This is a genomic window from Asanoa hainanensis, assembly GCF_900188485.1.
GTDB lineage: Bacteria > Actinomycetota > Actinomycetes > Mycobacteriales > Micromonosporaceae > Asanoa > Asanoa hainanensis.
The window spans coordinates 267248-379769 of record NZ_FZPH01000006.1; the positions used below are offsets into that span (position 1 = coordinate 267248).

Consider the following 112522-nt stretch of genomic DNA (forward strand, 5'->3'; position numbering starts at 1 on the left):
TTGCTCTACCTGCGCCCGCGCGGCGGTGAGCAGCCGGAGCCGGTGTTCGACGACGTGGTCGACGCGATCGCCACGGCGACCCGGATGCGGCCCGGTCGTTGGTCGACCGCCACCACCAAGGTCTTCGGGCTCGGTCTGGGCGCGGCCGCGCTGGTCGGTGGTGCCGTCGCGCTCGCGCTGACCGGTCCGCCGCGCGGTGTCGCGCCGGCCGTCGCCCTGGTCCTTGCGCTGCTGCTGCTCGCGACCTCGGCCGTCGCCGCGCGCGGCTACGGCGACCACCGCAACGGGCTGCTGTTGGCGATCGTGTCCATGGTGTACGCGGCCGTGGGCGGGCTGACCCTGTTCGCCGGCAACCGCGGCCTGGGCGATCTGGGGGCACCGGATCTGCTGGTGTGCGCCGCCGCCGTGGTGTTCGTCGCGGCGGTCGCCGGTAGCGCCGCCGTCGCCGCGTACAGCCAAGTGTTCCTCGCCGCCGTCGCCGGTGCCGTGGGCCTGGGTGTGGCCGCCGCGATCTGCATGGTCTTCGGTTCCACCCCGGCCGGCGCGTCCGCGATCGTGCTCGCGCTCGCGCTGGTCTTCGTGCCGGCGATGCCGATGATGTCCTACCGGCTGGCCGGGCTGCCGGTGCCGACCGTGCCGTCCGGCACCGAGGACCTGCGCACCGACACCGAGTCGGTCGACGGCGCCCGCGTGCTGCGCCTCGCCGAGCGCGCCGACGACCTGCTCGCCGGCATGCTCGGTGCGGTCGGCCTGATCGCGGCCGGTTCGGCGCTCGCGCTGGTCACCACCGGAGGCACCGCCGGGTACGCGCTGTGTGCCGCGCTCGGGCTGCTGCTGTTCATGCGGGCGCGCTGGTTCATCTCGACCGCGCAACGATTGCCGCTGCTGGGTGCGGGTGTGGTGGCTCTTGGCGCGATCGCGGTCGGCGGCTTCGTGACCTCGAGCATGCTGGGCCGGCTCACCCTGGTGGTTGCCGGGTTGCTGGTCGTGGCCGCGATCAGCGTCGGCGCGGCCCTGGGCGCGGGTCGGCGCCGCTCACCGCTTCTCGGCCGCACCGTCGACATCCTGGAGATCCTGCTGATCCTCGGCATCCTGCCGCTGGTGGTATGGGTCAGCGGCCTGTACGGCTGGATCCGCGCGATCCGGGAGAGCTAGAGCCGGCCGGGCGGGCCGAACATCTGCTGTTCGATGTCGGTTGCCGAGATCCAGGCGACCCGGACCTGGCCGTCGCTGAGCAGGGCCACGGTGTCGTCCGGCAGGTTCTCCACTTCGGACGATGCCTCCGGGTCGATGCCCAGCCGGGCCGCGACGTAGACCGCCTGCTGGGCCCACATCCGCTGCACCAGGGCGGCGTCGGCGACCGCGAGCGCGTCGGCGGCGGTGTCGGTGAGCTGCGCCGAGATGGTCAGCGTGGTCTGCCAGGCCTCGCCGGGGCGCAGGTCCATCGGTCGCTGGCCTTCGACGTCGTGCACGTGCAGCACCGGTTCTCCGACGCGGCCAGCGACGGGTGGCCGGCCGCCGGTGACGACGCGTACCCGATCGGGGTTGCCGACCCCCACCTCGCCCAGGCCCTCCCATCGGCGATCGTCGGAGGTGCGGACGAAGACCTGCGCACCCAGGGCCAGCGCGCGAAAGACGGTGACGCGGGCCAGCCACAGACCGCCGATCAGCGCGACCCGGGTCGGCTGGGGCCGGAACAGCCGCAGCAGCACGGCGTCGCTGTCGGCACCCCGGCCGAGCAGCAGACCGGTGTGCTCGGCGTGCATGCCGACCTGCCCCGCGGACGCGGGCGACATCGGTTGACCAGCGCGGGTCATGAAGGACCACCACCCGTCGGTGCGGACGCGTACGCGGCAGGGCCCTGCCACCCGTCGAGCCGGCGCAGCTTGAGACCGAGCTGGTCGGCCCGGCCGGACAGCGTGCGGGCGGCGTCGGGCAGGTTGGGCGCGGGTGCGGCCATCCGCACCACCGTGCGGGCGAGGACCGAGCCGTTGCCCTCGCGCGGGCGCAGCTCGACTGAGAGCACGACCTGGGCGGCGGGGGTACGCAGCAGCGTCGACAGTGGTGCCTCGCGCGGCGGGAGCCCGTGCACCTCGAAGGCCAGGTGGTGCAGGCCGGCGGCGGAGAAGGTGGTCCAGTCCTCGGCGACCACGTCGTCGTCGAGGACTCCGGCGCACAGCCGCACGGCCGAGCCGAGCTGTTGCGGGCCGAGGATCTCGGTCACGATGCCGGCGCTGGCCAGGGCCTTGCTGACCCGGCCGACGGCGGCCGCGACGGCGCGGTGCACGCCCTCGACACCACCGCCGCGGCGGTGTGCGGCGACGGCCGCGTCGTTGACGTCGAGCCGCACGGCGACCCAGTCGCGCTGGTCGATCGGCGCCGGGCCGGAGGGCAGCAAGTCGGCGGCGAGCTGGTGGTACGAGGCGACGCTGGGCACCTGGGCGGGCAGCAGGTGGTGTGGCGCCGGCGCGGCCCAGGAGACCACCTGCAGGCCGCTGAGCGGCACGGTGGCGTCGTCGAGCAGCTCGGCGAGGCGGGCCACCGGGACCGGGACGCCCCGGGTGCCGGAGACGCCCAGCGGGGGCGCGATGGCCACGGCGGCGAACCAGCCGCCCTCGTCGCAGCCGACGCCGACGCTGGTGCCGCGGTCGTCGTACCCGTTGATGGCATGGGGTTGCAGCACCGAGCCTGCTCCCCTGCGACGTCGCCAACGCCGGCGGGCCTGCAGTTTCTCTGTCCACCATCGACCGTCGCGGCGCGCGTAGACGACCGCGGCGACGACGAGCGCGACCACGGCCGCGACGCCGAGCCCGATCGGCGACCCGCTGAACGCGGCCAGGGCGACGACGACGATGGCAACCTCGGCGACGACAAGCCGCCACACAGCCGTTCGCATGCGCGTCCTCCTCCCCAGGGGCACGGCGGGGACAGCGTACGACGAGTCACCTATCGTAGGGTGGCCGCGTCGCGGGCAGCGGAGCGCGATGCCGTTTGGAGGGTCGTCATGCGCAGCCGGCAGGAACAGGTGCAGGCGCACCGGTTCATCACGCGGCGCATCGTGTCGGGCCTGCTCAGCGGCGAGCCGGAGACCACGGACCTGCCGATGCGCCGATTCGGTCTGGCGTTGTTCGGCAGCGTCATGGTCGCCGCGATCGTGTTCGCGATCGTCGGTGTGATCGGTCTGGTCAACCCCGGTGGCGGCAAGCCGGCGAGCGGCGAGCTGATCATCATGCGGGAGACCGGCGCGCGGTACGTGCTGGCCGACAACACGTTGTACCCGGTGCTCAACTGGACCTCGGCGCTGCTGTTCGCCGGCACCGAGAAGCCCGCGATGCGACAGATGTCGCGCGACTCGCTTTCCGCGTACGCGGTGGGCGAGCCGATCGGTATCGTCGGTGCTCCCGACCCGCCGCCGGACCGCGGCTCGTTGTTGCGGTTGCCGTGGAGCGTGTGCAGCACGCCGCCGCAGGGTGCCGGCGCGCCGACGACGACGGTGTTCGTCGGGCGCGAACCGGCTGGTGGCACGTCCCTGGGCACCGACGCGGCGCTGTTGCTGAGCACGCCGGCCGACGACAGCGGGCCGGTCGCGACCTACCTGGTGCTGGGCGACCGGCGTTACAAGGTGGTCGACGAGACGACGTTGACGGCGTTGGAGCTGGCCGCGGTCACGCCTGTGGTCGTCGGCAAGGCGCTGCTGAACGGGATCTCCGCCGGCCCTGACCTGCGGCGGCCGCAGATCGAGGACGCCGGGCAGACGAGCCCGCGCGAGGTCGCCGGCGACAGCGGTGAGATCGGTCAGGTCTATCGGAACGGATCGCAGCGGTACGTGTTGACCCGCGACGGGCTCGTGACCATCGGGTCGGTGTCGGCGAAGCTGTTGCTCGCCGACGACCCGCGGGAGATCGAGATCTCGGCTGCCGAGGCCGCTTCGGCGCTGGTCCGGGGTGCGACGGTGGAGCCGAAGGACTTCCCGGCCACGTTGCCGGCGATCCCTTCTGGGCAGGGCGTGGATCCGATGCTGTGCGCGGTGCACAACGGCACGTCGGCGGGTGGGGTCACGGCGCAGGTGCGGCGGTATTCGGTCGCGCCCGCGGTGGTTGGCGCTTCGGCTGCCGGAGCCGGCCGGGACGGTGTGGGCACGGCCGACCGGGTGGTCGTGGCGAGCGGCAAGGGCGCGCTGGTCCGGGCCGAGCCGGCGCCGGGTGTCAACGCGGACACGACGGCGTACCTGGTCACGGACCAGGGCTACAAGTATCCGTTGCGGACCGACGGCGAGGTCAACGCGGCGGTCGCGCTCGGATACAGCGGCGTGGATCCCCTGCCGGTGCCGATGACGCTGCTGTCTCTGCTGCCCAACGGGCCCATGTTGGACCCGGGCGCGGCGAAGAACTTCGTCCGACCGGCGGGATGATCAGCGCGTACGGCGTGGTGACGGGTCGAAAAGTGTCGCTGCCTCGCGCTAGTCTCGACTGTGGACGTGAAGTGAGCAGGCAGCCGGCGATCCCGATTTTCGGGGTCACCCAGACAAGACTGGACATCTGATCGATGGGGAACGAACAGACCAAGGTCGACATTCTCTCGCTGGAAGACTTCCGTCGAGCCCTCAACGCCCGCCTGACCGAGGCAGAGACGCTGCTCAAGACGGTGACCGGCTCCGCAGCCGCGCGACCGCCGCTTGGCGCGTTCGTCGACGCCAAGCGGATCACCGACGCCCATGACACCCGACAGGACGAGCAGGCCACCCGGGTACGGCGACTGATCGAGGCGATCCGCGCGGCGCAGTCGGCGACCGACACGATCATCAGCAACTACCGCACGACCGAGGCGCGCAACACCGCCAACTCGGCCGACATCGCCAACGTCCTCGGCGGCGTGCAGAAGGCACTGGGGGGTTCCAGCAATGGGTGACGCGGGCCGCTACTCGGGGATGAGCCACCGCGAGCTCTACGACCAGCTGTTCGCCGGCAACCCGTGCGTCATCGAGAACACCGTCGCCGCGTGGAAGTCCGCCGAACGCCAGGCCGACACGCTGGCGGGCGCGGTCGACCGCGACCTCGACCGGGTCATCGCCGGTTGGGAAGGCGCCGCCGGCGCGGAGTTCCACGAGCGGATCGGCAAGATCTCTACCTATTCGCGCGAGCTCTCCGGCAACTTCCTGGCCACGCACTCGGGCCTGAGTCAGATGAGTGCCGCGCTCGCCGACGCGCAGGCCAAGGCCGAGACGCCCGAAGAGCACGACGACAACGACAAGATGGTCAGCGGCGCCCTCGACGGCGCGGCCAAGGGCGCGCTCCTCGGCCCGGCCGGCGCGGTCGGTGGCCTGCTGGTCGGTGGCATCTTCGGCCACAACCAGGACGAGGAAGAGAAGGAACGCGCCCGCGAGCGGATGGCGGTCCTGGTCGCCGGCGTCGCCACCCAATATGAGGTGGCCGACCAGGGTGACTGGCGGCCGTTCACGCCGCCGCCGACCGGCCTGCCCGAGGGCGACCCCAACACGAGCCACACACCGTCCGGCGGGCCGCGGGTCGGTTCGCCGTCGATGGACCCGGGCACCGGGCCTGGTGGCTACGCCCGCACCGACACGGTCAACACCCCGGGGCATGTCGCCGCTGACCCCGGTTGGGCCGGCGGCCCGCCGACCACCGGCACCGGCACGGTCGGCGACGGCACGCAGACGGGCGGCTCGCAGCTATCCAGCGGCGGCGACGGCGCGCTCGCGGCCGGCGTGGTCGGCATCGGCGCCGTCGGCGCGGTGGGTGGCCTGGGCGGCACCCCGGGCGGGCCTGGCACGGTGGGCACCGGGCTGACCTCCGGCGGGCTGCCGCCGGGCGGCGTCCTGGGCTCGCCGGGCAGCGGCACCGTGACCAGCGGCTCGCCCACGTCGGCGGCGTCCGCCAACACCAAGGGCGGCAACACGGTCAAGCCCACGACCGGTTCCGGGCAGGCGGCGACGGGCCAGCGCGGCGGCGCGCCTCGCTCCGGCGGGGTCAGCGGCAGCCAGGCAGCGTCCGGGCGTCCGGGTGGCGGCGGCAACAGCGCGGCCGGGCCCCGCAACGGGTCGACGGCGCCGGGCGCCGACGGCCGCACCGCGGCGGCGAACCGCTCGCAGGCGGCAGGAGCGGGCCGCACCAACCAGACCGACGAGGAAGAGTCGAACGAGCACAGCACCTGGCTAACAGAAGACGACCTGGTCTGGCGCGACGCGAACGACCCACCCCCGCCGGTCCTAGGCGGCCAGTAGCCGGCAACGCTTGGCCCCGCCCCGCGCTTCGTGCCCGGCAGGCGGGGGCGCGGCGCCCGTGCGCGGCTTGCCGCAGATGCCGGGCGCGGCGCTTCGCCCGCGAGCGCACGCGGACGGGCGGGGCGGTTCGTGCCGGCCTCGCGCGGACGCCAAACGCGCGCGTCGAGCCCGCCTTGCGCGCACGCCCGACGCGGCGCTTCGCACGCGCACGCGGACCGGCAGGCTGGCGCGCACCCGCCTTGCGCCGACGCCGGATGCAGCGGCGGGCGCCGAGCGCCGTGGGCGCTGGCGCCCGCGCTGGGCAGCTCTCGCGTCAGCTCGTTGACGCGCTCTTCATGCGGATTGCCTGCTCGACGGCCTTCTCCACGCGGGCGTCCTCACGGGCCTTGCGCTGGGCGCGGCCGCGGCGGGTGAGCACCACGATCGCGATCACGACCGCGATGAGCACCACCACGAACAACAACAGCGTCCACGGTACGGCCCAGCCGTGGGTGGTCGCCGCGATCGTGTCCAGCGGCGTAGTAGACCCCGACGCGTCCGTGATCAGCGGCGTCAGAGTCGCGGTGGCGGACAGCCGGAGGGCGGGCGCGACCCCGTGCACCGGCACGGTCACCGTCCAGCTTTCACCCGGCATCAGTTCCGGCGCCGCCGGCACCTCGCCCGAAGTCGCCCGCAGCCAGCCGAACGGCCCCGACAGCGACACGGCCTGCTTCGCCGACTCGAGAGCGTTGCCCGTGTTGTGGATCGTGTACGTCACCGTCGCGTCGCCCTTGGCGAAAGGGTTCCCGGAGCCCGCGTACGACACCTTCAGGTTCTCGATCGCGAGTTGCGGGGTGAGGTCGCCGCCGACGCGCAGCTTGACCCGGATGCCCAGGCGCCGCTCGACGTTGATGCCTTGCTCCTGGTCGGGCTGCGTCAGTGAGGTGACGACGCCGCCGACGTAGTCGCCCGGCGTCGCGTTGGCCGGCACCGCGACCGTGAACGGCACGTCGACGGACTTTCCAGGTTGGATGGTCACCCGCTCGCTGCCGGCTCGCAGCCAGACGCCGATGGCCTTCGACTTCTTGTCCGTCGTGAGCAGGTCGAGCTGGCCGGTCTTGGTGGTGTAGCCGTCGGCCGCGTACACGGCCAGGTCCAGTGCGGTCTTGCCGTGGTTGGCCACGACCATCGTGTCATCGACCTTGCCGCCGGGATTGACGGCATAACTAAAGCTGGATCGGTCGGCACCGAAGCTGTTCGACGCGGTCCGGACCGTCCATGCCACATCGCCGTCGGCTGCTCGGGCGGGGCTTGCGACCAGGCCGGTGGTGGTCAGGACGGCGGCCAGCGCCAGGAGAGTACGAAACGCGCGCATGTGAGGTCCTCGAAGAAGAAGTGGGGGGCAGGCGCCCGAAAACGACGAGCGCCTGCCCCGCCAGTCAAACGTCGACGGTCAGCTGCTCAGAGCGGTGATCGTCAGGGTGGCGCGGTAGCCGCCCTTCTCGACGGTGCCCGGGATCTTCAGATCCAGGTCGGCGCCGAGCTTGGCGGTGCCACGCGGGTGGCCCTGCTCGCCCCAGCCGAGGCCGCGCGAGACGGACAGGCCCTGGCCGTGGTCGTCGTACGCGGACGGCACGGACCCGCTGGCCTGCGCACCGGCGCCGGCGTCGAGCACGTAGGGCGTCCAACCGAGGTAGCTACCCGAGAACGACTTGTCGGCGTCCCGGAAGTCACCGACGCTGGCCGAGATCGACCACGGCGCCAGCGAGCGGCGGCTGTCCGACACCAGGATCGGGTTGATCTTGCCAGCGGCCTCGAAGTAGTCACCGTTGTGCTCGACAGCGGTGCCGAGGTCGACCAGGCCGTTGTAGCCGTCGATCGTCCAGCCGAACTCACCCGGGGCGGCGTTGGGCACGTCGACCTGGATGTTCTGACCGTCACCGTTGTACGGGTGCACGGTCACCTTGTCGACAATGGAACCGACCGGCTGGTCCGTGGTGGTGTTGGTGCACCAGCTGCCGTGCTCGACGGCCGCGTTCGGAGCCAGGCAGGTGCCGCTGCGGATGTTCGCCACGACCAGCTTGTCGCTGCGCACCTCGACCTTGACGTAGCTGCGGACGTGCTCCTGGTTCTGCACCGAGTTGTACCAGTAGTTGTTCGGGTTCAGCGGGTCAGCACCGTTGCCGGCGCCGCTCGTACCACTGTTGTCGGGCTTGGTGATGTCGTAGTACTTCGAGCCCGACGCCGAGTTGCCCGTGACGTACAGGACGCCACCCGGACCCGCGTACACGTCGGCGGCACCCGGCTGCTCGTCCGGGTTGGCCTTCGCGCCGTTCTTGTTGAGGTAGCTACGCGAATAGCTGTGGTCGTGGCCCTGGAGCACCAGGTCGACACCGAGCTTCGAGAAGGTCGTCGGGAAGTCGACCCGGCGAAGCTTGTTGTCGCCGTCCTTGGCGTGGTCGGCCGGCGAGTAGATCGCGTGGTGGTAGACGAGCACCTTCCACTTGGCCTCGGCGCCGTGCTGGTTGATCACGTCGGTGACGTAGTTGATGTGCGCGGCGTCGCCGCCGCCACCCTGCGCGGTCGCGTAGCTGTTGCTGTTCAGGTCGATGTACAGAACATCCTTGTAGATGTACCAGTAGTCACCGCCCGAGGTGTTCGACGCCGGGTTGCCGTTGGCGTAGTACGGGCCCGAGCGGTCCGTGTTCGGCGTGAACAGGTGCTGCTCGTAGGCCTTGCCGCCGACGTCGTGGTTACCGATGGTGGCGGCCCACGGGTACTGGCGCAGCTTGTCGGGAGCCAGGAAGGCGTTCCACTGCGACTCGGTGTTGGCGGTCTCGACCTGGTCGCCACCGGACACCAGCAGTTCGGCGTTCGGGTTGGCGGCCGTTGCCACGTCGAGCGTGTCCTGCCAGCCGGCCTGGTCCTTGGCGACCTCACCGGAGGCGCCGATCTGCGGGTCGCCGAAGAACAGGAAGTCGAAGTCGCCCTCGAAGTCCTGGGTCTTGAACGCGTACGTCGCGGACCAACTGCCTTCGGCGCCGACCCGGTACGAGTAGGCGGTGTTCTCCTTCAGGCCGGTGATCGTCGCGTGGCGGTTGAAGCCGCCGCTGGTCGCGATGTTGGCCCCACCGATGGCGGCGAAGGTCGCCGCGGTCGACGGGAACTCACCGTTGGACAGCTCGGCGGTCGGCGCGAGCTGGATCTGCTGTGCGGTGTCGGTCGACGAGTACCAGGTCACGATGCGCTGGGACTCGTTGGCACCGACACCGAGGATGACGGCGGTGACGCTGGTGCCGTCGGCGGCGCTGGCCGGGCTGGCCAGGCCACTGCCCAGGGCGATGGCAAGCCCCAGGCACGTCGCGGTGGCTCCGGCAGCCAACCGCGGCGAGATACGAGATCTCATGGATTCCTTACTTCCCAGGTAGTGGGGTACGGGGTACGGCAATCAAGCTGTTCTGGACCCGTGAACCGACCATGAACCTGGCTGATACAGGTAGTGGCCCTTACCCGAAGGCCTAAGCGGACTCTTAAGAGCCGGACACCCGCTCGACGAACCAGATCAGTCCCATCGCGGACACACCTGCGGAAACCACACCCGAGACCCACAGCCCCGCCCGGGGCGACCGGCGGCGCAACACCATCAGCAGCGGGAACACGGCGGCGATGAGGGCGAGTTGAACGACCTCGATGCCGACGTTGAAGACCAGCAGCGACCACAGCAGGGTCCAGGACCAGGCTTCGTCGATGCCCAACGCGCCGGCGAAGCCGAGGCCGTGCACGAGACCGAACCCGAACACGACCGCGAGCCGGCCCCAGCCCGAGCGGTCCAGCGCGAAGTGGCCGCCGTCGGGCGACGCGAGCTCCATGGCGTGGTCGCCGCGCCGCCAGAGCCGCCACAGGTACCAGCCGGCGACCACCGCGATCGACAGCGCGATGATCGGCTCGACCACCCGCGGCGGCACGTCGACCACACCGAGGGCGGCCAGGATGAACGTCACCGAATGCGCGAGGGTGAAGCTGGTGGCGGCGAGCACGATCTCGCGCGGTCGCCGCGATCCGACGATCAGGGCCAGCAGGAACAGGATGTGGTCGATCCCGCCGAGCAGGTGTTCGGCGCCGAGCCGGAAGAACTCCCAGAAGCGCTGGTACGCGGCCTGGCCGGTGGAGAACGACGGGTGCGCGGCGTCCAGCGCGGCGCTGCCGGAGCGGCCGTCGATCACGTACGTGACGATGGTCTTGGTGCCCTTGACGTAACCCTCGGAATCGGGGAAGAGCCCGCTGTGCAGTTCGCGGCCGGCGAGCCGGCTCGGACACGTCCAATCCAGGACCATGTCGGCGTACGGCACGCCCTCCTGCTCGCCGAGCGCGAAGTCCCCGGCCACGGCCGGCGTGCACCCCTCGATGGTGAAGCGGTCGGTGACGTACCCCATCACCGAGTCTTGGTGTCCGTTGATCGCCGCGAGCTCCGCGGCACTGTCGCCGGCATCGAACGCCGCGGTGCCGGCCCGGAAGAGCGGGTCGTCGTGGCGGAAGTCGGCCGTGGACACGACGAGCAGGTCGTATTCGAGCTCGAGCTTCGTGCGCAGGTGAGCGTCGCCGTCCGAGGTGAGGGTGACGTAGACCGTTGACGAGAACCCGTGTGCGGCGGCCGGGCCGGCGACCAGGAGTCCAGCGGTCACGGCGACCAGACCGAGCAGGGTGGCGACGACGATCTGGCGGATACGCGCTGGCATGTGGCTCCTTCTCCTGGCCAGTGCACGTTGCACGCGGCAGGTGAACGGGAGTCGGCGCACGGGCTAAAGACTGGAGACAACCTGGTCAGCAGGGGTACGGCCAGCGCGGGCTGCGGTAGGAATGAGCCCGTGCGCCCCTTGATCCGGGCCGTAGCCACGCTCGCCGCGACCGCCGCACTGGTCACCGGGTGCGGCTCCGGCGACGACTGGTCCCAACCCCGCCCGATGCCCGCCCCCGTGGGCACGCTCGGCCCGGGGTTCACCGACCCGACCGCGCCGCCGACCCCGGAGGGCACCGTCCGACCCCGGCCGGGCTCGTGGGACGGCGTGCACCCGCCGGAGGGTTTCCGGGTGGTGCTGCTCACCGCCGGGTCTGACGCTCCGACCCACGCGCTGGTGGCAGCGGTGCGGAGCTGGGCTGACGAGGAGAAGGTCGACCTGCGTACGGTCGATGCCGGCACCGCCCATGACCTGGTGCCCAGCATCACTCGCGCGCTGGATATGGGGCCGGACCTGATCGTGAGCGCCGGCAACAACCTGATCGACCCGCTGGCCCTGGTCACCGCGAGCCACCTCGCGCAGCAGTTCCTCGTCGTGGGCGCGGAGCTCGCCGAGCCCACCCACAACGTCACCGCGGTGGACTGGGCCGGTGCCTCGTTCCGAGGCGAAGGGCTGGGGATGTCGTCGACCTACGACGCGGCCTCGTTCACCGCCGACCGCTGTGCGGCCGCCGTCCGGGCCGGCGTGGCGGCGGTGTTGAGCGATCTGACCGGAATCGTGGTCTGGCTCGACGACGGAACGGCACCGTAACTGTCGGTGGGGCGCGACAGAATGGGTTCGTGCAGCTGCCTGTGATGCCACCCGTGCAGCCGATGCTGGCCAAGTCGGTGCTGGAGATCCCGGCCGACCGGTTCTACGAGCCCAAGTGGGACGGCTTCCGGTCGATCGTGTTCCGCGACGGTGACGAGGTCGAGGTCGGCAGCCGCAACGAGCGGCCGATGACGCGCTACTTCCCCGAGATCGTCGCGGCGGTCAAGGAGAGCCTGCCGCCGCGGTGCGTGGTCGACGGCGAGATCGTCATCGCCAGCACCGACACCCAGGGTCTCGACTTCGGTGCCCTCCAGCTGCGGCTGCACCCGGCGGCGAGCCGGGTCCGGCTGCTGGCCGAGCATACGCCGGCCAGCTTCATCGCGTTCGATCTGCTTGCTTTGGGCGACGAGGACTACACCGAGCGGCCGTTCTCGGAGCGGCGGGCGGCGCTCGAGCAGGCCCTGCGCTTTGCCCGGCCGCCGGTGCACCTCACCCCGATCACGACCGACCCGGCTGTCGCGCGGCAGTGGTTCGAGCTGTTCGAGGGCGCTGGGCTCGACGGGTTGGTCGCCAAGAGCTTCGACGAGACCTACCAGCCCAACAAGCGGGTGATGGCGAAGATCAAGCATGTCCGCACCGCTGACTGCGTGGTCGCCGGCTACCGCGTGCACAAGACGGAGTCCGACGCGATCGGGTCGCTGCTGCTCGGCCTCTACGACGACCCGGCCAACCCTCGGCTTCCCGCGGCCTGGCGGGAACACAGCGGCGGCACCAACCTCAGCTCCGTCGGGGTGATCGGCGCGTTCCCGATGGCTCGCCGCAAGGAGCTGTTCGTCGAGCTGCAGCCCTTGGTCACCGACTTCGCTGACCACCCGTGGAACTGGGCCGCGGCGTTCGAGGGTGCCTCCGACAACCGGCGCGACGCCAGTCGGTGGAACCCTGAGAAGGACCTGTCGTTCGTGCCGCTGCGACCCGAGCGGGTGGTCGAGGTCCGCTACGACCATCTGGAGGGGCACCGCTTCCGGCACACGGCGCAGTTCGTCCGGTGGCGGCCGGACCGCACGCCGGAGTCCTGCGGCTACGACCAGCTCGAAACGCCCGTACGCTTCGATGTGGCCGATGTTCTTGCAGGCAGGATCGCGCCGGAGGCGTAGCCACCCGGGTTGGCGGTGGGGTTTTCCCGACCCTGAGTGGTAGGCCCGTGCAATCCCCCCAGTTTTCGGGCAACAATCCGAGGGGTCCGCCAGGGCGCTTCCCGATGTCGGGAAAACGCCCAGGCCGGAAGCCTTGAGGCATGAACAAAGCCCGCGCTTACGGATCCGTGTCCATCGTCGGACTGCTGACCGCTGTCGTGGCGACGGTCGTCGGACACATCGGACTCGGCCCGGGATACGACCCCCTGAAACTGACCATCAGCGACTACGCACTGTCCAACCGGGGCGTGACGATCGAGATCGCGATGGTCGCCCTCGCGATCGGCGCGCCCGCCCTGCTCGCGGGTCTCCGCGCGGTGGGGGTGGCCATCCGGGGGCTGCCGACGTTCCTGCTGTCGATCTGGTCCGTGGGCCTGTTGATCGCCGCGATCATCCCGACGGACCCGCCGTCGGTGACGACCATGTCTAACGCAGCACTGATCCACCGGTACGCGTCGGTGGCCGCGTTCGTCGCCCTGCCGATCGCGGCGGCGGTGCTCGCGGCCCGCTTCACCGGGATGGGCAAGCGCCTGACCTCGACCGTGCGCAGCCTGTGCGTCACGTGCGCGGTGGGGGTAGGCCTGCTCTGGTACGTCGCCTTCCCCGGCGGCCGCGTGATGATGGGCCTGGTCGAGCGCAGCCTGGTCCTGGCCGAGATCGCCATCCTGGCCGTCCTCTCGATCGGCGTCTTCCGCGCGAGCCGGGTCGCGAAGCCGGCCACCGCGGCTCCGCTGGCGACCGGACCCGTGGACGCCTACGCGGCGACCCGCCCCGACCCGGCCACCTGGCCCACGATGATCAGCAGCACGACCCTGGCCCGGGCCGCGACCCCGCAAGCGTTCCCGGCCACTGCTCAGGCTGTCGGGGTAGCCTCTGCCGCCGACGCGGTCAGCCCGCTCGCGGGTGCCGGCCCGCGACACCGCTGACCGAAGCGGGCGGGTTTGCGCCCGCCCGCTCGGCTCGCGCTGGTCGGCGATGTTGACCAGCGCGAGCCGACGCCTACACGGAGAACAACGTGAGCATGCCGACGCGGGAATACGTTGGCTTCATCTGGATCGAAGACCAGCCCGGTGTTCGTTTGCGCATTGTTGCCGAGTCTCTCGACGAGGCAAGGTCTCGCGTCGTCGAAGAGTACGGAGACGGGCACCTCATCTCCATCTGGAACGAGGAAGATGCGTCGAGCACCCGTTAGGGCGAGGCCGGTGAAGGACCCTGGCCGGCCTGGTTAGCAGGCCCCGGCGCCGGGGTAGGTCGAAAGACATGACCGACGACCGCGCTAAGTCTCGTGCTGAGCATCCGCTGCCCGAAGAGGAAGCGGTCGGTAGCGACGACTTTCAGGACCAATCTGAAGCGATCTTGATGGAATCGGACATCCGGGAGAATGAGCCCGAGGCCACCAGAGACGCCGTGCAACGGGGCGAGGATCCGGAAGAGGTCGAACGCCGGACCTCCGAAGAGGCAGCCGAATAGCGAAGATCCCGGCGTTCCCGCCGGGATCTTTCGCGTCAGGGCCGCAGCGGTGGCTGGGACACCGCCGCCCGCATCTCGTCCGGCGGGCCCGGCGGCACCCACTCCATCCACCAGGTGGCTCCCGCCTCCGCGACCGCGGCCACGTGCAGCCGCTCGGCGGACCAGTCCGTCCGGCGCCGGCGGCCACCGACGACAAGATCGAAACCCTCCAGCGAGCCGCGCTCTGCCCGTACCGTGTCCAAGATCGAGACCACCTGCACCGCGGACAGTTCCTCCTCCGCGTCCGCGTAGCGGTCGGTGGACGAGTGCCGGTACGGCAGGAACCCGTCGTGCCGGGCCGCCCGCCGCACCCCCGCCCGGCCGGGCCAGCCGCCGCCGATCCAGATCGGCACCCGTACCCGCTCGAATCGCACGTCGTCGACCTGGAAGTGGGCGCCCGCGAAGCTGAACCGCTCGCCGGCGAACAACCCCACCAGGATCCGCAGCGACTCGTCCAGCAACGAAGCCCGGGTGCGCGGGTCGGAGACGCCACCGAACCGGCGGTACGCGTCGTCGTTGGGATCGCCCACGCCCAGTCCGAGCACCACCCGGCCGCCGCTGAGCTGGTCGAGTGTGCTGACCCGCCGGGCCAGCTCCCACGGCAGATGCCGGGCGCCACCGGTAACGGTCGTGCCGAGCCGCACCGACGACGTGGCGCCGGCCATCGCGGCCAGGGCGACCCACACGTCGGCGGTCGGGCAGTCCGGTTCCGCGTGGTAGACCAGGTAGTCCTCCAGGAACACGCCGTCCCAGCCGGCGTCCTCGGCGCGGCGGGCGAGTTCGGCGAGCAGGCGGGGGTCGGCGCAGGCGGCACCACAGGGCAGTTCGAGTCCGAATGACGTCACGGTTGACGGCTGTACCCAGATTTGACCCTCACGTAGCGGCAGCCCTTAACGTCACGGAGCATGACCGAGCCGACACTCGACACCGGTATCACCACCGACCTCTACCCGATGCCCGCGTTCCTGACGATCGAAGCGTCCAATCTGGAGCGTACGGTCGACTTCTTCGTCAACGGCCTCGACTTCGTCAGTCTGTTCACCCTGCCCGGCCCGGACGGCGGGCCGATGCTGGTGCACCTGCGGCGGTGGCGCTACCAGGACATCCTGGTGCGGCGCGGCGATCCGCAGCCGGGCACGGGGTGGAGCATCAGCTTCGCCGCGGAAGCCGAGGAGCTGCCGGCGCTGGCGTTGCAGGCACCAGGCACAGTGGACGGACCGACCGACACCCCCTGGAACACGCGCGACCTGACCGTCACCGACCCGGACGGCTACCGGATCGTGTTCACCGCCCGCCGCCCGGCAGGCGAACGGGACGAGGCGTTCAGCGACGAGATCAGGCGGCTGGCCGCAGAGCAAGCAGGAAACGGTGCGCCCGGGGAAAGTCGCGGAGCCGGTCGGCCATGACGTCGAAGGTCAGCGCGACCGTGTGCAGCGGCACGCCGCGGCTGTCCAGCACTTCGCACATCCAGCCCACGAACTCGCCGAACAGGCTGGGGTCGTCGACGTACACGGCGGCCGCCAGCGCGTCGACGATGTAGCCGAGGTCCGCGACCGTCGCGTCGACCTGCGTGGGCGAATAGCGCCCCAGGTCGAGGCGATCCAGCACCAGGTCGATCAGCTCGACCCGGGCCGCGACCAGCGCGTCATACTCGGTGGCATCGAGCGACAGGGGCGAGGCCGGCGCGTCGAACGCCGGTGTGGCCAGGACCGACGACGCGGCCCGGGCGTCGGTGGCGAAGGCGACGCCGAGCTTGCTCGCCCAGCGCCCGTCGGAGCCGAACCCGCGACCGCCGACGAGCACGGGTACGTCGGTGCGCCGGCACGCCTCGATCGCGCGGAACGCGTGCGGCAGCCGCATCGGCAGCGCGCAGGCCAACAGCACCGCCCGCGGGTCGTGCCGGTGCAGGTAGGAGACCAGGTGCGGCGACGGCACGCTGGCGCCGAGGAAGGTCACGTCCCAGCCGTCGAGCCGCAGCACCTCGGCGACCAGCCGGGCCGGCAGCGCGTGCCATTCACCGTCGAGGCAGGCGACCACGACGCGCTCCCGGGTCGGCCGCGTCCGGACCGTGGTCGCCACGGCGGCGACCACCCGCTCGCTGATGTGCGTGGCCGCGTGTTCCTGCGCGACGCTCCACTCGTTGCGTTGCCACCACTGCCCGACCTGCGCCTGCGCGGGGGCGACGAGCGACAGCAGCACCCGATCGGCCGACACCCCGCAATCCAGCAGCGTCAGGGCGACGTCGATCGCGCCGTTCTCGTCAGCCTCGTCGAGACAGTGCAGGTAGCGCGGGTAGGCGACCTCCAGGACGGGGTCGAGCACCGCGGTCATGGCGCGGGCACCGCATGGAGATGCCGCGCGGGTACGCACGACGCGACCGCCCGGATCGCGAACACCGCGATGTCGTCGTGGTTGCGCCCGCCGAGCCAGTCGCCGATCACCTGCTCGACCCGTTCGGCCAGCGCCGGCGCCGGCATCCGCTGGCAGCCTTCGAGCGCGGCGACGAGGCGGGCGGCACCGAACTGCTCACCGTGTACGCCGCCGCGCGCCTCGGTCACGCCGTCGCTGAACAGCAGGCACGTCTCACCCGGCGCGAGTTGCACGGTGACCGAGGCGATCCGCGGGTCGGGCACCACCCCGACCAGCATGCCGCGCAGGTCGACGGTCTCCACGGCGCCGTCGGCGCGCAGCACGACCGGCGGCAGATGCCCGCCGCTGGCCAGGGTCAGCGAGAGCCCGCCGCCGTGGATCGGGTGGGCCCGGCCGAGCACCATGGTCGCGAAGCGGCCGTGCCCGTGCGCGCGGGTGGTCTCCAGCACGGAGTCGTTGAGCAGGGTGAGCAGCCGGGCCGGGTCCGACTCGATCCGGCGCAGCGCCTGGATTCCCTGCCGGATCTGGCCGGTGAACACAGCGGCGTCGACACCCTTGCCGGACACGTCGCCGAGGTAGAACAGCGCGCTGCCGTCGCTCTGCTCGTGCGCGCCGTAGAAATCGCCGCCGATCCGCAGGGAGCTCTGCGCGGGCCGGTACGCGGCGCCCCACTGCACCCCGCCGACGCGGGGTGGCTCGATGGGCGCGAGGCTGGCCTGCAAGGTCTCGGCGACCTCGGCCTGGTCGCGGTAGAGCACCGCGGCGTCGAGCGCGGCGCCGGCCCGGGCGGCGAAGCCGCGCAGCATCTGCACGTCGTGCTCGTCGAGGTCGGTGTCGCGCACGACGACCAGCGCACCGGTCGGCGACGCGCTGCCGGGCAGCGACGCCACCCGCACGGCGACCGAGCCGGGTTTGCGCGCGCCCAGCCAGCCGACGTCGGCGAGCTGGTCGGCGAGCCAGTCGGCCTCGGAGGGTTCGGTGCCGGCCAGCGCCTGCGCCACCGCCGGCGGCAGCTCGTCGGCGCTCAGGACGCCGCCGTCGACGAGCGCGGGTCCGTCGCCGCCCGCCCGCCACCAGCGGGCGCGGCCGCGCCGCGTCGCCAGCACCACGATGGCGACGTCGCCGAGCGTGGGCACGGCCAGCCGCACCGCAGCCCGCGCCGCCCGGTCCTCGTGCAGCGGGTTGCCGAGCTGCTGGCTGGCGGTAGCCAGGAAACGGGCCCGGCCCCGCTCGGCGAGCAGGGCGTCCGAGCGGGCGATGGCGTCGGTGACGTCCTCCACGTACCAGGCGATGCTCGTGTCTCCGGCGACCGTAAGGTCGACCCGGCGGCAGCGCACCCGGCGCTCGCCGATGGTCAGGTCGCCGGCGGTCAGCGGCGTGACGCCGCAGCCGGCGAAGGTGCGGCCGGCCAAGAGCCCGGGCATCAGGGTGAGCGCGGGCTGGCTGAACTCGCGGATCACGCCGGTCGAGTCGGTGACCACGACGCCTTCGCGGAAGTTGTCGACCAGCGCGGGCTGGCCGGCGGTGGGTGGCGTGCGACGTGGCGCCGAGGGCGCGGTGGCGGGCCTGTCGGGCGTCGCCGTTACCGGGACCTGGCGACCGCCCGACTCCGAACCATCGAGGTCGGCGGTATTCACAAGCGTCGACTACTCCCTGATAAATCGGCCTGGCCAACCCACCCTACGCGCATGTTTGTCATACGGCATGTGTTGGCGGGCCCGGCCACCGCGCGAACTGGCGTGAGCTGCCTTAAAGTGGGTTGTTCGTGACGGCGCGGAGGTGGCAACGGTGAGTCGGCGGGTCCCGGATCAGGTGCCGCTGGTGGTGGAGGTCGAGGACTCGGTGGTCACCGTGCGTGGCGACCTCGACTTCCCGTGCGCCGACATCCTGCGGGTGGCCTTGGCGTCCGCGCTCGACCGCGGCCCGGCCACGCTGACGATCGACGTCGAGCGCCTGACCTTCATCGACAGCACGGGCCTGGCGGTGCTCGTGCACGCATGGCGCCGCGGCCAGGAGGCCGGCGTCCCGGTCACCCTGCGGTCGGTCCCGCGCTTCCTGGCGTCGATCCTCGACATCACCGGCGTGGGCGAATTGCTGGCCCGCCCAGCCGCGGGCGTCGACGCCGTGTCGGCCTGAAATCACTCTCTGCCTGAGCATCACCGCACGCGTCTCGCCCTCGGCGTGAGCCCCACCTGCCGCGTTCGCCCCTGGCGAAACTCTGGGTAATTCGGTTGTGAGTGAGTGACTCACTCAGTTAGCCTTCGCGGCGTGATGACGTCAACTGCCGCCACCGGGGGCCGGGCCCGGCCCCTGCCGCCCGAGGAGCGCCGCGCCGCGCTCGTCGCGGCGACGCTGCCGCTCGTCGTCAAGCACGGCACCAAGGTCACGACCAAGCAGATCGCCGAGGCCGCCGGTGTCGCCGAGGGCACGATCTTCCGCGTCTTCCCCGACAAGGAGTCGCTGGTCCGCGAAGCCATCGCGACCGTCCTCGACCCCTTGCCGACCGTCGCGGCGCTCAACGCCATCGACCTGGACCTGCCTGTCCGCGAGCGGCTCGGGCAGGCCGTCGACATCATCCGCAAGCGACTCGAGACCGCCTTCGCCGTGATGTCCGCGCTGCGGATGGACGGCCCCCAACACCACAAGCCCGAAGAGCGCCCGAGCCACCAGCCGATGCTGGACGCGATCGAGCGCGTCGTGGCGCCCGACGCACACCAGTTCCGGATGCCGGCCCCCGAGGTCGCCCGGATGCTGCGTCTGCTCACGTTCGCCGGCACCCACCGGATCATCACCGACAACAACCCAATGACCACCGAAGAGGTCGTCTCGGTCCTCCTCGACGGCGTGTTGCGCCGCCCGGACTCCGACAGCCACCAGAGCAACCCGGGGGAACGTTGCTGATCAAACTTTTGCGGCGCTACCTGCGCCCGTACTCGAAACCGCTCCTGGCGGTCGTCGCCTTCCAGTTCGTCGGCACGATGGCCTCGCTCTACCTGCCGAGCCTCAACGCCGACATCATCGACAAGGGCATCGCGCTCGGCGACACCGGCTACATCCTGCGCACCGGCGGCTGGATGCTCGCGGTGACGGTCGTGCAGATGGCCTGTTCGATCTGGGCCGTCTACTTCGGCGCGCGCACGGCGATGAGCTTCGGCCGCGACGTACGCGGGGCGATCTTCCATCGGGTCGGCACGTTCTCGGCCCGCGAGGTCAACCAGTTCGGCGCGCCGTCGCTGATCACCCGCACCACCAACGACACCCAACAAGTGCAGATGCTCGTGGTGATGAGCTGCACCCTGCTGGTCACCGCCCCGATCACCGCGGTCGGCGGCGTGATCCTCGCGCTGCGCGAAGACGTCGGCCTGTCCTGGCTGATGCTGGTCTGCGTGCCGGTGCTGGCCATCGCGATCGGCCTGATCATCCGCCGGATGGTGCCGACCTTCCGCAAGATGCAGACCCGCATCGACGGCGTCAACCGGGTGCTTCGCGAGCAGATCACCGGCGTACGCGTGGTCCGCGCGTTCGTCCGAGAGCCTTTCGAGACCGACCGGTTCGGCGTGGCCAACCACGAGCTCACCGCCACCGCGCTGCGCGCCGGCCGGCTGATGGCGCTGATCTTCCCCACCGTCATGCTGGTGCTCAACGTGTCTAGCGTCGGCGTGCTCTGGTTCGGTGCCAGCCGGGTCGACTCGGGCCAGATCGAGATCGGCGCGCTGACCGCGTTCCTCAACTACCTGGTCCTGATCCTGATGTCGGTCATGATGGCGACCTTCATGCTGATCATGGTGCCCCGGGCCGCGGTCGCCGCCGAGCGGATCACCGAGGTGCTCGACACCGACAGCACGGTGGTCCCTGCGGCCAACCCGGTCACCACCGTTAGTGCCCGGGCCAGCCTGGAGTTCCGTGGGGTCACGTTCCAGTACCCAGGTGCCGCCTCGCCGGTGCTGCGCGACATCGACCTAACCGCGTCGGCGGGCAAGACCACGGCGATCATCGGGAGTACGGGCGCCGGCAAGACCACCCTGATCTCGATGGCGCCGCGACTGTTCGACGCGACCGCCGGCACCGTGCTCGTCGACGGCGTCGACGTCCGTGATCTGGACGCCGACCTGCTGTGGAGCAAGATCGGGCTGGTGCCGCAACGGCCTTATCTGTTCACCGGCACGATCGCTTCCAACCTGCGTTATGGGAACCCGGACGCTTCTGACGAGGAGCTGTGGTCAGCGTTGGAGATCGCGCAGGCCAAGGACTTCGTCACCGAGATGCCCGAAGGCCTGGACGCGCCGATCGCCCAGGGCGGCACCAACGTCTCCGGCGGTCAGCGGCAACGGCTGGCTATCGCGCGGGCGTTGGTCCGCAAGCCGGAGATCTACCTGTTCGACGACTCGTTCTCCGCGCTCGACCTGGGCACGGACGCCCGACTGCGGGCGGCACTGCGTCCGGTGACAGCTGATGCGGCCGTCGTCGTGGTCGCGCAGCGCGTGTCAACGATCATCGACGCCGACGAGATCATCGTGCTCGAGGACGGCGTCGTCGTCGGCCGAGGCCGACATGCCGAACTGTTGGAAAGCAGCCCGACGTACGCGGAGATCGTCGAGTCGCAGCTCACGGTGGGAGCCACCGCATGACCGCGCCCCAGAACCCCCCAACGCCACGAAACGACCCCGCGCCCGAGAACGGCTCCACGCCGCAAGCCGGCTCCGCACCGCAAAGTGCCGTTGGAGCGGGCGCCGGTGCGCGCGTTGTGCCGAGTCGGTTGCCTGCTGCTGGGCGGCGGGCCGGTGGTGGGCCGCCGTGGATGAGTGCTGGTATGCCGGCCGAGAAGTCCATGACGTTCGTACCCTCGGCCAAGCGCCTGTTGCGCCGCCTCAGTCCGTACCGCGGCAAGCTGGTTTTGATCATCCTGTTGGCGTTGGCCAGCGTTGCCTTGTCGGTGATCGGGCCGAAGATCCTCGGCCACGCGACCGACGTCATCTTCCGCGGCGTGCTCGGTCGCCGCCTGCCCGAGGGCGTCAGCCTCGACCAGGCAGCCGACGCCGCCCGGGCCAGCGGCCAGAACAACTTCGCCGATCTGCTGCTCAAGTCCAAGCCGATCCCCGGCGTCGGCATCGACTTCCACCAGCTCGCGCGGATCCTGCTCATCGTGCTCGGCATCTACGTCGTGGCCAGCGTGCTGTCGTGGCTGCAGGGCTGGGTGCTCAACGGCGTGGTGCAGAGTGCGATCCGCAAGCTGCGCGCCGACGTCGAGGACAAGCTCAACCGGCTGCCGTTGCCCTACTTCGACCAGCAGCCGCGCGGTGAGCTGCTCAGCCGGGTCACCAACGACATCGACAACATCTCGCAGAGCCTGTCGCAGACCCTGAGCCAGGTGCTGACCTCGCTGCTCACGGTGATCGGTGTGGTCACGTTGATGTTCGTGATCTCGCCGCTGCTGGCCGTGGTCGCGCTCGTCGCCGTGCCGCTCTCGTTCCTGATCACGGCGCAGATCGGCAAGCGGTCGCAGAAGAAGTTCATCGCGCAGTGGCAGCACACCGGCCGGCTGAACGCACACATCGAGGAAGCCTTCACCGGCCACGAGCTGGTCAAGGTGTTCGGTCGCCAGCGCGAGGTCGAGGCCGAGTTCGAGGCCCGTAACGACCAGCTGTTCAAGGCCGCCTTCGGGGCGCAGTTCATCTCCGGGATCATCATGCCGGCGATGTTCTTCGTCGGGAACCTGAGCTACGCCGTGATCGCCGTCCTCGGTGGGCTCCGGGTCGCCTCGGGCACGATGACGCTGGGCGACGTGCAGGCGTTCATCCAGTACTCGCGCCAGTTCACCCAGCCCCTGACCCAGCTCGCGTCGATGGCCAACCTGCTGCAGTCCGGTGTCGCGTCGGCCGAGCGGGTGTTCGACCTGCTGGACGCCGACGAGCAGGTGCCGGACCCGTCGCCCGCGGTCGAGGTGCGCCAGCCGCACGGGCGGGTCGAGTTCGAGCACGTCTCGTTCCGCTACCACCCGGACACCCCGCTGATCGACGACCTGTCGCTGGTCGCCGAGCCCGGGCACACGGTGGCGATTGTCGGGCCGACGGGGGCCGGCAAGACCACGCTGGTCAACCTGGTCATGCGGTTCTACGAGCTCGACGGCGGCCGGATCACGCTCGACGGCGTCGACATCACCACGATGAAGCGCGAGACGTTGCGCGGCGAGATCGGCATGGTCCTGCAGGACACCTGGCTGTTCGGGGGCACGATCCGGGACAACATCGCGTACGGGAACCCGTCCGCATCCGAGGCCGAGATCCACGCGGCGGCCGAGGCGACGTTCGTGGACCGGTTCGTGCGCAGCCTGCCGGACGGCTACGACACGGTGATCGACGAGGAGGGCAGCAACGTCAGCGCGGGCGAGCGGCAGCTCATCACGATCGCGCGGGCGTTCCTGGCCGACCCGTCGCTGCTGATCCTGGACGAGGCCACGAGCTCGGTCGACACGCGTACGGAGGCGTTGCTCCAACGGGCGATGGCCGCGCTGCGCTCCGACCGGACGAGCTTCGTGATCGCGCACCGCCTCTCCACGATCCGCGACGCCCACCTGATCCTGGTGATGGAACGGGGTCGCATCGTGGAGCAGGGCACCCATTCCGAGCTGCTCGAGGCCGGCGGGGCTTATCGGCGGCTGCACGACGCGCAGTTCACCCAGGCGGCGGTCGACCTCGACTCCTCGGATGGGGGAATCGCGCTCGCGGGGGCTCCGGCGCAACGTTAGTGTCCTTCGCATGATTCACGTGGAACGGGCGACGGCGGCTCACCGCCAGCAAGTGGTCGAGACCGTCGTCGCCGCGTTCGACCAGGATCCGGCGTTTCGGTATTTCTTCCGGGACCCATTGACCCGCGACGCCGAGGCCGCCGAGTTCGCCGGCCACCTGTTCGACCTGCGGGTCGCGCCCGGCACCACCTGGGTGATCGACGGCGGCCTGTCGCTGGCAATGTGGGACGCGCCGGCTTCCTGGTCCGCCGACGAGCCCAAGCTGGCCGTCTCCGATGAGGCGCTGGCCCGGCTCGACGACTATCACCGCGCGGTACAGGGGTTCTTTCCGCGCGGCGAGCCGTTCTGGTACCTCGGGGTCCTCGCCACCCACCCTTCGGCTGCCGGCCGCCGGCTCGGTCGTGCGGTGATGCGGCCGGGGCTGGAGGCGGCTGCTGAGGCTGGGCTGCCGGCCTACCTGGAGACGACGAACAAGGGCAACGTCGCCTTGTACGAGCGTGCCGGCTGGCGAGTGAGCGGCAGCACACACCTTGATGATCTTCCGATCTGGGTGCTGACCCAGTAGCGTGGGTGTCTGCGAAGGGGAGTAGCTCCCAACGTGGTGGTCGACACACTGGCGTTCGCGCCCGGCCACCCGACCTGACGGTCTAGGCCATCAGGTGAGCGAGACCTTCGACTACGGCAATGCTCAACTTGCCGGGTCGAAGTCTCGCGCGCGAGTCCAGACCCGGTGACCACACCCGGGAGGGACATTCGTGGGAGGCTTTCTCGCCGCGCTCGCGATCAGCTTCGGCGTCATCTTCGTAGCCGAGCTCGGCGACAAGTCCCAGTTGATGGCGATGACCTTCGCGACGCGCTATCGCGCGCTGACGGTGCTGATCGGCATCACGGTCGCGACGGCCGTCGTACACCTGATCTCGGTGGCGGTCGGTTATGGCCTGGGTGCGGCGCTGCCCACCAAGTGGATCAGCCTCGCGGCCGGCGTCGCGTTCCTGGCGTTCGCGGCCTGGACCCTGCGTGGAGACTCCCTGACCGAAGAGGAGCAGTCGAAGGCGCAGCGGTCCCAGCGCTCGGCGGTACTGGCGGTCGGTGGCGCGTTCTTCCTCGCGGAGCTCGGCGACAAGACGATGCTGGCCACGATCACGCTGGCCACGCAGCACGGCTGGTTCGGTGTGTGGGTGGGTTCGACGGTCGGCATGGTGGTGGCGGACGCCCTGGCCATCGTGGTCGGCCGGATGCTCGGCAAGCGCCTACCGGAGAAGACGATCAAGTGGGGAGCCGCGGCGCTGTTCGTCATCTTCGGCATCTGGCTCATCGCGGAGGCGCTCGTGGAGATCGCCTGACACCATCCCCGGCTATGAGCTCGATCATCACGTTCTTCGTGGCGCCGGACGCGGTCGTGGCCGCCGGGGTCGTGTCGGGCGGCCCTGGACCGGAGTTCCAGGCCGCGGAGTACGGCAACTTCGCGGTGTGGGAGGCGATCGAGGAGTGGGAGAGCATCCTGCTGGACCGCGACCTCGCCGCCGTCGAAGGTGCGGACGCTGTGAGCGGCGACGACTCGCCGTTGGTGCTTGCCATTCCGCCGGCACTCACCGCGGCCCTGGCGGGCGCGGATGATGCCGTGCTGGGCAGCGCGGCGACGCGCTGGGTGCGGCAGCCGCCGGCGCGCTGGCGGCGTCGACCGCCGCGAAGACCAAAGGCGGGCTCTACTGCTGGGTCTAGGCGCGCTGCGGCTCTACCGGGGACTGCTGGGCCTCGGTGAGGACGACCTGAGCCGGCTGCGCCCGGCCGGCAGCATCTTGCGCGCCGCTGTTCGCTCCGGCAGCACCGTGCGACAGGGTCCCGGCGACGTCCCACGACCAGCGCTGCGTGGCCTGCTTCGGCTTGCCGGTCGGTGCCACCGACCAGCAGCACCACCGTCCGGCCGGGACACCCGCAGGTCGGCCAAAGCATCCACGGGGCAGCCGCCGCTTTCCCCTGGCGGCGTCGAAGCCCGAGTCGGTGCCCCCGACCTGCCGGTCGGGGGCCCTTCTTTCGGGTCAGCCGATCCCGACAGCGAGCTGGGTGTTGCGCTGACGCACCTGGCTGGGCAGCGTGAACAGGTCGATCACGAGACCGATCCCAAAGATGCCGAGGGTGAACAGGTAGAGCAGACCGCGGCCGGTCTTGCCGAGGTAGAACTGGTGGATACCGAGCCCGCCAAGGAAGAACCAAAGCAGGTAGGCGATGCCCACCTCCTTCTGACGAACCTGCACAAGCACCGGCGTAGGCGTAGACATCTATGTGCTCCTGAGCGTTTTACGTGATGTGCATTGGGCCGAACGCCCCAAACGCGGGAGAGCCTAAGGTCCAAGATCATCACCGCGACATCGGCTGCACGGCCTAGTTGATCTCCATCCACCGATGGAACTTTCTGACCGGCCGGACGGCGCAGAACGGCCCTCCACGGGCGGCGGACCGCCGTAAACATGACCTTCGAACCCGCTGCCGGAGGGCGCCCGTCACCAGCTGCGGAGGCGCTCGTCGGTCCGCAGAAGGAACGCGAATCGCCTCGCACCCGCCTTGTCGAGGCTGTCGATGCAAGAGTCCGCCGCCGCGTCGTCACTCAGCTCGCCACGCCGCTTCCAGTAAGCGATCTGCGACAGGTATTGCCGCCGAACGAGCGCCGAATGACGCTCGGCGATCATGCACAGGAAGTCATCGACGTGGGCTACCTCGATGCCGGCACCCACTTGGTCCAGACACTGCTGAAAATTCTCGACGTCGCCGTCACACGTGACGAGGATGTCGACGTGCCCGGCGTACGCGGCGGCCAAGACATGGTGGTCATTGGGGTCCTTGGGTTCTGGTACCGCCTGGGGATCCCAACGGACGACCTTCGCCTCTGGGAAATTCCTGTCGAGCAGGTCCCGCCAACGCTCGATCCGCTGCTCCGGCGCCGCCGGGTGACTTCGCCGCAGGTGATAGAACGCTTCGGCCAGAACGGCTTCGCTCCAGCGCAGCTCGTACGCGGTGTATTGGCTGTCGAGCGCCATCAGCACCAACCAGTCCCGCAGGCACCGCGAATAAACGACGTTCGCATCGAGGAAGACTATGAGCGGCACCGGCAGCACGAAGTCAGGCTACCGATGCCGGCACCCGGACCATAGTGGCCAGTTACTCGTAGATGCCCAGCTCGTCCTGTTCGGACATCAGGGCTTCGTAAGCATCGCGCTGCTGCGAGATGCGTTGCCGGCGATAGGCGAGCAGATCGGCCAACGCCACTCGTCGATGAGTGCCGACTCGGTGCGATGGGATCTCGCCCTTGTCGAGCAGGCTGATGAGCGTCGGCCTCGACACGCCCAGCAGGCGCGCGGACTCGCTGGTGGTGAGCTCTCGTGCGATCTCGCTGACCACGACACCGTCGCCGCGGTCGAGCACGGCGCCTACCTGCCGCAGTAGGTCAACCAGAAGACCAGGCACGGCAACGGATCCCGCGTCGCCCGCGACCAGCCGGACCTCGTCGCCTTCGACCTGCGTTAGAAGGGCGAGGAACGACTTCAGCGAGGCGTGCTCCGGGCTGCCCTTGCGGCTCGCCGCCTCGGACAACTGCAGCGCTGTTGCCGCGATTGTCGTGGCCCTGCTCATGACCCACCCCCCTTTGCACAAAGGCCTGCTGTGCGCGGACCCCGACATGTAGCCTTGGTCACATCAGCAGCAAGTGCAACCGGCTTTAAGTTATTTCACTTAATCCCGAGTCTAGCTGACGTGGGCTGTCCGTGCCGGTTAGATTCCTGATGTGGTTGGTAGGCGTAGTGGCCAGCGGGTGGTCAAGTGCGCTTGGCCCTGGCCTCCCATCGGGTGGTCCTCTCCAGCCGTCGCGGCCCAGCGGCCACCGGATAGCCGCGGTCGCGTTCAACCAAGCGGCGGGGCGTCAGGAGGCACGTTCGAGAGTGCGGCAGCCGATGCCGTGCGAGTCGAGCCGCTCCGCCCACGGGCCGGCCGCGCACGACGCGCGGGCCAGCGCGGCGGCTGACGGCCCGGTCTCAGTCACCGAACGGTCGCGGGCGCCGTAGACAGTGCGCACCGACGCGATGGGAAATTCGGCCGCAGCCTAGTCCATCAGCGGGCCAGAACGGAGCGACGGTCGCCCATCGATTGGCCAGCCGAATCCTCGCGCAACCGATGATCAAGCGCGTTCGGTGTGCGGGCGGTAGTGGCTGTGAGCCGTGGTCAGCAGTGGGGCGGTCACAGCCGCCAGCAGCCCGCCGGCCAAGGGTGCCACGATGAAGACCCAGAGTTGGCGTAGTGGCTCGCCGCCCTCGAAGATCGCGGGGCCTAGGGAGCGGGCCGGGTTGATCGAGGCGCCGTCCAGCGTGATCGCGACCAGGTTCGTCGCGGCCAGGGCCAGGCCGATCGCCAGACCGGCAAAGGCCGCCTGCTCCGACCGGCTCGTGACGACCAGGACGACCAGCACCAGCAGGAAGGTCAGGACGATCTCCAGCAAGAAGGTGCCGCCCAGGTTGATGTGGGGGCCGTAGCTGTTGGTCGCCAACGCACCGGTCTGGTCGGCCACGCCTCCGTAGCGGGTGAGGATCCAAAGACCCAGGCCCGCGACCGCAGCGCCGCCGAACTGGGCGATCCAGTAGCCGATCGCGCCGACGACCGAGATCCGGCGGGCGATCAGGGCGCCGAGGGTGACCGCCGGGTTGACGTGGCACCCGGAGATCGGGCCGATGGCGTAGACGAGCACCAGCAGGGTGAGGCCGAAGGTGAGCGCGACCACGACCACGCCGCCGTCGACCCGGGCGGCTACCGCAGAACCTGCGCCGACGAACACGAGCAGGAGCGTGCCGACGAACTCCGCCGCATACCGTCTCAGCCCCGCCATAGGCCGAAACCTAAACGCCAGCCGATCACCCGCGCAGCGGAACCGACTAAATGATCACTACCGCGCGATTGCCCTGGTCAGGGGCACCGTCCTCGCTCTGCACCCATATACGCAACACCCCCGCCGCAGGGTGTTGCGTATATGGGTGCAGAGCAAAGCCTGCCTACCGCGGACCCCGAGTCTGGCGGGAGCGAAGGTCGCGTATGGGTGCGGAGCAAAGCCTGGCCAACCGCGGACCTCGAGTCTGGCGGGAGCGACGGTCGTGCCCACGGCGGACCCGAGCAAAAAGGGGCCCGCGCCGATCGACGGCGCGGGCCCCCCAAACGAGATCAGGCGGTGAAGCGGAGCTTCGCCCGCCGAGCACGGACGAACAGGAACGCCCCGGCCCCGGCGATGGCCACACCGGCCGCCGCGATCAGCAGCGCCGGCGCGCCGGTGACGGGCAGGCCGTCACCATCGCCGTCGCCGCCACCAACGCCGCCGCCGTTGTCGGTGCCCGGCTTGAAGACGTCCGCCGCCGCGCCGAGGCGCATGAAGACCGTCTCGCCCGTGGAGTCGTCGACGCCGTCGTTGTCGGTTACCGCGTAGACCTGGCCGTTGCCCGCGATGGTCAGGCCCTCGACCTTGTCCTGCACCCACCCGTTGTCGGCCTCGAGGGCCGGCAGCAGGTCGACCGCGAGCTTCTTGGACGCGGTCGGCAGGGCCTCGGTGCCAAAGCCGGCCGGCACGTCGAACGTGTAGACCTTCTTCACCGTCGCCTTCAGGCCGCGCTGGTTGTCGCGCTCGATCACCGCGAACGTGTCGTTGTCGACCGGCACCAGCTCCGACAGGCCGATCCAGGCGCCCGCCGGGGCGGTGTCGAGCTGGTAGCCCAGCCACGCCCACTTCTTGTCAGCCACCGAGTAGCGGCCGATCCGGACGGTGCCCTTCGGGTCGCCCTTGAGCTCGCGCTGCACGGCGACCCAGACCTGCTCGTCAGCGCCCGTCCCCGTCAGAGCGACACCCTCGAAGCCGTTGCTGGTCACATTGGCGGCAACGTCCGCCGGCAGCGGGATCTCCTCCTGAACCGCACCGGCAGCATCGAGCCGCACGATCAGGTTGGGCTTCGCGGCGGTGCCGTCACCCTCGATGGCGATCCAGTAGCCGGCACCGGCGGCGCGGGCCGCGACACCTTCGGCGTCGTAACCTACCGGCTTGCCGTCCTTCGTCACCGTCAGCTCGCCGGACACCAGCGCCGGCTGCTGCGCCGTGTCGATCGTGAGCAGGCGGGTCGGGGTGTAGACGTTGTCGGTGATCGACACGAGCTGGTCGGGCTTGCCCGGCACCGCGGAGAGCCCGGAAAGAGCACCCCAAGCGATAGGAGCCTTCTTCTGACCCGGCTCGTACGCCGAGCGAATGGTCGGGAACGCGCCCTTCGACCCGTACTTGAAGATCGTGACCGAGGCACGGATGCCGTCGTCGGGCAGGTCCTCCTCGCTGGACACCACGAGCAGGCCGCGGGACGGGACCGTGGTCACGCCCTCCGGGCCGTTGGTGGTGGGCAGGATCTGCAGGAACTGCGGCGCCTTCGGCTTGCTGATGTCGTACGCGGCGACGAAGTTGCCCCGCTCCGAGTTGACGAACAGCACGGGCTTGCCGTCGAACTTGCCGAACGCCACGTTCTCGGGCTCGGTGCCCTTGGCGTCGGAGCGGCTCTCCGGGTAGAGGCCGTGCGCGGCCGCCAGCCGGTCGAACGAGTTGCCGGCGTCGTACACGACCTCGCCGTTGCGCTTCCACACCGTGAAGCCGCGCGAGCCGCCGACGTAGTCACCCTCGTTGGCCGTCGCGAACGTGTTGTCGTCGATCCAGGTGATGCCGTCGGGCTCGCGGCGGACAGTAACGGAGTCGTCCTGCGCGATCGTGCCGTCCTCGACGGTGTCCACACCGGACAGCTTGACCTGGCCGGCGCTAAAGTCCTTGACGACCTTCTTCTTCTCCAGGTCGACCAGCGCGATGTGGTTGTTCTCCTGGAGCGTGACGACGGCCTCGTCCTTGCCGTTGATCGCCACGTACTCGGGCTCCGGGTCGCTCGGCGCGACCTTCGCGAGTCCCTTGAGCTGGACGGGCGTCGCCGCCCACTTCTTGACGTCCTTCTTGATGTCGATCACCTGCAGGAAACCGGCCGGCTTCTGCGGGATCTCGCCGTCGTTGAGGTCCTCGTCGCGCTCGTTCTCGATGGCGATCGTGAGGTACTTGCCGCTGGGCGCCACCGCGATCGAGTCGGGCTGGCCGCCGAGCTGGATCTCGTGCACCTTGGTGCGGCTCGCCAGGTCGATGATCTCCAGCACGCCGGACGTGTCGACGAAGTCCTTGCTGGTGTTGACGACCGCGAGCACGTAGTTCTGGTAAACGGCAACCGACGTCGGCTCGCCGGGTAGCGCGAACGTGCCCTTCGGCTTCGGGTTGGCCGGGTCGGTGATGTCGATGAAGCCCAGGCGCTCACCAGGGCTGTCGGTCGAGATGACCGTGTTGCCGTCGGTGCTGACCGCGCTGATCTCGGCGACGGTCTCCTGGTCCTCGGCGCTGTTGAGGTAGACCGGCACGGTAGCGAGCCGCTCGAACCCGGCGAACTTGCTATCGGGCGCCGCGGCGAACGCCGCCTGCCCGACCAACGCCGGAACAGATATAAGGCCGGCGACCATGGCCGTCCGGACAAACCGGCCGGTCGCGGGTGGTACGGGCATGCTGACTCTCCCAGATTTGGCGGACCTGACCTGCTTAGTGGCTCGCGTTGACGGGGATTCGACAGATAGACCAACGCCGGGTGTCGTACGGGAAGCGGGATCGGTGGCACGCCAACATATGCCCAGGCCAGCGTGGGCTGGCGTGATCTTTCCGGTTTGGGGAGTAGGTCAGGGCAGGCGGCGGTTCGCCCTGGTCTGCCGCCGCGACCGGCAGGCCGCGTGCACGCCTTGCCGCGTGCAGGCCCCTAACGCCCGGCGCGCTCAGGACTTGAGGCCGGTTCGGAGCTTCTCCACGGGTAGGTCCGTCAGATAGACCGGAGTGCCGGGCTGCTGGCGCCAGCTCGCGTCGAGCGTCCCCGCGTCGACCGGGTCGAAGCCGAGCTCGTCGACCAGCCCTTCGACCACCTGCTTGGCGGCGGTGTCGTCGCCGGCGACGGGAAGTGCGATCCGGCCCGGCTCGCCGTGTGGTTTGCCGCCGCCGGCGAGACGCGGCGCGCTGACGTTGTTGAACGCCTTGACGACCCGGGCGCCCTCGAAGTGGTCGGCGACCCAGCGGCTTGAGCTGACGGCCCGATCGTCGATGTCCTCGATCTCGCCGTCGCGCTCCGCGTAGTAGTTGTTGGCATCCACCACGATCTTGCCCGCGAACGGCTTGGCCGGCAGATCGGTCACGGCCCGGAACGGGATGGCCAACACGACGACGTCGGACTTCTCGGCCACCTCGTTCACCGTCGCCGCGGTGGCGCCGGTCTGGTCGGCGAGCGGTCGCAGCGACTCGGGCCCACGCCGGTTGGCGACGGCCACGTCGTGCCCGATCTCCCGGAACCGCCTGGTGAGCGCGCCGCCCACTTTGCCTGAGCCCACGATGCCAATCCTCATCTGCTGGTTGCTTCCCGCAAATGCCCAGCTCTCCCCTCGTACGCTGCGGTTTCTGTCGGATTTTGGCGTTTTCACTCTGGGTGGTTAAGCCGGTCTGGCCTGGCTGGCAGGACAAGTTCCCGATGTGCCCATCCGCCCCCATCTGACACGGTTATACCTGTCTTTCGAGAGTGTGTCGTTTCGCTGGGGGTAGGTGGCCGGCCCTCGCAGCTCGTCCCGGGGCTGCGGGGGCCGGCCGTGGCACGCTCTATCTGATGAACGTGATAGGCATCGGGTACGAGGGCCTGACCCTCCCCGACCTCATCGACCGGCTGCGTGCGCTGGGCGTATCCCGGGTCGTGGACGCACGCTTCGCGGCCCGGTCCCGAAAGCGCGACTTCAACAAGAAAGCGCTGGCGGCGGGGCTGGAGGCGGCCGAGATTGGCTACACGCACATGCCCGCGCTGGGAAACCCGCCGGAGAACCGGCCCGGGTTCAGCGGATCGCCCTCGGAACTGGCTACCGCCCGCGCCGCGTACGCCGCCTTGATCCCGCCCGCGGCTTTGTCGGAGGTCACGTCGCTGGCGGCGCAAGAACGCGTGGCGCTGCTGTGCTTCGAGGCCGACCAGTCCCACTGCCACCGCGACGTGATCCTGTCGGCCCTGTCGTGATCACCGTCGGAGTGGACCTTGCCGCCGCCGACGAGCGATCAGGCCTGGCGGTCGTGGAATGGTCGCCGGGGCGAGCGGTGGTCTCGGATGCCTCCCTCGGAGCCTCGGACGCGGAGATCATCTCGGCGGTACGCGCATCGGACAAAGCCGGCATCGACTGCCCACTGGGCTGGCCGGCCGCCTTCGTCTCGTTCGTGGCTACCCACGAGCACGGGTTGGTGTCGCCGCCTCCGCCAGGCGCCGGAGCGATGTGGCGACGCCGCCTGGCGTACCGCATGACCGACGAGGTTGTCCGGGCCTCGACGGGGCTGATCCCGATGAGCGTGTCAGCGGACCGGATCGGCCACGCCGCCTTCCGGGCAGCCGGCCTCCTGTCGCTGCTCTCCCCGGACGGCGCGCCCCTGTCCCGAGCCGGCGACGGCCAGGTGGTGGAGGTCTATCCGGCCGCGTCCTTGTGGGGCTGGGGCCTGACCCATCGCGGCTACAAACGCGCCGGACTGGCGTCGGACCTGGTCTCGTCGTTGCTGACCGCGGCCCCGTGGCTGTCGCTGGGATCGTTCGAACCGCTGTGCCGCCGCAGCCACGACGCCCTGGACGCGGTGGTAGCCGCACTGGCGGCACGCGCGGCAGCGACCGATCGTGCGACGCGACCGACGGCCGAGCAGCTACCTGCGGCAGCCATCGAAGGCTGGATCGCGCTCCCGGCCGGCCCCCTCGCGGACCTGGTCGATCCCTGAACCGTCTATTGCTCTCCCCAACCTGGCAGGTGGACCTCGGTGGCACGCTGGACGCTGGGCTCCTGCCCCAACGGGTACGCCGTCGAGACGATCACCTGCGCCGGTTGCCGGATCGCCGGGAAGAGCGCCTCGGCCGGGTCCGGTAGCGGTGGTAGGTCGAGCGGCTCCATCGAGAGCCGGGGCAGCGTGACGAGCGCCGGGTCGACCTCCACGGCCTGCACCACAGACCCTCGCCCGATGCCCTTCACCAACAGCAGCGCGTAGTCGGGCAGGTCCTGGAGGACCCGGGGTTCGACCGCGTACTCGTACACCCGTTGAAGTGACTCGGCATCGCTCCAGTTGGTGCCGTCCGCCTGCGCGACCGTGCGACTCCAGTTGCGGGTGGTCCCCCAGTCTTTGCTGTCTGTCCAGACGATGCCGCGATAGAACTGCGTGCGGCTGGTCGACCCGCCCTCCGACACCGCTTCGCCCTCGGTGTCGGAGACCGTGTGCGTCTCGCTGCCGCCGAGCGTACGAGTGAGTCGGCTGATCACGAACCGATGCCCTTTGCCGACGAACTCCGCCGCCTGGCTGGCCTCGCGATGGTTGCCGAGCCGCATCAGTGCGACCTCGCCGCCACCGATCGTCTGGAGCGCCTCTTCCCTGAGGTGGGCGAAGAACAACACCAGCCGGGTGCCGCGTCGTTCGCAGAGGGTGCTGAGCCGCTCGACCGCGCGGTGGTTGACCCCGTCGGCCCCGACCAACACGATCGACCCGACCTTCTCGTGCCGGACTTGGCTGGCGAGCCATCGCACCAAAAGATCTTTGAACAGCTCCTGCTGAGCACTGCCGCTGTCGGCATCGGCGACCAAGCACGTCAGGTCGGCCGGGTCGGTGCGCGGGTCGGTGCCGAGCGTCGCGAGCGGGCTGACGAAGGACTCGATCCGGCGCAGTCGCTGGTGTGACTCGGCCGGCTGCAGCTCCAGGAGACGGTCGCGTTCCGCGGTCGTGAGCGTTGACGGCCGTCCGTTGTGGACGCGCAGCGCGGCGAGGAGGCGCGCCATGCTGAGGTCGGGTGCGAGCACCTCGCAGATCTCCCGCAACAGCAGGGAGTCCTGGGATCGCTCGGCCCGGTCGGCGGTCGACGTGTCACCGTGGATCGCCTCGACGAGGCAGTCGACGAGTTCGTCGGTGGTGAGCCCCGAAACCAGGTCGATGCTGGCGAGCTCCCGCGGGAACTGGCTGACCTTGACCGAGCGCCCGGTCGTGGTCGCCAGCTGGATCAACTCACCGCACAGCGCGGCGCCGGTGAAGTCGACGAGCAGCATCGAGCCGCGGGTGGCGAGCAGCGACCCACCATAGACGGTGAGAACCGCTTCCCAGCCGTACGTCGTGCCGCCGACGATGTCGACCCGCCGGTCCCCCTCGGCCGGTGCGGCCGCACCCCACTCGACCATCTGGTCGACGGCCTCGTGCTGGGCACGGTCGTACTCCTGGCGGCGCCGCTCCCAGTCGGTGCTCGCCTGGGCGTAGTCGGCCTCGACCTTGTGCCGTGCCAGTTGGAGGGCACGGCGGGAGAGGAACAGCGGCAGGTTCGCGAGGAGTGCGACAACGCCGCCGACAGCCGTCAGGAAGAGCGCGATGATCGTCATGGCGATCCAGCCCGACGTGGTCAAGGTCCAGACCCCGACGGCGCACAGAATCACGATGGCCCCGAGCCCAGCACCGACGGCGATGGGGATGAGGGATCGCTTGCCCCGGCCCTTCTCCCAACGCTCGACGCGTTCGACCATCCGAGCGGGCACAGCCCCTAGCTGCGGAGGCGACTCGAGAAAGCGCCGGCGATAGAGACCGCGGTCGTTGAAGATCCACCCCAACCGCTCACCGGGTACGGCCAACAACGACAACGGTCCAGACGCTGGCGTAGCCATAACCCTGCCTCCCCGTACACACAGGATGGTGCCGGGCCTCAGTCAACATCGCACGTCGACTTTTGGAAAGGCCGGACCGCCCCACCCAGTGGCACCTGGGTGAGGCGGAGCCGATCCGATCAGGAAATCGCGATGCCGTCGTAGTAGTGGCGCAGGATCGTTTGGTAGCTGTTGCCCGCGTTCGCTAGGTCCCGCGAGCCGTACTGGGACATCCAGTCCCCGTCCACCCAGGCACCGCACGCCGTCGTGGTCGCGCAGTAGTGCGCCTGCAGGATGTTGCCGCTGCGGGTCATCCGGGTCGACCAGGTCGCGTCCACCGCGGCCGAGGTCGATGCCACCGCCGACGATGGCCGGTAGACCTGATCGTAGACATCGTCACGGACGTCGTAGCACGCTCCGCCGGGCGTCTTGCGGGTCGAATGCAGTGCCCAGTACCAGGCGTAGCTCTTGACCGCCATCGCGCCGGACTCCAGCGAGGCCTTCGGCCAGCTCGAAATCCACTCGTTCGGAAGGACGTTCTTGACGTACGTCTTGAAGTCCACCCGGTCCACGCGCCCGAGGCTGGCCCGGTAGACCAGGATCGTGGTCGGCAGCTTGGCGTTGGTGCCGTCGGTGCTGCAACCCGTCGGTCCGCTGACCAACTGGTGCGACGCGTTGTTGTTCTTCAGCGTCGCGTTGAGGTTGCCTTTCGCCCCGGCCGCGAAGTCCTGGGTCGCACCGGCGTAGTTGCTGTTGAAGTAGACCCGCACGGTCTTGCTGGTGCGGTTCCACACCGACGCGGCGTTGTTCTTCACGCACAGGCCCTGGCCGGCGCCCGATCCCTTGAAGTCGTAGCAGGTCGGCTGGGTCGTACCGTAGTCGTCCAACGAGTCGGTGAAGTCCGAGATCGAGCCCGCGTTGTTGCTGTTGTAGTAGTAGCAGAACTCGCCGCTGTCACAGACTCCGTCGCGGCCGGCGGCGGATGCCGGGCTCGGTGCGACCACCAGGCCGACAAGGGCCGCCACGAGCACGGCCAGCAGGCCGGGAACTCTCCTCATGCCGGTCACCAGCTGCCGGGAACGTACGCCCAGCCCAGGTAGTCAGACCGGTCGCGGAACGTGTTGGTCTGGTAAACCGTCGGGCCGGTGCTGATGGCGCTGTTACCGCCGATGGAGAGCATCACGTGCCCGGCCGACGTGGTCGACGTGAAGAACACCGCCGTGCCGGCGGGCGGAACCGTGCCGGTGTGGATGCGGCCGCTGTCGCGCTGCCAGATGTAGTGCGCGCGGGCCGTCAGGAACCGGCCGCTGGTGCCGAACGCCCGCTCGACGAACAGCTCGCACTCGTTGTTCCAGTCGGTGTGCCCGAGCCGTGCCTTGGCGAACGCGACGGCCTCGGCCGCGCGCGGGTCGGCCGGGTTGGTGGAGCCGCCGATGGCGTGCGAGGCGTTGTTGTTCTTCAGCGTCGCGTTGAGGTTGGCCTTGGCGCCGGCCGCGATCGTCTGGGTCGCCCCGGCGTAGTCGCTGTTGAAGTAGACGACCACGCTCTTGCTGGTGCGGTTCCACACCGACGCGGCGTTGTTCTTGATGCACAGGCCCTGGCCGTTGCCCGAGCCCTTGAACTCGTAGCAGGACGGCTGGGTCGTGCCGTAGTCGCCGACCGAGGTGGTGAAGTCGGAGATCGAGCCGGCGTAGTTGCTGTTGTAGTAGTAGCAGAACTCGCCGCTGTCGCAGACACCGTCGCGGGATGCCGCCGACGCGGGCGATGCGGCGGCCATGATCGAGGTGGCGACGGCGAGCGCTGTGCCGATGACGGCGAGGCTCTTGCGGATGTTCATGGTTTCCTCTCCAGGGGTGGTTGGTTTCACTGCTCGCGCTGGTACTGCTCCCAGGTCTTGATCGGGATGCGGGGTCCGTCGTCCCGGCCGTGGTTGGCCAGGCCGTTCAGGCCGAGGTAGTAGTCGCCGACCTGGTTCTGCGCCTGCGTGGACAGGTCGGTGTCGTTGATCGCCACGGCGTGGATGTGCCATGGCCAGTCGCCCTGGCTCGGGTCACGGACCCAGGCGGCGAAGCCGACCTGCCTCAGGGCTTTAGCGACGGCGGTACGTTTGGCCGCGGTCATACCGGTGACCGAGATGTCCACCACGCCGCCGCCGTCGTGCGTACCCGCTGAGGTCGGGTCTCCTCCGGGGTTGTAGGAGCCTTGGTCGAGCACCAGGGTCTGGCCGAGCAGGCGCTGGGTTTCGGTCAACATCGCCTGTGTACGCGCGTTCACGACGAACCCGTCGCGCTGGACCTTCGCGCCCGGGCCGATCGTGTTGGTGACGGTGTAGCGGTTGAGGCCGAGCTTGGTCAGCGACGTCGTGCCGGGCAACCCGTTGGCGGCCAGGCCGGTGTAGCCGAGTGAGCGCTGGTAGGCCGCGTACGCCGAGACCGTCAGGGTTCCGAAATAGCCGTCGACCCATTGCGCGTCCAGCAGGTTCTTGGCTTGGAGCGCCTGTTCGACGGCGAGCACGGAGCTCTTCGCACCCGGCGTCAGGGTGTTGTCAGGGCGGCGGGGGTCGATCTGGGCGGCCAGGACGGTGGCCTCCATGTCGACGACCGGCCGCGCGGCTGGTGTGGCGTCGGATGTCGCCGAGGCCTGAGCCGGGGCGACAACGGCCAAGCAGAGCGCCGCGAGCCCGACTGCGTACCAGGGACGGCGCATGGTCGATCCTCCTCGTGGTGAGTCGCGTGTGGAACGGACATCACCTTGCGAGGAGGCGTCGGGTGTTCGGTAGACCGCCGGGCTGTCAGAATCGCCAGGCCGGCACTGACCTGGCTGAATGCGGTGTTGTCAGCTTGTCAGGCGATGACGTTGACCATGAAGTACACGGGCCGGCGGGTGGGAAAGTATTCCTTCCCGTTGGCATCGACCATCTTCCAGCTGACCCAGCACTTCCCGGGACGGCTGGGCGCGGTCACCGGAACGCTGATCATCACCTGGTCGCCGGGCGGCGTGTCGCCGATCTGCACCCGATCCGGGGTCTGGCAGCCGTCCGCGTCGGCGGTGGGGTTGATCCGGGCCAGGTAACGGTTGTGCCAGTCGACCTTTCCGACGTTGGCGAGGGCCCACACCTTGATGAATTCGGCGTCGACCTTCACCTTCGTACCGTCGGGAATGGTGACGTCGCCGACGAACTTGCTGGAGTCGCCGGGGATCAGCGAGTCGGAGAACGGTGTGGTGGACGGCGTCGGGGATGACGTGGGCGCCGGCGCGGCGCTGGACCCGCTCGGAGACGACCACGGGTGGGTGATGCCGACAACGGCGGCCAGAACGACCGCGGCCGCGGCGGCAAGCCACCACCACCGGTGCCGCCGCGGCTCGTCCTTGTGTTCCGGCTCGATGTCCGCCGCCACCTCAGCGACCGGGTCCACATTGGCTGCCGCGACCTCGGGTTCGCGGCGTTGGGCGTCTTCCCACCGGGTACGCCACAGGGCTTCGTCGGCGTCGCAGGCCCGGACGAACTCGCGCGTGGTCTCCCAGGAAGGAAATCGGGTGCCGGCAGCGGCCTCGTGCAACGTCGTGTGGGAGATCCGCCCCGACCGCCCGGCCATCTTCCGAAACGACGGACCGCCCACATCGGAGCGCAGCGCCCGCAACTGCTCGGCAAACGCTTCGGTGGCGATCCGGTCCTGAGTCAACTCCGCGGCAGCACGCTCGTCCCTCATCCGTCCCCCATGTCAGACGTCGTCGTCAGGCGTTGTCAGGGCGTGTAAGAGGGTACCGAACGCACGCGGACAGGCATCAATGTGGTGGCCGGCGACCCAGCCACGGTGCATCGAAGGAGATCAGCGATGAAGAGTCTTTCCCGAAGGGGCGTACGCCTGTTCGCAGCGGCCGCCCTGGCGGTGCCGACGGCGCTGGCGTTCGCGGGCCCAGCACACGCGGAGGTCAACCCACGGTGCGCGGGCTCGGTCCAGATCGGAGCCACCGCATACGTGACGGTCGGCGGGATGACCGCGGCGTCGGTGAAGCAGTACAAGGGCTGCGGCAAGAACTACGCGTACACCTACGTGTGGCAGCAGTACCGCTCAACCCACGGCGCGTACCAGGTCTGCACATCGATCGTCACGGGAACGACGTTGCGGGACCTGCAGTGCTCGAGCGGGCCGGACGTCTGGTCGCTGGGCGCCAACACCCTGTCGGTGTGTACGCGAGCCCTGGGCGGCATCTCAGACGTAGCGCAAAAGGAAACCGAAGTGCGCTGCTGACCCGGTGCGAGAGGGCCTACGTCGTGGTGTGGCGCGGGCCCTCTCAGTGGCCGTGAAGACAAAGCCATCTCCGAGAATCGGAGGCACTCCGCGCCCGCCCAGCTCGGCGACTCGCGATGACTTCGCCTCCGCGCGAAGCCGCCTAGGGAGGCGATGCGCCCGATCGCGCTCGGACTACATGCGCGATCCGCTCAGCCGCATCGACTGGGTCCTCGTGCTCCCATACTCTGATGACAGACCAGCCTGCTTGGCGAAGCCGTTCGTCGGTGTCCCCGTCGCGAGCACGGTTAGCCGCGATCTTCTCCCTCCAAAACTCGCCGTTTTGAGTCGCGGGCCGGTAGTGCTCGGGGCATCCGTGCCAATAGCAACCATCGGAGAAGACCGCGATCCGCGCCTTGGGGAACACGACGTCCGCTCGGCGCCTAAGTCCGTCAACGAGTGGCGCGTCTACGCGGAAGCGAAGGCCTAGCCTGTGAATCGCGGATCTCAAGGCGAGTTCTGGCTTGGTGTCCCTGCTCCGATTGGCGCGCATGACGCTGCGCGTTGCCGGAGAACTCGCCCATGAGGCACCCGACGCCTCACGAACGATCAGTAACTCTTGCTCGAATGCCATGCGCCAGGCCGCTGCGAGGTTACGTGCCCGCGTGGCCTCACTAACCTCACCTAGGTACTTCGCCGGGGACCTTCCTTTATCTGACCAGCGAAGGTACGCCCGGATGCGTCGTGTGTTGGGCAGGACCTTCAGCTCGACCGACGCCTGCGCCGTTCTGCCGTCTGGCAGATCAACGAGACGGCGACCGTTGCCGCCCGCAGCGCGATCTTGCTCCGCGGTCCGCTCAGCTCGGGTTAAACCCGGTCGTCCTCGCCAAGCCCGGTCCGGCGGCGGCTTGTCTTTCCACCGTCCGGGCTCGGCGTCTAGCGCGGGGCTCATTTAGCTGCTTCGGCCTCATCTAGGACAGTCGCGACGGCGCTGGCGAACGCCTGACCGAGCAGTACAGGAACAGCGTTGCCGAGTTGACGCATCTTCTCACCACGCGGTCCGGCGAGTACCCAATCGTCAGGGAAGGTCATCACGCGCGCAGTCTCGCGGACAGTCATATAGCGGTGGGTTCCATCATCGAGCAGCATCACGGATTCACCTCCCGGAACGCCATGGACGCCAGCCTTGACTGTCTTAGCGGGACGATCCAGCACGTTAGGCGTATGTCCAGGGTAAATCCGAGCGTCTGGCCAGCCAATGTGGTCGGTGAACCCGCCGAGATGATATTCAGTGCGATCGAGCTTCTCGACTGGCGGCAGCGGAGGCCCGTCGACTCCCTTGATCGCATCCCGCAGCGTCCGCCAGGGTTGGCGACGCTCGTTGTCGGTCAACGTCAGGGGCTGCGCGGGGACGTCCTCCATGACTCGAGCTCGCACGTCCTTCGGGATCTCAGGATGGCGTTCCCAGTAGGCGCCACTTCTCATCGCCTCGTGTAACGCCGCCTCGGAGAACTTTGGCTCGATCAACTTCTCGAAGCGATCCCAATCCACTCCGAGATCTTGCCGGAACGCGATCATGATGACACGGTTGCGGATCTGCGGAACACCGTAGTCTGCGGCGTTGACCGGGTAGTGCCGCACGTCGTAGCGCTCATGCCGGTCAACTGTGACCGACTCCAGCATGTGCTCGAGCACCTCGTTGTGTTGTTGCCAGGTGCTCCCGTGCCCACGCTCCTCGAAGGGCAGCGAGAGTTCACGCTTTATGTAGTTGAAGTACGGCATGAACGAGGGCCTAAGCAGGCCGCGCACGTTCTCGCAGATGACGACCTTCGGCTCCATCTGCCGGATGGCCCTGAACATATGGGGGAAGCCGTTCCGGCTGTCACCGTCGCCCTTGGCGACCCCGCCGAGGCTGAAGGGCTGACACGGAGGTCCACCGGCGAGGACGTCGACTCTTCCCTTGAGGTAGTCGAAGTCGATCTGAGCGACGTCACCCTCGACCAAAGGCGCCGGCTGGCCACGCTCGGGGATCGGTGGCGTCTCGCCCGGTGCGCAGGGGTCGGCCTTGTTCGCCCGCAACGTCTCGCACGCGCGCTTGTTGAACTCGTTGAACAGCAGGGGCCGGAAACCGGCCTTCGCGACGGCCATCGCCAGACCACCACCCCCGGCGAAGAGCTCGACGCTCGTCCGGTCCTCGATGGTAGACATCGACTGTTCAACCATGGCGGAAGCGTACCGCGGACTTTATGATCTTGCAGCACCGCCACGCGACGTTCTTCGAACACTTGAGCGGTTCGAGCGCACCGCTGGGAGGCCCCAGCACGCCGCGCGGGACGCTCACCGGCCGCCCCTCGAGCCGGCGCTCACGGCTTGGCAATAGATTGGGCGTCGGACCTGGCTAGCCGCGACGTTAGGTGGTGCGGGGCCACCACTCGACAAGGAGGAGAATGGCCACCTGGAACGTGGGGCCGTTCGACAACGACGAGGCCGTCGAGTGGTGCGACAACCTCCGTCGTCTCGCCCCGAACGAGCGGTCCGAGTTCGTCGAGCGGACTCTGGCGGATGCCGTTCGTCGTCCAACCGAGCTGTCGGACCGAGGCGCTTCAGAGGTCGTCGCCGCCGCCGCGACGGTTCTGCAACTCCTAACCGGCATCGCCGATCCAACTACCCCGTACGCGCCTGTGTTTCTCGCGTGCACCGGAGACATCACACCGACACCGCACTTGAGAGAGCTCGCCAGGGCCGCGTTGCGAGTCGTGATGGCCGACCAATCCGCGTTTCGCGCGCGCTGGGCGGACGATGTCGAGGAGGACTCGGCGTTGGAGACGCTGGACCGGATCCATCGTGCTCTCGCGGGCGACTAGGTCAGCGGTGCTCGAATCCGAGCGGTCGCTAGTTGTCCTCGTCCTCGTCACTCGATTCCTCCGCTATTTCCGTTGCCGGAGCGAACAAGCGGGGTCCCGAGGTCTCGACAACGCCAGTGCCTGAGCGCCTCCACCAGCATTGAGCGCTCTTGTAGCTGGTGTTCTCGTAGTAGACGATCAGATAACCGGGGAGAGCGGTCGCCTGCCAACCTTCCGGTAGCGCAGCCACGACGAGTTGAAGCGCCGCCCGCACGGTCATGGGATGCGACGGAACGTCCGTGATCGTCTTGTAGTCCTCACGCGCTCGAACGCTGTCCTTCTCGAAGCGAAGGTTGTAAGGCAGCGCCTTCTTGAGTTCGGCCAGTACCTCGCCGGTCGGCCTGCGGCCCGGCGACAGCCAGTCGATCGTCAGGTCGAGACTGACCGGGTAAAGCGCGTCGAAGTGGTTCGCCTCGACCTCGCTGCCGTCGCGCCTTCGCCCCGGGTCGTTGTTGCCGAACCCGTTGTTGTTCCAGGGAAGCTTCCGCGCTTGGTCGTCGCCGGCACGCTCGTACTTTCCCTCGTACTTACCGAGCAGCATCTTCTCCGGAGCCGACGCCTCCAGGTCTTCGTCGAGGTAGAGGCAGACGAACGAGACGGCACCGGCGATCGGCCGACCAGACAGCTTTCGGTGGTGTTTGCGGAGCCTCGCGGGCAGCGACTTGCTCGCCTTCCCCACGTACACCGGAGCACCGTCCACATGGAGCTGGTATACGCCCGGACCCTTGGGAAGCCGGTCGAGCGCGTCGGCCGTCAACGGGGAGGGGGTTAGCGTTCGCAAGGCTGCCGCCAACTGGTCTGCCAAGGCCCTGGTGATCGACAGCTTGAACTCGGCGTGGTGATTCGCGGTGGGCACGCCAGGGAGCGTAACCGCGATAGTCGACCATGTGACGCTCGACCACCTTGCGGAGTTGGATGCCTGATCTGGAGGACCGGCAGACGAGAGGGCCTCGGCTTCTCGAAGCTTCGGCCTCTCTTGGTCGCCGGCCCGCCCGCCGAACGGACGCTTGTTGGCTCGGTTATCGACTCAAGATTTGTCGACGATAGCGACGTTGCGTTGGGATACGACTCTGGTCGTGAACAGCACCAGACGCTTGTCCCGGCCTACAGCGGTCCGCGGCGCGACGAGATGAAACGCTAAGGTCACATCAGAGGGCTTCAGCTCGCCCCCCATGGTTCCCGGTACCGAATCCTGTATCGAGTCGCTCTCAATCCTATCGACGACGGGATAGATCAAGATCGTCCCTGAGCGCTCTCCGACCAGCCGGGCGGCTTCCTCACCGATCTCCGCGTGTCCGCGCTTGATCAGCTCGATGGGTCGTCGATGGGCGAGCTCACTGATCGCACTGTAGTAGTCGGTCTTCAACCTTCGCCGCACGAACACGCTGATGGGCTCGTGACCCAGGATGCGACGTAGGGTACCCGTACCTTTTTGCTGAGGAAGTACGACGACCCACCCATCGATTTGCTCTCCGGTCAACGAAAGAAGCCATCGCAGATCTGGTGTGAGAGCGTCTGTGGGCACCAAATCCAGCGAACGGATCGCTTTGAGAAGCGTCTCGTGAGTGACCCGCCCGATCCAAGCGTGATAGTCCCAAGAGCAAGAGGTGGCAGATTCCTCTTCGTTCGGGATCGCCCCGTGCAGTCGAACGTATGCATTAGCCGCGTCTAGCAGCGGCTTAAAGCTATTGGTATTCGCTTGTTTGGACGTCGCGCTTGCCGGCCAACCGCGGGGTTCGACCGCCATTCCGGGTGAGCGACGCTCCGCCAGTTCAGCGTTGTACATCTTATTCGTTGCAGTCGGCTTGAGCCAGCTCAGATGCTGTGCCACCAAAGGAGGTATTTGCGCAGGCGTGATCTGCTTCTCGCCGTCGACCGGGTCGGAGTACTGCTTGAGTTCGGCTCGGAAGTGCTCCTCGTCGCGGCAGCTCGCTTCGAAGGCGGCGTGCAGGGCTGGATCGATGTAGAGCCGCACTAGGTCCCTGTAGTGTGGGCGAAACCCAAACCATCGACCCATCTGCATCAGAGTGTCTTGCTGCTTAGTCATTCGACGGTAGTACGAGACGGTCAACCCTTCGACGGTGAAGCCGCGGGCCAGGCTGTTGCCACCGACGAGGATGCGCCATACCGCTCGGCCGTCGAAGTCGATCTCTTCATTCTCAAGACTCTTGTCACTGTTGACGACGATCACAGGGTCGCCACTCCGGCCGATTCGCCGAACGGCTTCGGCGATGTGGTCCCTAAGCTCCTCGAAATTGGCGGGCATGAGATCCTTCGGCGCGATGGCGTGGGCGACCGGCGCGAGATCCTCCTCGAAGAGTTTACGAAGGCGATCGAGGCAGTCTGCGGAGTAGTAGCCGCCTCTCCGCCACGCGGCGCGCACATCCTCAGCCTTCTCCGAGTGCACCGCGCGTTGCATCGCGTGGTGCACAAGCATGGTGTGGTGCCGAAACTTGCCGTTACCGTGCGTCTCGCGGTAAAGCTTGATCGCTCCGGTCAGGACGAACGCGTCAATGGCCTCCTCGAGCCGTGACTCGTCGTCCTGGTCATCACTCAGCTTCCGCACGTGCGCCTTGACGTTCGACGTTCCGAAGCTGAGCGGCCGATCACTGAAGTCGGCGTCGAGGTCCTGGAAGTCAGCGGCGCCCATGTAGCCAATCGGGCGACTCAACGAGATGAGGAAGTCGCTTGGGAAGATGTCCTCCGCGTCGGTGGGGTCGATGAAGACGTTGGCGAACGGCGTCGCGGTATATCCCACGTACTGGCATCGGTGAAGCAGGGCCATGAGCTCACCTATGCGTTTGTTGATGGTGGTGCGTTCCTTCTGGTCCTGCACCCACTTCTTCGGGTTGCTCGTATTAGGTGAAGCTTGATCCGACTCGTCGTCAACGATGAGGGCCGGGATGTCGGCGAGCCGAGTCGTGATCTTGCCGAGGTCCTTGACAAGCTTCGCGAGAACGGGCCCGTTCTTCTTGACAACGACCAGCCGAGCATTGCTGCCTGCCAGGTTGGCGGGGTCGTACATCGGCTTGGTGCGATCGGGCCGCTCGAAGTCCAGCGCGCTGATGCCTTGTTGCAGACTTCGGTAATCGAAGTCGCGAGTGGTCAAGCGGACGATGTCAGGCCGTCCGGCGTCCGACGGGCGGATGCAGTGCTGGACGAACTTCCCGTCAAGCCAGTCGCGATCCGAGTGGTAGTCGAACGCTTCGGTGTCAACCTCGCTGATGCCCCGCAGAAGGTTCTCCCTGCCAACCAATTCCATGTCTAGGCGCCGCTGAGTCTGGGCGCGCAGCAGGTCAGTGCTGCCGGTCAGCACGATGATTAGCCGGTATCCGGCGTCGATCGCCTTGGCGATCACACCGGTGAAGTTCGCGGTCTTACCGCTCTGCACGTAGCCGACCACGAGGCCCTTGGACTGGTAGCGCTCCTGTGCGGCTGGATCCGCGAGTCGCTCGATCACTTTGGTGGTCGAGGCGTCGAGGCCGGCGACAGCCGGGCCGCTGAAGCCTCGGTTATTCAGCAGGTGGTCGCTGTAGTGCTCCCAGTAGAAGTTCTTGTCTTGGCGCAGCCGCTCGGTGTACCAGGGCGCCCAATCGCCGTCGATGACGACGTCATCGGTGGAGACGATAGGGAACCGATCGAGGAGGACTTGGGCAGTCTTGTCGTTAACGCCGAGCAACTGGATGACATGCGCTCGCCGCTCCGTGGTGTTGGGCTCGGTGTCGCCGATCCACGCACCGTCCTCGGCGGCGTCCCACGTGGCCAAGCGGACCGCGAAGTGCCGCCGAAGTGGATCGTCGGGACCAGCCGCCAGCAGATACGCGCGGAGGTTGTCGTCGTCGACGCTGATGGAGAGATCCTCGGTCATCGCGGCGGCGATGGCGTGGATACGGCGCGGCCCCTGCAACGACATGGCGTTCAGCGCGTCGCGATAGCTGAGGGCGAGTGCTTCGTTCATAGGGTCACCTCGGTGGCCATGATGTCGGAGAGCAGAGCGGGGACGACATCTCCTGGGCGCTGCGCGCTCAGGTCGATACGGTAGCTGACAGCGACGAGACGACTGCGGTCGTAATCCAGCTGGGTGAGCTGCGCTGATGTGAGACGCGGGAAGCCGCCGGTCACTCGGAACGCCTTGGAGGGCGAGCGTCGGCGCCACCGGGTTATGCACATCTCCGCGAACGGTTGGGACCATCCGGCCGCCGAGAGCCGATCATTGAGGGCGGTCAACGCGCTCGTCCCGGCGAAGGCTTGCCGCGCCGCGTCGACGAGGTCGGGCAGACGCCAGCCGTCGTGGGGTCCAGCCTCGGTCAGCTGATGCGAGACCACCCACAGAGACGTGCCCTCATTGGCGTCAAGCTGCGTGAGGGAGTCGATCCAGTGCGCGCGGCGTTCCGTCGCGGTCGTTTTGACCTCGACGTCCATGCCGGCGACGGAGAAGTCGTGCTCCTCCGAGTGCGGTCCTCGCCAGCCGGCGATCGCCTCGTCGGGGCCGAGGTGGCGGCAGGCGCCGAGTAGTACGAGGAGCTCTCCGCAGAGGCCGAGTTCCCGGTGTCTGGACAGCGTACGTCCACGTTGCAGCAGCGACCGCAAACTCTTGACAGTCTCCGCGATCGCCGCCGCGAAGTCGTGGCCGCCTAGCTGGACGCGGTCGGCGATGGCGCACAACAGCGGATAAGCGTCGAGGAACAGCTCGGCGTCAGTGATGACGAGTTGGAGCTGGTTCGGTCCACGCGCCCACTTGCTGACACTGATGTTCTCCGTGTTGATGCTCGGGACGGCTACGCCGTCTTGAAGGGGACCACGCAAGGTCAGAGCCGGCACGTGTGGATCGATGATCAGAAGGAGCGGCGGTTCGCCATCGATGGGGTGCGCGATGGAGACACCGCTGGACAGGTAGTCGCGGAACCCAGCGAGGCTGAGATGACGTTTTGGGGTGATCACTGCCGTGTGCTCCGCGCGAGCTGGGACCGCACGGCGGCAGTCAGGACTTCCTGCCACAACGCTATGTTGTCTTTGTCCTTGGCGCCGAGGTACTCGCCACGGAACACATCCTCTATCAGCAGATAAAGGAGCGCTTTGACCAGCGGCGCGTCGTTGAGCCCACCACGGGCCTCCCCGATGATCGACTGTCGGTAGCGGTCGTTAAGCCAGATCGTCCGGCTCTCACGATCGACGACGAAGAAGTCGAGACCATCGCCACGCCGCCAACGGATGTCGACCGGTTCCTCCCCGTCGACGAACGGGATTTCGTCACCGATGGCTCGCTTGAGGGACGGCTCAAATCCCTTTCCCGGCGGAAGCATCTTGCGGCGGTCCCGGCTACGCTCTCGCGAGCGTTTATACGTGCTTTCCGCGTCTCGCAGGTAGTCGCCGATCGTGGAACCGTCAGCGCTCCGGGCCGCTTCGATCAGATGGGCGAAGTCTGGGCCCACGGTGATCCGAGACTTCTCGGGATTCATGGAGAACAGGCCCGCGATGTCGTCGGTGATGTCGATCGCGATACGGGCCAGCTGCAACCGAGGGTCAGCCACGGTCAAGCCATCCCATCCGCCCGCGTGGAGGAGCCGGTCGGCACGATAGAAGTAGAGGCCCTGGCGCTCGATCGCTCCGCCGGGAAGCTTGAACGCCGCCAGCTTCGAGCGCCCGGGCCAGATGTGGCACGCGAGGTTGAGCGACATACCGTCGCGCTTGGCCGTGAGAATTTTCGGGTAGCCAGGGTTTCCGGGATGGTGGTAACCAAATGGGTTCAGTGGTTCGGCTTCGAAGCGCGCGCCAATCGCACCGCGGTCGACGTCTTCGACGTCTACGAAGACACGAAGGGCGCCCTTGGCGAGAAAACGATGCAGCACGAGTCCAAGGTGGTTCAGAATCTTCGTGATCGTGGCGGTAAGGAAGCTTTGAACACGGTCACGGTCGTCGGTAGCAGTGAAGCCTGTGACGTCGTCCCACCGGATGACGGTGCGCCCGCCCGCGCCGGACGACTTGAATCCCCAGTCCCGATCCACTTCTTCCATGACGAACTCCGGCGCCACGATGTCACATCGGAAGTCAGCGGCGCTGTCGAGGTGCCACCGACGGCCGCTCGCGACGCCATCGGGGGTGCGGGTCAGCACAGTCAGGCTTCGGGCTTGGCTGAACGAGGCCGCCTTCATGCCAAGGCCAAATTTACCCAAACTTCCACGGTGGTAGTCCCGCCGACCGCCGACCGTCATTGCGGAGTCGATCTCGGCCGGAGCGATCCCGTGGCCGTTGTCAGCCAGGTACAGCGAGCGTAGCTTTCCCTGCCGCTGGACAAATCTGACCACAACCTCCGTCGCGGACGCGTCGATGGCGTTGTCGATAAGGTCAGCCAGCGCTGTCTCCAGGCTGTGGTTACGGCCGATGCCATCGAGCGCGTGCGCGTCTGGCGGCAGATGAACCGAACCTTCGGTGGGTACGTCTTCCCGCCACTGTGACAACCCGATCTCCTCCAGTTCGTTGCGACTAGCGCTACATCGGTGCGACGGTCGCGCCAGCAATCGACCATCACGGTCGTCTCTGGTTCGCGACGAGATGGCGTTCAGGTGCGTCACACTGTTTGGGTAGGCAGCCGAGCCGTCAGGATATTCCTCTGACTTCTCAAGGTGTACAGGTGCCGTTGACGGATGGCCGTCCGACTCATAAGTCCGACCACCCATACCATCGCCCTGCGCCGCGCCCGGGCCGTGTCGTCCTCGGTCAACGGGTCGGAAGAGGCCTGAAATCCCCCGACCCACCAGCGCCGTTCACTAGGGACTCCCCCGCACCCAACGTGTGCGGTCAGTCTCTTTCTTGGTTCAGCGCCCGCATGACCTCGTCATCAATCGACGGCGTGCGATCGAGGTCCGGCGACTCGGTCTCCGCCAGATGCCGAACGACCCTTGCCTCAATCTCACGGGCCGTTGACGCGGACGGCGGCAGCCGTTTGGCGAACGATCTCCCCGGGTGCAAGGTGTCCCAAAGCGATTGCGCCTGTTTGTCCCTCCCGCTTCCCTGATGGTGGTTGCCAAAGCCGTCAACCACCACGTTCCAGACCGGTCGATAACGACCGATTAGTAACGCTTCGCCAAGCGGAACCCAAATTTCATCTGCCACCAAGTACCTGCATGTGAAGTCCAAAATCGAAAGGGACCGGGTATCACCGGACACGTTTGGTTCATGCGCGGCGAGTATCGACCGGGCGTGCTCGCGCAGGCGCTGGAAGAGAACTGGGCCATCAGAAGTCGAGCTCAGCCCCAACGCGCCCTGTCGCGCGCCCTTGGGCCGAGCCCGGCCGACGTAAATCGGGATTTGCCGGTCGGGCGGGACCGGCAGAGCGATCTTCGCATAGCAGGCGAGGGTTCCACGGTAGTAAAGGGCGTACAGACCAGCGCCCGGGAACTTCGGGTACCGCAGCTCTGGCTGGTGCTTTGGATTCCTCGCCAGAAATCCATCAAGGCTGACGAGAGGGCGAGCGAGTAGAGCGCGTTCGACGCTCTTGCCAAGCTCTACCCGATCCAGCGGGTTATACGGCCGCATCTCCTCATCCACGGCACGCACCGTAGCCGACGACCGGACAGGAGAAGTGCCCGTGCCGGGTGGTCTACATCCTGAGCACGAGCGACAGTCGGATTAGCACTAGCCGACCCTGAACGCGGTTCCGCAGGTCGGACCTCAGATGTTGGAGCGTCATTGCGATCGGACCGGCATCCCCGCCAGTTCTACCCGCACCAACTCCGGCACACCGCGCGGCGCACGTCCGGCCCGGCAACGAGGAGACCGCAAGCGAGGCAGAGGCCGTGGTCCTGTTCGGACGAACTCGCGTGATAGGCCGCAGCGGCATGGCCCGTCAGCGCGGGCGCAACATCAGCGCGCTGGTGTGCGCTCGGGGACGGCCCGTGGCCAGTGCGCGGTGCTGGCACGGAAATCGAGAATGACGACGTCACGTGCTGGGTCGCGATCGTGAGGCAAAAATGGCCACTGAGCCGCAGCTCAGTGGCCGTTTGCGCGCCCGAAGGGACTCGAACCCCTAACCTTCTGATCCGTAGTCAGATGCTCTATCCGTTGAGCTACGGGCGCAGGTGCCACGCCAGCATACACGCTGGGTTTGGCGCGGAGACTCCGGGATTCGAACCCGGGAGGGGCGGTTAACCCCAACCGCATTAGCAGTGCGGCGCCATAGACCAGACTAGGCGAAGTCTCCAACGGTGGCTGTAGACCACCGCCGGTCGAGGATACAGGTCGTGGCCGGGACCGGGCAAAGCGACCTCCGCCGGTCGTTCCCTGCAGACTTGCGGCTCTTGCAACCTGTGAACCGCCGGTCGCGGGACTACGCTGCCAAACCATGGGAACCGGTGCCAAAGAGCCGGAGCAGCCGGCTGGACGGCGGCGTCCGCGGCCTGCTGAGGCCGCGTTTACCGCTCCGCCTGAGCCTGCTGATCAGCGGGCGCCGCAGCCTCGGGCTGGGGACAGGCCCAAGCAGCCGCCGGCGATACTCTTCCAGCCGCCGACCGAGGCTGCCGAACCTGCCGCCACCGTTCGGCCGCGCAAGAGTGCAGCGGATGGCCCCGCCGCGGGCGGTAACGACAAGCCGGCGGCGGCAGACGCTTCGAAATCAGACGTGAACGTGACGGACGCCACGCCAGCCGCGACGCCGCGCCCGCGTAAGAGGGCGCAGACGGCCGCGGAGCTGCCCATCGAAAAGGCCCCAGCGAAGAAGGCCGACCCGGCAAAGCGCACTCCGTCAGGGTCGGACGCCGCCGCTGGGCCGCAGCAGGCAACCCAGGTGCCAGCCCCTGCGAAGAAGGCCGTCCCATCCAAGCGCGCTTCATCGGCGGCAGGGACCACCGCTGCGCCGCAACCGGCCAGGCAGGTGCCAGCCCCGGCCAAGAAGGCCGTCCCAGCCAAGCGCACTCCGCCGGCAGCAGACGCCACCGCCGCGCCACAACCGGCCGCCCAGGTGCCAGCCCCGGCCAAGCGAACGCCGCCGACGCCAGATGCTGCCGCTCGGCCGCAGGCCGCCGCTCAAGAGCAAGCGGCCCCGGCCAAGCGGCCACCGGCAGCACGCACCAGCACTTCGAAACAGGAGATCACTGCAGCCGCAACTTCCGAGTCAGCCCCGCGGATGCCCACCGCACCGTCCGCCAGCGACGACGCCAGTGCGGCGCCCGCTGCTGCCAAGGCGGTACCGGCGGCGCGCTCCGCCGCCAAAGACGAGGTGGCCACCGATGGCGCGGCGGCGAAAGCGGCTCCCGCGTCACGGGCCGCCGGCGAAGACCAGGCCGACGTGGTCAAGGACCCCGCGCCCGCCACCACGAAGACCCCGGCCAAGATCCCCGCCCGCCGTAAGGCGATCACTGCGGACGAGGACCAGGCACCTACCGCCGCACCACCGAAAGCGAAGCGAGTCCCGGCCAAGAAGGCAGCACCCGTCGTTGACGAGCACCACATCGAGCCAGCAGCGGTTGCCGAGGAGACCTCAGGTATGTCGATCCAAACGCCGCCGGCCACGATCGCGGAGACCGAGCCGGCCACCACGCCGGGCGGATCGCTGCGCCGGCTCCCCGAGCTCGCCGCCGTCGCCGCCGCTGAGCGCCTCGCTCCGAAGGCGGCCGACTGGGCCCGGGAGATCCGCGCGACCTACCCGACCGCGACCCCCGACGGCGTCGCCCGGCTCGCTCAGCGTCGCTTCACCCGCAAGGCCACCGCCACCGGAGCCACGGCCAGCTTCGCCAACGGCTGGTCCGCTGCCGCCGATCTGGCCGGCACCAGCTGGGTCAACGCCGAGCTCATCACCCACATCGCGGCCGCCTACGGCAAACAAGCCACCGCGGCCGACATTCTGGTCCTGACCGGCGTACACCAGGATCATGTCTCTGCCCAGGCCGCCATCGACGGCGAACCAGGCCACAGCGCCAGCCGAGCCCCGATCACCGCGGCCGGCAAGACCGCCACCTGGGCCGCGCTCAAGATCCTCACCCGTTGGTGGCCAGGTCTGGCCGCGGCCGGAGGAGCCGCCACCGCCAGCCTCAACTCCGAGCGCGTCGCAGCCAGGGCGATCCAGCGCTTCAGAGCCAGCTGAACCAGTCACGAGGCAACAGCGAATAGCCCACGAACGCGACGACATCCAGCAGCGTGTGCGCGACCACCAACGGCAGCACACGCTTAGCCCGGATGAAGAACAGCGCGAACACGACCCCCATGACCGCGTTGCCGACGAACGCGCCGAAGCCCTGATACAGGTGGTACGACCCCCGCAGCACCGCGGAAGCCAAAACCACGTAAGGCAGTTTCCAGCCGAGTTGCCGCAACCGGGTGACCAGGTACCCGACCACCACGATCTCTTCCAGCACCGCGTTCTGCGCCGCTGACAAGATCAAAACCGGGACCGCCCACCACACCGACGGCAACGCCGCCGGCACCAGGTTGGCGTTGATCCCCAACTGCGCCGCGATCCAGACCAACCCGAGCCCAGGCAGCCCGATCAAAGCCGCCAACGCGAAGCCCCAGCCAAGATCAAACCAAGGCCGCCGCGCGTCCAGGCCCAGCAGAGCCCGCGGCGAGGAATCCCGCGACAGCAGGTACAGCGCCAACATCACCGGGATCAGAGCGAAGAAGATCCCCAGCACCTGGTACGTCAGATCCAGATAAGGCCGCACCGACTGCGACGGGTTCAGCGTGGCGGTCTGCTGCGACAGCGGCCGATCGGCCGTCAACCGAGCCACGATCGTGACCAGCGAATACACCGCTGACTGGCCGAGCGACAACCCCAGCACGATCAAGATCTCAGAGCGCAGCCCAGCGCGCGTATCCACCGGCGGCTGCTCGAGATCGACTGTCACGCGCCTAACTGTGCCGGATGAACCTGACCGCGCGCATCAGGGTCGCGCAACTGGACCCTGGTCCGCGAACCAGGCCTCGTCGACCCGCACCTGCACCCAACACGCCGGCTGCGGACCCGCGGAAGGCAACGGCGCCGGACCACACACCTGCAGCGGCCGATAAGGCGACACCGACGCCCGCCCCTTCACGTGCAGGCCGGTCCGCTCGGCCAGAAGATCAAGAAGCAGCAGCCGCACCGGCCCGGAGATCACCGGATGGCTGCCTGTCTCCGGCCACGCCAGCACGCCCCGCGACGGCACGCGCAGGAACCCGACCGGGCCAATACGCGAGGTCCGCTCGCCCCACATCGGGGTAATGAAGATCATTTCCTGGGCTCGGACGAAGGCGACCATGCGGTCGTCCAGGCGGAAGCCGAGCGGACGGTCCACCGATCCGGGACGCCCGGTCGGCGTGCGGGATCGCCGTCCGGGCGACCGCGCACGGCGGGCGAACGAACCCGATTGGGCAAAGCTGACGGGGCGCTCCATGCGGACTCCAGAACCGTTTTTGACCAGCCGGAACACGCACCGCCGTACCACACGCACTTCAGGGTTCCACAACGGTAGATCCATAGACAGGTCCGGATCGCGTTCGTCGCACATTCTGTGCGATGGACCTCGACGGTGAGTCATCAGGCTGGTCAGACGTGCACAGCGCGACCACACACACCCTGATCAACCAGAAGTGCGGCGGGCCGGGTGGAGGCCAAGGCGCGTCAGACAAGCGAAAAGGGCGTCAATGGGGAACCTTCAACGGCTACTGAAGGAAAGCTGGACCCTCGTCGAGGAACAGCAGGACAAGGTCGCCGGATACTTCTACGCACGCATTTTCCTGTCCAACCCGCACCTGCGGCACCTCTTCCCGGTGACCATGGACGTCCAGCGGGCCCGGCTGCTCGGCGCCATCGTCACCGCCGTCCAGAGCCTGGACGACCCCGACCGCTTCGAGGAGTACCTGCGCCAGCTGGGCCGCGACCACCGCAAGTTCCACGTGGAACCAGAGCACTACGACGTGGTCGGCGGCGCGCTGCTCGAGGCGCTGCGTACCTTCGCCGGCGAGTCGTGGAGCATCGAGTACGACCAGGCCTGGGGCGACGCGTACAACGTGATCGCGAAGAAAATGATCTCGGGTGCGGAGGCCGACACGAACCCGGCGTTCTGGCACGCCGAGGTGCTCACCCACGAACGCCGCAGCCGCGACATCGCCGTGATGACCTGCCGCCCACTGCAGTACCCGCTGGAGTACCGCGCCGGCCAGTACGTCAGCGTCGAGGCACCGCGCTACCAACCGCGGCTCTGGCGCACGTACTCGATGGCCAACGCCCCCAACAAAGAAGGCACGATCGAGTTCCACGTGCGCGCGCTGGGCGCCGGCTGGGTCTCGAGCGCCCTGGTCCGCCGCGTCCAGGTGGGCGACCTGCTCCGGATCGCCGCGCCGATGGGCACGATGACCCTCGATCGCAAGTCGACCCGCGACGTCGTCTGCGTGGCCGGCGGCACGGGCCTGGCCCCGATCAAGGCCCTGATCGAGGAACTGACCCGCTACAACCGGACCCGCTGGGTACACGTCTTCTTCGGAGCCAAGGACCGCGACGACCTCTACGACCTGCCGGAGCTCAACAAACTGGCGGCCCGCTACCCGTGGCTGTCGGTCGTGCCGGCGTGCAGCGAAGACCGCAACTTCGTCGGCGAACAGGGCAACATCGGCGAGGTCCTGGCCAGATATGGGCCCTGGGGCGACCATGACTTCTTCGTCTCGGGCTCGTCGTCGATGGTCAAGAGCACCCTGCGCACGCTGGCCGAGCTGAAGGTACCGGCCGTCCGGATCAAGTACGACACGTTCGGCGACATCTAAAACCCGTTCGAAGACATGTAGAGGCTGACTCGGGTCCGCGTGGGGCGCGACCGTTGCCAGAGAACGCTCCGCTTCGCTGCGCTGCCACCTTCGCGCCCGGTCGCCCTCAAAGCCAAAGCCGCTCCGGCTCCGCTTCCTCATCGGCTGGCGGCCGGCCGAGGTCGCCCAACGTGTCGAGCAGACGCTCGCGAGCAGCCTCCAAACGAGCGGTGTAGTGCGGCGCGAAGATCTCGGGAATGTTCACCTCGAGGGTCCCGGAGAGCACGTGCAGCGACGACCAGACCGCGCGATCCCGGTCGTTCACGAATGTGTCGAACTCCTTGGTGCCGATCACCTCGTAGAGTCAGTGCGACAACACCAGAGCTTGGTCATGACTGAGCTTGATCGTGTATTCGTCCCCGCCCACGACGGGGAGATTGTCGACGCTAGTAGCTCCAAGGCACACCCGTCTCGCGGTACTCCGTGATCGGTACCAGGCCGGCCCCCGGCGGCATCCGCTCGTCGTACAGCCGTCCCTCCAGGTGGTCGATCTCGTGCGCCACCAACCGCGCCAGCCCGTGCTCGAAGGTCGTCAGCCGGCGCGCGCCGCTCCAGTCCGCGTGCTCCACCTCGATCCGCAACGAGCGCGGCACCACCCCGCGCACGTCGAAGAACGACAGGCAGCCCTCGTAGCGCTCGTCGGTACGCGGTGACGCCTCGACAATCCGCGGATTGACCAGCACCAGCGGCTCGGCGGAAGGATCTTGCGGGCGTACGACAGCGATCGCCACCGACAGCCCAATCTGCGGCGCCGCCAGCCCGACCCCCTTGCTGAAGATGTGCATCTCCTCGATGCGCTCCAACGCGGCGAACAACCGGTCGACCACGTCCCGACCGGCCGACGCGTCAGCCGGCAGCCGCAACGGCACGGCCCGGTGCGCGAGCAGCGCACTGCCGCGCTGCACCACCCCCACCGACCGCATGCGCTCGGAAGGCGTCCGCGGCGCGTGCCGCTGCGCGGGCACGGAAACGGCCGGCAACGACAAGCCGTTGGACTCCAGCACCGCCGCCCGGAACCGCCACTCCAACCGGTAGCGGGCGTTCAGCGTCGGCGAGTCGGTCGTCCACTCGAAGAAGCTGCGCTCGCCCTCGGTGCGGCGGGTCACCGGCGTACGCAGCGGCACCTCCTCCGACGACAGCGACGTCTCCACACCCCAGACCTGCGCGTCGAGCGCCACGGGGAAGTCCAGCCGGACCGTCAGCCGGCGGGTGGGCAGCCGCACGGCCCGCTGGAACCAGCGACCCCACTTCTCCTGACCGACCGTGTACGCGTACTCGATGGTGACCCGCTCCCCGGGGTAAAGCGGGAACCGCCCGTTGGCGTTCTCGAAGAGCAGCCACACCTCTTTGAACGCGTCCCGGTCGTGCTTCTTGCGCCAGTCCATCGCCTCGCGGGTCGGCGGGTCGTCGCAGAACGCCTGCAGGTCGAGCTCTTCGAAGGTCAGCGGGTGGTCGCGGTGGTGCTTGTTGGACAGCGCCGGGTCCTCGGGATAACGGTCGACGGCCACCCGCACCAGATAGCGGGTCACGGGCTCGGTGCCGGCGTTATAAAGCGACCGGCGGATGACGCACCGGTACTCGTCGCCCACGAACGCGAGCGTCGCGACCTCTTGCTCGACGATCAGACCGGTGCCGGGCGGCATCCACTGCTCGGGCACCGGCGGGTCGCGCAGCGGCAACGAGACGCCGCGGGCGTGCCGCAGGTCGTCGTACTCCTGGAAACGCAGCCAAACGGCCCCGCCCGCGCTGAGCACGGCTTCGGCGCGGCGGGCGAAGTCCTCGGTCGGGCGGTGGCGGCGGCCCTCGACGTGGCTGACATACGACGGGTCGAAGCCCATCTGGGTCGCGAGCTGTTTCTTCGTGAGGCCGCGTTCCACCCGCCAGCGCGACAGTTCGGCCGCGAACGAGTCGGCAGCGCGTTCTATCGGCGAGATTGGTGAAGTCGGCGGCGGTGAGCTCGGCATCACGCATCCCTTTTGGGGCCGGGGCTCCCCTAGAGGCCCGGAAATCCAGTCTGCTGCGCAAGAACGCGACCCGGCCAGAAGTGCCGCGTTACCGACAAATGCCTTGACAACCGTCGCAGAGCGCGACCTAGTCGACACGGCGCGAAGTGCTCGTATGAGTAGTAGCCCACTCCGCCCCGCGTTTCTCTGGTTAGGCTAGCCTTAGCACGCTATGTTGTTGCGGCTGGCGACCCTGACAAACGAGGGCCAGCGCAAGGGACGTCACGCGATGGGCGGGAACTCAATGGCACGGACGGCGGTGGGGTCGCGGTGACCGCGACCATCGACTTCCGCGCGATGGCGGGAGCCCCCTTCGACCCCATCAGCGCCACGCTCCGATCCATGTTCGGCACCGACGACCTCCCGGGCCTGACCCGCGGCCTGCTGGTCCACGACGCCGCCGGCTGGATCCCCGCCGCCGCGCTCGCCGACGGCACCCACCTGCCGGAGCTCCTGGACGCGGCCAACCGTCGCTGGCGGGGCTCCCCGCACGCCGCCGCCGCGCTGGCGTGGAAGTCATACAGCTACTGGCTGACGCTGCCGGGCGTCCTGGGCTGGGCCTCGGCCCGCCGCGTCCCCCTGCTGCGCGCTGACGACGTGCTGGTCCATTTCGAGGACCACCGCCCGCTGCTGACCCTGGGCTACCGCCGCACGATCGACGTGGCCGTGCTGCCCACGGACCCGCTGGCCATCTCGGGCCTACCGGAGGTCGTGGTCGTCCCCGACGAGGCGGCGCTGCTGTCGACGTTCCGCACGACGCTGCTCGACGAACACGTCAACCCGATGCTGGACGCGATCCACTCGCAGGTCCGCCTCGGCGCCCGCACGCTGATGGGCTCGGTAGCGTCGGGCATCTCCTACGGCCTGCTGCGCGCGGCGGACTGGCTGCCGGGCTCGACGGCCGACAACATCACGACGCTGCTGACAGCGCTGGAGCTCGACGACCTGATCGAGCTGGAACAGGGCCCGGGCGGGCAGATCAACGTGCAGCGCAAGACGTGCTGCCTGGCCTTCACCCTCCCGAAGCCGAAGCTCTGCTCGGGCTGCGTCATCAAGCCTTCCTGACACGGACAGAAACACAGACTGCTGACTCGGGTCCGCCTGGGGCACGACCGATGCTCCCGCCAGAGAACGCTGCGCTTCGCTCCGCTGCCAGGCCCGCGACAACTCACCCTCACCCCAAGACAGGAAGACCGAGCGAGTCCACTGAACAGGTGGACCCGCCGAAGGCAGGCCCAGCGCCACCAACCCCACGCGGTAACGCCCTACTGCCACGCCCGTGGGATATGGGAAACAGCAGCGGAGACACCTGCCGCGAACGTAACGTCGGGTCGTCGCAAATCGAAAGAGCATGGCTCGCAAAACGAAAGCGAGCGCGTCGCGAACCGAAACCCGCGAGCTACGATGAGGTGTGCCCACCCCCCGCCTGATCCCACGTCGAGTCGCAGCGCAGGTCGACGCCGCGCTCGGCGACACCCGGGTCGTCCTGATCAGCGGGGCGCGCCAGGTCGGCAAAAGCACCCTCGTGCGCTTGGTCGCACGGGATCGTCTCGCCGAACGACGTGATCTTGATCGAGCGCAGGACAGGGCAGCGGCAATCGCTGACCCGGTCGGCTTCGTGGACACCACCGAGCTGATGGCTATCGACGAGATTCAACGCGCGCCGGATCTGCTGTTGGCCATCAAGGCATCCGTCGACGAGGATCCCCGGCCCGGCCGGTACCTGCTGACCGGCTCCTCCCGGCTATTCGGGATGGTCGCCGCTCCCGATGCGCTCCCCGGCCGCATGGAAACCATCGAGCTCTGGCCGTTCTCTCAGGGCGAACTGGACGACGAGCCCGACGGCTTCGTCGACGCCCTCTTCGCACTCGGACCGGATCTTCGCCACGAGTCGACAGTGACCCGCGCCGACTATGCCGCCAGGATTGTCCGGGGCGGCCTGCCCGAGGCAACCAGTCGCGATGATCCCCAGCGCCGCCAACGCTTTCTCGACGGATATGTCCAGGCACTCATCGATCGCGACGTCCGCCAGCTCTCCGACATTCACCACAAAGCCGAACTGCGCAAGCTCGTACGCCTCCTCGCGGCGAGGTCGGCGACCGTCATCGCCGCGCATTCGCTCGAGGCCGCACTCGGGCTGAGTCGTCCGACGGTCGCGCGGTACCTCCGGGCCCTGGAGGAGATCTTCCTGGTGAAGCGGATCCCGGGTTGGTCGCGCAATCTCGGCACCCGGGCCACGGCCGCTCCGAAGCTGATTTTCGTCGACTCCGGCATCGCCGCCAACGAGGTCGCGGTCGATGCACGGGCGCTGCTCCGCCCAGGAGCGCCCTTCGGGCCGCAGCTCGAGGCTTTCGTCCTGTCCGAGCTGGCACGGCAGCTCAGCTGGTCGAAGCAACCAGCCGAGCTTTCTCATTACCGGGACCACAGCAAGTTCGAAGTCGACGCCGTACTCGAGAACAGAGCCGGCAGCGTCGTAGGCATCGAAGTCAAAGCGGCCTCGACAGTCGGCCCGGACGACTTCCGCGGCCTTCGTCGGCTCGCCGACCGGCTCGGCGACGACTTCGTCGCCGGCGTGGTCCTCTACACCGGCACGTCCACCTTGCCGTTCGGCGACAAACTGCGAGCCATCCCGGTCAGCGCTCTCTGGCAGGTCGCCGCACCCGCATAGACACGGCCGCCCCGATCGGTGGGCCTTGTGGGCTCGTCGATCGGGGCGGCAGGTGGCGGTCCGTACCTCAGCCAGGGTCGCTTACGAGGTCAGGACGCCGCCTTCGACATAGAGCTCTTGGCCGTTGATGCCGCTGTTGCGCAGCAGGAAGTCGGTGGCGTCGACGATCTCCGCGACCGTGACCAGGCGGCCGATCGGGCTGCGGGCCACGTGCGGGTGGTTCGGCACCTCGCGCCAGCGCGGGCTGTCGCCCACGACGCCCGGGTGGATGACGTTGATGCGGTGCGGGGCGATCTGGCCCGCGAGGGTCTTGGCCAGGCCGCCGAGGCCCGCGTTGTGGGTGGTGACAACCGTCGATCCCGGGTACGGCAGCTCCTTGGCCACGCCGCCGAACAGCACCACGGAGGCCGCCGGGCGGAATCGGGGGCGCAGCACCCGGACCACCTCGACGTAGCCGACCAGCTTGACCGTGTGCGCGGTCACCGCGGCGGCCACGTCGAACTCGGCGAGCGTGCTCGTTGTCGGGTGCATCGCGGTCAGGACCAGGTGGTCCACCTCGGTGATCGACTCGAGTGCGGCCTCGATCGTCTCCGGCTTGGACAGGTCGACCGCCAGGCCCTGGACACCGGGACCGAGCTCGGCGGCCGCGGCCTCGGCGCCGTCCTTGGTGCGGCTGGTGACCACGACCGTGTCGCCCCGGGCGGCCAGATGTGCCGCGATCGGCAGCCCGAGGCCGCCGGTGCCACCTACCACCACTGCCGTTCCCATGCGCCCCATCCTTTTCGCCGTTGGCCCAGAAGTCCCGTGGAACTGTGCCATGCCGCAAGGCCCGACAGCCCTTGATCGTGAGCATGGTCATTGACGCAGCAACTAAATTTTAAGAGGAGTTCAGAGTTCCGTTTTCGCTAGGCTGCCAGGGTGACTGCACGGCTCCGCGCGGACGCCGAACGCAACCGGCAGCGGATCATCGACGCCGCCCGGCGGGTCTTCGCCGCCCGGGGCGTACACGCTCCGGTCGAGGACATCGCCAAGGAGGCCGGCGTCGGGATCGGCACGCTCTACCGCCGGTTCCCCGACCGCACCGAGCTCGTCGAGGCCGTCTTCCTCGAGCGGGCCGGACGCTACCTGGCCGCCGCCGAGCAGGCCCGCCTGATCGACGACCCGTGGGAAGCCTTCCGCAGCTACCTGGAACAGCTCTGCGCCATCCAGGCCGAGGACGCCACCGTCACCGACGTGCTCACCCTGACCCTGCCGGCCTCGGGGGCCCTCGAAACGCTCCGCAACCGGCTGTACGCCACCCAGAACCGGCTGATCCGAGCCGCCAAGCGACAGGGCACGCTGCGCGCGGACTTCGTACCCGAGGATGTGCCCCTGCTCCTCATCGCCAACGCCGCGATCATCCAAACGCTCGGCGACGCGGTCCCGACCAGCGCCCCACGGTTCCTGGCGCTCGCCCTCGACGCCCTGCGCACCGACCACCCGAGCCCACTGCCCGCCCCGCCAGACCCCGCGGCACTCGTGGCAGCCATGCAACGCCCGCCGGTCAAGCGCCGCGGACCCTCATAGCGTCGCTGGGTCCCAGAGCCACACGTCCGAGACCTTTTGCGGCGGTACGCCGTACAACTCGGTCAAGGTCTTGATCCACAGCGAAGAGTCCCGGCGTTTGGGCACCACCACCGCGCCCGCGTTCCAGTAAGCGAGATCAGCCAGGGCGTTGGCTCGGGTGGCCGGCGCGGCGGGCGGGATTCGGCCCGTGCGGCTCACGTAGCGCAGGTAGTAGTTGGTCGGCCGGAAGTCCGACGTGAAGTTGGCGATCCGGTCCGGGCCGACCGGTGCCAGGAAATAGCCGCCCGCCAGCGGCATCCTGGTCATCGTCATCGCTGCCCAGCGGATCGGGTCGTTGACCCCCGAGGTCGGCATCGGCACGAAGACGATGCTCTTGCCGCCGGCGGTGTACCGCGCCCACGTCCCCGACGAGACGAACAGCGGGGTGTTGGACAGCTTGGTCGCCGGCAGCGCGGTCGGCGCGATCGGCACCAGCGCCACCAGCAGCACGGCCGCCCCGACGGACCGGAACACGACCAGAGCAGACCCCCGCAGCGCTTCAGAACGCTCCTGGGCAGCCGCCACGCCCAACGCCAGCAGCAGCCCCACGATCGGGGTCACCGCCAACGCCCACCGGGTCGGCACCGCCGAGCTCAGCACCGGCACGTCGTGCAGTGACTGCCACAGCGACGGCAGCCCCGTCGGCGACCCGTGCAGCCGCACCACGGGGCCCAGAGACAGATAGGCGAAGACGACGCCGACCGCGAACAGCCCGATCGCCGCCGCGGAGCGGCGCAACGCGACCACCACCACGACGGTGAGCGCGACCAGCGGCCAGCCGAAGAACGAGTTCTCCTCGGCGGCGTTCTGCGCCAACCCGCGGGCGGACTCCATGCTGCCGAGCAGCGACTCGCGGGACAGCGCGACATATGCCCCGAGGTCGGCACCATAACCCCGGACCTCGTACGGCAGCCCGCTGTAGGACTGGGGTCCGGTGAGCAGCATCGCGATCGGGTACCAGAGGGCGGCCAGGGCGACGCCCACGGCGACCAGCGACCCGTACAGGAACGGCCGCCAACACGCCCGGGCCTCCCGCCACCGAAGAGCCGCCGCCACGGCCAAGAAGATCACCAGGCCGACGGCGGTCATGAACAGGATCTCCAGGTTGATGAACGCCTGCCAGATGACGACCAGGCCGAGCAGGACCCCGTTGCGGACCCAGCGGCCCCGCCGCAGCTCCAGGGTCCGCCAGATCAGCACCGGCACGAGGAACTGGGCGACCAGGTTGGGATGGCCGTTGGCCTGCGAGATCATCCCGGGCGCGAACGCGCAGAACCCGGCGCCGATCCAGGCCGCGAACCGGCGCTTCAGGAGATAGCGGGACAGCACCAGGTACCAGGCCACGGCCGTGAGGATCAGCGCGCCGGTGAGGAAGACGTTGAAGGCCGCCCGCGGGCCGAACAGCAGGGTCACCGGGGTCAGCGGGATCGAGATGCCGAGCACCGAGGTGTTGGCCATCAGGTTGATGCCGTCGGGCACGTTCATCTGGTCCGAGAAGAACGGCGAAGCCTGACCGGTGGCGACCAGGGCGCCGTGGCCGAGCATCCACTCGAAGAACGCCTGGTCGGCGCGGTTGGCCGCGAGGCCCCAGGTGGGGTGCAGCCAGACCCGCCAGGTCACCCAGAAGGCAAGTAGGACATAGCTGGCCACGGCGGCCAGATCTTGAGCCAGCACGCGCGATCGGCGGTCGTTCACAGGCGCCACAGCGGCCACCCGGGGCAGATCCGACGTGTCGGTCTCGCCTATCCCACCCACCGCCATCGGCTCCTCCAGGGGCCAGTTCCGGGGTTCCTCAGCAAGCCGGCAAATCACCGGATCTCTGACACATCCGACCTAGGTTTTCATACCGTAACCAATAGGGAAGGGCTCTCACGTTCCATCGAGGTAACTGTCCCTACCGGGGGGAGGCGGCAGATGGCCGAGATCACCGGGGATCAACAGGTCCAGTCCGAAGTACTCGAAGGCTTGGCCACAGCGGTCAACCACCGGCGCTGGTTCGCCGAACTCGCCGAGCCCTACCTGGGCAGCAACCCGATCGAGATCGGCAGTGGACTCGGCGACTACGCGCTCGAGTGGGCACCGCACACCGCCCGGTTCACCGCGACCGAGGCCGACCCCGACCGGCTGGTCGCGCTCAAGGACCGGCTCGCGGGCCACAACGACATCGAGGTACGCCAGCTGCTGCTGCCCAGCGACATCGACGGCGCGTACACGGCGGCGGTCTCCTACAACGTGCTCGAGCACATCGAGGACGACCGGCGCGCGTTGCAGAGCATGGGCCGCCTGGTCCGGCCCGGCGGCGCGGTGATCATCATCGTGCCGGCGTTCCCGTTCGCGATGAGCCCGGTCGACATCGCCACGGGCCACGTGCGGCGCTACACGATCAGGTCGCTGGCCCGGGTCATGCAGCGGGCGGACCTGCGGGTCGAGCGGATCAATTACACGAACGCGCTGGGCCTGATCGGCTACTACATGGCCACCAGCGTCTTCCGGCTAACACCGAAGGAAGGCGCGATGGTCAAGTTCTACGACAAGCTGGTGCTGCCGGCCACCAAGGCGGTCGAGACCCGGGTCCGGCCACCGTTCGGCCAATCGGTCTTCGCGGTGGCCCGCCGGCCGCGGTAGAAGAGCGGAGGGTGTGGGATTCGAACCCACGAAGACATCGCTGCCTTACCGGTTTTCAAGACCAGCGCCATCGGCCACTAGGCGAACCCTCCTGGACGCGGGGTCAAGTCTGCCATGCGCCCGGGCACAGGGTAAGAAAGGGCATGCGCGCGATAACCATCTCCGAGCCGGGCGGACCCGAGGTGCTCTCTTGGGCGGAGGTGCCCGATCCGGTGGCCGGGCCCGGCGAGGTCCTGGTCGAGGTCGTCGCGTCCGCGGTCAACCGGGCTGACCTGCTGCAACGCCAAGGGCACTACAACCCGCCGCCCGGCTCCTCGCCCTATCCGGGGCTGGAGTGTGCGGGCACCGTCGACGGCGAGCCCGTGTGCGCGCTGCTGTCCGGCGGCGGCTACGCCGAGAAGGTCGCCGTGCCCGCCGACCACCTGCTGCCCGTGCCCGCCGGCGTCCTGCTCGACGAAGCCGCCGGCCTGCCCGAGGTCGCCTGCACCGTCTGGTCCAATGTGGTGCGTGGTGCGCGACTAGCCGAAGGCGAGACCCTGCTCGTCCACGGTGGATCCAGCGGCATCGGCACGTTCGCCATCCAGCTCGGCAAGGCGCTCGGCGCTCGGGTCATCACCACCGCGCGCATGTCGAAGCACGACGCGTTGCTGGCGCTCGGCGCCGACCACGTCATCGACTACTCCACTGAGGACTTCGCCGCGGTCACCCAGGGCCTCGGCGGCGCCGACGTGATCCTCGACATCATCGGAGCGTCCTATCTGGACCGCAACATCGCCGCGCTCGCCCATAACGGCCGCATCGCGACCATCGGCACCCAGGGCGGCCGGCGCGCCGAGCTCGACTTCGGCAGGCTGATGGCCAAGCGCGGCTCGATCTCCGCGACCACACTGCGGGCCCGTCCACAAAAAGAGAAGACCGCGATCATCGCCGGCGTACGCGAAACGGTGTGGCCGTTGATCGAAGCCGGCCGGATCCGTCCTGTGATCGACCGGCGGATGCCGATGGCCCGCGCCGCGGACGCGCACCGGGTGGTCGAGAACAACGAGCACACCGGCAAGGTGCTGCTGGTCAATCCTTCGTGACGCGGCGGGCGGCCTTGCGCAGCAACAACTGCGGGCCGCTGCCGTCGGCCGACAACCGGTCGCCGGCGTTGTAGAGCTGGCAGCGCTGCATGGACAGGCAGCCGCAGCCGATGCACTCGGACAGGTCGTCGCGCAGCTCCTCGAGCAGCGCGATCCGCTCCTCCAGCCGGGTCCGCCACAGCGCCGAGAGGCGGCTCCAGTCGGCCCGAGTCGGCGTGCGGTTGTCGGGCAGCTCGGCCAGCGCCGCGGCGATCTCGTCGAGCGCGACGCCGACCTGCTGCGCGATCCGGATGAAGGCCACCCGGCGCAGCTCGCCGCGGTCGTAGCGGCGCTGGTTGCCGCTGGTGCGGCCGGCGCGGATCAGCCCCAGCCGCTCGTAGTAGCGCAACGCCGACGGCGCGACGCCCGACCGCGCGGACAGCTCACCGATGGTGAGCGTTTCGGCGGTCAGCGCTTGCGGGCGCGCTCGCGGCCCAGGATCCACAGTGCTTCGACGCCGTCTTTCCAGGTGATCTTCTTGCCCTCTTCGCGGCCGCGGGCGCGGTAGCTGATCGGCACCTCGTAGGGCCGAATCTTGCGGCGCAGCAGCTTGCCGGTCACCTCGGCCTCCATGCCGAAGCCACGCGACTTGATCTCGAGCGACCGGTAGAGCGAGACCGGCAACAGCTTGAAGCAGGTCTCCAGGTCGCCGATGTACGAGTTGAAGAGCACGTTGGCCGCGGTCGTAACGGCCTTGTTGCCCATCACGTACCAGAAGCTGTAGGCGCTGTGGCTGCCGAACGTGCGATTGCCGTAAACCACCTTGGCGCGCCCGTCAAGCACCGGGTCGAGCAGCTTCGGGATGTCCAGCGGGTCGTATTCGAGGTCGGCGTCGAGGATGACCATGTAGTCGCCCTCGGCACTGTCGACGGCGGTCTTGATCGCCGCGCCCTTGCCCGCGTTGCGGGGATGGGTGATGACCCGCAGGCGCGCGTCATCGGCGGCGCCCTCGAGGATCGCGCCGGTGCCGTCACGACTGCCGTCGTTGACCACGACCAGTTCGATCTCGCACGGGTACTCCACCGCGAGCGCCTGCTTGAGCGCCTCCGCGATGCGTTCTTCCTCGTTGTAGACCGGCATGAGGATCGAGAGCTTCAACGGAATCTCCAGGGCGGACGACAAATCCGCACCAGACTACCGGCTCCGTTTGAAGATCGTCTCTCGCCCATCCGGGCCTTCCCCCGATAGGGCTCGTCCGTTCACCTGAGGACTATTCACATATGCGGGTTCAGCAGGCTACTCTCCGGTAACTCGATCGATACATTCCGATCGAGCCGAAAGGAGTGCGTCGATGCCCAACTCCCGCAAAGGGTTGCCAGGCAACGCGCTCCGAGTGCCACGCCGACGGCGTACCCTCGCCGCCGTGGCGCTCGTCGCGGGCCTCGTCCTCCCGTCCCTCGTCGCGACCGCCAGCACCGCAACGGCTGCCGCGGCCGACCGTCCGCCCGTCCAACCGCTGCCGGCCAACCTCGAAGCGATCCGTGCCGCCGAAGCGACCACGCTGTACGGCAGCCCCGCCGTGCGCCCCCTCGAACAACGCAAGACCGCGCTGGTCACCATGGGTGACAGCGAGATCTCCGGCGAAGGCGTCGGCAACTACGTCCCCGGCACGCACCAGGACGGCAACTGGTGCGACCGGTCGTACGACCAGGCGGTGTTCCGTACCGGCATCGCGTCCGACACCCAGTTCAACATCGCCTGTTCGGGTGCCACACCGTGGAACCTGGTCGCCGGCGGACCGACCCAGTGGAACGAGCTCAACCAGGGCGACAACCTGGCGATCAAAGCGCGCAACACGCACGTGAAGTTGATCTGGGTGGTGGCCGGCGCCAACGGCGACGGGACGATCCAGTTCGGCCCCGTGGCCACCGACTGCGCCATCCGCCGGGTGTTCTTCCAGGGCGCCTGCTACCCGACGTACACGGACGTGTGGACGACCCGGGTCGACGGCTCCCGAGCCGCGGTCGAGGAGGCGCTGCGCAGCATCCGCGCCACGATGACGGCGGCCGGCTACCTGGCCGCCGACTACGAGCTCGTGCTGCAGTCCTACCCGAGCCCCGGCAGTCCCGATGTCGAGGACAACCCCAACTTCCCCGGCTGGTACTCCGGCGGCTGCCTGCTCTACCTCGCCGACACGGCGTTCGCCCGCAACAAGGCCGTCCCGCTGTTCGAGCGCGGCCTGCGCCAGGCGGCGGCCAACACCGGCACCCGCTACCTCGACGCCAGCCGGCTCTTCCACGGCCACGAGGTGTGCACCGACAACACCAGCGTGCGCGGCCTCTACATCGAGGTCGGGATCTGGAACGAGAACGCCGCACGCCAGTCGTTCCACCCGAACGCCCGCGGCCACGGCATGTTCGCCGAGTGCATGACCGCGTTCGTGGCCTCCGGGCTGCCCCAGGCGACCTGTGTCGACCAGGCCAGCACCGGCCACGGCACGCTGGTCGGCGGGCTGCTGGAGTTCAAGCAGTTGCGCAACGCCGGCACCGGAAGGTGCGTCGACGGCAAGGGCTACGACTCGCGAAACAACACGGCGCAGCAGTCGTACGCGTGCCACGGCGGCCGGAACCAGGGCTTCTGGTACGACCCGGCGCGGCAGTCGCTGCACAGTGAGCTGTCGCACGACCGGTGCCTGGACGTCTCGGGCGGCTCACTGACCGCGAACACGGCGGTCAACATCTACAACTGCACGGGCGGCATCAACCAGAAGTGGGTCTTCGCGGGCAACCAGATCAAGGCGGCCGGCAACACCGCCCTGTGCCTGGCCTTCGACAACCCGCTGCTGGGCACGCCGCGCCTGCGCCTGGCCACCTGCGGCTCCAGCACCCGCCAGCAGTGGTCCTTCGAGTCGCGCAACTTCCCGAACCCGGTCGGCTACGGCCACGACGACTTCATCGGCGACCGGGTGTACTGAGTGCTGGGGCCCCGTTCGCGCGGGGCCCCAACCGCTCACTTCTCGCGCGGAATCACGATCAGCCGCGCGGCGCCACCGTCACCGTCCTTGGTGCCGGCCACGCCGACCTGGTCACCCGCGGCGAGCTGGTCGGCCTGGATCGAGTTGCGGCGCTCGACGACCCGCAGATCGTCGGCGAACGACCAGGTGATGGTGAACCCGTCGGTGCTCTTGACGGTGATCGAGTCCGCATCGACGGCCGTGACCTGCCCCCGCTGCACGAGCACGGTCTGCGTCGAGCCGTCCTTGGTCTTGACGACCGCTTCACCGTGCAGCGTGTTCTTGCGCAGCAGCACCCGGGCCTTGAGCCGCTTGCCGCGATCGCGATCCTTCTCCTTGGGGGCGGCCGACGGCGACGCGCTGGGCGCCACCAGCTTCAGGTCCGCGAGCTCGGCCGGCGTGATCTCGTCCGGGTCGAAACCCATCGCGACCAGCGCCTGCCCCTCGGCACCCATCCCGGCCGACACCTCGACCCCGGCGTCGTCCCCGGCCGACCCACCACCCACGACCCCACAGCCCGTCAGGCCGAGCCCGACAATCGCCACCAGACCGATTCCCGCAAGCCAACGCCTCATGGTCTCCCTCTCTGCTCTGTCTGGCACCACGATGGGCGACGCGCACGAGGGAGCGATCAGGCGAAGGTAAGGGCTTCGTAAGGCTGTTGCGGCAACGTGATCGTGAAGCGTGCGCCGCCCTCCGGGGCGTGGCCCGCCTCGATCTGGCCGCCCAGGCGGCGCACCAGGCCGTGCACCAGGGCCAGGCCCAGGCCGCTGCCGCCCTTGCGTACGCCGTCGTAGCGTTGCCGCAGGGCGCCGCGTTCGAAGACCACCCGCAGGTCGTCGTCGGTGAAGCCCGGGCCGCCGTCGCGGACCTCCAGCGCCGAGGCCACCGTCCCCGGGCGGGTGGCCAGCACGATCGCGGCGCCGGCCGGGACGACGCGCAGCGCGTTCTCCAGCAGGCCGTCGAGGATCTGGCGGGTGCGGCCCGGGTCGGTGAAGGCCGGCACCGGGAACGACGGCGCCTCCACCACCAGGGTGACGCCGGCCGCCGCGCACCGCGGGCGCCAGGTGGTGGCCGTCTCGGCCACGATCGCGGCCAGGTCGACCGGCAGCGGGGTCAGCGGGAAGTCCACGGCGTCCAGGCGGGCCAGCGCCAGCAGGTCGGTGACCAGGCGGTCCAGGCGCTCGGCCTCGGCCAGCACCGTGCGGCCGGCCCGGGCGGCGCCGTCGCCCTCGATCACCCCGTCGGACAGGGCCTCGGCGTAGCCGCGGATCGTCGTCAGCGGCGTGCGTAGCTCGTGCGAGACCGACAGCAGGAAGTCCCGCTGCCGTCCCTCGCTTGTGGACAGCGCCTCGGCCAGGCCGTTCAGCGCGTGCGCCAGCGACTCGACCTCCTGCGGTGGCTCGACCGGCACCCGGATGCCGCGTTCGCCGCCGCCGAGGCGCATCGCCGCGACCGCCGCGTTGCGGATCGGGCGGGCCAGCCGGCTGCCCAGCAGCACGCCGGCGAGCACACCTGCGGCCAGGCCCGCCAGCAGCGCCAGCCACAGGTTCTGGCCGATCGCGCGCCAGATGCCGGTCGCCCGTGGGTGGGTCAACACGACCGCGTTGCCGTTGTTGTTGTTGATCGGACGGGCCTCCACAAGGGACGGGACGCCGCCGATGATGGCGCTGCCGGAGAACGAGCCGTCGGCCACCTGCGCCAGCACCGCCGGTGGCAGCCCCGGCTGGTCCGGAACCCCGCGGCGCAGCAGGAACAGCGAGATGTCCCGTTCGCGCAGTGCGTCCAGCAGCTTCTGGTCGCCGGCCGGGCGGGGCGTGGCCCGCAGTGCTGCGGCCACCACGGTCGCCTCGGCGGCCAGCGACTCCCGGGTACGCGCCTCGACTGCCCGGGACGCCAACGGGATCGCGACCAGCGCGGTCACGAACACGGAGACCACGGCGACGGCACAGCCGACCAGGACCGCGCGGGCGGTCAAAGTTCTAGGCATCGATCGCGTACCCGACGCCGCGGTGGGTGCGGATCAGCGCGCCGGCGGCGCCCAGTTTGCCCCGGACCTGGGCGATGTGCACGTCGACCGTACGGGTGCCCGAATGCGCGGCATAACCCCAGACGGCGGCGAGCAGCTCCTCGCGGGTGAACACCCGGCCCGGCCGCCCGGCCAGGTGCGCCAGCAGGTCGAACTCGGTCGAGGTGAGCTGCACCGGCACGTCGGCGACGGTGACGCTGCGCCGGCCCGGGTCCAGGGTCAGCGGGCCGACCGTGCGCGGGCGCTCGGCCGCCGCGGCCACCCCGCCCGCGGCCCGCCGCAGCACGGCGCGTAGGCGGGCGACCAGCTCGCGGGGCGAGAACGGCTTGGTGATGTAGTCGTCGGCGCCGAGCTCCAGGCCGACGATCCGGTCGACCTCGTCGTCGCGGGCGGTCAGGAAGATGACCGGGGTCCAGTCGCCGCCCTCGCGCAGCCGCCGGCACAGCTCGGTGCCCGACAGGCCCGGCAGGGCGATGTCGAGCACGCAGGCCACCGGGCGCACCCGGCGGGCGGCGGCGAGCCCCGCCTCGCCGTCGTGCTCGACATGCACGCCGAACCCGTCGCGGCTCAGGTAGAGCCGGACGAGATCCGCGATCGCCCGTTCGTCTTCGACGACGAGCACCAGGCCATCTGCCACCGGCCCATCATGGCCGACGGTCGTACGAAGCTATGTAAGAGGTTTGTTAGAACGCCACCGCGACGGCGTGCCGGGAGCGGCCCAGTGACTCCCAGGCCCCGGTGTCGCGGCGCAGGGCGTCCCGGGTGGCGGCCGAGGCACCAGCCCCGGCCGCCGTCCCGGCTCCCGCGCGGGCAGTGCGCGGGCGGAAGACGTGGCTCAGCAGCGCGTCCAGGTGCCACACCTGCTTGGCGTGACCGACCCGGATCCAGAATCGCTCCCGAACCCCGTCGACGGCCGTGGCCGCCAACTCAACCGCGGACAGCCGCGGATCGGGGTTCCACGTCACGTTGCCCAGGTGACCCAGTTCCGTGTTCAGATGCAGCCGGAGGCGGTGCAGCATCCGCGACTCGTGGGTGACGACCAGGCGACGGTAGGTCAACAGCATCAGGTACTCGCCCTGCGCGGGGCGGTCGGCGCGGGTGCACCGGGCCACCAGCGCGGCGGCATCGTCGGCGGCGACACAGCGCCGGAAGACCGGCATGTGGCGGCTGACGGTCGGGATCGCCACACCGGCTTCCGCGGCGGCTGGCAGGAACGTACGGGAGAAGACGTCCATGTCGTTCACAACGACGCGCCTCGCTGGAGGGTGGCGGGTTTCCCTACGCCGACTTCCTTAAACCTCCATTAGGATCATTGCCCTAAAAGTGGACAGTAACCCTTATAGTGCCTCGACAATCGTCGCGTTCGCCATGCCGCCGCCCTCGCACATCGTCTGCAGGCCGTAGCGGATTCCGTTGTCCCGCATGTGATGCAGCATCGTCGTCATGATCCGTGCGCCGGAGCCGCCCAGCGGGTGACCAAGGGCGATCGCGCCACCACGCGGGTTGAGCCGCGCCGGGTCCGCCTCGGTCTCCGCCAGCCACGCCAGCGGCACCGGGGCGAACGCCTCGTTGACCTCGTACACGCCGATCTCCTCGATGCCCAACCCCGCGCGGCGCAGCGCCTTGGCGGTCGCCGGGATCGGCGCGGTCAACATCACCACCGGGTCGTCGGCGGCGACCACCGCGGTGTGGATCCGGGCGAGCGGCCGCAGGCCGTGCCGGGCCGCCCACTCGCTCGTGGTCACCGCCAGCGCGGCGGCACCGTCGGAGATCTGCGACGCGGAGCCCGCGGTCACCACGCCGTCGGCCTCGAACGGGGTCTTGAGCTCGCCGAGCTTGGCCAGCGAGGTGTCGCGCCGCACGCCCTCGTCGGCCGAGACCTTGCCGCCGTCGGCGGTGGCCACCGGGGCGATCTCGGCGTCGAACAGGCCGGCGTCCTGCGCGGAGGCGGCCTTCTCGTGGCTGGCCAGCGCGTAACCGTCGAGCCGGGCCCGGTCGAAGCCCCACCTGCCCGCGATCATCTCGGCGCCGACACCCTGGCTGAACGGCACCGGGTCGTCGGCGGCGAAGCCCTCGTGGTCGCGGTAGCGGGCGCGCACCAGGTCACCGAACGCGTTGCCGGCCCCGATGCTCGAGCCCATCGGCACCCGGCTCATCGACTCGACGCCGCCGGCGACCACGAGGTCGCTCTGCCCGGCGATGACCGCCGCGGCCGCGAAGTGGATCGCCTGCTGGCTGGAGCCGCACTGCCGGTCCAGCGTCGTGCCGGGCACCGACTCGGGCCAGCCGGCCGCGAGCACCGCGCCGCGCGCCACGTTCCAGGACTGGTCGCCGACCTGCGACACGCAACCCCAGACCACGTCGTCGACCTCGGCCGGATCCAGGGCCAGCCGCTCGGCCAGCGCACGCAGGGCATGGGCCGAAAGATCCACCGGGTGTACGCCCGACAAGCCGCCGTTCCGGCGTCCGACCGGCGTTCTGACCGCACCGACGATGACCGCGTCCCGCATGATTACTCCCCGGTAACGTGAGCCTTGCCCGAATCCTACGTCGCGCCTCAGCCTGGGATGCTTGTCCGGTGACGATCCGTTGGCGCGTGCGGCCCGCCCTGCCGGCCCTCAAGCTCACCGGCGCCGTGCTGCTGGTCGTGTTGGCCGCCCTGTTCGCCACCGACGCCGTGGCGGTGGCCGTGGCCAGCGTGGCCGGGGCCGTGCTGGCCGTCTGGGGGTTCCGCGACCTGCTGGCGCCGGAGCGCCTGGCCGCCGACCCGAGCGGGCTCACGGTGCTCACCGGCTTCGCCGGGCGGCGGCACATCCCCTGGTCGGCGGTCGAGAAGATCTCCGTGGACCGGCGCGGGCACGCCGGCATCCGCAGCGAGACGCTGGAGATCGACGCCGGCGACTCGCTGCACCTGTTCACGAAAAATGACCTCGGCGCCCCCGTGGAAGAGGTCGCCGAGGCCTTGGAAGGGGTGCGGGCCTAAGCAGTGACGCTGGCGACCTTGGCGATGGTCAGCCCGATCAGGGCAACCAGCACGATGGCGCAGCCGACCGCCTGGATCAGCGTGCGCCGGTCGCGAGGTGCGTAGGCCAGGATCGCGCCCACCAGACCGCCGGTGACCAGGCCGCCCAGGTGGCCCTCCCACGAGATGCTGCTGACCGTGAACGTGATGACCAGGTTGATCACCAGCACGCCGATGATCGCCGACGTGTCACGGCCGAGCTTGCGCAGGATGATGAAGAACGCCGCGAACAGACCGAAGATCGCGGTCGAGGCGCCCGCACCGAGGTCGTTGGGGCTGATCACGACCGAGGCAACGTTGCCGCCGATGCCGGCGATCAGATAGAGCGCGAGGAACCGCCACGGACCGAGCGCGGACTCCAGGCTGCGGCCGAGCATCCAGAGCGCCCACATGTTCGCCGCGAGATGGATGATCCCGTAGTGGATGAACATCGCGGTGATCAGGCGGTAGTAGTTGCCGTCGTAGATGCCGCCGTAGACGTCACCCAAGCCGGGGAAGGCGCCGAGGGCGACCTGCCCGTTGGTCAGGGCCGTCACCGGCGGGCCGACGACACCGCCGAAGGCCTGCAGCTTGCTGGCCGAGGTGAAGAGGCCGCCGCCACCGACGAGTGAGCCGGTGCCGGCGATCGCCAGGCCGATCAGGGCGACCAGGACGTTCAGGCCGAGCAGGGCTTTGGTCACATAGCCGTGGCGGCCGGCGGCACTGCCTCCGAAGGCGGTGCGCGCCGACCGCTGAGTCCGGCGACCTTCCGCGACGCACTCGGGGCACTGGTGCCCGACCGAGGCCTCGCGCATACAATCTGGGCATATCGGGCGCTCGCAGCGCGTGCAACGCACCCACGTCTCCCGCGACGGGTGGCGATAGCAGACCGGCGCCGCCGTCGGGGGCGATTCACTCATGCCAAGAAAGGTACCTGGCTTCGGCTATCAGCTCTCGACGCGCTGGATCTCGACCCGCTCGATCACCACGTCGTCCAGCGGCTTGTCGCCGTGGCTGGTCGGGGTGTTGGCGATCGCGTCGACGACCTTGGCCGAGTCCTGGTCGGCGACCTGGCCGAAGATCGTGTGCCGGTTGTTCAGGTGCGGGGTCGGGCCCACGGTGATGAAGAACTGCGAGCCGTTGGTGCCCGGGCCGGCGTTGGCCATGGCCAGCAGGTACGGGCGGTCGAAGCGCAGCTCCGGGTGGAACTCGTCGCCGAACTCGTAGCCCGGGCCGCCGCGGCCGGTGCCGGTCGGGTCGCCCATCTGGATCATGAAGCCAGAAATCACCCGGTGCGAGATGGTGCCGTCGTAGTAGGGACCGTTCCCCTTCTGCCCGGTACGCGGGTCCACGTAGTCGCGGGTTCCCTCGGCGAGCTCCACGAAGTTGCGCACGGTCTTCGGCGCGTGGTTCGGGAACAGCTCCAGACGGATCGGTCCGCGGTTCGTATGCAGGGTGGCGTAAAGGGTCTCAGCCACGGGTACTCCTCCATCGTCGGTGAGTTTCAGTTCGATCCTCCCATGTGCCCGTTCCGGCAATGCGGACACGTCCAAAGGTGGAGGATGCAGGAGGAACTACGCCCAGGAAGGTGGGGGTCTGGTGTTTGGTATCCGGCGGAGAACTCACGCGGAGTTGGTCCGTACCGAGCTCGGCGACAGCTTCGAGCATCTCAAGGCGGCCGCGGGTCACGCTGCCGGCGGGGTGACCACGGCCGTCCGGCCGCGCGTCGACGCCGCCCGTGACTTCGTCGTTCCGTCGGCGACGCGGGCCCGCGACATGGCCGGCAGCGGCTGGGAGACGACCCGCGGCACCTGGGAGACGACGCGCTCGTCCCTGCGGCCGCTGGCGTCCAGCGCCGGCCACAGCGCGCGCGACGCGGCCAAGGCCGTCCGCCGCCCTCGGCGCAACGGCAACGGCAGGCGCTCCGACAAGATGATCGAAGCGTCGTCCCGGAGCCGCTGGCCGATCGTGGCCGCGATCGTGATCGCCGGCGCCGCGTTCGGTGCTGCCGCGATCATGCGCAAGCGCAGGCAGCAGCAGTGGGACGAGTACGACCCGAGCCGCTCGCTGGACGCGGCCCGCTCCGGCGCCGGTGGTGGCGGTCGTGGGCACAGCCACGGCCGGCTCGGTGACGCGGCCGACGCGGCCCGCTCGTCGGTGCGCAGCGCCGCGGCGACCGCCAAGGGAGCCGCGGAAACCGCGAAGACCAAGGCCAGCCGCCTCTCGCCGTCCAGCCCGAACCCGCAGACGACCGACCCGACGGCCAGCAACGAGCACCTGAACTCGCCCAACGGCCGCAACTGAAACGATCGGTGACGGAAGGGCCTCCCGCTCGGAGGCCCTTCTTCCGCGGTCAGAGCCAGCCGGAGCGGCGGAACCAGCGGTACAGGACGATCGCCGCGAGCAGCATCAGGGTCAGCACGGCCGGATAGCCGTACTGCCAGGTCAGCTCGGGCATGTTGTGGAAGTTCATGCCGTAGATGCCCGCGATGAAGGTCTCCACGGCGAAGATCGCGGCCCAGGACGCGATCTTGCGCATGTCGTTGTTCTGTTCGACCGACACCTGCGCCAGGCGCGCCTGCAGGATCGAGTTGAGCAGGTCGTCATAGCCGTTGACCTGCTCGGCGACCCGGATCAGGTGGTCCTGCACGTCGCGGAAGAAGCGCCGGATCTCCTTGGGTACGTGCCGGTTCGTCGACTCGGTGAGCTGCATGATCGGCCGCAGCAGCGGGACCACGGCCCGCTTGAACTCGACCAGCTCGCGCTTCATCTGGTAGATCCGCTGGATCCGGCCGTGCACCTGGCGCGCGAAGACCTGGTTCTCCAGGTCGTCGAGGTCGGTCTCGATCTGGTCGCTGACGTCGATGTAGAGGTCGACCACGTGGTCGGCGATCGCGTACGCGACCGACCACGGGCCCTGCGCCAGCAGCTCCTTGCGCTTCTCGAGCCCGGCGCGCACCGGCGCCAGCTTGCACGCGTCGCCGTGCCGCACCGTGATCACGAACTCGGGCCCGATGAACAGCATCACCTGGCCGGTCTCGACGACCTCGGTGTTCTCGGTCAGCTCGGTGTGCCCGATGTAGCGGGCGGTGCGCAGCACCAACGAGTTGATCTCGCCGAACTGCTCCAGCTTGGGCCGCTGCTCGGCGGCGACCGCGTCCTCGACAGCGAGCTCATGCAGCTCGAACGTCTCCGCGATGCCCGCCATCGTGGTCAGGCTCGGCTCGTGCAGCCCGATCCAGACGAAGGCGTTGCCCACCTCTTCGCGCGCGGCGTGCAACGCGTCCTCCGGCGCCCACTCGCCCGGTTGGCGCACGCCGTCGACGTACAGCGCGCAGTCGACGATCTTGTCGCGGCCCGTGAAACCGGGCGGCGGGACCGGTTTCGGCTCGGCGGGACCGAGCATTCGGGTCATCGCCCGGACGGGATCACTCCACGACCTGGTCCGCGATCGGACCTGACCTGCCTTGTCGGCGTCACTCGCCATCGACACGACTCCCTCCGAACCCGGCAACCCGGATGGGCCGAGGTGGAGGTTACGCCTGCGAGATGGCCGCAGGCCGTCAGGATCACGTCATGATCCGGCAGCGGCCAGACCCGAGGAGGGCGCCGGGTGGACCGGCCGCGTCGGGGGGTGGGTGCGAACGGCCCACCCGGCGCCATCGGGGGCGGGGTAGTGCTGAGGGGGTCGGTTTCGGCCAGCAGACCGACCGGTGGCTCGCATTGTGCACGGTCGACCCGGACCGGGCTGCCCCTCGATACCCGAACGGGGCACTCTGTCGGGAACCCGACAGAGTGCCCTTGGCAGTCCGGTACTACCCGCGGATATCCTCGATGGCCGCCGCCAGGCGGCGCACGCCCTCGTCGATCTCGCCGACGGTCACGGCCGAGTACGCCAGCCGCAGCGCGTGCTTGCCGCCCTCGAGCAGGAAGTCGCTGCCCTTGACCACGGCCACGCCGCGCGCGGTCGCCGCCGGCAGGAGCTTGTCGACGTCGACGTCCTCGGGCAGCTCGACCCAGAGGAAGTAGCCACCCTCCGGCTCGGTGAACGAGACGCCCGGGATGTGCTCGCGCAACGCGGCGGCCAGCACCCGGACCCGCTCGGCGAGCGCGGTGCAGACGGTCTCGATGGACCGCTCGATGTCGCCGGAGACGCAGAACTGGTAGACGATCCCCTGCGCCACCATGTTGGGCGAGATGTAGAGGTTCGTGGCCTTCTTGGCGATGTCCGCGATCAGCGGCGCCGGCCCGACCAGGTAGCCGACCCGCACGCCCGGGCAGACCGTCTTGGTGAAGCTGGACGCGTGCACGACCACGCCCGCGTCGTCCAGCGACAGCATCGACGGCAGCGCGTCGCCGCGGAACCGGATGTCGGCGTACGGGTCGTCCTCGAAGATCGTGAAGCCGTACTCGACGGCCAGCCCGATCAGCGCCTGCCGCTTCTCCAGCGAGAGCGTGACGCCGGCCGGGTTCTGGTAGTTCGGGATGATGTGGGCGAGCTTGGGGCGCACGCCCGACTCCAGCAGCTTGCGCAGCTCGTCCACGTCGATGCCGTCCGCGCCGGTGGTCACGGCGTGCACGTCGCCGCCCTGGTTGCGCAGGTTCAGCAGGGTGCGGTCGTAGGTCGGGCGCTCCACGACCACCGCGTCACCGGCGCCGACCAGGTGGTCGAACAGGAACGCGTCGGCCTGCAGCGAGCCGTTGGTGACCAGCACCTGCTCCGGCGCCACGCCGTGCTTGTCGGCGATCCACTTGCGCAGCGGCAGGTAGCCGACGGACGTGCCGTAGGCCGTGACACCACCCGGGTCGGCGTCGAAAGCCCGGACGGCGGCGGCCTTGAGCCCCTCGACGTCGACGATGTCCAGCGAGGGAGCCCCACGGGCGAAGGAGATGAGCTGCGCAGCGGTCATAAGCAAATAGCGTAGGAGGGTCCACTAGGTGGGCAGCGTGCGGGCGGTCGGGAGCACCCGGTCGAGCCACCAGGCCAACTCGGTCGTGTCGGTGGTCTTCGACCAGCCCAGTTGCACGAAGGCGCCGAGCAGCGCGAGCTCGAGCTGGCGGTCCCACCAGCCGGCTGTATCGATCTTGTGGCGGTGCAGCGCCGCGCGGAAGGCCTCGATCGTGGCGTTCTTGGACTCCGGCAGGCGGCCCGCGTTGAGCGCCAGGTAGCCGGCCAGGTCGACGCAGCTGCCCGCGATGCCCGCCCAGCCCCAGCCCAGCAGGACGGTGTGCCCGGCGTCGACCGGCCGCGCGTTGCCCAGTCGCCAGTCGCCGTTGACCAGGGTGGTCGGCAGCCCGTCGAAGGCCGCCAGCAGTGGAGCCGGTTCGACGGCCAGGGACAGGGCGACCTCGTGGGCCTCCGGCTGGTCGGCGGCGAGCGCGGCCCAACCCACCACGAGCGCGTCGGCGCCGTCGCCGGCCTCGCGGATGCCGGTGGCCGGCGCGAGCGCGGTGTAGCGGGCGCCCGGCGGCGCCAGCCCGACCGGGTCGGTGAGGTGCCAGAACCGCTTGTGCAGGGCGGCCATGTGGTCGAGCACGGCGCGGTGGGCGTCCAGATCGAGATCATGGGGTACGGGTGCCCGCTCGTCGCGTACCAGCAACTCGGCGATCTGGGTCGCGGGATCCCAGGCCACACCCACGATCGTGTGGTCGACGCTGCGGGGCAGGCGGTCGAGCAACCCGCCCTGCCACATCCGCACCGTCCAGGGCAGGCTCCCGTCGGCGCCGTCGCCGAGCGCGCGCATCACCCAGTCCAGGGGCCGCCCGATCCGTTCGATCCGGAAGGGCTCACCGTCGATGAACAGCGGGTCGCCGGGCGGGTCGGCGGAGGCCTCCTGGCGCACGGGTCTGCCGGCCGCGACCGCCTTGATCATCTCGGTCGTCGAGCCGTGGACCGTGCGCCCCGTCATGCCCCCAGTCTGCCCCCGAACTGGCTAGACCCGCTCGTGGTCGGCCGCCCAGACCCGCATGATGTCGCGGACCGAGACCACCCCGACCACCTCGGTGCCCTCGAGCACCACCAGGTGTCGGAAGCCGCCGCGGGACATCGCCAGCGCCGCGTCCTCGAGCGTCCAATCAGGACCGGCGTAGACCACGTCCCAGGTGATGTGGTCGCCGACCGTTTCCGTGTCGGGGTCCAGGTTTCCACCAATGGCGTACAGCACATCGCGTTCGGTCATGATGCCGATGCCCTGGGCGTCGGGATCGATGACGACGGCGGACCCGACCCGGCGGGTGGCCATCATGCTGGCGGCCTGCCGGAGCGTGTGTTCGGGACCCACCAACAGAACCTGTTTGGACATGGCATCACGAACCTGCATGACACATCCCCCTTGAAGGCCACCGTACGGACATAGTGGTCCTGCCGGGACAGAACTACAAGACTTGCGCGTTCAACCAGCCTGTCGTACGACCGGCAGGACTTCCGCACCCAGCCACGCGACCCGCTCGTCCCGGTCGGCACCGGCGACCCGGAAGTTGAATGCCGAGAAACCCAGTCGCAGGTAACCCAGGAGTGTCTCCACCACCTCGTCCGTGCCACCGGGTGGCACGTCCAGGTGATAACCACAGGTGATCTCCTCGATGGAGCGTCCGGCCCGGTCGGCGGCCCGCGCGATCCGGTGGCGCAGCGCCGGAATGGTCTCGGGCGGGGCGTGGCCGAGCGACGGGATCCAGCCGTCGGCCAGCCGGCCGGTGACCGCGAGCGCGCGCGGCCCGAAGGTGCCGACCCAGATCGGGATCGGCCGCTCCGGGCGGGGAGCGATGGTCGCCGCGTCGGTGCGGTGGATCCGCCCGGCGAACGTGAACGACGGCCGGGTCCACAACCCACGGATCACCTGAATGGCCTCGTCGAGCCCGTCGACCTTGTCGCGCGGCGACGGCACGCCGAGGCCGAACGCGCGGAACTCGTCGTCGGAATAGCCGCCGCCCAGGCCGAGCAGCAGCCGCCCGCCGGAAAGCCGGTCCAGCGTCTCGGCCATCTTGGCCACCATCGCCGGGTTGCGGTAGGGCATGCCGAGCACCCGTGGGAGCACCCGCAGCCGGGACGTGGCGGCCAGCATCCAGGTCAGCATCGTCCAGTTCTCGTAGCTCGGGTCCGTGCCGCAGGGGTGGTCGGACGCCGAGACGAAGTCGAACCCGGCGGCCTCGGCGGCGCGGGCGGCCGCCACCGGATCGACGTGCGGCTCGCCGCCGACCGTGGTGGCCGGGACGTCCAGCCCAAAGTGGATCATGCCGGTTCTCCTTCCGCCGCGGTGCGCGGCGCGATGGTCAGCCTCGGCAGGAAGACCCCGACGAGCGGACCGATGGCCAGGGCGTACGCGATGGTGCCGACACCGACCGAGCCGCCCAGCAGGAAGCCGATCGCCAGCACGGTGAGCTCGATGCCGGTGCGCACCAGCCGGATCGAGTGGCCGCGGGCGGCGAGGCCGGTCATCAGCCCGTCGCGCGGGCCGGGGCCGAGCCCGGCGCCGACGTAGAGGCCGGTCGCGACCGCGTTGGCGAGGATGCCGGCGACCAGCAGCGCGATCCGCGGTGCGAGGGCGTCGAGGTCGGGCAGCAGCCACAGCGTGCCGTCGGTGACCAGCCCGACCACGACGACGTTGGCGACGGTGCCGATCCCGGGCCGCTGTCGCAGCGGGATCCACAGCAGCAGCACGACCACGGCGGTGAGGTTGACGACCAGCCCGATGGACAGCCCGATCCGGTCGGCGACGCCCTGGTGGAAGACGTCCCACGGGCCGAGGCCGAGGTCGGCCCGCACCATCAGACCGAGGCTGACCCCGAAGAGCACCAGGCCGGTGAAGAGCCGGAGCAGTCTGCTTGACATGTCAAACAGCGTAGGCGCGCCCTGTTTGACATGTCAAGCAGACTGTCTACCCTGGTGGCATGACCCGCTGGTTGACCGACGACGAGATGCGGGCGTGGCTCGGCTACCGGCGACTGCGCACGCTGCTCGACCTGCAGATCACCCGCGACCTGGCCGCCGACTCGGGGCTCTCGGACGCCGACTACGACGTGCTCTCGACCGTCTCGGACGCCCCCGGCCACCGGATGCGCCTCGGCGAGCTCGCCGCCGAGATCAAATGGTCGGTCAGCCGGCTCTCGCACCACGTCAGCCGGATGGGCCAGCGCGGCCTGGTCACCCGCGACGACTGCGCGAGCGACGGCCGCAGCGCCACCGTGGTGCTCACCGACGAGGGCTGGGCCACGATCCAGGCGGCGGCCAAGCTGCACGTCGCGTCCGTCCGGCGGCACTTCGTCGACCTGCTCGACCCGGCCGACCTGGCCGCGCTGAGCACCATCGCCGGCAAGGTGCTCGCCCATCTGGAACAGGTGACACCCCCCGACGCGGCACGCCGTGCCACCCCGCGTACGGAGCGCGACAAACCCCCCGCAACCTAGCCTCAGAGATCTGCGCTGGCTAGATTTCATCCGTGTCCGTCGAACCCATGCGCTGCGCGGCAGGTGTCATCGTCGACGACGACGGGCGCGTGTTCATCCAGCGCCGGTCGGCGACCCGCAAGCTGTTCCCGGACACCTGGGACATCGTCGGCGGCCACCTGGAGCCGGGCGAGAGCTTCGAGGAGGCGCTCTACCGCGAGGTCACCGAGGAGACCGGCTGGCGGGTCTCGATCGTCCTCGGCACCATCGGTGAGCTGCGCTACCGGGGCAACGACGGGCTCGAGCGCCTGGAGACCGACTTCCTGATCCGGGTCGACGGCGATCTGGCCCGGCCCCGCCTCGAACCCGGCAAGCACACCGGCTTCCGGTGGATCACCCCCGCCGAGCTCGGCGTGTTCGACGAGCAGCGGGACATGGACGGCGGTCTACTCCGCCAGATCGTCGAGGGCGGTTTCGCCCTTTTGCGCCAGATCGGCTTGTAGCTTCGGACACCGCTATCCTCCACGTCGGGAAGAGTTTTCTTCCCGTACACCTGCTTCATGTGTGGAGGAAGCTCCAGGATGATCGGTCTCGTGCTCGCGGCCGGCGCCGGCCGGCGTCTGCGCCCCTATACCGACACGCTGCCCAAGGCCCTCGTGCCGGTCGACGGTGAGACCACCATCCTCGACATCGCGCTGCGCAACCTCGCCGCCGTCGGGCTCACCGACATCGCCGTCGTGGTCGGCTACGCGGCCGAGACGGTCGAGAAGCGCCGGCCGGACCTGGAGTCGCGCTACGGCGTCACGCTGAACCTCGTCCACAACGACAAGGCCGAGGAGTGGAACAACGCCTACTCCCTGTGGCTGGCCCGTGACCAGTTCGCGGGCGGGGCGCTGCTCGTCAACGGCGACACCGTGCACCCGGTCTCGGTCGAGCAGACCCTGCTCGACAACCGCGGCCCCGGCATCCTGCTCGCCGTCGACAACGTCAAGAAGCTCGCCGACGAGGAGATGAAGACCACCTTCGACGCCGACGGCCAGCTCACCCGGATCACCAAGCTGATGGACCCGGCCGAGGCGTTCGGGGAGTACATCGGCGCGACGCTGATCGAGGCGTCCGCCGCGGCCGGCCTCGCGGATGCCCTCCAAGCGACCTGGCAGCGCGACCCGAACCTCTACTACGAGGACGGCTACCAGGAGTACGCGCAGCGCGGCGGCGAGGTCCGGGCGGCGACCATCGGCGACATCCCCTGGGTCGAGGTCGACAACCACGCCGACCTGGCCCGCGCGCGGGAGATCGCATGCCGCTACTAGCCCGCACGGTCACCACGCCGCTGGCCATCGAGGTGCGCCGGGGCGCCGTCGCGGAGCTCGGCACCCTGCTGCACGACCGGCGGATCTCCGGTGGCGGTGACGTCGCGGTCGTGGTCGGTCCCGGCCAGGGCGACCGGATCGCCGAGATGGTGCGGCCGGGCCTGGGCAACGCCGACGTCTTCCACATCGCCGGCGGCACCCTCGACGCGGCGGCCGAGCTCGGCGAGCGGCTGGGCGCGCGGTCGTACGACGCGGTGGTCGGCATCGGCGGCGGCAAGACCATCGACACCACCAAGTACGCGGCCACCCGGTTCGGCATCCCGATGGTGACCGTGGCGACCAGCCTGGCCAACGACGGCATCGCGTCGCCGACGGCATCGCTGTCCCACGGCGGCCGCCGCAACTCCTACGGCGTGCAGATCCCGATCGCGGTGATCGTCGACCTCGACTTCGTCGAGAACGGCCCGGACCGGCAGACCCAGGCCGGCATCGGTGACGCGCTCTCGGACCTCAACGCCGTGGCCGACTGGGAGCTGGCCCACCGCGAGCGCGGCGAGCCGATCGACGGCCTCGCGGTCACGCTGTCGCGGGCCAGCGCCGAGGCGCTGGTCAACCACCCGGGCAAGATCACGGACGACGCGTTCCTGACCACGCTGGCCGAGGCGTTGATCATGGGTGGCCTGGCCAGCGCGGTGCACGGCACCACCCGGCCGGTCAGCGGCGGCTGCCACGAGATCTCGCACGCCATCGACGCGCTGTTCGGCGAGGTGGCCTCGCACGGCGAGCAGGTCGGGGTGGGCGCGCTGTTCTGCACCTACCTGCGCGGCGAGCAGGAGCGGCTGGCCCAGCTCGTGCACTGCATGCGCCGCCACGGGCTGTCCATCACCCCGGCCGACCTCGGGCTCACCGACGCGCAGTTCGCGCAGGCGGTCGCGCACGCACCGTCGACCCGGCCGGACCGCTACACGATCCTCGAGCACCTCGCCATGTCGCCCGCCGAGATCGACACCCGGCTGGAGGGGTACGCCGATGCGCTCCGCGACCTTGTCGGCTGAGCCCGCGCCGCCCGGCGCCGCCGAGTTCTACCGGGTCAACCGGGGCGGCGGGCTGTTCAGCGAGGGCCTGAGCCAGCGGGCCGGAGCGGTGTTCGCCGCGCTCGCGTACCGGCTGCGTATCCCACCCACGATCCTGACCGCCGGCAACCTGGTGGTCGGCCTGGCCACCTCGGCGGCGGTCGTGGCGCTGGCGTCGACCGACGTGCCGACCTGGGTCGCCGGGCTGGTCGCGCTGGTCGGCTGGCAGCTCGCCTACGCCCTGGACTGTGCCGACGGCCAGCTCGCCCGGGTGGCGGGGCAGACCAGCCCCGCCGGCGCCCGGGTCGACGTGCTGTGCGACATCGCCGTGCAGATCTCGCTCGTCACCGCGCTGTCCGCGGTGGCCGTCGACCAGCGCCCCTCGACCGCGTCGTGGGTGGTCGCGCTGTTCGCCGGCACCTGGATGGTCAACCTGGTGACCTCGGTGATGCAGTCGGGCCCCAACAGCGGCAGCATGGTCACCTCGACCTCGCTCCCGGTGCGCGTGGTCAAGCTGGTCCGCGACTACGGCGCGGTCATCTTCGTGGCGGGCCTGGTGCTGCTCCTGGTTCCACAATGGACCATCTGGCTGCTGGCCGCCTTCACGGTGGTCAACGGCGGCTTCCTCCTGGCCAGCATCGCCTTCACGGGCCGCACAGCCCTACGTTCGTGACGAGGCAAGGGCCGTGTAGATGTCGAGCTGCTGCTTCGTGACCACGTCCGGGTGGAACGTGCGTTCGTAGCGCAGTCGGGCCAGTGGCGCCTTCGCCGCGGCCTCCGCCGCCGCCACCGGGAACGCCGCCGCCAGCGCGTCGACCTCAGGGGGCACGACCCAGCCCGCGTCGCCCACCTCGTAGGGCACCCCGCCCAGGTTCGTGCCGAGCACCGGACGGCCGGCGGCCAGCGCCTCCAGGACCACGGTCGGCAGCACGTCGTGCCACGTCGGCGTCGCCAGCACGACCGCGGTGGCCGACAGGGCCGCGGCGATTCCCGGCCGGTCGAGCCGGCCCAGGAACTCGACGTCGCCCCGCGCCGCCGCCACCGACTCGACCAAGGGGCGCAGATCGCCGTCGCCGGCCACCCGCAGCGGCCCGTTGGCGCCGTCCGGGTGCCGCTGCCAGGCGTCCAGCAGGAGCCGGACGCCCTTCTCCTCGGAGAGCCGGCCCGAGAAGAACAGGAAGCCCGTGCCGAGCGGCGCCGGCGGGCCCGGGTCGGGGATGGCGTTCGGCTTGACCGTGATCCGCTCCGGCGCGATCCCGTACCCGATCAGATGATCTTTGATCGCGTCGGTCAGCGCCAGGTAGCCGTCGACCGAGCGCCAGGTCGGCCGGTGCACGGTCAGCGCCGTGGCCATCAGCGCGCTCTGCGCCGCCGAACCCCGGTAGCAGCGGTGCCGCACCGCCGGCAGCGGCAGCGTGCGACCCCGGCAGTCGTGGCAGATGCCACCGTCGCGGAAGTAGAGCCCGGACGCGCAGACCTGCCGGTAGTTGTGCACGGTCTGCAGCACCGGCAGGCCGAACCGGTGCGCGGTCCGCACGATCCAGGGCGAGATCAGCGGGTACGGGTTGTGCAGGTGCAGCACGTCCGGCCGGTGCGCCCGGATCAGCTCCTCCAGGTCCCGTTGCGCCTTCGGCGCGTAGATCGGCGAGATGGGCAGCAGCGCCTTGGCCGCCGGCGACATGGTCGCGATCTCGTCGGAGCTGCGCAGGAACGGCAGCACCTCGACGCCCGCCGCGGCGAGCTGGTCGATCTCCAGATCGACGATCGTGTTCTCGCCCGAGGGCTGGGCCTCGCGATATCTGTTGTGCGCGACGACGACCTTCATGGTGGCGCCAGGTTACCGTTGTCGACGTGCCCGAACTGCCCGAGGTGGAAGCACTCGCCGCATACCTGCGTGACCGTGCCGTGGGTCACCGTGTGCAGCGGCTCGAGGTGGCTTCCTTCAGCGCGCTCAAAACCTATGACCCGGCACCCTCGGCGATCGCCGGCAAGGAGATCGTCGACGCGGGCCGCCACGGCAAGTTCCTGGACATTACCTTCGATGGCGGCGTGCACCTCGTCGTACACCTCTCGCGGGCCGGCTGGCTGCACTACCGCGACGCGTTCGCCAGCGCCGCACCGCTCAAGCCCGGCAAGGGCCCGATCGCGGTCCGCGTGCGCCTCGACGACGGGTCCGGTTTCGACCTCACCGAGGCCGGCACGCAGAAACGCCTCGCGGCTTACCTGGTGACCGATCCGGCCGCCATGGTGCCCGGCATCGCCAAGCTCGGCCCCGACGCGCTCACGGCCGACGAGGCGACCTTCGCGGCCGCCGTGCGCGGCCGGCGCGGCCAGCTCAAGGGCGTGCTCAAGGACCAGGCGGTGCTGGCCGGCATCGGCAACGCGTACTCCGACGAGATCCTGCACGCGGCCAAGCTCTCGCCGTTCGCGATGAGCGACCGCCTGACCGACGCACAAGTGGCCACCCTGCACGAAGCCACGCAGACGGTGCTCAACGACGCGGTCGGGCGTTCCGTGGGGCAGAAGGCCGCGGAGCTCAAGGGCGAGAAGCGGTCCGGCATGAAGGTGCACGCCCGCACCGGACTGCCGTGCCCGGTCTGCGGCGACAACGTGCGTGAGGTCTCGTTCGCCGACTCGAGCCTGCAGTACTGCCCGACCTGCCAGACCGGCGGCAAGCCCCTGGCGGATCGACGGCTGTCCAGGTTGGTGCGCTGAGTGAGCGGCCGGAAGCCCTGCGTACGAACCTTTTTCGACGCACAACTAACTTCTTCCGAAGCGCTCGTCTATCGGTATAGTGACCCGGTCCCGCACCGACGGCGCGGGGACGACCCCTCCGGCGGGTGCGGGCGTAATGTCTGCCTTCTGTCGACGGTTCACAACCGTTGACATGGGAGACTGATGCGGTGGGCGACCCGAGCCCGTACGGCGAGTGGGCGGCACGCGTTACCCGGGAGGACGTGCGTGAGGTGACGACCAGCCTCGAGCGCCCGGTAACCAGCAACGGCCGCGGTGGCGTCGTGCGCCACGTCGACAGCTTCGAGATCCAGGTGCCTTCGCCGCCGCCACCCAACGGTGTGCCGCGGTCCGCCTGGGCCCGGGCCCGGCGCCGCGTGTCCCGCTGGCACCGCCCCTTCATCCTGGTCCTGCTCGTGCTCGACTTCGGCGCGGCCGTGCTCGCGAGCTACTTCGCGGTCACCGAGTTCGAGACGGCCCGCGCCGGCTTCCAGGACCGCCCGACGCTGTTCAACCTGATCGCGTACGTCTTCCTGCCGTGCGGGTGGCTGTTCACGCTCTGGGCCAACGGCGCCTACGACCGCCGCTACCTCGGGCTGGGCACCGACGAGTTCAAGCGCGTGACCCGCGCGTCGCTCGTGGTCGCGGCCAGCGTGTCGTTCCTGGTCTTCGCCACGAAGACCGATTTGTCACGTATGACGGTCGGCGGCGTCCTGCTGGGCGCGCTGCTGCTCATCTGGTTCACCCGCTACGTCGCCCGGCAGGTGCTGCACCTGGTCCGCCGCCGCGCCGGCGTCGCCGGCCACCGGATGATCCTGGTCGGCACGCTGCCCGAGGCGCTCGAGGTCTACACGGCGGTCACCCGCAACCCCTCCGCCGGCCTGGTGCCGGTCGGCATCCACATCACCGACGGGTACGCCGCCGCCCGCGGCATGGAGACCCCGGTGCCCGTCTACGCCGGCCGCGACGTGCTCGGCCTGGTCCGCGAGCTCGGCGCCGACACGATCGCGGTCTGCGGCTCGGCCAGCGCGGAGCCCGGCGAGCTGCGCCGCCTCGCCTGGCAGCTCGAGGGCAGCGGCGTCGACCTCGTCGTCGCACCGCAGCTCACCGACATCGCCGGCCCCCGGGTGCACATCCGCCCCATCGAGGGCCTGCCGCTGCTGCACGTCGAAGAGCCGACGCTGTCGGGCCCGGCGCTGCTGGCCAAGAACATCCTGGACCGGGTGGCGGCCGCGGTCGGCCTGATCGTGCTGCTCCCGCTGCTGGCGGGCATCGCGATCGGCATCAAGATCTCCGACAAGGGCCCGGTCTTCTTCCGCCAGCCCCGGGTCGGCCACGAGGGCCGCACGTTCCGCGTGTGGAAGTTCCGCACGATGTACGTCGACGCCGAGGACCGCCTGGCCGCCCTGGTCGACCAGAACGAGACCGACGGCATGCTCTTCAAGATCCGCCAGGACCCGCGGGTCTTCCCGTTCGGCCGCTTCCTGCGGGCGAGCTCGGTCGACGAGCTGCCCCAGTTGATCAACGTGCTCAAGGGCGAGATGTCGCTGGTCGGCCCCCGCCCACTGCCCGCCGACGACGGCGACTTCCTCGGCGACGTCCGCCGCCGGCTCCTGGTCCGCCCGGGCATCACCGGCCTCTGGCAGGTGTCGGGACGGTCGGATCTGTCCTGGGACGAGGCAGTGCGGCTCGACCTCTACTACGTCGACAACTGGTCCCTGGCGTACGACCTGAGCATCCTCTGGCGCACCATCGGCGTAGTCCTCGCGCGCAAAGGCGCCTACTAGAGGGCTTCCTAAATCCGTGATGGGCCGCGAGGATTCCGCGCATGAGTGCGGACCTCGTGACGGCGCTGGCGGTGTTGGCGCTTGTCTCCGCGCTCGCCGCAGCGGTCTATGCCGTCGTGCGGCTCCGGGCTCGGCGGGGGATCGCTACCGCTACGCAGCGCGCGACCTACGAGGTGCTGCATACCGCTGGGCTGGCCGCCGAGCCGCTGCGGGGTGGACTGACGGCCGCGAGTGCGGCGAAGGCGGCGAGGCATCTGCGGGTGTTGGTGGGGGCGCCCGGGTTGGCGTTGGCGGATGACAGCACCTTGCTCGCGCTTGACGGGCGCGGTGGGCATCACTCGCATCAGTTGGAGGCCGCCGCCAAGAAGGCGCTCGCGTCCGGGCGGTCGACCGTGCTGCGGCAGGCCGAGCTGCCCTGCGACCGGGTCGACTGTGAGATCCGTGGTGCGGTCGTCGCACCCGTGCGCGGCACGACGCCGGTCGCGCTCGTCGCCGTCGCGGACGACCAGCCGGCGCCCGGGCTCGTGCAGGCGACCCTGGAGACCGCCCGCTGGGCCGCCGCGCAGCTCGCCCTGGCCGAGCTCGACTCGTCCCGCGAGCGGCTGGCCCGCGCCGAGGTCCGCGCCCTGCGCGCCCAGATCAGCCCGCACTTCATCTACAACGCGCTCACCGCGATCGCCTCGTTCGTCCGCACCGACCCGGAGCGCGCCCGCGAGCTGATCCTCGAGTTCGCCGAGTTCACCCGCTACTCGTTCCGGGCGCACGGCGAGTTCACCACGCTCGCCGAGGAACTGCGCTCGATCGACCGCTACCTGACCATCGAGCGCGCCCGGTTCGGGGAGCGGCTCCAGGTGCGCCTGCAGATCGCGCCTGAGGTGCTTCCGGTCAGCCTGCCGTTCCTGTGCCTGCAGCCGTTGGTGGAGAACGCCGTGCGCCACGGCCTGTCCCGCAAACCGGGTCTGGGTATGGTGAGCATCGAGGCCCGTGACGCCGGCGCCGAGTGCCACATCACCGTCGAGGACGACGGCGTCGGCATGGATCCGGCGGCGCTCGTCGCGGGAGTGGCCGAAGCCGGCGTGGCCGGTGTCGACGACGCCGGCGCCCACGTCGGGTTGTCCAATGTGGATGAGCGGTTGCGTTCGGTGTTCGGCGACAAGTTCGGTCTGGTCGTCGAGACGGGAATCGGGGCGGGAACCAGGGTGAGCATGCGGGTGCCGAAGTTCCACCCGGGCGTGCACGCGGCGGGCGGTGCGCCATGACCGATCGCGGTTTCCTGCGCGTACTCGCCGTCGACGACGAACCGCCGGCCCTCGACGAGCTCGCTTATCTGCTGCGCGCCGACCCCCGGGTGGCCCGGCTGCACACCGCCGCCGACGCGACCGAGGCGCTGCGGGTGCTCCGCGACACCGACGTCGACGTCGTCTTCCTCGACATCCGGATGCCCGGCCTCGACGGCATGGAGCTGGCCCGGGTGCTGCGCCGGTTCGCCCGGCCACCGGCGATCGTCTTCGTCACCGCGTACGACGACGGCGCCGTCGACGCCTTCGACCTCGGCGTGGCCGACTACGTCCGCAAACCCGTACAGGTCGAGCGGTTGAGCGAGTCCATCCGCCGCGTGGTCAGCTCGCGGGTCGTGCCCAGCCACCCGGCCGCGCTGGCCCGCGCGGAAGAGGACCCGACGATCCCCGTCGAGCTCGCCGGCACCACCCGGATGCTGCCGCGCTCGGCGGTGCGCTGGGTGGAGGCGCAGGGCGACTACGCCCGGCTGCACACCGCGGACGGCTCGCACCTGGTGCGGGTTCCGTTGGCCACGCTCGCCGACCGGTGGGCGGACGCCGGCTTCGTGCGCATCCACCGGTCGTATCTGGTGCAGCTGCGGCTGATCGCCGAATTGCGGTTGGCCAACTCCGGCTATGTCGTGGTCGTCGACGAGACCGAGCTGCCGGTTTCCCGCCGGCACACCCGGGAGCTGAAGGACAAGCTCGTCCGCGCCGCGAAACAGGACTGGAACCGCTAGATCATCTCGGTCGAACGGCCGACGACGCGGGAGCGAAAGCCCTCTATCCTTCGATCGCCAGCTTCGCGCTCACGCGGCTGTGCGGCGCCGCACCTCGACGTGCCGGCGCTCCAACGGGGATAGGAAGTCATGCCAAACTTCAGAATGCGGCGGATTACGGCCGCGCTTTCCGTTGCCGTAACGGCCGGCGCGCTCGCCGTGTGGGCGACACCCGCGCAGGCGGCCGGCACCGGCGTGCTGACCGGTCATGTGACGACGAACGCGGGCGCGCCCGCCGCCGACGTCATGGTGCAGGTCCTGCATGCCGAGGACTACACCTACGTCAACCACGTCTACACCGACGCCGACGGCGCCTACCGGATCGCCGGTCTGGACACCGAGAGCTACCTCATCGGCTTCTCCGGCACCGACGTCGCCGAGCAGTACTACCACGGCAAGACCGACATCTTCGACGCCGACCCGGTCCAGGTCACCAGCGGGCAGACCAGGACGATCGACGAACGGTTGGTGGCCACCGGTTTCCTCGTCGGCCGGATCGTCGACGCGTCGGGCACGCCGTACTCCGGCGTCGTCGACGCCCGCGACGCGGAGGGCTGGTCGGCCGGCTGGGGCAGCGCCGACGAGCTCGGCAACTACCGGATCCCGGTGCCGGTGGGCGCGTACCGCGTCTCGTTCGAGCCGGTCGAGGGCAGCTACCAGCGCCAGTACGTGCCAGGGAAGATCGTCGCCGAATCCGCCACCTTGTTCGAGGTGGCGGAGGGCGCGGAGGTCCGGGCCGACGACACGGTCCTCGGCGTGGGCATCATCAGCGGGCAGCTCAGAAACACCGACGGCACGCCGGCCGTCGGCTTCTCCGTCGCGGCCGAACCCTTCCACGGCAACGAGGGCAGCAGCTTCGAGACGACCGACCGCGACGGCTGGTTCGGGCTGTCGTCGCAGTTGGCCGGCTCCTACCAGGTGCGGTTCTGGAACGAGAGCCGGAGCCAGTACTTCGACGGCGCGGTCGAATGGGACGACGCCGACGCGGTGACCGTGACCGCCGGCCAGGTCACCTACATCAACGAGAGCCTGCTGCCCACCGGCAGCGTGCGCGTGCGGGCCGTCGACGCCATCACCGGCATCGCTGTCAGCGAGTTCTGCGTCGACATCGCCGGCTGCACCTACAACGGCCAGCTGATCGTGAGCGATCTGTACGAGGGCACGCACGAGCTCGAAGTGAACCCGGTCGGCACCCACCTGCCGCGCACCGGCAAGGTCACCGTCCGCGCCGACCGCACCACCGACCTGATCGTCCGGCTGTTGCCCGCCGCGAAGGTCACCACGACCGTGCTCGACCGGGCCACCGGCCAGCCGCTGGCCGGCGTCTGCCTCGTCGCCTACCAGCCCGCCCGGGCCTACGGGCTCGACGGCGACAGTGGCTGGTGCAGCAACGCCGCGGGCAAGGTGACGATCATCGGGCTAGAAGCGGGCAACTACCGGCTCTTCGCCCGCCCGCAGAACAAGGCCTACGGGCGCCAGTGGGTCGGTGCCAACGGTGGCACGGGCGACGAGCGCGCCGCCGCGACCGTCGTCACCAAGGCGGGCAAGACCGTCACCGCACCGACCGTGCTGGTCGACCGCGCCGGTTCGATCAGCGGCACCGTGACCGACGCCGCCACCGGCGCGCCGATCGAATACGCCGGCGTCGGCACGCTGACCGTGAACCCCGGTTGCGGTTGCGGTGAGGAGCAGACCGACGCCGCCGGCCGCTACCGGATCGACGGCCTCGGCCCGTACAAGTGGCCGCTGTTCTACGGTCGCTACGCCTACGCCAGCCAGTGGACCGGCGGCGCCGCGTCCCGTTACGCGTCGGCCGGCACACAGGTGACGGCCGGCGGCACCGCGACCGTCGATGTTGGACTGACGCGGGGCGTCGCGGTGCGCGGCAAGCTCGTCGTCCCGCAAGGTTCACCCACCGGTTGGACCCGGATCAGCGTGCTCAACACCGAGACCGGTGACTATGCCGGCACGGCCGACTTCGAGGGTGACACCTACGAGCTGCGCATGCTGCCCGGCCAGGAGATCCTGTTCCGCTACGGCACCGAGGTCGACGGCGACTACCTCTCGTCGGACCGCGCGGCTCTCTCGCCGGCGACGCCGGGCGGGCCGGTGCGTTACTCGGTCACCGTGCCGACCGACGGCCTGACCGTCGACGTGCTGGTCGACCGGCCATGAAATCCACTGTAAACACACGGGGAGGAACGAAAGTGAGATCCATCCGACGCCGAACGACGGCCGCCATCGCGGCGGCCGTCCTGGCCGGCACCATCGGAGCGTGGGCGACACCCGCACAGGCGGCCGCCAACGGCTCCATCAGCGGGCATCTGAAGACGGCCGCGGGCGCGCCGGCAGGTGACGTATTGGTCCAGGCATACGACGCGGAGAGCTGGGCGAGCCTCGCCTTCACCAGCACCGGAGCCGACGGGTCCTACCAGCTCGACGGTCTGGCCAGCGGCCAGTACATCGTCAGCTTCGGCGGCTTCGACATCCCCGAGCAGTTCTTCGACCAGAAGACCGACATCTTCGACGCCGACCCCGTCACCGTGACGGCCGGCCAGACCACGGTCGTCGACCAGGACCTGTTCGCCACCGGCTCTCTCGTGGGACGGATCACCGACGGGAGCGGCGCACCGCTGGAGACGTTCGTACGGGTCTACCGCGCCGATAACGAGGAGTTGGCCGGGTCGCACGGCACCGACAGCGACGGCACCTTCCGCATCGCGGTGCCGACGGGCACCTACGTCGTGACCTTCGAGCCGGTCGCGAACCTCTACCAGGAGCAGTACGTTCCGGGGAAGCTGACCCACGCCGAGGCGCAGCGGTTCGTCGTGGGCGCCGGCCAAGACGTCGCGGTCAACGACACCGCGCTGACGGTCGGCAGCCTGAGCGGGCGGGTCACCCGCTCCGACGGCACGCCAGCGGCGAACGTCCACCTCAACGTTTCGGCCTTCAACGGCGACCGCGGCGCGGAGTCGGCCAACACCAACAGCAACGGCGAGTTCACGGTGCCGAAGCTGCTCGACGGCAACTACGAGATCGAGTTCTGGGTCGGCAACCGCACCGAGTACTTCGACCGCACCGCCGATCCCGAAGAGGCCGACCCGGTCAGGGTCAGGGGTGGCCAGGACAACCGGATCACACCGAGCCTGCTGCCCACCGGAAGCGTCCGCATCCGGGCCGTGGACGCCGTCAGCGGCGTCCTGATCAAGGACATCTGCGCGGAAGGCCAGTGCAGCAACGGCACCGGCCAACTCGTGTTGACCGGCCTGGTCGAGGGCCGACAGTCGATCTACATCCAGGCCGAGAGCAATCACCTCAGCCGTTCCAGCGACGTCACCGTGCGCGCCGGCCAGACCACCGACATCCTCGTCCGGCTGATGCCCGGCGCCGGGATCACCACGACGGTCGTCGACAAGGCAACGGGCGCGCCGCTCCCGAACGTCTGCCTGACGCCGTTCAAGCCGAGTGACTTCCACCTGCCCGAAGGTCAGGGTGGCAACTGCAGCGACTCGGCCGGCAAGGTGACGCTCAAGTGGCTCGAGGCCGGCACGTACCGCCTCTATGCCAAGCCGCTGGACAAGAGCTACGGCCGGCAGTGGGTCGGCGCGACCGGCGGCACCGGCGACGAACGACAAGCCGCAACGATCACCGTCAAGGCGAGCAAGACCACGACCGCTCCGCAGGTGCGGATCGACCGTGCCGGGACGATCCGGGGCCGGGTCACCGACGCCGCGACCGGTGCGGCCCTGTCCAACGTCGGAGTCGGTCCGACCACCTGGGGCCGCAGCCGAGGCCCGGAGGCCACCACCGACGCGGCCGGCAACTACCAGATCGACGGATTCGGCCCGTACCGCTGGCCGTTGTACGTCTCCGACGCCGACGGCTACGCCAGCGTGTGGACCGGCGGTGCGGTCACCCGTTTCGCTTCCACGGGCACCCAGGTGACCAGCGGCGCGGTCGCCGTCGCCGACTTCGCCATGACCCGCGGTGTCGCCGTGCGCGGCACCGTCACGACCAACCACGGCACACCGGACTGGGCCTGGATCCGCGTCCTCAACACCGAGACCGGTGACTACGCGGGCAACCTCGACTTCAACGGAGGGGCCTACGAGCTCCGCGTGCTGCCTGGCCAGGAGCTCCGCTTCGGAATCCGGCTGACGATCGGCGACAACGGCTACGACTTCGACAACATCGCGCTCCCCCCGGCCACCCCGGGCGGCCAGCCGCGCCACACAGTCACCGTGCCGGCGAGCGGCCTGACCCTCGACCTGACGATCCCGCTGCCATGAACGGAAGAAGCATGAGACGAGTACGCGCGACCGCTGCCCTCGCGGCCGTCGCCCTGGCCGGGACGCTGGCGGTGTGGGCGACTCCCGCACAGGCGGCCGACACCGGCGTCATCTCCGGTCGGGTCACGACCAGCGACGGTGCGCCGGCCGCTGACGTGTTCGTGGCGGTTCTCGACTTCGAGAACTGGGGCGATCCCGTCGGCTACACCACGACGGCGGCCGACGGCACGTACAGCGTCGGCGGGCTCGCCACCGACGGCTACATCGTGTCGATGTCCGGCGGCGACAACCCGACGCAGTACTTCGACGGCAAGACCGACATCTTCGACGCCAACGAGGTCCGGGTCACCACCGGCCAGACGACCACGGTCAACCCGCGGCTGGTCCCGGCCGGCTTCATCGTCGGCCGGGTGCTGCAGGCCGACGGCGAGCCGCTGACCTCGACCTGGATCAGCATCACCAACGAGAACGGCGTCTCGGTCGGCGGTGCCGGCACCGACGACAATGGTGACTACCGTGCCGCGGTCCCGGCGGGCACCTACTTCGCCTCGTTCACGCCTGTCGCGGGCGGCCTCCAGGACCAGTTCATTCCCGGAAAGCTGGGCCCCGACGACGCCACCCGGATCACGGTCACGGCCGGGCAGGAGACGCGCGCGGACGACACCGCGCTGCGGGTCGGCAACCTGAGCGGCCGGCTCACCAACGACGACGGCACGCCGGTCCGCGAGGCCTACGTCTACGTGTCGCCGTTCCAGGCCAACGGCAATGGCGTCAACGCGGACACCGACGCGAACGGCGAGTTCTCGCTGCCGATGATGCTGGTCGGCACCTACATGGTCGAGTTCAACGCCGGGGACCGCCACCAGTTCTTCGACGGCGCGCTCGAGCCGAACGACGCCGACCCGGTCACCGTCACGGCCGGCCAGGACACCCGCGTCGTGGAGAGCATGCTGCCGACCGGGACGGTCCGCGTGCGCGCCGTCGACGCCATCAGCGGCATCGCCATCCGCGACTTCTGTGCCGAGTCCTTCTGCAGCAACGGCACCGGCCAGGTGCTGATGACCGACCAGGCCATCGGCACGCGCGCGATCGGGGTCTACGCCCAGGGCAACTACCTGAGCCGGGACAGCAACGTCACGGTCCGTGCCAACCAGACCACCGACGTCGTCGCGCGGCTCCTGCCCGGCGCGAAGATCACTACGACGGTCGTCGACAAGGCCACCGGTCAGCCGCTGCCCAACGTCTGCGTGTTCGCCTACAAGCCCGCCCAGGTGTACACCCCGGACAACTACGGCGGCGACCAGTGCAGTGACACCGCCGGCAAGGTGACGCTGGACAAGCTCGCTGCGGGCCCGTACCGGCTCTTCGCACAGCCCCGCAACAACAACACCTACGGAAAGCAGTGGGTGGCAGCGAACGGCGGCACGGGCGACGAGCGGCTGGCCGCCACGATCACGACCACGACGGGCAAGACCACGGCAGCTCCCCAGGTGAAGCTGGACCGCGCGGGTTCGATCCGCGGCCGGGTGACCGACGCGGCGACCGGAGCACCGCTGGCCGCCCAGATCGCTCTGTTCACGTCGAGCCCCGGCGCTGGGGGCCCCGAGACCTACACCGACGCGGACGGCCGGTTCCAGATCGACGGTCTCGGCCCGTACGCGTGGCCGCTGCGCTACAGCTCCGACGGCTACGCGACCACCTGGACGGGCGGCGCCGCCAGCCGGTTCGCCGCCACCGGCACCCAGGTGACCACCGGCACGGTGGCCACCGCCGACCTCGCCCTCACCCGCGGGGTCGCGGTGCGGGGCACCGTGGTGACGAGCCACGGCACCCCGAGGTGGGGTCGGGTCAACGCCTACAACGCCGAGACCGGCGACCTCGCGGGCACGGTCGACTTCGCGGGCACCGCCTTCCAGCTGAACGTGCTGTCCGGGCAGGAGCTCCGCTTCGAATACAGCCTCGACATCAACGGATTGTCGTACCGCTCGGACAAGGCGAAGCTGTCGCCGGCGACCCCGGGCGGGCCGCCGCGGTACACGGTCGTCGTGCCGGCCGGCGGTCTGACGGTCGACATCCTGGCCGGCTGAACCATCACGGCTGAACCACCAGGAACGCCCGAAGGGCCCGCACCGGCGACGGTGCGGGCCCTTCCGCATCTCCACAGCTTGTTCACATCGCCGGACCGGGATCCCCACGGGCGCTTACTACAGTCGCCGGCATGAGAGAGCGCCGGATCCTGGTCGTAGAGGACGAGCGGACGATCGCCGACTCGATCGCCGTGCGGCTGCGGGCGGAAGGTTTCGCGGTCAGCCTGGCGGGCGACGGCCCGGCCGCGGTCGAGACCGCCCGGCGCGAACCACCCGACCTGGTCGTCCTCGACATCATGCTGCCGGGCTTCGACGGCCTGGAGGTGTGCCGGCGGATCCAGGCCGACCGGCCGGTGCCGGTGCTCATGCTCACGGCCCGCGACGACGAGAACGACATGCTCGTCGGCCTCGCGGTCGGCGCCGACGACTACCTCACCAAGCCGTTCTCGATGCGCGAGCTCGCGGCCCGGGTGCACGCCCTGCTGCGCCGGGTGCAGCGGTCCCACTCGGCCGGTCCGGCCCCGATCCGGCTCGGCGACCTGGAGATCAACCAGGCGGAGCGCCGGGTCAGCCGGGCGGGCGTCGAGGCGCATCTGACCCCGACCGAGTTCGACCTGCTGGTGCACCTCGCCGGCCGGCCGCGCACGGTGCTGCCCCGGGAACGGCTGCTCGCGGAGGTCTGGGGCTGGGGCGACGGCTCCGGCACCCGCACCGTCGACAGCCACATCAAGGCGCTGCGCCGCAAGCTCGGCGCCGACCTGATCCGCACCGTGCACGGCGTCGGCTACGCGCTGGAGGTGCAGCAGCCGTGAAGGACCTGCTCACCCGCGGCCTGGACCTGCTGCCCCGCCCGCTCGACCCGGTCCGGTCGATCAAGCTCAAGCTCGCCCTGCTGCTGTTCGCCTCGGCGCTCGCCGGGCTCGCCTACTTCTGGTACGCGACCCAGTGGATCCCCTACGTCACCTCGGCCACCGCCCTGCTCGTCGGCCTGCTCACCTCGCAGGTGCTGGCGCACGGCATGACCTCGCCGCTGCGCGAGATGACCGCCGCCGTGCGGGCCATGCGCCGCGGCGACTACACCCAGCGGGTCCGGGCCACCTCGCGCGACGAGGTCGGCGAGTTGGCGCAGGCGTTCAACCAGATGGCCACCGACCTGGCCGCCGCCGACCAGCAGCGCCGCGAGCTGATCGCGAACGTCTCGCACGAGCTGCGTACGCCGATCACCGCTCTGCGGGGTGTCCTGGAGAACATCGTCGACGGCGTCGCTGAACCGCACCCGGCCACCCTGCGCACCGCCCTGCACCAGACCGAGCGCCTCGGCCGGCTGGTCACCGAACTGCTCGACCTGTCCCGCCTCGACGCCGGCGTCCAGCCGATGCATCCTGTCCGGTTCGACGTCGCCGACTTCCTCGACGAGGTCGCCGAGGAGGCCGCGGTGACGGCGAGCGGCGCGGGGCACGACATCACCCTGGCGATACGTCCACCGGAGGAACCCTTGACCGTGCACGCCGACCCGGCCCGCCTGCACCAGGTGCTGGCCAACCTGCTCGACAACGCGGCCCGGCACAGCCCGCCGGGCGGCACCGTCTCGATCGCCGGCCGGCTCGACGGCGAGCACGTCGTGTTCGAGGTGGGCGACGAGGGCGCCGGCATCCCACCGGCACAGCGGGAAGCGGTCTTCGACCGGTTCACCCGCGGCGACCGCGCGGCCGGCGGCGGCACCGGGCTCGGCCTGGCGATCGCGCAGTGGGTGGTCCAGTTGCACGGCGGGACCATCCGGGTGGTCGACCCACCCGCCGGAATTGGCTGCCTGGTGCGGGTGTCGCTGCCGCGCTTGACGACGCCCGCCGCACCCGAGACGGTGGCGGCATGACGACGCCGACCCCGGCCAAAGAGCTGGTCGTCACCCCGAAGCCGGCCGCTCCCCAGAAGCCGCCGACCGGTTGGTCCTGGCCCGGCCCGACGCACCGACCCGGCGCGTCGGCGCTGGTGGCCATGGTGCTCGCCGCGGCCGTCGCCGCGGCCGCCCTTCCACTCGACCGGGCCGGCATCGGCTGGCTGCTCGGTGGGATCGCATTCATTGTTGCCCTGGCAGTCACGCGAAGAGACGTGTCCTGGCACCAGGGCGCCTGGGCCGCCGCCACCGTCGCCCTGCTCGGCGTCGGGACCGTCCGCTCCGCCGGTTGGCTGTTCACGCTGTGCGTGCTGACCGCATTGGTGACCGGGGCCGTCGCCCTGGTCGACGCCCGCACGGTCCGCGAAGTCCTCGCCGGCTTGGTCCTTCCGGTGGCCGGGTCCGTACGTGCGCTGCCCTGGGTCGGGGACGGCGTGCGGGCCCGGTTAGCCGGCCGGTCCGGCCAATCCGCCCGAATCGCGGTCGTCACCGCCGTCTCGGGTTTGCTGCTCCTCGTGTTCGGCTCCCTCTTCGCCTCCGCCGACGTGGCGTTCGCCGAGTTGCTCGACCGCGCGACGCCGACAATCAGCGGCGGTGCGGTCGCACGCGCGCTGGTCCTTTTCCCGCTGCTCCTCGTGGCACTTGCGGGCGCGGCGTTCACCCTGGCCGGCCCACCCACGGTGGACAAGACCGACCGGCCGACCCGGTACGCCTTCCGGCGGACCGACTGGGCGATCCCGGTCGCCCTGCTCGACCTGCTCTTCGTCGCCTTCGTCGCGGTGCAGGCTACGGTCCTGTTCGGCGGCACCCGGCACGTGCTCGGTCCCGGCGGCCCGACGTTCGCCAACTACGCGCGGGGCGGCTTCTGGCAACTGCTGGCGATCACCGGCTTGACTCTGGTGGTGGTCGCCGTCGCCGGCCGCTGGGCGCCCCGGGCCGACCGAGCCGACCGGGTCACCATCCGGTTGCTGCTGGGCGCCCTCGCCCTCCTGACCCTGGTGGTGGTGGCCAGCGCGACGTACCGGATGAACGTCTACGAGCAGGCCTACGGCTACACCCGGCTGCGGGTCTTCGTGACGGCCGTGGAGCTCGGCCTCGGCGTCGTCTTCGTCGCGATCCTGGTCGCCGGCGTCAGGTTGCGCGGCGGTTGGCTCCCCCGTGCCGTGCTGGGCATCGCGACCGTGGGGCTGCTCGCCCTCGCGGTGGTCAACCCCGACCGGTTGATCGCCGACCGCAACGTCGACCGGTTCATCGCCACCGGCCGGATCGACCTGGTCTACCTCAGCTCGCTGTCCGCCGACGCGGTGCCCGCGCTCAACCGGCTCCCGGACAACCAACGCGCGTGCACGATCTGGCGCATCGCGAACGGACTCGACTCGCACCCGGACGACTGGCGATCGGCCAACCTCGCCCGGCACCAGGCCCGCCGGTCCCTCACCGACCGCCCGGCGGACTACTGCGGGGTCTACCGCCGCTAGTTGTGATCGGGGACACTGCCGGCATGACGGAAGGGCGGCGGACCCGGGTGGTGCTCGCCGAGGTGCACCCGCGCGCGCACGACCACGATCGCACCCGCACCGAGCTCGCGGAGCAGACACAGGTCGGCGAGGCGTTGGTGCGAGGGCTGGTGCGGGCCCAGCTCGCGCTCGCGCTGCGGCTGGCTCTCGTCGTCGCGATCGGGCTGGGCGGGCTGCCGTTGCTGTTCGCCGTGGCGCCCGAGGTCAGCAGCGCGCACCTGGTCGGCGTCGACGTGCCCTGGCTGCTGCTCGGCGTGGCCGCGTTCCCGTTCCTGTTCGTCGTGGGCTGGGCCTACGTGCGCCTCGCCGAGCGCAACGAGCAGGACTTCGTCGCGGTGGTCCGGCGGCCGGAGCGCTGAGTGGACAACCCGTACGTCATCCCGGCGATCCTGCTGGTCACCCTGGTGACCGTCGCGATCGGGTTCTACGGGCTCAAGCTCGCCCGCACCACCTCGGACTTCTTCGTCGCGTCCCGCAGTGTCAGCCCGACCTGGAACGCGGCCGCGATCGGCGGCGAATACCTGTCGGCCGCGTCGTTCCTCGGCGTCGCCGGCCTGGTCCTCAAGTACGGCGTCGACGTGCTCTGGTATCCGGTCGGCTTCGCCGCCGGCTATCTCGCGCTGTTGCTGTTCGTGGCGGCGCCGCTGCGCCGCTCGGGCGCGTTCACGCTGCCCGACTTCTGCCAGCTCCGGCTCGGCTCGCGCCGGCTGCGCAAGCTGGCGACCGCCTTCGTGATCTTCATCGGCTGGCTCTACCTGGTGCCCCAGCTCCAGGGCGCCGGGCTGACGCTGACCACGGTCACCGGCCAGCCGTACGCCCTCGGTGCCCTGTTGGTCGGTGCGGTGGTCACCTGCAACGTGGCGTTGGGCGGGATGCGGGCGATCACCTTCGTGCAGGCCTTCCAGTACTGGCTCAAGCTGACCGCGCTGCTCGTGCCCGCCGTCTTCCTGATGTTGCAGTGGCAGGCCGACGGCCGCCCGGCAGTCGCCGCGCCCGACGGGCCGGTGTTCCACACCGCGACGACCGTCGTGATCGAGGACCACGCCACGCTGACCATGGCCGACGGCTCGACGATCGTGGTGCGGGCGGGCCAGCGGCTCGACTTCGTCGCGGGCGAGCCGGTGCCGCAGGTGTCCACCGTCGACGACACCCGTGGCCCCGACTGGCTGCTCCCCGGTGACAGCGACCAGGGGCTGTTCGCCACGTACTCGCTGATCCTGGCGACGTTCCTCGGCACGATGGGCCTGCCGCACGTGCTGGTCCGCTTCTACACCAACCCCGATGGCAACGCCGCCCGGCGTACGACCCTGGTGGTGCTGGGCCTGGTCGGGCTCTTCTACCTGCTGCCGACGCTGTACGGCGTGCTCGGCCGGGTCTACACACCGCAGCTGCTGATGACCGGGCGCACGGACGCGGTCGTGGTGCTGCTGCCCGGCGCCGCGCTGGGTGGTGGCCTGACCGGGCAACTGCTCGCCGCGCTCGTCGCGGCCGGGGCGTTCGCCGCGTTCCTGTCGAGCTCGTCGGGCCTGTTGACGAGCGTCGCCGGCGTCATCTCGACCGACGTGACCGGGCGCGGTTCGGTGCGCGACTTCCGGTTGGCCACGGTCATCGCCGGTGTGGTGCCGATCGTGCTGTCGCTCAGCATCGCGACGTTGGACGTGTCGCAGGTGGTCGGTCTCGCGTTCGCCGTCGCGGCGTCGAGCTTCTGCCCCCTGCTGGTGCTGGGCATCTGGTGGCGCGGGTTGACCGCCCGGGGCGCCGCGGCCGGGGTGCTCGCCGGCGGCGGCGCGGCCGGCGCCGCCGTGCTGCTCACCGTGCTCGGGCCGCCGCTGTCGGGATGGGCCGCCGCGCTGGTCAGCCAGCCCGCCGCGTGGACGGTTCCGCTGGCCTTCGTGGTGATGGTCCTCGTGTCGCTGGCCACCCGGAGCCGCGTGCCGGCGGACGTCAGCGACGTGATGCTGCGCCTGCACGCGCCGGAAAGCGTGCTCGCGGGTTCACCACGGAGGTGATTGCGACCGATACCGTCAAGGGGTGACGACGGTGAAGGACGATCGGTTCGCCATGGTGCTACGCGGGCTGGCGAAGAGCTTCGACGGCAAGGTCGCGGTCGGCGGCGTCGACCTGGACGTGCCGGCCGGCTCGTTCTACGGCCTGCTCGGTCCCAACGGCGCGGGCAAGACGACCACGTTGTCGATGGCGGTCGGCCTGCTGCGACCCGACCACGGCCAGGCGTGGGTGCTCGGCCACGACATCTGGGCCGACCCGATCCAGGCGAAGCGCCTCTTCGGAGTGCTGCCTGACGGGGTGCGGCTATTCGACCGGCTCAGCGGCGCCGAGCTGCTCGCGTACCACGGCCTGTTGCGTGGCATGGATCCGACCGTGGTCGACCAGCGCGCCGCCGAACTCCTGGACGTGCTCGCCCTCGCCGACGCCGGCCAGACGCTCGTCGTCGACTACTCGGCCGGCATGAAGAAGAAGATCGGGCTGGCCTGCGCGCTGCTGCACGCACCGCGGCTGCTCGTGCTCGACGAGCCGTTCGAGGCCGTCGACCCGGTGGCGGCCGCGCTCATCCGCGACATCCTCCAGCGGTACGTGGCCGGCGGCGGCACCGTGATCTTCTCCAGCCATGTGATGGAGGTCGTCGAGCGGCTCTGCAGCCACGTCGCGATCCTCGCCGGCGGCGTCATCCGACGGGTCGGCACGCTCGCCGAGGTCCGCGGCGAACGCTCGCTCGAAGACGTGTTCGTCGAGGTCGTCGGTGGGCGCACGGCGACCGGCGAGGAGCTGGCGTGGCTGTGACCGCCTCGGTGACCGCGCCGCGGCCGGTGTCACCACGCCACTTCGTGCGGCTCAAGCTGCGCATCCTCGGCAACGGGTTCCGCGGGCAGACCGCGAAGGTGCTGCTGTTCGTGGCGGGCGTGCTGGCCGGGCTGTTCTACGCGGTCGCCGGATTCTTCGGCAGTGCCCTGCCCGGCCTCGCCGGCAGCACGGACGCCGCGGTGCTGGTGGCCGCCCTCGGTGGCGGGGTGCTGGCGCTGAGCTGGACGCTGCTGCCACTGGTGTTCTTCGGTGTCGACGAGTCGGTCGACCCCTCCCGCTTCGCCCTGCTCCCTGTCAGCCGTCGCACGCTGGTCACCGGTCTGCTGGCCGCCGCGCTGATCGGTGTGCCCGCGGCCGCCACGCTGATCGCGACCGCCGGGCTGGTGCTCTGCGCCGGTCTCCTCGGCGGCGCCGCCGCCGCACTGGTCCAGGCCGTCGGCGTGTTGCTGGGCCTGCTCTTCTGCGTCGCGGTGAGCCGGGCAGTGACCAGCGCGTTCGCCACGCTGCTGCGGTCGCGGCGCACCCGCGACCTGGCCGCCGTGCTGCTCGCGGTGGCGGCCGCGCTGATCGGTCCACTGCAGATCGCGCTCAACCGGGCCAGCGCCGACACCGACTGGCGGCGTTTCCTGCCGCTGGCCGAGATCGTCGGTTGGACGCCGTTCGGCGCGCCGTACACGGCCGGCGTCGAAGTTGCCGACGGTCGCTACTGGGCGGCGCCGGTGAAGCTGCTCATCTCCGCCGCGACGATCGTCGTCCTGCTGTGGTGGTGGTCGCGCACGCTCGAGTCGGCCATGATCGGCACCGCCAGCACCGGCAAGGCCGCCAAGCGCACGGCGCCCGGCGCTCCGGTAGCGCTGCTCTTCCCGAAGGTTCTGAGCTGGGCCCGGCGGGACCAGTTCGGCGCCGTCCTGGCCCGCGAGGTGCGCTACTGGTGGCGGGACGCCCGCCGCCGAGCCAACCTGATCACGTTCGCGGTCGCCGCGCTGTTCGTGTCCGCGATGGTCAACTTCGGCGACGCCATCTGGGGCACGGAGCCGACCAGCGAGGTGTCCGCCTCACCGACCACCTTCGCCCTGTCGATGATCTTCGTGGGTACGCTCGGCGCCGTCACGCTGGCCAACCAGTTCGGCTTCGACGGCACCGCGTACGCCGCCGATGTGGTGGCCGGGGTGCGGGGCCGGGTCGAGATCGGGGCCCGGGCCGGCGCGTTCGCGGTCTACGTGCTCCCCCTCGTGCTGGTCATCGGTGTGCTCGTCGGCTTCCTCATCGGCGAGCCGGGTTGGATCCCGATGGCCGTCGGCACGCTGGTCGCCACCTTCGGCTGCGGGCTGGCCGCCAACTCGATGCTCTCGGTGGTCGGGGCCTACGCCCTGCCGGAGACGTCCAACCCGTTCGCGCTGAACACGGGCGCGGGCATGGTCCGCGGCCTGCTCAGCGTGGTCGCGATGCTGGTCAGCGTCGCGCTGGCGATCCCGATGCTGCTCGGCGCGCTGTTCGCCGGCGACGTCTGGCTCTGGCTAGCGCTCCCGATCGGGCTGGTCTATGGCGTCGGCGCCGCCTGGCTGGGCAGCGTCATCGTCGGCGACGTGCTCGACCGGCGCATGCCCGAGCTCCTGCTGACCATCACCCCGCGGCGGTAGCGCGATGGACCCGATCGAGCCCGGCGCGCGGATCCACGGCACCGACCCTTTCGCGACCCCCGAGGAGGCGCGCTCGCCGATCCGGCGGTTCCGGGGGCGGCTCGCGTCGCCGGTGACCCTCTGGACGGCGCCGGGGCCTGCCGGCTTCACCGTCTCGTCCACCCTCGTGATCGACGGCGACCCCGGCCGGCTGGTCGGCCACCTCGACGACGAGTCCGACCTGTGGGCGGCGGCGTCCGCCGCGGGCCGGTTCGCGGTCGTCCCGCTGGCCGCCGGGCAGGGCCAGCTCGCCGACCGGTTCGCCGGTCTGATGCCGGCGCCCGGCGGGCTCTTCCAGAGTGGGGAGTGGACGCAGACCGCGTTCGGCCCGGTGCCCGCGGGCGCCGGAGCCTGGGCCGGCTGCCGCCTCGACGGCGCGCGCGAGTTCGGCTGGGGCCTGCTGGTGGAGGCAACCGTCGAACACGTGGAGATCGTCGGCGACGAGCCACCGTTGATCCACTACCGCGGCCGCTACCTCGCGGGCTGACCCGCCCTAGCCGTTCACCGGCGTGACCGAGGTCACTCGGCGCAGCCACTTGTCCGTTCGGCGCAGATGGCTGCGCCCGCCCGCCTGGGGGTTCCGGGGCTCGCCGGGCCGTACCTACGGTGCGCCTGTTCAGCCCTGTCCCGACGCCCCCGCGAAGGTGGTGACCACATGAGTACGGAGGCGAGAGACACCGCTCCCACGGAGACACCCGAGGACCGGTATCTGGCCATGCAGCGTTCCCCGGAGTTCGCCAAGCTACGTAAGACGCTCCGCGGCTTCGTGTTCCCGATGACCGTGGCGTTCTTTGTCTGGTACGCGCTCTACGTGATCCTGTCCGCGTACGCCCGTGACTTCATGAGCATCCGGATCGGCGACAGCCACATCAACGTGGCTCTGATCTTCGGTCTGCTCCAGTTCGTCACGACCTTCCTCATCGCCTGGCTCTACTCGCGGTACGCCAACCGCCGAGTCGACCCGCTGGCCGACAAGATCCACGAAGAGCTTGGGGAGGTGCCGAATGCCGACGGTCCTCGCGGCTGAGGCGACGAGCAGCACCGCTCGTACGCTGACGATCATCCTGTTCCTGGTCTTCGTGGCCATCACGCTGGCGATCACCGTCTGGGCCAGCCGGCAGACGAAGACGGCGACCGACTTCTACGCCGGCGGCCGCTCGTTCTCGGGCTTCCAGAACGGCATGGCGATCGGCGGCGACTACATGTCGGCGGCGTCATTCCTCGGCATCGCCGGCATCATCGCGCTCAGCGGCTACGACGGCTTCCTCTACTCGATCGGCTTCCTCGTGGCCTGGCTGGTCGCGCTGCTCCTGGTCGCGGAGCTCCTGCGCAACTCCGGCCGCTACACGATGGCCGACGTGCTGGCGTTCCGGATGCGGCAGAAACCGGTCCGCACCGCGGCGGCGGTCTCCACGATCACCGTCTCGATCTTCTACCTGCTGGCCCAGATGGTGGGCGCCGGCGCGCTGGTCGCGCTGCTGCTCGGCATCAAGCCCGGCACCACGTTCCTCGGCATGGACGCCAACGCGGCCAAGATCGCCACCATCGTGATGGTCGGCGCGCTGATGATCATCTATGTGACCATCGGCGGCATGAAGGGCACCACGTACGTCCAGATCGTCAAGGCCTTCCTGCTGATGACCGGCGCGCTGGTGATGACGGTCCTGGTGCTGTCGGTCTTCAAGTTCAACCTCTCGTCGCTGCTCGGCGACGCGGCCCAGTCGTCCGGCAAGGGCGAGGCGTTCCTCGAACCCGGGCTCAGATACGGCGTCGAGGTGGCCGGCAATGCGACACAGACCTTCTACAACAAGATGGACCTGCTGTCGCTTGGCATCGCGCTCGTGCTCGGCACCGCCGGCCTGCCGCACATCCTGATCCGCTTCTACACGGTGCCGACGGCCCGGGCGGCCCGCAAGAGCGTGCTCTGGGCGATCGGCATCATCGGCACGTTCTACCTGTTCACGCTGGCCCTCGGCTTCGGCGCCGCGGCGCTGGTCGGCAGCCAGGCGATCACCGCACAGGACAAGGCCGGCAACACGGCCGCACCACAGCTCGCCCAAGAGCTCGGCCGCCGGTTCCTCGGCGGCGAGACCGGCGGGGCGACGCTGTTGGCGATCATCGCGGCAGTGGCGTTCGCGACCATCCTCGCCGTCGTCGCCGGCCTGACGCTGGCGTCGTCGTCGAGCCTCGCGCACGACTTCTACGCCAACGTGGTCAAGGACGGCCAGGCGTCGGAGCGGCAGGAGGTCAACGTCGCCCGGATCTCCGCGCTGGTGATCGGCGCGATCTCGATCCTGCTGTCGATCTTCGCCCAGAACCTCAACGTGGCCTTCCTGGTCGCGCTGGCGTTCGCGGTGGCCGCGTCCGGCAACCTGCCGGCGATTCTGTACAGCCTGTTCTGGAAGCGGTTCAACACGTCGGGTGCGACCTGGGCGATCTACGGTGGTCTGATCTCCGCCGTGGTGCTGGTGTTCTTCTCACCGGTCGTCTCGGGCACCGCCACCTCGATGTTCTCGAAGTCGGACTGGCAGTGGTTCCCGCTGTCCAACCCGGGTCTGATCTCGATCCCGTTCGGCTTCTTCTGCGGCTGGCTCGGCACGATCATCTCCAAGGAGCGTGACGACGCCAAATACGCCGAGTTGGAAGTTCGTTCCCTGACCGGCTCGGGCGCCCACTAGCTGGTCCGCGGGCCCCGGCGGCGGCACACCGCCGGGGCCCGTACCGCACCCGGGCCCCGCCGGTGATCCGCACTCTCGGTAGGCTGGGCAGATGGTGGTAGCCCAACGTTTCGGAGCCGGTCATCGCGTCCTCGTGACAGGAGGCGCCGGTTTCGTCCCGTCCCACCTGATCGATGCCCTTATTGCCCGGGGTTGCGCGGTGGTCGCGGTCGACAACTTCGTCACCGGATCCAAGGAAAACGTCACCCACCTCATCGACAACCCGCTGTTCACGCTGGTCGAGGGCGATGTCGCCGACGGGCTGCCGACCCATCACCCGGCGGTGGCGGGCCGGTTCGACGCGATCCTGCACATGGCCTCGCCGGCGAGCCCCAAGGACTTCACCACCCTCCCGGTCGAGATCCTCCGGGTCGGCTCGATCGCGACGCTGCACCTGCTCGAGCGCGCGGTCACCGACGGCGCCCGGTTCCTGATGGCGTCGACCTCCGAGGCCTACGGCGACCCGCTGGTGCACCCGCAGGTCGAGACCTACTGGGGCAACGTCAACCCGGTCGGCATCCGCAGCGTCTACGACGAGGCCAAGCGCTTCTCCGAGGCGTCCACCATGGCCTATCACCGCTACCGCGGGCTCGACACCGCGATCGTGCGGATCTTCAACACGTACGGCCCCCGCATGCGCCCCGACGACGGCCGGGCGATCCCGACGTTCATCGCGCAGGCGCTGCGCGGCGAGCCGATCACCGTGCACGGCAACGGGGAGCAGACCCGGTCCATCTGCTACGTCGACGACCTCGTGCGCGGCATCCTGCTGCTGCTCGACTCGACCGAGGCCGGCCCGATCAACTGCGGCGACGAGCACGAGCTGTCCATGCGCGACCTCGCCGAGACCATCGTGCGGCTGACCGGCAGCTCATCCACGGTGACCTTCACGTCACGCACCGCCGACGACCCCGAGATGCGCCGGCCGGACCTGACGCTGGCCCGCACGCTGCTCGGCTTCGAGCCGCTCACCCCGTTCGAGGACGGGCTGAAGCGCACCATCGACGATTTCCGCCGCCGCGCCGTCTGAACATAGCCGCAGGTCAGACCCGAAATATTTGCTACCAACTTCGTGCCGTGCCGGCGTTGGTTGTGAGGCAGACCCAGGTTTGCTTCGTACCCTGAGTGACATGTCTGCGACCACGTCATCGTCCGGTGGCACCTACGGCCGCGCTTCCGTGCCGCCCGGCCGCACGCCCAGCGCGCCGGTGTCCGGCGTCCCTGTCTCGGGCGCGCCGTCAGGCACCCGGATCAGCGGCCGGGCCCACGTGCCTGGTGCGCGCGGCGAGTCCGGCCCGGCACGGGGTGTCGGTCGGGTCGGCGGCCCTGGCGGGCCCGGTGGTCCGCGCCGCCCCGGTGCGCCTTACCGCAGGGGTCCGCAGCCGAAGTGGGGCCGGATCGCCCTGGTCGCGGTCGCCGCGCTCGCGCTGCTCGGCCTGCTCGGCGCCGGCGGCACGTGGATCTACGTGCGGTCGCTCAACGGCAACATCGGGCGGACCGACGCGTTCGCGGACCTCACCAACGGCCGGCCGCCCAAGACGGCCAGCGGCGCGCTCAACATCCTGATGGTCGGCACCGACTCCCGCGACCCCGACGCCGCGCTCGACAAGGCCGGCAAGTGGCGGGCCGACACGATCATCGTCATGCACATCCCCGCGTCGCAGGACAAGGCCTACCTGGTCTCCATCCCGCGTGATCTCTACGTGCCGGTGCCCAAGTCGGCCAAGTCCGACTGCTCGGACTCCGAGCGCCACAAGGTCAACTCCGCGTTCGCGTTCGGTGGGCTGCCGCTGGCCGTACGCACCGTCGAGTGCTTCACCGACGTGCGGATGGACCACGTGATGGCGATCGACTTCGCGGGCTTCAAGGAGGTCACCGACGCGCTCGGCGGCGTCGACCTCAACGTCGAGCAGACCATCAAGTCGATCCACAAGCCCTTCCGCACGTTCCAGAAGGGCGTCAACCACATGAACGGCGAAGAGGCTCTGGACTGGGTACGCCAGCGCAAGCAGTTCCCGGAGGGAGACTTCGCCCGGATGCGGCACCAGCAGGACTTCCTCCGCGCGCTGATGGACAAGGCGGCCAGCACCGGCACGCTGACCAACCCGGGCAAGCTCAACAGCTTCCTCAAGGCGGTCACGAACGCGGTCACCGTCGACGAGAGCTTCTCGCTGGTCGACATGGCGCTGCAGTTCCGCAACCTGCGCGGCGACAACCTCAAGTTCCTGACCAGCCCGTACAGCGGCAGCCAGACCATCGGCGGCGAGTCCGTGGTGGTCTCGGACAAGAACAAGGCGCTGGCGATGTACAAGGCGATGTCCGACGACAAGATGGCAGAGTGGGCGACAGCGAACAAGAAGTGACAAATACCTTGTTCCGGACGAATGACTAGGGTGGCCCTGGCCCGACATATCCGACTTAAGCTGACGCTAGGTCGAGGTCGGGAGGGGCCATTCCCAGCGCGGAACGCAAAGGCGACAAGCGGCCCCGTACGCGGGCCGCGCGGCCGCGCTGGGCCAAGATCTTCATCGCCGTCGGCATCGCGCTGGCCGTGCTGGCCGGCCTCAGCCTCGGCGGTCTCAAGTTCCTCACCGGCCGCCTCGAGGACGCCCTGCACAAGGCCGACCTGCTCGACTCGGGCGCCCGGACCGGCAGCGGCGAGCTCACCGGGCCGCTCAACTACCTGCTGATCGGCTCGGACCAGCGCCCGACGAGCCCGAACAGCCACCGGGCCGACTCGATCGTCATCGTGCACATCCCGGCCGGGCTCGACCGGGCCTACCTGATCTCGATACCCCGCGACCTCCGGGTCACCATCCCGCCGTACCCCCAAGGTGGTTACAAGGGTGGCCAGGACAAGGTTAACGCCGCTTTCCAGTACGGCCAGGCCGACGGCGCCAAGCTGCTCTCCGCCACCGTCACGAACCTCACCGGCGTGCGCTTCGACGGCGCCGCGATCGTGGACTTCACCGGCTTCCAGCGCGTGGTCGACCTGCTCGGTGGCGTCGACGTCTGCGTGGACCGGCAGGTCACCTCGATTCACACCGGCCACGTCTTCCCCATAGGTTGCTACCGGATGGACGGGGCGCAGTCCCTCGACTACGCCCGGCAGCGCTACGGGCTGCCCCGCGGCGACTACGACCGGCAGCGGCACCAGCAGCAGATCCTGAAGGCGATCGCCCAGAAGCTCACCGACCCGGCCGTGCTGGCGAACCCGCTCAAGCTGGACCAGACGATCCGGGCCATCGGCGGCACGATGACGGTCGACACCAACGGCGTGCCGCTCAACGACCTGGTGCTGGCGTTACGCCACATCCGCGCCGACAACGTCTACGGCATCCGCATGCCCTCCAAGGGCGAGCGCATCGACGGCACCTCGTACAACGTCCTCACCGGGGACGCCGACGGCCTCTTCAAGGCCATCCGCGAGGGCGACGTGGCCGGTTGGGCCGCGGCCAACCCCAAGTGGGTCCTCCAAATCTAGGCCGAGGCCGCCCCGACGCGGGGTCGAAGACCAGGGCCTACCCTGGAGCACGTGTGGAGACCGCAACCGGTTCCGTGGGTGAACGCGGAAGATGTGCCCGAGGACGCCTACCTGCTCGACGTCCGCGAAGACGACGAGTGGAAGGCCGGGCACGCGCCCAACGCGCACCACGTGCCGATGATGGAGGTGCCCGCCCGGCTGGCCGACGTGCCGACCGACGCCGACGTGGTCGTCGTGTGCCGGATGGGCGGCCGCTCGGCCCAGGTCGTGACCTACCTGTCCAAGCAGGGTTGGGACAACGTGCGCAACCTCGACGGCGGCATGGAGGCCTGGCAGTCGGCCGGCCGCCCGATGGTCAGCGAAGACGGCCAGCCGGCCCGCGTCGTCTGAGCCACCTGTGGGCGAGTCGCCGTTGATCTTCGCGCACCGCGGTTCGTCCGCGGTGCTGCCGGAGCACACGCTGCCGGCCTACCTCAAGGCCCTCGACGAGGGCGCCGACGGGGTCGAGTGCGACGTCCGCCTGACCAAGGACGGCCACCTGGTCTGCGTACACGACCGGCGGTTGGACCGCACCAGCAACGGCAAGGGCCGGGTCAGCCGGCACACGCTGGCCGAGCTCGACGCGCTCGAGTTCGGCAACTGGGGTGACCGGTCCGACACCGACGACCCGCCCGACCCTGACCGGGCCCGGCTGCTCACGCTCGACCGGCTCCTCGCCGCCGTCCGCGACGCCGGGCGCGAGGTCCAGGTGCTGATCGAGACCAAGCACCCGACCCACCACGGCGGCGACGTCGAGCGGGCGCTGGCCACGGCGCTGCGCCGCTACGGCCTGGACCAGCCCCGCGACAGCGAGCGGGTGGCGGTGACGGTGATGTCGTTCTCGGCACTCGCCGTGCGCCGGATGCGCGAGCTGGCACCCGGCCTGCCCACCGCCCTGCTGATGGAACTGCTCCCGTCGGCCCTGCGCGGCACCCTGCCGTTCGGCGCCCGGATCGCCGGCCCCGGCATCCACCTGGTGAAGGCCCGCCCACGGCTGGTCCGCAACTTCCAGGCCGCCGGCAACCGGGTCTACGTCTGGACCGCCAACGAGCCCGACGAGATCGACCTGCTGATCGATCTAGGGGTCGACGGCATCATCACGGACCGCCCCGCGTTCGTCCTCCAGCACATCGGTCGTTAAGCGGCCCTTTTCCGGAACGCTCGGGTTGGGCACACTCGGAACGTGCCTGCGCGCCCGGACTACGCCACGTTCATCGCCCGCCATGCCGAGGTGGTCGAACGGATCAACTCGGGCGAGGCGGGTCTGCCGATCCTCGGCGTCCTGCTGCGGCTCGCCCAGGAGGCGCTCGGCTCGGCGGGCATGACCTTCGCGGAATACGGTCCCACCGGCGGCCGGATCGTCGCCGCCACCGGCGACGCGGAATGGGCGCTGGGCCGCCCGGTCGACAA

Annotated in this window: 108 protein-coding genes and 3 tRNA genes (2 of these 111 cut by a window edge); 59 read left to right on the top strand and 52 right to left on the bottom strand. The window is 69.6% G+C overall.

Annotation, left to right across the window (positions count from 1 at the left end):
* Window positions 1-1155, top strand: the 3' portion of a protein-coding gene (gene eccD, locus CHC05_RS17445) for a type VII secretion integral membrane protein EccD (protein ID WP_245870954.1). Its footprint begins 243 nt before the window's first position; 1155 of the gene's 1398 nt are visible here — the last part of the coding sequence; its start codon lies off the left edge, out of view; its stop codon occupies window positions 1153-1155.
* On the opposite strand, the gene CHC05_RS17450 is transcribed toward eccD, so the two are convergent.
* Together CHC05_RS17450 and eccE are read right to left on the bottom strand one after the other, a co-directional pair.
* Window positions 1152-1817 (bottom strand): hypothetical protein, encoded by a 666-nt coding sequence (locus CHC05_RS17450; RefSeq protein WP_144022637.1) that lies wholly within the window; start codon window positions 1815-1817, stop codon window positions 1152-1154. The two genes, eccD and CHC05_RS17450, sit on opposite strands and share 4 nt — an antisense overlap.
* Window positions 1814-2896, bottom strand: a complete 1083-nt coding sequence (gene eccE, locus CHC05_RS17455) for a type VII secretion protein EccE (RefSeq protein ID WP_089250018.1) — start codon at window positions 2894-2896, stop codon at window positions 1814-1816. Before eccE ends, CHC05_RS17450 begins: the two co-directional genes overlap by 4 nt.
* A gap of 108 nt (window positions 2897-3004) precedes the next feature.
* Here eccE and eccB point away from each other — a divergent pair, with 108 nt between their 5' ends.
* The 3 genes from eccB (at window position 3005) to CHC05_RS17470 (ending at window position 6241) form a co-directional block, all read left to right on the top strand.
* Window positions 3005-4411 carry a type VII secretion protein EccB gene (gene eccB / locus CHC05_RS17460; protein WP_089250020.1) on the top strand — a complete coding sequence of 469 codons (1407 nt, stop codon included), beginning with the start codon at window positions 3005-3007 and terminating at the stop codon, window positions 4409-4411.
* Window positions 4412-4545: 134 nt separating this feature from the next.
* A complete protein-coding gene (locus CHC05_RS17465) occupies window positions 4546-4908 on the top strand; it encodes a hypothetical protein (RefSeq protein WP_089250022.1) in 363 nt (120 codons plus the stop codon).
* Complete coding sequence (locus tag CHC05_RS17470; RefSeq protein WP_089250024.1) at window positions 4901-6241, top strand: hypothetical protein; 1341 nt, start codon at window positions 4901-4903, stop codon at window positions 6239-6241. The genes CHC05_RS17465 and CHC05_RS17470 overlap by 8 nt, the downstream gene beginning before the upstream one ends.
* A 313-nt stretch (window positions 6242-6554) precedes the next feature.
* Here CHC05_RS17470 and CHC05_RS17475 read toward each other — a convergent pair whose 3' ends face one another.
* From CHC05_RS17475 to CHC05_RS17485, 3 genes are all read right to left on the bottom strand, one after another.
* Window positions 6555-7595 (bottom strand): COG1470 family protein, encoded by a 1041-nt coding sequence (locus CHC05_RS17475; RefSeq protein ID WP_089250026.1) that lies wholly within the window; start codon window positions 7593-7595, stop codon window positions 6555-6557.
* 78 nt (window positions 7596-7673) lie between these two features.
* On the bottom strand, window positions 7674-9626 hold the full coding sequence (locus tag CHC05_RS17480) for a purple acid phosphatase family protein (RefSeq protein WP_089250028.1): 1953 nt from the start codon (window positions 9624-9626) through the stop codon (window positions 7674-7676).
* A 124-nt stretch (window positions 9627-9750) separates the two neighbouring features.
* Window positions 9751-10956 carry a HupE/UreJ family protein gene (locus CHC05_RS17485; protein ID WP_089250030.1) on the bottom strand — a complete coding sequence of 402 codons (1206 nt, stop codon included), beginning with the start codon at window positions 10954-10956 and terminating at the stop codon, window positions 9751-9753.
* Window positions 10957-11085: 129 nt separating this feature from the next.
* Here CHC05_RS17485 and CHC05_RS17490 point away from each other — a divergent pair, with 129 nt between their 5' ends.
* The 5 genes from CHC05_RS17490 to CHC05_RS17505 all read left to right on the top strand — a co-directional run bounded on the left by CHC05_RS17490 (window position 11086) and on the right by CHC05_RS17505 (window position 14429).
* The gene (locus CHC05_RS17490; RefSeq protein WP_089250032.1) at window positions 11086-11766 is read left to right on the top strand and encodes a type 1 periplasmic-binding domain-containing protein; all 681 of its coding nucleotides are present in this window, start codon (window positions 11086-11088) and stop codon (window positions 11764-11766) included.
* 29 nt (window positions 11767-11795) lie between these two features.
* On the top strand, window positions 11796-12920 hold the full coding sequence (locus tag CHC05_RS17495) for an ATP-dependent DNA ligase (protein WP_179266234.1): 1125 nt from the start codon (window positions 11796-11798) through the stop codon (window positions 12918-12920).
* 140 nt (window positions 12921-13060) lie between these two features.
* Window positions 13061-13885: a DUF998 domain-containing protein gene (locus CHC05_RS17500; RefSeq protein WP_089250036.1), complete on the top strand. Its 825-nt coding sequence runs from the start codon at window positions 13061-13063 to the stop codon at window positions 13883-13885.
* A gap of 89 nt (window positions 13886-13974) precedes the next feature.
* Window positions 13975-14151: a hypothetical protein gene (locus tag CHC05_RS41515; protein WP_179266235.1), complete on the top strand. Its 177-nt coding sequence runs from the start codon at window positions 13975-13977 to the stop codon at window positions 14149-14151.
* Window positions 14152-14219: 68 nt separating this feature from the next.
* Entirely contained in the window at window positions 14220-14429 is a 210-nt protein-coding gene (locus tag CHC05_RS17505) for a hypothetical protein (RefSeq protein WP_089250038.1), read from the top strand.
* Window positions 14430-14464: 35 nt separating this feature from the next.
* On the opposite strand, the gene CHC05_RS17510 is transcribed toward CHC05_RS17505, so the two are convergent.
* A complete protein-coding gene (locus CHC05_RS17510; RefSeq protein ID WP_179266236.1) occupies window positions 14465-15313 on the bottom strand; it encodes an LLM class flavin-dependent oxidoreductase in 849 nt (282 codons plus the stop codon).
* 60 nt (window positions 15314-15373) lie between these two features.
* Here CHC05_RS17510 and CHC05_RS17515 point away from each other — a divergent pair, with 60 nt between their 5' ends.
* Window positions 15374-15874, top strand: a complete 501-nt coding sequence (locus tag CHC05_RS17515; protein ID WP_179266237.1) for a VOC family protein — start codon at window positions 15374-15376, stop codon at window positions 15872-15874.
* Here CHC05_RS17515 and CHC05_RS17520 read toward each other — a convergent pair.
* Complete coding sequence (locus CHC05_RS17520) at window positions 15804-16799, bottom strand: cobalamin B12-binding domain-containing protein (protein ID WP_089250042.1); 996 nt, start codon at window positions 16797-16799, stop codon at window positions 15804-15806. The two genes, CHC05_RS17515 and CHC05_RS17520, sit on opposite strands and share 71 nt — an antisense overlap.
* Entirely contained in the window at window positions 16796-18475 is a 1680-nt protein-coding gene (locus CHC05_RS17525) for a PP2C family protein-serine/threonine phosphatase (RefSeq protein ID WP_245870956.1), read from the bottom strand. The genes CHC05_RS17520 and CHC05_RS17525 overlap by 4 nt, the downstream gene beginning before the upstream one ends.
* A 151-nt stretch (window positions 18476-18626) precedes the next feature.
* Between CHC05_RS17525 and CHC05_RS17530 the strand changes: the two genes are divergently transcribed.
* The 7 genes from CHC05_RS17530 (at window position 18627) to CHC05_RS17560 (ending at window position 25345) form a co-directional block, all read left to right on the top strand.
* Window positions 18627-18974 carry an STAS domain-containing protein gene (locus tag CHC05_RS17530; RefSeq protein WP_245870958.1) on the top strand — a complete coding sequence of 116 codons (348 nt, stop codon included), beginning with the start codon at window positions 18627-18629 and terminating at the stop codon, window positions 18972-18974.
* Window positions 18975-19109: 135 nt separating this feature from the next.
* The gene (locus CHC05_RS17535; RefSeq protein WP_089250044.1) at window positions 19110-19739 is read left to right on the top strand and encodes a TetR/AcrR family transcriptional regulator; all 630 of its coding nucleotides are present in this window, start codon (window positions 19110-19112) and stop codon (window positions 19737-19739) included.
* Complete coding sequence (locus CHC05_RS17540) at window positions 19733-21466, top strand: ABC transporter ATP-binding protein (RefSeq protein ID WP_089250046.1); 1734 nt, start codon at window positions 19733-19735, stop codon at window positions 21464-21466. Before CHC05_RS17535 ends, CHC05_RS17540 begins: the two co-directional genes overlap by 7 nt.
* Before the next feature lie 170 nt (window positions 21467-21636).
* Window positions 21637-23583: an ABC transporter ATP-binding protein gene (locus CHC05_RS17545; RefSeq protein ID WP_245870960.1), complete on the top strand. Its 1947-nt coding sequence runs from the start codon at window positions 21637-21639 to the stop codon at window positions 23581-23583.
* A gap of 10 nt (window positions 23584-23593) precedes the next feature.
* Window positions 23594-24148, top strand: coding sequence for a GNAT family N-acetyltransferase (locus CHC05_RS17550; RefSeq protein WP_089250050.1), 555 nt, complete (start codon window positions 23594-23596; stop codon window positions 24146-24148).
* Window positions 24149-24338: 190 nt separating this feature from the next.
* Window positions 24339-24926, top strand: a complete 588-nt coding sequence (locus CHC05_RS17555) for a TMEM165/GDT1 family protein (protein WP_089250052.1) — start codon at window positions 24339-24341, stop codon at window positions 24924-24926.
* Between the two features lie 14 nt (window positions 24927-24940).
* A complete protein-coding gene (locus CHC05_RS17560; protein WP_089250054.1) occupies window positions 24941-25345 on the top strand; it encodes a hypothetical protein in 405 nt (134 codons plus the stop codon).
* A gap of 277 nt (window positions 25346-25622) precedes the next feature.
* Here CHC05_RS17560 and CHC05_RS17565 read toward each other — a convergent pair whose 3' ends face one another.
* The 7 genes from CHC05_RS17565 to CHC05_RS17590 all read right to left on the bottom strand — a co-directional run bounded on the left by CHC05_RS17565 (window position 25623) and on the right by CHC05_RS17590 (window position 32130).
* Window positions 25623-25862: a TM2 domain-containing protein gene (locus CHC05_RS17565; protein WP_089250056.1), complete on the bottom strand. Its 240-nt coding sequence runs from the start codon at window positions 25860-25862 to the stop codon at window positions 25623-25625.
* Between the two features lie 222 nt (window positions 25863-26084).
* Window positions 26085-26696, bottom strand: a complete 612-nt coding sequence (locus tag CHC05_RS17570) for a PIN domain-containing protein (RefSeq protein WP_089250058.1) — start codon at window positions 26694-26696, stop codon at window positions 26085-26087.
* A gap of 43 nt (window positions 26697-26739) precedes the next feature.
* On the bottom strand, window positions 26740-27210 hold the full coding sequence (locus tag CHC05_RS17575) for a helix-turn-helix domain-containing protein (protein ID WP_179266238.1): 471 nt from the start codon (window positions 27208-27210) through the stop codon (window positions 26740-26742).
* A 286-nt stretch (window positions 27211-27496) separates the two neighbouring features.
* Complete coding sequence (locus CHC05_RS41520; RefSeq protein WP_179266239.1) at window positions 27497-27649, bottom strand: hypothetical protein; 153 nt, start codon at window positions 27647-27649, stop codon at window positions 27497-27499.
* A gap of 102 nt (window positions 27650-27751) precedes the next feature.
* On the bottom strand, window positions 27752-28453 hold the full coding sequence (locus CHC05_RS17580) for an MIP/aquaporin family protein (protein WP_089250062.1): 702 nt from the start codon (window positions 28451-28453) through the stop codon (window positions 27752-27754).
* A gap of 329 nt (window positions 28454-28782) precedes the next feature.
* The gene (locus tag CHC05_RS17585; RefSeq protein WP_089250064.1) at window positions 28783-31176 is read right to left on the bottom strand and encodes an esterase-like activity of phytase family protein; all 2394 of its coding nucleotides are present in this window, start codon (window positions 31174-31176) and stop codon (window positions 28783-28785) included.
* Between the two features lie 261 nt (window positions 31177-31437).
* A complete protein-coding gene (locus CHC05_RS17590) occupies window positions 31438-32130 on the bottom strand; it encodes an NADPH-dependent F420 reductase (protein ID WP_179266240.1) in 693 nt (230 codons plus the stop codon).
* Window positions 32131-32309: 179 nt separating this feature from the next.
* Here CHC05_RS17590 and CHC05_RS17595 point away from each other — a divergent pair, with 179 nt between their 5' ends.
* Both CHC05_RS17595 and CHC05_RS17600 read left to right on the top strand, forming a co-directional pair.
* Complete coding sequence (locus CHC05_RS17595) at window positions 32310-32705, top strand: DUF488 domain-containing protein (protein WP_089250068.1); 396 nt, start codon at window positions 32310-32312, stop codon at window positions 32703-32705.
* Window positions 32702-33442 carry a DUF429 domain-containing protein gene (locus CHC05_RS17600; protein WP_089250070.1) on the top strand — a complete coding sequence of 247 codons (741 nt, stop codon included), beginning with the start codon at window positions 32702-32704 and terminating at the stop codon, window positions 33440-33442. Before CHC05_RS17595 ends, CHC05_RS17600 begins: the two co-directional genes overlap by 4 nt.
* 5 nt (window positions 33443-33447) lie before the next feature.
* Here CHC05_RS17600 and CHC05_RS17605 read toward each other — a convergent pair whose 3' ends face one another.
* From CHC05_RS17605 to CHC05_RS17625, 5 genes are all read right to left on the bottom strand, one after another.
* Window positions 33448-35352 carry a hypothetical protein gene (locus CHC05_RS17605; protein WP_144022639.1) on the bottom strand — a complete coding sequence of 635 codons (1905 nt, stop codon included), beginning with the start codon at window positions 35350-35352 and terminating at the stop codon, window positions 33448-33450.
* Between the two features lie 119 nt (window positions 35353-35471).
* Window positions 35472-36389, bottom strand: coding sequence for a peptidase inhibitor family I36 protein (locus tag CHC05_RS17610; protein ID WP_144022640.1), 918 nt, complete (start codon window positions 36387-36389; stop codon window positions 35472-35474).
* A gap of 5 nt (window positions 36390-36394) precedes the next feature.
* Window positions 36395-37168, bottom strand: coding sequence for a peptidase inhibitor family I36 protein (locus CHC05_RS17615; protein WP_089250076.1), 774 nt, complete (start codon window positions 37166-37168; stop codon window positions 36395-36397).
* Window positions 37169-37194: 26 nt separating this feature from the next.
* Window positions 37195-38037 (bottom strand): peptidoglycan-binding domain-containing protein, encoded by an 843-nt coding sequence (locus tag CHC05_RS17620; RefSeq protein ID WP_089250078.1) that lies wholly within the window; start codon window positions 38035-38037, stop codon window positions 37195-37197.
* A 137-nt stretch (window positions 38038-38174) separates the two neighbouring features.
* Complete coding sequence (locus CHC05_RS17625) at window positions 38175-39041, bottom strand: NBR1-Ig-like domain-containing protein (RefSeq protein ID WP_089250080.1); 867 nt, start codon at window positions 39039-39041, stop codon at window positions 38175-38177.
* Between the two features lie 126 nt (window positions 39042-39167).
* On the opposite strand from CHC05_RS17625, the gene CHC05_RS17630 reads away from it, so the two are divergent.
* Complete coding sequence (locus CHC05_RS17630) at window positions 39168-39584, top strand: hypothetical protein (protein ID WP_144022641.1); 417 nt, start codon at window positions 39168-39170, stop codon at window positions 39582-39584.
* A 142-nt stretch (window positions 39585-39726) separates the two neighbouring features.
* Here the strand turns inward: CHC05_RS17630 and CHC05_RS43285 are convergent, their stop codons facing one another.
* Both CHC05_RS43285 and CHC05_RS17640 read right to left on the bottom strand, forming a co-directional pair.
* The gene (locus tag CHC05_RS43285) at window positions 39727-40515 is read right to left on the bottom strand and encodes a very short patch repair endonuclease (protein WP_089250084.1); all 789 of its coding nucleotides are present in this window, start codon (window positions 40513-40515) and stop codon (window positions 39727-39729) included.
* Window positions 40512-41786: a DNA cytosine methyltransferase gene (locus tag CHC05_RS17640; protein ID WP_089250086.1), complete on the bottom strand. Its 1275-nt coding sequence runs from the start codon at window positions 41784-41786 to the stop codon at window positions 40512-40514. Before CHC05_RS17640 ends, CHC05_RS43285 begins: the two co-directional genes overlap by 4 nt.
* Before the next feature lie 224 nt (window positions 41787-42010).
* On the opposite strand from CHC05_RS17640, the gene CHC05_RS17645 reads away from it, so the two are divergent.
* A complete protein-coding gene (locus tag CHC05_RS17645) occupies window positions 42011-42427 on the top strand; it encodes a DUF4259 domain-containing protein (protein ID WP_089250088.1) in 417 nt (138 codons plus the stop codon).
* A 28-nt stretch (window positions 42428-42455) separates the two neighbouring features.
* On the opposite strand, the gene CHC05_RS17650 is transcribed toward CHC05_RS17645, so the two are convergent.
* From CHC05_RS17650 to CHC05_RS17680, 7 genes are all read right to left on the bottom strand, one after another.
* The gene (locus tag CHC05_RS17650) at window positions 42456-43322 is read right to left on the bottom strand and encodes a GIY-YIG nuclease family protein (RefSeq protein WP_144022642.1); all 867 of its coding nucleotides are present in this window, start codon (window positions 43320-43322) and stop codon (window positions 42456-42458) included.
* Window positions 43323-43493: 171 nt separating this feature from the next.
* Window positions 43494-46424 (bottom strand): Z1 domain-containing protein, encoded by a 2931-nt coding sequence (locus CHC05_RS17655; RefSeq protein ID WP_089250092.1) that lies wholly within the window; start codon window positions 46422-46424, stop codon window positions 43494-43496.
* The gene (locus CHC05_RS17660; RefSeq protein ID WP_179266241.1) at window positions 46421-47407 is read right to left on the bottom strand and encodes a PD-(D/E)XK motif protein; all 987 of its coding nucleotides are present in this window, start codon (window positions 47405-47407) and stop codon (window positions 46421-46423) included. The genes CHC05_RS17655 and CHC05_RS17660 overlap by 4 nt, the downstream gene beginning before the upstream one ends.
* Entirely contained in the window at window positions 47404-49038 is a 1635-nt protein-coding gene (locus tag CHC05_RS17665) for an ATP-binding protein (protein WP_245870965.1), read from the bottom strand. Before CHC05_RS17665 ends, CHC05_RS17660 begins: the two co-directional genes overlap by 4 nt.
* 226 nt (window positions 49039-49264) lie before the next feature.
* The gene (locus CHC05_RS17670) at window positions 49265-50014 is read right to left on the bottom strand and encodes an Eco29kI family restriction endonuclease (protein ID WP_218824580.1); all 750 of its coding nucleotides are present in this window, start codon (window positions 50012-50014) and stop codon (window positions 49265-49267) included.
* Between the two features lie 455 nt (window positions 50015-50469).
* Window positions 50470-50542: transfer RNA gene (locus CHC05_RS17675), tRNA-Arg, on the bottom strand.
* Between the two features lie 34 nt (window positions 50543-50576).
* A tRNA-Ser gene (locus CHC05_RS17680) sits at window positions 50577-50666 on the bottom strand.
* Window positions 50667-51587: 921 nt separating this feature from the next.
* Between CHC05_RS17680 and CHC05_RS17685 the strand changes: the two genes are divergently transcribed.
* Window positions 51588-52544, top strand: a complete 957-nt coding sequence (locus CHC05_RS17685) for a hypothetical protein (RefSeq protein ID WP_089250098.1) — start codon at window positions 51588-51590, stop codon at window positions 52542-52544.
* Here the strand turns inward: CHC05_RS17685 and CHC05_RS17690 are convergent.
* Both CHC05_RS17690 and CHC05_RS17695 read right to left on the bottom strand, forming a co-directional pair.
* Window positions 52531-53304, bottom strand: a complete 774-nt coding sequence (locus tag CHC05_RS17690; protein ID WP_089250100.1) for a CPBP family intramembrane glutamic endopeptidase — start codon at window positions 53302-53304, stop codon at window positions 52531-52533. The two genes, CHC05_RS17685 and CHC05_RS17690, sit on opposite strands and share 14 nt — an antisense overlap.
* A 36-nt stretch (window positions 53305-53340) precedes the next feature.
* Window positions 53341-53832 carry a hypothetical protein gene (locus CHC05_RS17695; RefSeq protein ID WP_144022643.1) on the bottom strand — a complete coding sequence of 164 codons (492 nt, stop codon included), beginning with the start codon at window positions 53830-53832 and terminating at the stop codon, window positions 53341-53343.
* 250 nt (window positions 53833-54082) lie between these two features.
* Here CHC05_RS17695 and CHC05_RS17700 point away from each other — a divergent pair, with 250 nt between their 5' ends.
* Entirely contained in the window at window positions 54083-55198 is a 1116-nt protein-coding gene (locus CHC05_RS17700; protein WP_089250104.1) for a globin domain-containing protein, read from the top strand.
* A 106-nt stretch (window positions 55199-55304) separates the two neighbouring features.
* Here CHC05_RS17700 and CHC05_RS17705 read toward each other — a convergent pair whose 3' ends face one another.
* Window positions 55305-55532 carry a hypothetical protein gene (locus CHC05_RS17705; RefSeq protein ID WP_245870967.1) on the bottom strand — a complete coding sequence of 76 codons (228 nt, stop codon included), beginning with the start codon at window positions 55530-55532 and terminating at the stop codon, window positions 55305-55307.
* Between the two features lie 91 nt (window positions 55533-55623).
* Window positions 55624-57201, bottom strand: coding sequence for a peptide deformylase (locus CHC05_RS17710; RefSeq protein WP_089250106.1), 1578 nt, complete (start codon window positions 57199-57201; stop codon window positions 55624-55626).
* Between the two features lie 336 nt (window positions 57202-57537).
* Between CHC05_RS17710 and CHC05_RS17715 the strand changes: the two genes are divergently transcribed.
* Window positions 57538-58305, top strand: coding sequence for an IucA/IucC family C-terminal-domain containing protein (locus CHC05_RS17715; protein WP_089250399.1), 768 nt, complete (start codon window positions 57538-57540; stop codon window positions 58303-58305).
* Window positions 58306-58651: 346 nt separating this feature from the next.
* Window positions 58652-59908: an ATP-binding protein gene (locus CHC05_RS17720; protein WP_089250108.1), complete on the top strand. Its 1257-nt coding sequence runs from the start codon at window positions 58652-58654 to the stop codon at window positions 59906-59908.
* Between the two features lie 81 nt (window positions 59909-59989).
* Here CHC05_RS17720 and CHC05_RS17725 read toward each other — a convergent pair whose 3' ends face one another.
* A complete protein-coding gene (locus CHC05_RS17725; RefSeq protein ID WP_089250110.1) occupies window positions 59990-60676 on the bottom strand; it encodes an SDR family oxidoreductase in 687 nt (228 codons plus the stop codon).
* Between the two features lie 150 nt (window positions 60677-60826).
* Here CHC05_RS17725 and CHC05_RS17730 point away from each other — a divergent pair, with 150 nt between their 5' ends.
* On the top strand, window positions 60827-61474 hold the full coding sequence (locus CHC05_RS17730; protein ID WP_089250112.1) for a TetR/AcrR family transcriptional regulator: 648 nt from the start codon (window positions 60827-60829) through the stop codon (window positions 61472-61474).
* On the opposite strand, the gene CHC05_RS17735 is transcribed toward CHC05_RS17730, so the two are convergent.
* On the bottom strand, window positions 61469-63274 hold the full coding sequence (locus tag CHC05_RS17735) for a DUF6311 domain-containing protein (RefSeq protein WP_425426782.1): 1806 nt from the start codon (window positions 63272-63274) through the stop codon (window positions 61469-61471). The genes CHC05_RS17730 and CHC05_RS17735 overlap by 6 nt on opposite strands.
* Window positions 63275-63427: 153 nt before the next feature.
* Here CHC05_RS17735 and CHC05_RS17740 point away from each other — a divergent pair, with 153 nt between their 5' ends.
* Window positions 63428-64138 (top strand): class I SAM-dependent methyltransferase, encoded by a 711-nt coding sequence (locus CHC05_RS17740; RefSeq protein WP_089250114.1) that lies wholly within the window; start codon window positions 63428-63430, stop codon window positions 64136-64138.
* A 5-nt stretch (window positions 64139-64143) separates the two neighbouring features.
* Here CHC05_RS17740 and CHC05_RS17745 read toward each other — a convergent pair.
* A tRNA-Ser gene (locus CHC05_RS17745) sits at window positions 64144-64230 on the bottom strand.
* Window positions 64231-64281: 51 nt separating this feature from the next.
* On the opposite strand from CHC05_RS17745, the gene CHC05_RS17750 reads away from it, so the two are divergent.
* Window positions 64282-65220, top strand: coding sequence for an NAD(P)H-quinone oxidoreductase (locus CHC05_RS17750; protein ID WP_089250116.1), 939 nt, complete (start codon window positions 64282-64284; stop codon window positions 65218-65220).
* Here the strand turns inward: CHC05_RS17750 and soxR are convergent.
* On the bottom strand, window positions 65207-65704 hold the full coding sequence (gene soxR, locus CHC05_RS17755; protein WP_425426783.1) for a redox-sensitive transcriptional activator SoxR: 498 nt from the start codon (window positions 65702-65704) through the stop codon (window positions 65207-65209). The genes CHC05_RS17750 and soxR overlap by 14 nt on opposite strands.
* Complete coding sequence (locus tag CHC05_RS17760; RefSeq protein WP_089250403.1) at window positions 65668-66357, bottom strand: glycosyltransferase family 2 protein; 690 nt, start codon at window positions 66355-66357, stop codon at window positions 65668-65670. Before CHC05_RS17760 ends, soxR begins: the two co-directional genes overlap by 37 nt.
* Window positions 66358-66622: 265 nt before the next feature.
* Between CHC05_RS17760 and CHC05_RS17765 the strand changes: the two genes are divergently transcribed.
* A complete protein-coding gene (locus CHC05_RS17765; protein WP_245870971.1) occupies window positions 66623-68173 on the top strand; it encodes a ricin-type beta-trefoil lectin domain protein in 1551 nt (516 codons plus the stop codon).
* 35 nt (window positions 68174-68208) lie between these two features.
* On the opposite strand, the gene CHC05_RS17770 is transcribed toward CHC05_RS17765, so the two are convergent.
* From CHC05_RS17770 to CHC05_RS17790, 5 genes are all read right to left on the bottom strand, one after another.
* On the bottom strand, window positions 68209-68787 hold the full coding sequence (locus CHC05_RS17770) for a hypothetical protein (RefSeq protein ID WP_089250120.1): 579 nt from the start codon (window positions 68785-68787) through the stop codon (window positions 68209-68211).
* A gap of 56 nt (window positions 68788-68843) precedes the next feature.
* Window positions 68844-70202, bottom strand: coding sequence for a HAMP domain-containing sensor histidine kinase (locus tag CHC05_RS17775; protein WP_089250122.1), 1359 nt, complete (start codon window positions 70200-70202; stop codon window positions 68844-68846).
* Window positions 70195-70878 carry a response regulator transcription factor gene (locus CHC05_RS17780; protein ID WP_089250123.1) on the bottom strand — a complete coding sequence of 228 codons (684 nt, stop codon included), beginning with the start codon at window positions 70876-70878 and terminating at the stop codon, window positions 70195-70197. Before CHC05_RS17780 ends, CHC05_RS17775 begins: the two co-directional genes overlap by 8 nt.
* Window positions 70879-70924: 46 nt before the next feature.
* The gene (locus CHC05_RS17785) at window positions 70925-71476 is read right to left on the bottom strand and encodes a hypothetical protein (protein WP_245871001.1); all 552 of its coding nucleotides are present in this window, start codon (window positions 71474-71476) and stop codon (window positions 70925-70927) included.
* 102 nt (window positions 71477-71578) lie between these two features.
* Complete coding sequence (locus CHC05_RS17790) at window positions 71579-72751, bottom strand: thiolase family protein (protein WP_089250124.1); 1173 nt, start codon at window positions 72749-72751, stop codon at window positions 71579-71581.
* 74 nt (window positions 72752-72825) lie between these two features.
* On the opposite strand from CHC05_RS17790, the gene CHC05_RS17795 reads away from it, so the two are divergent.
* Window positions 72826-73224, top strand: a complete 399-nt coding sequence (locus CHC05_RS17795) for a PH domain-containing protein (RefSeq protein WP_245871002.1) — start codon at window positions 72826-72828, stop codon at window positions 73222-73224.
* On the opposite strand, the gene CHC05_RS17800 is transcribed toward CHC05_RS17795, so the two are convergent.
* Entirely contained in the window at window positions 73221-74162 is a 942-nt protein-coding gene (locus CHC05_RS17800) for a rhomboid family intramembrane serine protease (RefSeq protein WP_089250128.1), read from the bottom strand. The two genes, CHC05_RS17795 and CHC05_RS17800, sit on opposite strands and share 4 nt — an antisense overlap.
* A 27-nt stretch (window positions 74163-74189) precedes the next feature.
* Window positions 74190-74720, bottom strand: a complete 531-nt coding sequence (locus tag CHC05_RS17805) for a peptidylprolyl isomerase (RefSeq protein ID WP_089250130.1) — start codon at window positions 74718-74720, stop codon at window positions 74190-74192.
* Window positions 74721-74874: 154 nt separating this feature from the next.
* Here CHC05_RS17805 and CHC05_RS17810 point away from each other — a divergent pair, with 154 nt between their 5' ends.
* Complete coding sequence (locus tag CHC05_RS17810) at window positions 74875-75546, top strand: hypothetical protein (RefSeq protein WP_089250132.1); 672 nt, start codon at window positions 74875-74877, stop codon at window positions 75544-75546.
* A 49-nt stretch (window positions 75547-75595) separates the two neighbouring features.
* On the opposite strand, the gene corA is transcribed toward CHC05_RS17810, so the two are convergent.
* From corA to yczE, 6 genes are all read right to left on the bottom strand, one after another.
* Window positions 75596-76657 (bottom strand): magnesium/cobalt transporter CorA, encoded by a 1062-nt coding sequence (gene corA / locus CHC05_RS17815; protein WP_425426784.1) that lies wholly within the window; start codon window positions 76655-76657, stop codon window positions 75596-75598.
* Between the two features lie 400 nt (window positions 76658-77057).
* Window positions 77058-78152: an aminotransferase-like domain-containing protein gene (locus CHC05_RS17820; RefSeq protein WP_089250136.1), complete on the bottom strand. Its 1095-nt coding sequence runs from the start codon at window positions 78150-78152 to the stop codon at window positions 77058-77060.
* A 24-nt stretch (window positions 78153-78176) separates the two neighbouring features.
* Window positions 78177-79151, bottom strand: coding sequence for a hypothetical protein (locus CHC05_RS17825; RefSeq protein ID WP_089250138.1), 975 nt, complete (start codon window positions 79149-79151; stop codon window positions 78177-78179).
* Between the two features lie 24 nt (window positions 79152-79175).
* On the bottom strand, window positions 79176-79562 hold the full coding sequence (locus tag CHC05_RS17830) for a CBS domain-containing protein (protein WP_089250140.1): 387 nt from the start codon (window positions 79560-79562) through the stop codon (window positions 79176-79178).
* Window positions 79563-79634: 72 nt separating this feature from the next.
* Window positions 79635-80474, bottom strand: coding sequence for an LLM class flavin-dependent oxidoreductase (locus tag CHC05_RS17835; RefSeq protein WP_089250142.1), 840 nt, complete (start codon window positions 80472-80474; stop codon window positions 79635-79637).
* Entirely contained in the window at window positions 80471-81070 is a 600-nt protein-coding gene (yczE, locus tag CHC05_RS17840; RefSeq protein WP_089250144.1) for a membrane protein YczE, read from the bottom strand. Before yczE ends, CHC05_RS17835 begins: the two co-directional genes overlap by 4 nt.
* Window positions 81071-81129: 59 nt before the next feature.
* On the opposite strand from yczE, the gene CHC05_RS17845 reads away from it, so the two are divergent.
* The 5 genes from CHC05_RS17845 (at window position 81130) to CHC05_RS17865 (ending at window position 84683) form a co-directional block, all read left to right on the top strand.
* Entirely contained in the window at window positions 81130-81645 is a 516-nt protein-coding gene (locus tag CHC05_RS17845) for a MarR family winged helix-turn-helix transcriptional regulator (protein WP_089250146.1), read from the top strand.
* Between the two features lie 32 nt (window positions 81646-81677).
* Window positions 81678-82127 carry an NUDIX domain-containing protein gene (locus CHC05_RS17850; RefSeq protein WP_245870973.1) on the top strand — a complete coding sequence of 150 codons (450 nt, stop codon included), beginning with the start codon at window positions 81678-81680 and terminating at the stop codon, window positions 82125-82127.
* Window positions 82128-82205: 78 nt separating this feature from the next.
* Complete coding sequence (locus tag CHC05_RS17855; RefSeq protein ID WP_089250150.1) at window positions 82206-82937, top strand: phosphocholine cytidylyltransferase family protein; 732 nt, start codon at window positions 82206-82208, stop codon at window positions 82935-82937.
* The gene (locus tag CHC05_RS17860; protein ID WP_089250152.1) at window positions 82925-83992 is read left to right on the top strand and encodes an iron-containing alcohol dehydrogenase family protein; all 1068 of its coding nucleotides are present in this window, start codon (window positions 82925-82927) and stop codon (window positions 83990-83992) included. Before CHC05_RS17855 ends, CHC05_RS17860 begins: the two co-directional genes overlap by 13 nt.
* On the top strand, window positions 83967-84683 hold the full coding sequence (locus CHC05_RS17865; protein ID WP_089250154.1) for a CDP-alcohol phosphatidyltransferase family protein: 717 nt from the start codon (window positions 83967-83969) through the stop codon (window positions 84681-84683). Before CHC05_RS17860 ends, CHC05_RS17865 begins: the two co-directional genes overlap by 26 nt.
* Here CHC05_RS17865 and CHC05_RS17870 read toward each other — a convergent pair.
* Window positions 84672-85835 carry a glycosyltransferase family 4 protein gene (locus tag CHC05_RS17870; protein WP_089250156.1) on the bottom strand — a complete coding sequence of 388 codons (1164 nt, stop codon included), beginning with the start codon at window positions 85833-85835 and terminating at the stop codon, window positions 84672-84674. The two genes, CHC05_RS17865 and CHC05_RS17870, sit on opposite strands and share 12 nt — an antisense overlap.
* 26 nt (window positions 85836-85861) lie before the next feature.
* Here CHC05_RS17870 and CHC05_RS17875 point away from each other — a divergent pair, with 26 nt between their 5' ends.
* The 23 genes from CHC05_RS17875 to CHC05_RS17985 form a co-directional block, all read left to right on the top strand.
* Window positions 85862-86725, top strand: coding sequence for an Fpg/Nei family DNA glycosylase (locus tag CHC05_RS17875; RefSeq protein WP_089250158.1), 864 nt, complete (start codon window positions 85862-85864; stop codon window positions 86723-86725).
* A 242-nt stretch (window positions 86726-86967) separates the two neighbouring features.
* Window positions 86968-88530, top strand: coding sequence for a sugar transferase (locus CHC05_RS17880; protein ID WP_089250407.1), 1563 nt, complete (start codon window positions 86968-86970; stop codon window positions 88528-88530).
* 41 nt (window positions 88531-88571) lie between these two features.
* The gene (locus CHC05_RS17885) at window positions 88572-89789 is read left to right on the top strand and encodes a sensor histidine kinase (protein ID WP_089250160.1); all 1218 of its coding nucleotides are present in this window, start codon (window positions 88572-88574) and stop codon (window positions 89787-89789) included.
* On the top strand, window positions 89786-90547 hold the full coding sequence (locus tag CHC05_RS17890) for a LytR/AlgR family response regulator transcription factor (RefSeq protein ID WP_089250162.1): 762 nt from the start codon (window positions 89786-89788) through the stop codon (window positions 90545-90547). Before CHC05_RS17885 ends, CHC05_RS17890 begins: the two co-directional genes overlap by 4 nt.
* A gap of 129 nt (window positions 90548-90676) precedes the next feature.
* On the top strand, window positions 90677-92761 hold the full coding sequence (locus CHC05_RS17895; protein ID WP_089250164.1) for a carboxypeptidase-like regulatory domain-containing protein: 2085 nt from the start codon (window positions 90677-90679) through the stop codon (window positions 92759-92761).
* A gap of 32 nt (window positions 92762-92793) precedes the next feature.
* Window positions 92794-94875 (top strand): carboxypeptidase-like regulatory domain-containing protein, encoded by a 2082-nt coding sequence (locus CHC05_RS17900; RefSeq protein WP_089250166.1) that lies wholly within the window; start codon window positions 92794-92796, stop codon window positions 94873-94875.
* 11 nt (window positions 94876-94886) lie between these two features.
* Complete coding sequence (locus tag CHC05_RS17905) at window positions 94887-96962, top strand: carboxypeptidase-like regulatory domain-containing protein (protein WP_179266242.1); 2076 nt, start codon at window positions 94887-94889, stop codon at window positions 96960-96962.
* 131 nt (window positions 96963-97093) lie between these two features.
* Complete coding sequence (locus tag CHC05_RS17910) at window positions 97094-97774, top strand: response regulator transcription factor (RefSeq protein WP_089250170.1); 681 nt, start codon at window positions 97094-97096, stop codon at window positions 97772-97774.
* Window positions 97771-98835 carry a HAMP domain-containing sensor histidine kinase gene (locus CHC05_RS17915; RefSeq protein ID WP_089250172.1) on the top strand — a complete coding sequence of 355 codons (1065 nt, stop codon included), beginning with the start codon at window positions 97771-97773 and terminating at the stop codon, window positions 98833-98835. Before CHC05_RS17910 ends, CHC05_RS17915 begins: the two co-directional genes overlap by 4 nt.
* Window positions 98832-100334, top strand: coding sequence for a DUF4153 domain-containing protein (locus CHC05_RS17920; RefSeq protein ID WP_089250174.1), 1503 nt, complete (start codon window positions 98832-98834; stop codon window positions 100332-100334). The genes CHC05_RS17915 and CHC05_RS17920 overlap by 4 nt, the downstream gene beginning before the upstream one ends.
* 23 nt (window positions 100335-100357) lie before the next feature.
* Window positions 100358-100732, top strand: a complete 375-nt coding sequence (locus tag CHC05_RS17925; RefSeq protein ID WP_089250176.1) for a DUF485 domain-containing protein — start codon at window positions 100358-100360, stop codon at window positions 100730-100732.
* Complete coding sequence (locus CHC05_RS17930; RefSeq protein WP_089250178.1) at window positions 100733-102382, top strand: sodium/solute symporter; 1650 nt, start codon at window positions 100733-100735, stop codon at window positions 102380-102382.
* Window positions 102383-102434: 52 nt separating this feature from the next.
* Window positions 102435-103172, top strand: a complete 738-nt coding sequence (locus CHC05_RS17935) for an ABC transporter ATP-binding protein (protein WP_089250409.1) — start codon at window positions 102435-102437, stop codon at window positions 103170-103172.
* Window positions 103163-104833, top strand: a complete 1671-nt coding sequence (locus tag CHC05_RS17940) for an ABC transporter permease (RefSeq protein ID WP_089250180.1) — start codon at window positions 103163-103165, stop codon at window positions 104831-104833. Before CHC05_RS17935 ends, CHC05_RS17940 begins: the two co-directional genes overlap by 10 nt.
* 4 nt (window positions 104834-104837) lie before the next feature.
* Window positions 104838-105359, top strand: coding sequence for a flavin reductase family protein (locus tag CHC05_RS17945; protein WP_089250182.1), 522 nt, complete (start codon window positions 104838-104840; stop codon window positions 105357-105359).
* 168 nt (window positions 105360-105527) lie between these two features.
* Window positions 105528-105899 (top strand): DUF485 domain-containing protein, encoded by a 372-nt coding sequence (locus CHC05_RS17950; RefSeq protein ID WP_089250184.1) that lies wholly within the window; start codon window positions 105528-105530, stop codon window positions 105897-105899.
* Window positions 105877-107550 (top strand): solute symporter family protein, encoded by a 1674-nt coding sequence (locus CHC05_RS17955; protein ID WP_089250186.1) that lies wholly within the window; start codon window positions 105877-105879, stop codon window positions 107548-107550. Before CHC05_RS17950 ends, CHC05_RS17955 begins: the two co-directional genes overlap by 23 nt.
* A gap of 91 nt (window positions 107551-107641) precedes the next feature.
* Entirely contained in the window at window positions 107642-108619 is a 978-nt protein-coding gene (locus tag CHC05_RS17960) for an NAD-dependent epimerase/dehydratase family protein (protein ID WP_089250188.1), read from the top strand.
* Window positions 108620-108719: 100 nt separating this feature from the next.
* Window positions 108720-109952: an LCP family protein gene (locus CHC05_RS17965; RefSeq protein ID WP_089250190.1), complete on the top strand. Its 1233-nt coding sequence runs from the start codon at window positions 108720-108722 to the stop codon at window positions 109950-109952.
* Window positions 109953-110140: 188 nt separating this feature from the next.
* On the top strand, window positions 110141-111073 hold the full coding sequence (locus CHC05_RS17970) for an LCP family protein (RefSeq protein WP_245870976.1): 933 nt from the start codon (window positions 110141-110143) through the stop codon (window positions 111071-111073).
* 78 nt (window positions 111074-111151) lie between these two features.
* Complete coding sequence (locus CHC05_RS17975) at window positions 111152-111463, top strand: rhodanese-like domain-containing protein (protein ID WP_089250194.1); 312 nt, start codon at window positions 111152-111154, stop codon at window positions 111461-111463.
* Between the two features lie 22 nt (window positions 111464-111485).
* Window positions 111486-112253 carry a glycerophosphodiester phosphodiesterase gene (locus CHC05_RS17980; protein ID WP_425426786.1) on the top strand — a complete coding sequence of 256 codons (768 nt, stop codon included), beginning with the start codon at window positions 111486-111488 and terminating at the stop codon, window positions 112251-112253.
* A 42-nt stretch (window positions 112254-112295) separates the two neighbouring features.
* A protein-coding gene (locus CHC05_RS17985) for a sensor histidine kinase (RefSeq protein ID WP_089250198.1) crosses the window boundary here: on the top strand, window positions 112296-112522 show its beginning. 1234 nt of this gene lie beyond the right edge of the window; only the first 227 of its 1461 coding nucleotides appear in the window; it begins with the start codon at window positions 112296-112298; the stop codon falls past the right edge of the window.

What these genes read in the sequence shown, in the direction of transcription:
- CHC05_RS17450 (WP_144022637.1), bottom strand. Translation starts at nt 1,817, where the DNA reads ATGACCCGCGCTGGTCAACCGATGTCGCCCGCGTCCGCGGGGCAGGTC.
- eccE (WP_089250018.1), bottom strand. Translation starts at nt 2,896, where the DNA reads ATGCGAACGGCTGTGTGGCGGCTTGTCGTCGCCGAGGTTGCCATCGTC.
- eccB (WP_089250020.1), top strand. Translation starts at nt 3,005, where the DNA reads ATGCGCAGCCGGCAGGAACAGGTGCAGGCGCACCGGTTCATCACGCGG.
- CHC05_RS17465 (WP_089250022.1), top strand. Translation starts at nt 4,546, where the DNA reads ATGGGGAACGAACAGACCAAGGTCGACATTCTCTCGCTGGAAGACTTC.
- CHC05_RS17470 (WP_089250024.1), top strand. Translation starts at nt 4,901, where the DNA reads ATGGGTGACGCGGGCCGCTACTCGGGGATGAGCCACCGCGAGCTCTAC.
- CHC05_RS17475 (WP_089250026.1), bottom strand. Translation starts at nt 7,595, where the DNA reads ATGCGCGCGTTTCGTACTCTCCTGGCGCTGGCCGCCGTCCTGACCACC.
- CHC05_RS17480 (WP_089250028.1), bottom strand. Translation starts at nt 9,626, where the DNA reads ATGAGATCTCGTATCTCGCCGCGGTTGGCTGCCGGAGCCACCGCGACG.
- CHC05_RS17485 (WP_089250030.1), bottom strand. Translation starts at nt 10,956, where the DNA reads ATGCCAGCGCGTATCCGCCAGATCGTCGTCGCCACCCTGCTCGGTCTG.
- CHC05_RS17500 (WP_089250036.1), top strand. Translation starts at nt 13,061, where the DNA reads ATGAACAAAGCCCGCGCTTACGGATCCGTGTCCATCGTCGGACTGCTG.
- CHC05_RS17505 (WP_089250038.1), top strand. Translation starts at nt 14,220, where the DNA reads ATGACCGACGACCGCGCTAAGTCTCGTGCTGAGCATCCGCTGCCCGAA.
- CHC05_RS17515 (WP_179266237.1), top strand. Translation starts at nt 15,374, where the DNA reads ATGACCGAGCCGACACTCGACACCGGTATCACCACCGACCTCTACCCG.
- CHC05_RS17520 (WP_089250042.1), bottom strand. Translation starts at nt 16,799, where the DNA reads ATGACCGCGGTGCTCGACCCCGTCCTGGAGGTCGCCTACCCGCGCTAC.
- CHC05_RS17535 (WP_089250044.1), top strand. Translation starts at nt 19,110, where the DNA reads ATGACGTCAACTGCCGCCACCGGGGGCCGGGCCCGGCCCCTGCCGCCC.
- CHC05_RS17545 (WP_245870960.1), top strand. Translation starts at nt 21,637, where the DNA reads ATGAGTGCTGGTATGCCGGCCGAGAAGTCCATGACGTTCGTACCCTCG.
- CHC05_RS17550 (WP_089250050.1), top strand. Translation starts at nt 23,594, where the DNA reads ATGATTCACGTGGAACGGGCGACGGCGGCTCACCGCCAGCAAGTGGTC.
- CHC05_RS17560 (WP_089250054.1), top strand. Translation starts at nt 24,941, where the DNA reads ATGAGCTCGATCATCACGTTCTTCGTGGCGCCGGACGCGGTCGTGGCC.
- CHC05_RS17565 (WP_089250056.1), bottom strand. Translation starts at nt 25,862, where the DNA reads ATGTCTACGCCTACGCCGGTGCTTGTGCAGGTTCGTCAGAAGGAGGTG.
- CHC05_RS17575 (WP_179266238.1), bottom strand. Translation starts at nt 27,210, where the DNA reads ATGAGCAGGGCCACGACAATCGCGGCAACAGCGCTGCAGTTGTCCGAG.
- CHC05_RS17580 (WP_089250062.1), bottom strand. Translation starts at nt 28,453, where the DNA reads ATGGCGGGGCTGAGACGGTATGCGGCGGAGTTCGTCGGCACGCTCCTG.
- CHC05_RS17585 (WP_089250064.1), bottom strand. Translation starts at nt 31,176, where the DNA reads ATGCCCGTACCACCCGCGACCGGCCGGTTTGTCCGGACGGCCATGGTC.
- CHC05_RS17595 (WP_089250068.1), top strand. Translation starts at nt 32,310, where the DNA reads ATGAACGTGATAGGCATCGGGTACGAGGGCCTGACCCTCCCCGACCTC.
- CHC05_RS17605 (WP_144022639.1), bottom strand. Translation starts at nt 35,352, where the DNA reads ATGGCTACGCCAGCGTCTGGACCGTTGTCGTTGTTGGCCGTACCCGGT.
- CHC05_RS17610 (WP_144022640.1), bottom strand. Translation starts at nt 36,389, where the DNA reads ATGAGGAGAGTTCCCGGCCTGCTGGCCGTGCTCGTGGCGGCCCTTGTC.
- CHC05_RS17615 (WP_089250076.1), bottom strand. Translation starts at nt 37,168, where the DNA reads ATGAACATCCGCAAGAGCCTCGCCGTCATCGGCACAGCGCTCGCCGTC.
- CHC05_RS17620 (WP_089250078.1), bottom strand. Translation starts at nt 38,037, where the DNA reads ATGCGCCGTCCCTGGTACGCAGTCGGGCTCGCGGCGCTCTGCTTGGCC.
- CHC05_RS17625 (WP_089250080.1), bottom strand. Translation starts at nt 39,041, where the DNA reads ATGAGGGACGAGCGTGCTGCCGCGGAGTTGACTCAGGACCGGATCGCC.
- CHC05_RS17630 (WP_144022641.1), top strand. Translation starts at nt 39,168, where the DNA reads ATGAAGAGTCTTTCCCGAAGGGGCGTACGCCTGTTCGCAGCGGCCGCC.
- CHC05_RS43285 (WP_089250084.1), bottom strand. Translation starts at nt 40,515, where the DNA reads ATGAGCCCCGCGCTAGACGCCGAGCCCGGACGGTGGAAAGACAAGCCG.
- CHC05_RS17640 (WP_089250086.1), bottom strand. Translation starts at nt 41,786, where the DNA reads ATGGTTGAACAGTCGATGTCTACCATCGAGGACCGGACGAGCGTCGAG.
- CHC05_RS17645 (WP_089250088.1), top strand. Translation starts at nt 42,011, where the DNA reads ATGGCCACCTGGAACGTGGGGCCGTTCGACAACGACGAGGCCGTCGAG.
- CHC05_RS17655 (WP_089250092.1), bottom strand. Translation starts at nt 46,424, where the DNA reads ATGAACGAAGCACTCGCCCTCAGCTATCGCGACGCGCTGAACGCCATG.
- CHC05_RS17685 (WP_089250098.1), top strand. Translation starts at nt 51,588, where the DNA reads ATGCCCACCGCACCGTCCGCCAGCGACGACGCCAGTGCGGCGCCCGCT.
- CHC05_RS17695 (WP_144022643.1), bottom strand. Translation starts at nt 53,832, where the DNA reads ATGGAGCGCCCCGTCAGCTTTGCCCAATCGGGTTCGTTCGCCCGCCGT.
- CHC05_RS17700 (WP_089250104.1), top strand. Translation starts at nt 54,083, where the DNA reads ATGGGGAACCTTCAACGGCTACTGAAGGAAAGCTGGACCCTCGTCGAG.
- CHC05_RS17710 (WP_089250106.1), bottom strand. Translation starts at nt 57,201, where the DNA reads ATGCCGAGCTCACCGCCGCCGACTTCACCAATCTCGCCGATAGAACGC.
- CHC05_RS17715 (WP_089250399.1), top strand. Translation starts at nt 57,538, where the DNA reads ATGGCGGGAGCCCCCTTCGACCCCATCAGCGCCACGCTCCGATCCATG.
- CHC05_RS17725 (WP_089250110.1), bottom strand. Translation starts at nt 60,676, where the DNA reads ATGGGAACGGCAGTGGTGGTAGGTGGCACCGGCGGCCTCGGGCTGCCG.
- CHC05_RS17735 (WP_425426782.1), bottom strand. Translation starts at nt 63,274, where the DNA reads ATGGCGGTGGGTGGGATAGGCGAGACCGACACGTCGGATCTGCCCCGG.
- CHC05_RS17740 (WP_089250114.1), top strand. Translation starts at nt 63,428, where the DNA reads ATGGCCGAGATCACCGGGGATCAACAGGTCCAGTCCGAAGTACTCGAA.
- CHC05_RS17750 (WP_089250116.1), top strand. Translation starts at nt 64,282, where the DNA reads ATGCGCGCGATAACCATCTCCGAGCCGGGCGGACCCGAGGTGCTCTCT.
- CHC05_RS17770 (WP_089250120.1), bottom strand. Translation starts at nt 68,787, where the DNA reads ATGAGGCGTTGGCTTGCGGGAATCGGTCTGGTGGCGATTGTCGGGCTC.
- CHC05_RS17775 (WP_089250122.1), bottom strand. Translation starts at nt 70,202, where the DNA reads ATGCCTAGAACTTTGACCGCCCGCGCGGTCCTGGTCGGCTGTGCCGTC.
- CHC05_RS17785 (WP_245871001.1), bottom strand. Translation starts at nt 71,476, where the DNA reads ATGGACGTCTTCTCCCGTACGTTCCTGCCAGCCGCCGCGGAAGCCGGT.
- CHC05_RS17790 (WP_089250124.1), bottom strand. Translation starts at nt 72,751, where the DNA reads ATGCGGGACGCGGTCATCGTCGGTGCGGTCAGAACGCCGGTCGGACGC.
- CHC05_RS17800 (WP_089250128.1), bottom strand. Translation starts at nt 74,162, where the DNA reads ATGAGTGAATCGCCCCCGACGGCGGCGCCGGTCTGCTATCGCCACCCG.
- corA (WP_425426784.1), bottom strand. Translation starts at nt 76,657, where the DNA reads ATGACCCGAATGCTCGGTCCCGCCGAGCCGAAACCGGTCCCGCCGCCC.
- CHC05_RS17820 (WP_089250136.1), bottom strand. Translation starts at nt 78,152, where the DNA reads ATGACCGCTGCGCAGCTCATCTCCTTCGCCCGTGGGGCTCCCTCGCTG.
- CHC05_RS17825 (WP_089250138.1), bottom strand. Translation starts at nt 79,151, where the DNA reads ATGACGGGGCGCACGGTCCACGGCTCGACGACCGAGATGATCAAGGCG.
- CHC05_RS17830 (WP_089250140.1), bottom strand. Translation starts at nt 79,562, where the DNA reads ATGCAGGTTCGTGATGCCATGTCCAAACAGGTTCTGTTGGTGGGTCCC.
- CHC05_RS17835 (WP_089250142.1), bottom strand. Translation starts at nt 80,474, where the DNA reads ATGATCCACTTTGGGCTGGACGTCCCGGCCACCACGGTCGGCGGCGAG.
- yczE (WP_089250144.1), bottom strand. Translation starts at nt 81,070, where the DNA reads ATGTCAAGCAGACTGCTCCGGCTCTTCACCGGCCTGGTGCTCTTCGGG.
- CHC05_RS17845 (WP_089250146.1), top strand. Translation starts at nt 81,130, where the DNA reads ATGACCCGCTGGTTGACCGACGACGAGATGCGGGCGTGGCTCGGCTAC.
- CHC05_RS17855 (WP_089250150.1), top strand. Translation starts at nt 82,206, where the DNA reads ATGATCGGTCTCGTGCTCGCGGCCGGCGCCGGCCGGCGTCTGCGCCCC.
- CHC05_RS17860 (WP_089250152.1), top strand. Translation starts at nt 82,925, where the DNA reads ATGCCGCTACTAGCCCGCACGGTCACCACGCCGCTGGCCATCGAGGTG.
- CHC05_RS17865 (WP_089250154.1), top strand. Translation starts at nt 83,967, where the DNA reads ATGCGCTCCGCGACCTTGTCGGCTGAGCCCGCGCCGCCCGGCGCCGCC.
- CHC05_RS17870 (WP_089250156.1), bottom strand. Translation starts at nt 85,835, where the DNA reads ATGAAGGTCGTCGTCGCGCACAACAGATATCGCGAGGCCCAGCCCTCG.
- CHC05_RS17885 (WP_089250160.1), top strand. Translation starts at nt 88,572, where the DNA reads ATGAGTGCGGACCTCGTGACGGCGCTGGCGGTGTTGGCGCTTGTCTCC.
- CHC05_RS17890 (WP_089250162.1), top strand. Translation starts at nt 89,786, where the DNA reads ATGACCGATCGCGGTTTCCTGCGCGTACTCGCCGTCGACGACGAACCG.
- CHC05_RS17895 (WP_089250164.1), top strand. Translation starts at nt 90,677, where the DNA reads ATGCCAAACTTCAGAATGCGGCGGATTACGGCCGCGCTTTCCGTTGCC.
- CHC05_RS17905 (WP_179266242.1), top strand. Translation starts at nt 94,887, where the DNA reads ATGAGACGAGTACGCGCGACCGCTGCCCTCGCGGCCGTCGCCCTGGCC.
- CHC05_RS17910 (WP_089250170.1), top strand. Translation starts at nt 97,094, where the DNA reads ATGAGAGAGCGCCGGATCCTGGTCGTAGAGGACGAGCGGACGATCGCC.
- CHC05_RS17920 (WP_089250174.1), top strand. Translation starts at nt 98,832, where the DNA reads ATGACGACGCCGACCCCGGCCAAAGAGCTGGTCGTCACCCCGAAGCCG.
- CHC05_RS17925 (WP_089250176.1), top strand. Translation starts at nt 100,358, where the DNA reads ATGACGGAAGGGCGGCGGACCCGGGTGGTGCTCGCCGAGGTGCACCCG.
- CHC05_RS17935 (WP_089250409.1), top strand. Translation starts at nt 102,435, where the DNA reads ATGGTGCTACGCGGGCTGGCGAAGAGCTTCGACGGCAAGGTCGCGGTC.
- CHC05_RS17945 (WP_089250182.1), top strand. Translation starts at nt 104,838, where the DNA reads ATGGACCCGATCGAGCCCGGCGCGCGGATCCACGGCACCGACCCTTTC.
- CHC05_RS17950 (WP_089250184.1), top strand. Translation starts at nt 105,528, where the DNA reads ATGAGTACGGAGGCGAGAGACACCGCTCCCACGGAGACACCCGAGGAC.
- CHC05_RS17955 (WP_089250186.1), top strand. Translation starts at nt 105,877, where the DNA reads ATGCCGACGGTCCTCGCGGCTGAGGCGACGAGCAGCACCGCTCGTACG.
- CHC05_RS17960 (WP_089250188.1), top strand. Translation starts at nt 107,642, where the DNA reads ATGGTGGTAGCCCAACGTTTCGGAGCCGGTCATCGCGTCCTCGTGACA.
- CHC05_RS17965 (WP_089250190.1), top strand. Translation starts at nt 108,720, where the DNA reads ATGTCTGCGACCACGTCATCGTCCGGTGGCACCTACGGCCGCGCTTCC.